Here is a 110528-nt window from a genome sequence, read left to right as displayed (position 1 = left end):
GGGGCGAATACCGGGGAATGCCCGCCACCGGGAAACCGGTTTCCTACAGTGAGATCTTCATCCTCCGCTTCGCCGGAGGGCGGGTCGCCGAGATCTGGGGCGTGGTCGACGTCCTCACCCAGCTCCGGCAACTCGGCGCCCTCGCGGCGTAGCGATCAGGCGTCGGCCCACGGCCGCAGTTTCTCCGGGTTCCGCATCCCCCAGATGCGCTGGATGCGGTCGTCGGCGACGTGGAACGCGAAGACGGCGACGGTCCGCCCGGCCTGCTGGAGCACGAGGCCGGGCAGCCCGTTGACCTCCCGCTCCACCAGATCGATGCCGGACGTCAGGTGCGCCACCGTGATGAGATAGGTCGCGACCTCCTCGCGCCCTTCGAACGGGTGCAGCGCGGCCCTGACGACACCTCCGCCGTCACTGGCCGCCTTGACGTCCGGATCGAGGAGACCGATGAGGGCTTCGATGTCCTTGGCCTCCCACGCTTTCTTGAACTCCTTGACGAGGTCCGCCTGCCGGGCGACCGGGGCGGGCACGAGCCGCGTCGCACGGATGCGGCGGCGGGCGGACGTCGCCAGCTGACGGCAGGCGGCCGGGGAGCGGCCGACGATCTCCGCGACCTCGGTGAAGGGATAGCGGAAGACGTCGTGCAGGACGAACGCGACCCGCTCGGCCGGAGTGAGCGACTCGAGCACGACGAGGAACGCCATGTTGATCGACTCGTCGAGGGTGATCCGATCGGCCGGATCGTCGGTGGGCGGGCGCAGGGTCGTCCACTCGACATGCCCAGGCAAGGGTTCGGGGAGCCACTCGCCGACGTAGCGTTCCCGCCGCGCACGGGCCGAGCTGAGGAGGTCCAGGCAGATGCGGCCGGCGACCGTCGTCAGCCAGGCGCCGGGGGAGTCGATCGCTTCCCGCTGTGCCGGGGACAAGGCGTACCAGCGGGTGTAGGTCTCCTGCACCACGTCCTCGGCCTCGGAAAGCGAACCGACCAGGCGATACGCGAGCCCGATCAGCTGGCGCCGCTCACTCACGATCGCCTTCAACGCCGGGTCGAGCGGATCTTGCGGGTGTTCGGTCATGGGATGTCGCCCCCTGGGTCTCGTGCGCTGTCCCGGGTACGACGAGACACGGCCGCCGGATGTGAGGTCACTCCGCACGGATCGCCCTTCGGCAGACCTTCCATCGTGTGCCTGCGCCCGACCAGATCGATGAAGGAATTGGGCCTTGAGTGTCCCAACTCCTTCATCGACGAGCCACCGGCCAGCCACGTGCGGCTCGCGGGCTCCGCCTCGCGGCGGTAGCCACAGGAACAACAGCGGTCGGAGTGGCGGCTCGTGAAGCCTTTCCTCGCCCGGGCCGGTGGCGTGGGTCAGTGCGCCCCGGCTTCGGTGAGGATCCGGACGACGGCCGCCTGGCCTTTGGACCGGGCGTGGGCGAGGGGAGTGACACCCTGCTTGTCGGCGAGATCCACGTCGGCCCCGGCGGCGACGAGCGCTCGGACCACTTCCTGATGCCGCGGCCCGCCGTCACCGAGGACGACCGCTTCCAGCAACGCGGTCCAGCCGAGGTCGTTCACGTGGTCGACGTCGATCCCGCTGCCTGCCACCAACCGCACGTACTCGGCGTGCCCGCGTTCGGCGGCGGGAATCAGCGAGACGCCGCCGTACCGGTTGGTGATGGTCAGATCCGGTTTGGCTCCGAGCAGCAGCTTCGCCATCGGGACGCTGCCGGTGACGCCGGTGACCAGCCACGGCGTGTCGTGGCGCCCGTCGAGCGCGTTCGGATCGGCACCCGCCCGGACCAGGACTTCGGCGACGTCGACCCGGTTCTCGGTGACGGCGACGAGTAACGGGGTCCGGCCGCGATCGTCACGGGCCTCCAGGTCGGCGCCCGCGTCGACGGCCTGCCGGACGCGGTTCACGTCGGCTTCGAAGAGCTGGCTCACGGGGACTCCTTGACGGGGCGGCTGGGACGAGGCGGGCGGCGGGGCGGAGCTCGGTGCCGTCGGGGGTGGCGTGCTCGGTGCCTGGGGGGAGCAGGCACCGAGCACGAGGGCGGCGAGCAGTGCCACGATCGCCCGCTCACCGATCATCAGCGAAGTTCCCCGATGGCGCGCAGCCCGGCCGTGGCGAAACGCTCGTCGAGGTCGCCGCTGGGCGCCCCGCCGACGCCGATCCCGGCGATCGGGCCGCCGTTCGCAGCGACCGGCACACCGCCGCCGAGGAAGAGCGTGCCCGGGATGTCGCGGATGGTCGGGCCGTCACCCTGGGCGTTCTTGGCCAGCGCGGACGTGGGCTGGCCGAAGGAGACCGCGGTGAAGGCCTTGCGCTTGGCGGACTCTTCCGTCTGCGGTCCGGCGCCGTCGCCCTTGAGCAGCACGCGCACGTCACCCGAGCGGTCCACCACGGCCACGGTGATCCGCTGACCCTCCTTCTCGGCGGCGTCCAGCGCGGCCTGCGCGGCACGGGTGGCGGCGTCGACGCCGAGCACGCTGGTCTGCACGACGGCCTGCTGGGCGGGCGGCTGCGGTTTGCGGTCCTGTGCCTGCGCCGCGCCCACACCGGTGGCCAGTGCGACGGTCGCGAGACCGGCCGTCATGCCGAGGATGAGACGAGTGCGGGGGAGCTTGGCGTTCATCGGATTTCCTTTGCGGTGAGGGGGTGGTGCTTTCCCCTACGACTCTCCCGCTCGGCGGGGCCTGGCGAATCGGGAGAGTGGACATCGATCGGACGTCGAGTGATCGGTGGGGGCATCAACCGAACGATTGATGCGGAACACCCCGCCTCCCTGCTTACGATCATCGGCGACGAAGGGAGGACCGAATGAGAACGCACCTCGGCGCGGCCACCCGGCTGAACGCCGCGATGCATGCCGGGTTCTTCCTGCTGCTCGCCGCGTCGGTGGCCAGGTTCGTCGCGGGGCACGGGTTGAGCGGTGCCACACCGTTGATCCTCGTGCTCACCGGCGCGCTCGCGCTGGTGTATGTGGCGGGGATACTGAGCTGGGACGCGCTGGACCGGTGGCGTTCGGTGTGGTTGACGGCGGTGATCGGGGTCTGGCTCGCGCTGGTGGTGGCCGCGCCGAGTTTCGCCTGGTGCGCCGTGCCGTTGTTCTTCGTCTGCCTGCAGATGCTGAGCCCGCGGGTGATGGTCGCGGTCGTGCTCCTGCTGACCGCCGCGACCATCCTCGCCCAGCTGAGGATCGCGAGCGGGTTCGATCCGAGTCTCGTGCTCGCGCCCGTCGCGGTCGCGCTGATGGCCACGATGACCTTCCTGCAACTCGACAGTGACCGGAGGAAGCTGGGGGAAGCCGTCAAGGAGCTCCTGGGCGCCAGGGTCGATCTCGCGCAGAGCCAGCGGCTGGCCGGGATGATGAAGGAACGGGAGCGGCTGGCGCGGGAGATCCACGACTCCCTCGCCCAGGGGCTCTCGAGTATGCGGATGCTGCTGCAGGCGGCGGAGCGGTCGTGGGACACGGACCCGGAGCTGGCGAAAGCCCATGTGTCCCGCGCCGTCGAGGCGGCGGGGGACAACCTCGCCGAGGCGCGCCGGTTCGTCAAAGGCCTCGGATCGCCGCGGCTCGACGCCGGGGATCTCGCCGAGACCTTGAAGGAACTCGCCGAGCAGATCATGTTCGCCGCCATGCACGCGGTGCGCTTCGAGACCAGCGGAGACCCGTATCCACTGCCGCCCGCGGTCGAGGCGGCGCTGCTCCGGGTCGCGCAGGGCGCGCTGGCGAATGTGAGCGAGCACGCCAAGGCGACGAAAGCCGCCGTCACGCTGACCTACCTGGCCGACAAGGTCGTCCTCGACATCCGCGACGACGGTGTCGGCTTCGATCCTGCGTCGGCTCCTGCGAGCGGCGACCGGGGGAACGGTTTGCGGATGATCAGCGAGCGGCTCGCCGAACTCGGTGGTGAGATGGTCGTCGAGAGCGCGCCGGGCGAGGGCACCGCGCTCGCCGTCGCCGTGCCCACCAGGGAGGTCCGATGACCGTCCGGGTCCTGATCGTCGACGATCACCCGGTGGTGCGGGCGGGAATCGCCGCCCTGCTGGCGGGCGAATCCGGGTTCGAGGTGATCGGCGAATGCGCGGGCGCCGATGAGGCCGTTCTCTTCGCCACCGCGGAGAAACCGGATGTCGTGCTGATGGACCTGCAGCTCGGCGACGGCCCGGACGGCGTGAACGCCACCGAACGCCTGACGGCACTACCGGAGCCGCCGAAAGTGCTGGTGCTCACCACCTACGACGCCGAGCTGGACATCACCAGGGCGGTGGCCGCCGGCGCCACCGGCTATCTGCTCAAGGCGGGGCCGCCGGAGGACCTCTTCAAGGGCATACACGCGGCCGCGCGCGGGGAGACCGTGCTGGCACCTCAGGTCGCGGCTCGGCTTTTCGGGCACATGCGGGCTCCCGCTCCCGCGTTGAGCCCCCGTGAGACCGAGATCGTGCAGTTGGTGGCGGAGGGGTTGATCAACCGGCAGATCGCCGCGCGGCTGTTCATCTCCGAAGCCACGGTGAAGACACACCTGGTCCACATCTACGACAAACTCGGCGTCGACAGCCGTGCCGGTGCGGTGGCCGTCGCCACGGAACGGAGGATCATCCGCAACTGAAGGGTTCACCTCCCGACGATGAGGTGGTCCGCGGTCGCCATCGGTCTCGAACGTGCGGGCCGGGAGTTCCAGAGGCGCGACATCGAGGTTCTCGCCGTGAGTGGCGTTCCTGCCGCGAAAGCCACTTTCGAGACATCGGACGTCGCGGAAGTGGCTTTCGGGACATGGTTCGACGGTGTCGGAGCGCACGGCCCGGTGCGGCCTGGAACTCGGCGATTGTCCACGTTGGAGCGTTGCGAAAGCCACTTTCGCAACCTTCAGTGTTGGGAAAGTGGCTTTCGGGACATGGCTCGATGGTGTCGGGGCGTATGCCCGGTGCGGTCTGGAACTCGGCGATTGTCCACGTTGGAGCGTTGCGAAAGCCACTTTCGCAACCTTCAGTGTTGGGAAAGTGGCTTTCGGGACATGGTTCGACGGTGTCGGGGCGTATGCCCGGTGCGGTCTGGAACTCGGCGATTGTCCACGTTGGAGCGTTGCGAAAGCCACTTTCGCAACCTTCAGTGTTGGGAAAGTGGCTTTCGCGACATGGTCCGACGGCGTCAGAGCGCATGCCCAGTGCGGCTCCGAACCCGGCGACCGTCCACGCCGGAGCGTTGCGAAAGCCACTTTCGCAACCTTCAACGTTGGGAAAGTGGCTTTCGCGACATGGCTCGACGGCGTCGAAGCGCATTCCCAGTGCGGCCCGGAACTCGGCGACCGTCCACGTTGGAGCGTTGCGAAAGCCACTTTCGCAACCTTCAACGTTGGGAAAGTGGCTTTCGCAACGCCACACCCGCCAGTACGGGACACCGGCGAATCAGCGGCGTGGTTCGATCGTCATGTCGCCACGGGTCATCGCGAGCGTCGCGGCGCGGGAGAGCGTTTCGTGCGGGAAGCCGAGATCGATCGCGCTGGCCTTGTCGAGGCGGGCCAGGTGCGAGCCGGTGAACTCGACCTCCAACGCGCCGAGGTTGTCCTCCAGCTGGGCAGGGGTGCGGGCGCCGATGATGGGTGCGGTCACGCCCGGGTTCCGCAGCGTCCAGGCCAGCCCGATCTGAGCGGGGGTGCGGCCGAGCTCCGCGGCGACCTCCTTCACCACGTCCACGATGGCGAGGTTGCGTTCGGTGAGCGTGCCCAAGGCGAAGTTGAAGTTCTTGCGGGTGCCGTCCTCGGACGGCACCGTGGTGATGTCGTCCCGGCTGTACTTCCCGGTGAGCACGCCGCCCGCCAGCGGCGACCAGGGGACCACTCCCAGCCCCATCTCGCGCGCCATGGGGATCAGGTCGCGTTCCCCGGTGCGCTCGATCAGGTTGTACTCGATCTGCAGTGCGACCAGCGGCGACCAGCCACGCAGGTCGGCGATCGCCTGCATCCGGGAAACCTCCCAGGCCGGCGCGTTGGAGATCGCCACGTACAGGAGTTTGCCCTGCCGGACCAGATCGTCCATCCCGCGCAGGATCTCCTCGACCGGCGTCGTGAAATCCCACAGGTGCAGGTAAAGCAGGTCGATGTAGTCCGTGTTCAGCTGCCGCAGGCTGGCTTCCACCGACGCGAAGAGGCTTTTGCGCTGGCCGCCCCCGGAATTCGGGTCGCCCGGACGACGCAGGGTCGTGTACTTCGTCGCCAGTACGAGGCTCTCGCGGTTGTCGCGGGTGAATTCGCCCAGCAGTCGTTCGGAGCTGCCGTTGGTGTAGGTGCTGGCGGTGTCGATGAAGTTGCCGCCGCGTCCGACGTAGGTGTCGAACAGTTGGCGGGCTTCGTCCCGCCCGGTGCCCCAGCCCCATTCGGTGCCGAACGTCGCCGCGCCCAGCGCCAGCGGGGACACCCGCAGCCCGGAGCGGCCCAGCAGCCGATAGGTGTCGAGGGTGAGCGACATCGTGTCCTCCTGTATTCGCGATCCGTTGCCGAAGACGAGTCTGCGACCGCCGCGAGCAGGGAATAAGGGAGAAGACTTCCTGGGAACACCGGTCCCACCCTCGCTGTTGGACCGGGCATGACGACCTCCACCGTGGACACGACCCAGGAGCTGGCCGCGTTCCTGCGGACCCGGCGTGAACGCCTGGATCCGGACGAATTCGGCCTGCCGTCACGCCGCCGGTCCCGGCGGACCCCGGGGCTGCGCCGCGAAGAGGTCGCCGAACTGGCCGGGGTCAGCATCGACTACATCGTGCGGCTGGAGCAGGCGCGCGGGCTGCGTCCCTCGGCGGACGTGGTGGAAGCGCTCGCGCGCGCGTTGCGCCTGGCTCCCGACGAACGTCTCTACCTTTTCGACCTGGCCAGGCATCGACCCCGCAACGCCGACAAGCTCGCCACCAGCGCGGCGCCGCCGCTGGCCCGGCTGGTCGCCGATCTGTCGCCGCTGCCCGTCATGGTGCTGAACCATCGCTACGACATCCTGGCCTGGAACGACGAAATGGCGAGGCTGCTGGTGGACTTCGCCACGTTGCCGCCGTCGCAACGCAACGCGATGTGGTTGTGCCTCAAGCATCCCGAGGTGCGCGAGTTCTACGCGGACCGTGAACGTGTGGTGCGCGAAGGGATCGCCCATCTGCGCGCCGCCTGGGCCGCGCATCCGGACGATCAGGCCCTGGCCGGTCTCATCGCCGAATTCACCGCCGACCGGGAATTCGCGCGGCTGTGGGCCGAACGTGACGTCAAGGTCAAGGGCCGCGGGCGCAAGGTGGTGCGGCATCCCGAGGCCGGCGTGCTCGACTTGCACTACGAAGTGCTCACGCCGCTTCAGGACCAGGACCAGCGGCTGGTGATCTACCGCGCCATGACCGAGGAAAGCCGGACGGCGCTGGACCGGTTGTTCAGCACCTAGTCTTGGTGAGCCGGGCGGGCCGCCCGCACGGAGCAGGGTCTCCAGCGTTTCGAGCGGCTCGGGGACGACGGTGTACCAGCTCCAGGTGCCACACCGTTCCCGCTCGAGGATGCCAGCACCCGCAGGTGATGGCTGAGCGAAGACTGGCGCATGTCGAACTCCTCGGCCAGGTCGCAGAAACTCGCTTCGCCGCCGGGGGAATGCCGCACGAGTGACAGCAGGCGGATCCGGACGGGATCCGACAGCGCCTTGAACAGCTTCGCGGCCGTCTCGGCGTCTCCGGGCTCGACGACCGCCGCGGGTCCGGCCATCAGCAGGGTCACCGCGACAGGCTTCTGGACCGCGGGATGACAGCGGCCGCGGCCCTGGGCGGGCGATGCCGTCCGCCCAGGGCCTTCACACCCTTCAGGCGGTGACGAGCGACAAGCCGTAGTTCTGCAGGATCTCGTTCACCGGCTGGAACCAGGTCTCGCCGCCGGAGCCACAGTTGCCCCAGCCGCCGGAGGTGACTCCCTGCGCCTGGTCGCCGGTGATGAACGAACCGCCGGAGTCGCCGGGCTCCGCGCAGACGTTGGTGCGGGTCATCTGGTGCACCGCGCCCTGCGAGTAGTTGACCGTCTCGTTGTGCCCCAGCACGGTGCCGCAGTGCCAGTGCGTCGTCGAACCGGACCGGCACACCGACGTGCCGACCGGCGCGACCCACGAGCCGCGGACGAGCGCGTCGCTGACGGTGCCCCAGCCGAGGACGACCGGCGCGGTCCACCATCCGTTCCCGATCCGGATGAAGGCGTAGTCGTTGCCGGGGAAGGAAGAACCGGCGAAGTTGCCCATCGCCGAGCCGTCCCAGCCGACGACGGAGCTGCCGGTGCCGCCGCAGTGGCCCGCGCTGACGAATCCGCCGTGGACGGAGAAACCGATGGAGCAGCGGGTGTTCCCGTTGATGTAGTACGGGTCGCCGCCGACGGTGCCTGCCGCGAACGGCTCGGCCTTGGGGGCGGTGACCACTGTGACCGGACCGGATTTCCTCGCCCTGGCCAGGAAGTCGTCGACGTCGGAGCCGTGCGCGCCGGGCCGCACCGCGACCACGACGCTGCCGCTGCGCGGGTCGGCGCGCCAGCCGCTGACGGCCGCGGGAGCGGACCGGGTCTCGGCCGACCTGTCGATTTCGGCCTTGGCCGCGTCGAGCCGGGCCGCGCTGATCGCGGCCGCGGTGGGTTCGGCGCCTGCCTGCCGGACCGCGGGCGCGGCGGCCGGGTCGGTCACCCCGACGACGAGCTTGCCGCGCGCCGGATCGAACCAGGCGCCGCCGAACGCCGCACCGGCGGCCTGCTGGGCGGCGGGCAGCACCCGCGACGCGGTCATCTCCTGGGTGAGCCTGGCCGAGGCCTGCGCGGCCGTGAGCCCCAGGTCCCGCTGCATGGCGGCGATCAGTCCGGGGGAAGCCTGGGCGACGGGGGCGAGGGCGGCGGATGTGAGACTCGCGGTCAGGACGGCGGCGCCACCGACTGCCAGGGCGATTCTTCGACGCATGGTCTAGTCCTCCAAGGCCGGGGGAAAGAAACACACTGCCCGCCGAGTGTGCGGCCGGGGTCCGCGAAAGGGCGAGGAATGTCCGGTCTTCTGTCCGGAATTCACAAGAGCGAATCCCGGCGGGCCGCTTTTCGTTGTCCACTTAGGACGAACGGCTGCCCGAGCGCCCCCGCCGGGGTTCCAGTACGTTGCGGGATATGACCGCGTCGCCGGAGGATGTGCCGGAGCAGGTGCTGCGCACCTCGATCGTGGAGCGGTTGTTCGCTCGTGAAGCCGACTCGCGCCCGCTGTTCACTCACCAGGACCACAGTGCGGGTGTGGACAGCACGGTCACCTGGACGGAGTTCGTCTCGCGTGTGCGAGTGGTCGCCGGCGCGCTGCGCCTGGTCGCACGGCCCGGAGATCGTGCCGCCGTGCTCACCGGCCAGGACCTGAACTACCCCTTGGCGTTCTTCGGGGCACTCGCCGCCGGGCTCGTCGCCGTGCCGTTGATGGCGCCGGGCAGCCCTTCCCAGCGAGCCAGGCTCGCCGGTGTGCTGGAGGACAGCGGCGCACGGGTTTGGCTGACCTCGTCGGCCGCGGCCGCGAAGGTACGCGAAGCGGGCACACCGGACCACCTGATCGTGGTCGACGAACTTTCCGGGCCGGGGGCCGATCCGCTCCCCGTCGCACCGGAAAGTCCCGCGTATCTGCAGTACACGTCCGGGTCGACCCGGGAGCCCGCCGGTGCCGTGATCCCGCACCGGGCGGTCGCCGCCGCCTGCTGGCAGGCGAGCCGGGCCTACGCCGTCGACGAGGGCACGACCTGCGCCGGCTGGATCCCGTTCTTCCATGACATGGGCCTGATTCAGCTGCTGTGCCTGCCGGTCCACGCGGGGGCGCGCTCGGTGTTCATGTCACCCGCCGAATTCGTGCACCGCCCGGTGCGATGGCTGCGTCAGCTCGCCGATCACCCGGCCGTGTTCACCGCCGCGCCGAATTTCGCGTTCGACCTCGCCGTCGAAGCGGCCGGACAGGCGGGGGACGACCTCGACCTCTCCGACGTCCGGATCGCGCTGAACGGCGCCGAGCCGGTGCGGCCGGATACGGTCGCGCGTTTCCTGGAAGCGTTCGGTCCGCACGGATTCCGTGCCGAGGCCCACCGTCCGTCCTACGGCCTGGCCGAGGCCACCGTGTACGTCGCGAGTGCGGGCGCGGAAGGGCCGCGAAGTGCGGTGTTCGACCGCGAAGCCCTCGCGCAGGGCCGGGCCGTCGAGGTGCCGGACGGTCAGGAACTCGTCTCGGTCGGCCGCCCGCTCGGCCAGCGGGTCCGTATCGTCCGGAACGGGGTGGCGCAGCCCGACGGCCTGGCCGGGGAGATCTGGATCCACGGTCCGAACGTCGCGACGGGATATTGGGGCCGTGGCGACGCCGCCGCGTTCGACGGTGAACTCGACGGCGAGGGCGGCTGGTTGCGCACCGGTGATCTCGGCGTGGTCCACCGCGGCGACCTCTACATCACCGGCAGGCTCAAGGACCTCATCGTCGTCGACGGCCGCAACTTCCACCCGCAGGACATCGAGGCGGTGGCGGGTGCGGCGCATCCGGCGATCCGCCGCGACCGGGTCGCCGCATTCGCTGTCACGGACGAAAGGGGTGAAGGGGCGATGTTGGTAGCCGAATGGGCAAAGAACGCCGAAGCGGATGTCAAAGAAGTGACGCGAGTGGTATTACGCGCGGTTTCCCGGGAACATGATCTGACGCTGCGATCGGTACGTCTGGTTCCCTCCGGTGACCTTCCGCGCACTTCCAGTGGCAAGGTCGCGCGGGCCGCGGCGAGGGCGCGTTATAGTCGGCCCCGTGGGTGATCACCGCGCGGAGGTCGTGAAGGTCGTCAGTGAGACTTTTCGGCTTGATCCCGCCGAAATCGAGTCCGACGCGCCGCTCGAAGAGCTGGGTATCGACTCCAAGGGACGGATAAAACTCCTGTCGGCGCTGGAGATCTACCACGACGTGAGGATTGATCTGGACCAGCTGGACCGGTTCACCGACATCGGGTCGGTGGCCGAAGTGCTCGCAGAGGCACTCGGCGGTAAGGCCGACGGATCCGACGAAAGGCGCTGAAAAGAATGAGCGGGGGCTTCACCGCGGCGACCGATGCGCTTTCATCGGCGTCGAAGAACATCGGAAAGCTGACGGAACAGTTGCTCGAAGACAACCCGGATCTGTCGAGCACACCGGTGAACGCCGCGGGCTTCGGCCAGGCGCACGGCGACCACTCGAAGAAGTACACCGACGGGGTGGCGGCGTTGTGGGCGTCGGTCCAGGGGTACAGCACCACGCTCGGCTCGTTCGGCACGAACCTCGGTACCGCGGCCACCTCCTACGGCACCAACGAGGACGAGCAGAAGAACAAGATCACCGAGACGGGGATGCGCTAGTGGCCACCGAAACCACCTGGACCGACGTCAAAGCGGTGCTCGACGACCCGGCCGTTCCCGCCGAGCAGAAGACCAAGCTCATCGGCTCGTGGATGAGGACGCATCCCGCGCCCCCGCCGTGGTCGGCGGACCAGGAGCCGGAGGAGATCAAGGAGAAGCGCAAGGAAGCCGAGAAGTACGCGGCCTCCTACAACGCCATCCCGTTCCTGGCGTCGGACGACGTCGGCAAAGTCTACGACGAAGCGAAGAAGGCCGGAGATCAGGCCAGCTTCACCCAGAACGAAGAAACGAAGGCCGTCGACGAAGGCGGCAAGAAGCTCGACGGTGCGAAGGAACCCACCGCGGAGGGCGCCGGGACCAAGACGTCGGACGAGATCTTCGACGCCGCCGCGCCGGCGCTCAAGGTCTTCCAGACCTTCGGCTCGCTGCTGGCGAAGGTCCCGGAAGACTGCCGTGGCACCTCTCGCGCGCTCGATTTCGAGAAGGACATCCAGAAGCCGTTCGACGAGCAGCGCGGGATCAGCTTCAAGAACTTCGTCGACGACGCCGCGCATTTCAAGACCGGTTCGAAGACCGTGCAGAAGGCCATCGACGACACCGGTTCCCAGCTGACCACGCTGTACGGGACCTGGACCGGGAAGGCCGCGGACGCCTCGTCGGACAACTACAACGAGAAGATCCTCCCGAAGGCCAAGAAACTCTCGCAGACACTGGACAACGCGAGCGAAGCGACACTGGCCACCACCGCCACGGTGTTCAAACTGTGCAAGGGCAAGGCCGACACGGTCGTCGACCTCTACAAGGAGATCGTCGGCAAAGCGGACTTCGCGATGGCGCAGAAGGTCATCGCCATCGCCGCCGGGGAGAAGAGCGGCAAGGAGGACCTCGGCGCGATCGCGGGCTGGATGGACGTCAACTTCGGGTCCAACCTGGTCCAGCAGCTGAACAACGACGGCTGCTGCGACGACGACGAGTTCAAGAAGGCGGGCCAGAACCTCGCCAAACAGTGGATCCAGAACCAGTTCATCCCCGAGATGTGGACCATCATCTACGAGGGATTCGCCAAGTCCTGCAAGGAAACCAAGGATTTCGTCAACCAGGCCTACGACGAGCTCGACAAGGTCATGGGCAAGGTCAAGAACGAGTTCGAAGGCGCGGGCGGGGCCGGTGGAGCCGGTGGTACCGGCGGCGGGCCCGGTGGCCCTGGCGGCACGGGTGGCGGGCCCGGCGGCGGTCAGGGGCCGGACTTCACCGGTGGCCAAGGTGGCACGGGCGGCGGTCCCGGCGGCTCGGGGACCGGCGGTCCCGGTGGCGGGCCGGGTGGCTCGGGGACAGGCGGTCCGGGTGGCTCGGGCAACGTCCCGGACTTCACCGGCGGCACCGGTGGCACCGGTGGCGGTCCTGGCGGTGGCGGCCCCGAGGGCGGCTCCGGCAGCGGTCCCGGTGGCGGAGGTTCCGGCCCGGGCGGAGGCGGAACCGGTGCGACGGGCGACGTCAAACCCCCGCCGGTCCCGGACGTGAAGATTCCCGAGAGCGGCTCCGGATCGCCGGGTGGTTCCGGCGGCGGGCCGGAGGCGAACAAGGATCAGACGTCGCCCTCGGGCTCGGCCCCGCCGCCGTCGAACGGCGACGAGCAGAAGGCCGCGGCCGAAGAGGCGAAGAAGCAGGCCGCCGCGGCGGCCGAGAACGCCAAGAAGCAGGCGTCCGAGGCGCTGGGCAAGCTGGGCGACGGTCCGTCCGGTACCGATCTCGGTGGTTCCGGCGGCTCCGGACCGGGCGGCGGCGGACCTGGTGGCGGCGGCAGCACCGACGCCGCGGCCGAAGCCAAAGCGGCGGCCGAGAAAGCCGGCGAAGAGGCCAAGAAGCAGGCTTCCGACGCGCTCGACAAACTGGGCGACGCCCCTGGCGGCACTGGCGACGGTGACTCGAAGGACGGCGAGAAGTCCGCGGACGAGGCGAAGAAGAAGGCGTCGGACGCCTTGGACAAGCTCGACGACGAGTTGTCCGGCGAAGACAAGCTGGCCGGGGACAAGCCCGGTGAGGACGGCGACAAGGCCGAGGACGGCGAACGCGAGACCCTCAAGGTCAAGCAGGGCGACACGACCTTCGAGATGACCGAGCCGGACAAAGACGGCGAGATGGAGATCAAGGTCGGGGACGGCTCCGGGCCCGCCAAGGACTTCAAGCTCGACTGGACCGGTGAGGGTGACGAGTCCAAGCTGGGCTCCACTTCGGGTCCGAACGACGGGGATCCGGGCGACGGCAAGCCGGACAAGGACGGCGTCCATCGTCCCGGGCCGGACGGCAAGATCCACATCCAGGACGGCGACCTGAAGATCACCGCCGAACGCCCCGACGGCCCGTCCGGGCCCACGGTCGTCACGGTGGACGACGGCACCGGCAAGCCGACGACGTACACCCTCGGTGAGGACAAGCCCGCCACCGACAAGCCCTCGCATCCGGCGACACCTGTCACCGGGACGGCGCAGCCCGACGCCAAACCGGCGTTCACCCCGCACCAAGGCGGCGGCGGAACCGTTCCCGACGGGATCCGTGCCGGTGACACCGGTGGCGGATTCGGAGGCGGCGGCGGTGGTGCCTCGGCGCCGTCGGTGCCCTTCGAAACTGCGAGCCCCGCGACGGGCCAGTCGCTCAGTGAAGGCGTGCACACCGGTGGCGGCGGGACATCCCAGCCCCAGCCTGTGGCCGCGGGTGCCCCGTCCGCTCCGATGAGCGGCCCGTCGGGTCAGTCGTTCGGCGGGGGCGCGATGCCGCCGATGGGCATGGGCGCCGGCGGAGCGGGCGGACAGGGCGGAGACCAGGAACGGACCAACCGCGCGTACCGGATCGAGGGCGAGGTGTTCGACCGGATCAACGAACCCACCGGCCGGATCACCGGTTCGCTGCTCGACGACGAGGACCAGTCGGCCACCCGCAAGCGGTGAGCCGGGGCAGGGGAGAACAGATGAGCGCCGATGACACCGCCGCCATGAAGGCGACCCTGGACGGTCTGGTCCGCGAGCAGTCGGAGCGCCGGGCGCTGCGGGACAAGCGCGCCGACGAGATCAAGGCGAGCTCGCAGGAGTTCATGACCAAACAGGTCGCGACCGCCCAGCGGTACGTCGAGCACCGGCGGGAGCTGGGGCAGCGCAAGACGAAGTCCGGCTGGAGCACCGACCGGTCGCACGCGCGGCCGGGGGCGGCGTCTCCCTTCGAAGACGAGCCCGTGGACATGGCGGCTCCGTTCGCTTCGGAGCCGCCTGCCCGCGCTGGGCGCGACACGCCCCGTCGCGCTCCCCGCGCACGTCCGGCCCCGGCGGACGACGAGGACGACGCCTTCCTCAACAACCGCTGGCGCGACTGAACCCGCCATCGGCACGGGTTTGCCCTCACCGCCCCGGGGTATCCGGGGCGGTGAGGCGAGCCGGAACGAACCGGCCGGATATCCAGGGCGGATGGGTTCATGGTCGACGTGAAGATGACGGTAGAGGCTTCCCCCGAGCGCGTGTTCGAGGTGCTCGCCGACGGCTGGACCTACGCGGCGTGGGTGGTGGGGGCGTCCCATATCCGTGACGTCGACGCGGGCTGGCCGGCCCGCGGAACACGCATCCACCACTGCGTCGGGACCTGGCCCCTCCTGCTCGACGACGTCACCAAGGTGCACGTCGCCGAACCGCCGAGGCTGCTCGAACTCGACGCGCGGGCCTGGCCCTTCGGCACCGCGCGGATCCGGCTGGAGCTGCGGGAAACCGTGCCGGGGAGCACGGAGATCCTGATGTCCGAGCAGGCCACCCGCGGGCCTGGCCGGGTGTTGCCGCAGGCCGCGCAGGCGCTCTTCCTGGTGCCGCGGAACCGGGAATCCCTGCGCCGTCTCGCGGATCTCGCCAAGGGCCGCGAAGCCGCTCAGCCGCCGGATTGATCTTGATGGCTCGGCCGTCCGAGCCGGATCCGGTCGCGCGGTGGGTCGAGCGGACGGCTGTCTCCCCGTCGCCCGGCGCGGATGGCGGCGAGCAGTTCCCCGATCGTGGCCGCCGCGTCGTGGCGAGGCCGCCAGCCGAGTTCCTCCCGTGCGCGCCGGGTGTCCACAAGGGACGCTCGGTCGGCGAGCCGCAGCCAGGACGGATGCAGTGGTTGCAGGCCGAGCCGCCAGCTCGGCCAGGCCAGTCCGGTCAGCAGCTTCAGCGGTACGGGAATCCGGAACCCGCCCGCCAGCGCGGCCAGATCGCGGCTCTCGAGGACGGGCTCGCCGGCGAGGTTGAACGCGCCGGTCGCACGGCGGTCGAGGATCGCCCTGATCGCTTGCGCCACATCGTCGGAGTGCACCACCTGCATCCGCAGCCCCGGCCACAACGGCACCGGCAGCCACTTGCCGCCGAGTGGTAACGGCGGCGCCAGCGGGCTGAGCAGCCACCTCGAGAATTCGGCCGCGGCGTCCGGCTGCACGACCCCGCACGGACGGATCCGCGCCACCCCGATCCCCGGATGATCGCGGCAGAATTCGTCCAATTTGGACTCGAAGGCCGCTTTCCCCGTGCTGTAGGCACTTTCGGGGAGACCGCCGCAGGGCCACTCCTCGGTCACCTCGGTCCGGCGGTCCGCCGGGGTGTAGGCGGCGACCGAGGACGCGCACACGACGTGCTTCACGCCCGCGTCGGCGGCCGCCCGAAGGACGTTCGCGCTGCCCGCCACGTTGGTCCGGCGCATCGCCGGATCGTCGGCGCGCGGATGGATGGCCCAGGCGAGATGCACCACGGCGTCGGCGCCGTCGAAGACCTCGGCCAGCCGCGGCCAGGCGTCGTTCGCGCCGACGTCCTGCTCGGCCCAGCCTGCCGAGGAGTAGGGCGTCACCGTCATGTCGGGGCGGCGGCGTGCCACTCCGAGCACATCGTGACCGTCTCCGGCCAAGGCCCGGAGCAGGGCTGTCCCGATGTTGCCGCTCGCGCCGGTGACGACGATCTTCATCGGTAGACGACCCGGTGCGCGGCACGCATCGTCGCGCGATAGACGGAACCGGCCCAGCCGTCCCTGGCCAGCGCCGCCCTGGCGGCGTTCGATCCGGGCGCGCCGTGCACCGCGCCACCGGGATGCGCCGACGCGGACGCCAGGAAGAGCCGGTCGACCGGGGTGTCCGCCCGGCCGAGACCGGGGACGGGCCGGAGGAAGAGCTGCTGCTGGATGGCCGCGGTCCCGGCGTTGATCGAACCTTCCACCAGGCTGTGGTTGCCTTCCTCCAGTTCGGCGGGCCCGGCGATCGCCCGGCCCGCGATCAGGCCGCGGAAACCGGGCGCGTGCTTCTCGATGACCTCTTCCATCCGGTCCGCGTGGCGGCGCAACCGGGAAGCGGACCAGGGCTCGCCCCTCGGCACATGCGTGTAGGCCCAGGCCGATTCGGTCCCGGCGGGGGAGCGGGTCGGATCGGCGGTGGTCATCTGCCCGAGCAGCAGGAACGGCTCGTCCGGCACCCGGCCGCACGCGAGGTCGTTGGCGATCCCGGCGAGGCCGTCGAGGTCCGCTCCGATGTGGACGGTCCCCGCCTCGCCGACTTCCGCGGCGCTCCACGGGATGGGCGAGGACAGCGCCCAGTCCACCTTGATGGTGGCGTCGTCCCAGACGAACCGGTCCAGATCGGACACCAGCCGCGGGGGAAGGTGCCCGGTGCCGACCAGATCCCGGTAGAGCACCGGAGCGGGGACGTCGGCGAGCACCGCCCGGCGGGCGCGTACCGTTCGTCCGTCCGCGGCCCGGACCCCCACCGCCCGGCCACCCGAGAGCGTCACTTCGGTGACCGGCGTGCCGCAGACGATCTCCCCGCCCTTGGCGGACAGGCGGTTCACCAGCGCGTCGGTCAGACAGCCCGCCCCGCCCTCCGGCACCGGGAACCCGACGTCCTGACCGAGCATGGTCAGCAGCCAGCCGAAGACACCGCTTCCGGCCTGGTCGGGACCGAGGTCGGTGTGCATGGCGTTGCCCGCGAGCAGCAGCCGGGCGCCCTCGCCGTCGAACTTCTCCTTGCCGAGGCCACGGGCGGTCAAGGTCAGCATCCTCGCCAGCCGGAGCGCTTCGGCCGTGCCGAGCGTCTTGACCAGCCGCGCCCCCGGCCGCACCGGCGGGAAGGGGCGCACGATCGCGTCGAGCAACGGCTCGCGCAGGCGCCGCCAGTTCGCGTGTTCGGCCCGCAGGTTGTCCGCGTCCCGCTCGTCGAACTGCGCCACGGAACGGGCCGTGCGGTCGAGGTCGCGGAACTGCAGGACGTACCTGTCATCGGGCAGCACATGCGCCAGCACCGCCGGCGCGTGCCGCCACCGCAGGCCGTGCTCCTCGAGATCCAGCCCGGCGAGCACCGGCGACGCCGCGCCGAGCGGGTAGAAGGCGCTGTAGACGTCGTTGCGGAAACCCGGCGCGGTGAGCTCCTCGGTCCGCACCGCGCCGCCGGGCCTGGCGGTGGCCTCGACGACCAGGGTCTCCCACCCGGCGTCGGCCAGGAGATTGGCGGCGACGAGGCCGTTCGGCCCCGATCCGATCACCACGGCGTCGACTTCCATGATCAGGGCATACCCCGGAGGAGCGGATTCAACCCCTGCCGTTCGACTGCGCCTGGATGGCCAGCCATGCCTCGTGCTGCTCGTCGGTCTTGGTCCAGAGGGCCGCCAGTTCGTCGGCGCCGAAGTCCTCCACCGGGATTCGGAACTCCCGCAATGTCTCGGCGAACTCGTCGAGAGAGGACAGGGTGTGGCGCTCGCCGTCGCCGCGTTTGATCGTGCGCGCGCGAAGAGCCAGCTCACGGCCGTCACGATGATGTTGAGCCAGCAGCACCTTGGCGAACGGGGAGTCCGGCGACGTGATCTCGGGTCGTTCGGTGAACTCGGTGACTTCACGGGGCTCGGTGCGGTAGTCGCAGGAGTCGACCGTGCCACCGGGATGGTGATGCATCCGCCAGGTCTCGCCGTCGAGGCGTTCGATCCGGAACTCCAGTTCTCCTTGCCGGTACGTGCCTTCCCGCATCGGAAGGGGCTCGAGGAACGCGTCGCCGATCCCGGTGTCGGCGAGCCAGGTCTCCCCGCCGACGTCGATCAGCAGGGCGATGTGGTTGCCCCACTGGCCTTCGCCGCGGGTCGAGCGCAGGACGGCGGCTTCCACGACGGTCACCTCGAAACCGGCCGCCCGCAGCAGAAGGGCGAGCGCGCCGTTCATCTCGTAGCAGAGCCCGCCGCGGCGACGGCGTGTGAACTTGTCGGTCAAGGCTTCCGGGCCGAGCAGGATCGTCCTGCCGAGCTGGAGGTCGAGGTTCTCGTAGGGCACTCGCAGCCGCCACGTCCGGTGCAGGTTCCGGAGCGTGGCCAGATCCGGCCGGACGGGCTCGCGGTAGTCCAGCCGGTCGAGGAACGCGTCGAGGGTCATCCGGCTCTCCTTGGGTAGATTGACTCTAAAATTAGAGTAGCTCTAATTTTGGCGTCGATCCAGTACGCTGGCGTCATGACCGAGCCGGTGGGTTTGCGGGAACGGAAGAAACGGCGCACCCGGAAGGAGCTGATCGAGACGGCGTACCGGCTTTTCGAACGGCAGGGCTACGACCGGACGACCACCGCCGAGATCGCCGCGGCCGCCGAGGTGTCCACCGCGACGTTCTTCAACCACTTCGCGACGAAGGAAGACCTGCTCCTCACCGGCGACGGCGAACACATCCTGCGCGTGGGCCTCGACGTGCTCGCTTCGCGCGAGGCGGGCGAGACGCCGGGCGGGCTTCTCCGGCGCGCCATGCTCGGGATGCTCGCCGAGGCGGGCGAAGGTCTCCGCGATCCGGGTGCCGAGCCCGAGCGGATCCGGCTGGACCTGATCACGTCGGTGCCGTCGGTGCGCGCGGCGATGCTGCAGCGCGCCTTCGACGCTCAGGAGCGGCTTTCGGCCGCGCTGTGCCAAGCCTGCGAGATCGACGAGGTGGACGCCGCGGCGCTGGTCGGTGCCGCCACCGGGGCGGTCTTCGCCGCCGGGCGGGCGGCACTCCGCCTCGGGACTCCGCTGGACGAGGCGATGCGGCGGGCGATCGAGCTCGCAACGGCCTGACCGCGCGGGTTTCACGAACGGTGCCAGGCGATCCCGCGGTAGGCGGAGCCGGCCGGCGCGAAACCGTAGCCGGTGATGACGGTGCCGGTCGCGTTGATGTGCTGGGCCACGATCGCGGTGATACCGCGAGGCGACGGGAGCGGGCAGGGCGTCGCGTCCGCGTCCCAGCGCACCGGCCGCACCGTTCCCTCGCTGACGGACTCGCCGACGACGGTCCCGGCTTCGTCGACGTCGAAACACGTACTGGCGGCGTCCGACGGCAGGGGCCGGAGGACGGTGGGCCGTCCGTCGCGATCCCAGCGCGCGCCGATGCCGCGCCGCCCCGAGGTGAGGCCCCAGCCGATCGCGACACCCCGTCCGGTGATCCGGACGACCTGCCCGGCGGAGAACTCCGGGTCCCCGGTCAGCAGGACGGTGCCTCCGTCGCGGTTCCACACGACGCCGTCGCCGAGGATGGCTCCGGAGTCGGTGATCCCGCAGGCCGTCGCGCGGCGGGGCGGGGGCAGGGTGCTGATCTTCCCTGAGGGCGTCCAGCGCACCGCGGTGCGGACGCCCGAGCCGTTCCTGGCCGATCCGACGACCTCGTCCAGCCCGTTCAGGTCCTGTCCCTGCGTCTCGCCGCCCCCGGGCAGGGTGGCGAGTTCGACGGTTTCCCCGCCGGGTTCCCAGCGCAGCGCCCGCCAGCGGTGGCCGGGCCACATCGCGTTGCCCAGGATCGACCCCCGCGCGTTCACCCGGCACGCCGTGCCGGAGAGCGCCCCGTCGGGGAGTTCGAGCGCGCGTACCCGCCCGTCCGGCCGCCAGCACACGGGCCGGAGGTGCTCGCCGGACAGGAGCGAACCCGCGATGACACCCGCGGCGTTGACGCCCACCGCGCGCCCGCCGGAGCAGCCGTCGAGGAGAGGCAACGCCGTCGGAAACCCGTCACGGTCCCAGCGCACCGGCCGTGACCCCGATTCGCCCACGATCACCCCGGCGTCGTTCACGCCGTAGGCGCCGGTTCCCTCGCCGCCGGAGAGCGGCCGCAGGCCGACCGCCGTGAAACCGGGTCCCTCGGGCATCGGATCGGGCACGAGTGGGCAGCCTAGTGTGACCGCGCACGCGATGGGGAAACTTACACTGACCGGGTGACGTGGCGCTCCACAATGGACCGGTTCACGGGATGAGGACGATCCTGCCGAACACTTCGCCGTCGTCCATCTTCCGGTGCGCCAGAACGGCTTTCTCCAGCGGCAGCACCTCGTGTACCACCGGGCGCAGTTCGCCGCGCGCCGCCGCGCCGAACTGCTTCGCGCTCACGGCCAGCCGCTCCGGTTCGGGGATCGAGTCCGCGCTGAAGGTCGCGAACGACAAGGACTTCCGGAAGTTCGCCAGCAGTTTCGCGCCGAAGTCCGCCGGGGGCATGCCCGCGACCACACCGACGGCGACCATCCGGCCGTTCGGATTCAGCCGGTCGAAGAAGGACGGCATGTCCACACCGGACACGATGTCGACGATGACGTCGTAACCCGAGGGCCCCGTCCCCTCTCCGGACCGGTCGAGGACGTGGGTCGCCCCCAGTTCGCGCAGGCGGTCGCCGCGTTCGGCCGAGGACGTCGTGACCGCCACCGCGCTCGCGCCACCGTGCGCCGCGAGCTGCACCGCCATGATCCCGATACTGCCCGCCGCCCCGCGTACCAGCACCGATTCGCCCGGCGCGAAGGGGGCGCGGGCGAGCGCGAAATGGGCCACCATGCCGGAAGTCCCGATGGCCACCGCGTCGGTGGCGGGCAGGTCGTCGGGGAGCGGGAGGATCTTGTCCGCCGGCACGGCCACGCGTTCGACGTAGCCGCCGCCCTCGCCGGTGAACGTCCAGACCCGCCGCCCGGCCAAGGCCGGATCGACGCCGCCGCCGACCGCCGTGACGGTGCCGGCCACCTCGTTGCCGGGGACGAATCCTTCCTGGAAGCCGTAACCGGCGAGTGCGCCGCTGCGGATCACGGTGTCGACACCGCCGACACCGATCGCTTCCACGTCGATCAGCACTTCTCGCTCGGCGGGGACGGGGGAGGGAACGTCGATCACGGCAAGGCCCTCGGGGGCGCCGAACGTCCGGATCTCGACTGCGCGCATTTCTTCTCCTGGTCGTCGGTAACTGGTCCGGCGGACGTTAACGGACGCCCCCGTCCGTTTTGGCTAAAGTGAGAGTGGTGACCGGCCACTTGCCTCGGATCCCGCGCTCGGACGCCGTGGACAACCGCGAACGCATCCTCGAAGCGGCCCGCGCGCTGTTCGCCACCGAAGGCCTGAACGTGCCGCTGCGGGAAGTCGCGCGTCGCGCCGAAGTCGGCCCCGCCACGCTGTACCGCCACTTCCCGACCAAGGAGATCCTGGCGACGGAGGCGTTCGCCGAGCAGATGCGCACCTGCCAGGTCGTCGTCGACGAGGGGCTCGCCGATCCGGATCCCTGGCGCGGTTTCTGTTCCGTGATCGAGAAGATCTGCGAGCTGCATGCGCGCGACCGGGGCTTCACGGCGGCCTTCGTCTCGGCGTTCCCCAAGGCGGTGGACTTCACCGCGGCTCGCGACCACGCGCTCAAGGCGATCGCCGAGCTGGCCGGCCGGGCCAAGGACAGCGGCGAACTGCGCCCCGATTTCGTTCTCGACGACCTGATCCTCATGCTCATGGCCAACAACGGGATCCAGGCCGCTTCGGCGGCCGCGCGGGTGGCGGCGTCCCGCCGGTTCGCCGCACTCGTGATCGAGGCCTTCCGGGCCGTGCCGGAACGGTCGCCGCTGCCACCGGTGGCACGGCTGGCGCTCGTGCTGCCGGAAGTGACCCGCTGAGTCATTTCCGGCGGGCTTCCAGTCCTTCCAGGATGAGGTCGAGGCCGTAGGCGAATTCCTTCGTGTGGTCGTAGCCCGGCCGCTGGGCGTGCTCGGTGATCACCTCGGCCAGATGAGGGAACTCGTCCCGCGGCAGGCTGTCCAGGATGTCGTCCGCGACCGCCGGGACGTCTTCGCTCAGCGGGAGATTCGACTCCTGCAGCACGAATCCGCCGATGTAGCTGTCGATGAGCGAGACGGCGTGCACCGCCATCGGGATCGAGAACCCAGCCCGCCGAAGGACGCCGAGGACGGCGTCGTGGTGGCGTAACGTCGCCGGGCCCGGATTCCGCCGGGAGTCCATGAGACCCAGCGCCCAGCTATGCCGCGAAAGGACCGACCGTGCGGACGAAGCACGCGCGCGGATCGCCTCACGCCAATCACCGGTTCCGGGGTCCGGCAGTTCGATCGCCGCGAACACCGCGTCGACGACGCCGTCGAGGATCGCGTCCTTGTTCGGCACGTGGTGGTACAGCGACATGGCCTCCACGCCGAGGTGCTGCGCGACCTTGCGCATCGTCATCGCCTCCACGCCGCCGCGGTCGGCGACTTCGATCGCGGCCGTCAGTACGCGTTCCCTGGTGAGTGCTCGGCGAGGCGGCATGTTGACAACCTTACAGGTGTAAGCCAACCTTACGTGCGTAAGGCCATCGAGAGGAGAGACCGATGCCGATGCCGAGATGGGTGGGCCACGTCAACAAGCGGGTGTTCAATCCCCGTGCGATCGCCGCCGGGAAGTACCCGGTGCTGATCCACGTCGGCCGCACTTCGGGAAAGACCCGCCACACGCCACTCGACGCGCATCCCGTCGACGGCGGCTACCTGTTCATCCCGGTTTACGGCCCGGAGGCGGACTGGGTGCGCAACATCCTGACCGCCGGGGAGGCACGGCTCCGGATCGACGGGCGGGAAGTGGACCTCACCGGCCCGCGGCTCGTCGGGGCGGACGAATTCCCCGACGGCGTGACCCGTCCGCCGAAACTGCTCCGCGTCACCGAATTCCTCCGGATGGACCTGAAACCCTGAGAGGACCCTGTGCTCCATTGGTACCGGGGAGGGAGGAGGCATCGTCCTCCAAGCCGATGCCCGATGTGCCCGTGGCTTCGTAGTTTTGCCGGTATGAAACGCACTTCAGTGGTCATGGCCGTGCTTTGCGCGGCAACGCTCGTTTCCCCGGCCGTCGCGTCCGCGGCGCCATCGCTGCAACGGACACTGCAGCGCGACGCCGACACACTCGTCGCGAACGGGTCGCCCGGCGTGCTCATGGAGGTCAGCACGGACAAGGGCGGCGTCAAGGTGCGCAGCGGCCACGGCGATCTGCGGACCCGGACCCCGGTGCCGTGGAACGGCCACTTCCGGATCGCGAGTTTCAGCAAGACGTTCCTGGCCGCGACGATGCTCCAGCTGGTCGGCGAGGGACGGCTTTCCTTGGAGGACACCGTCGATCGGTGGCTGCCCGGGGTGGTGAGCGGGAACGGCAACGACGGCAAGGCCATCACCGTCCGGCAGCTGCTGCAGCACACCAGCGGGCTGCACGACTACATGGCGGAACTGGATGTCTTCACGGAGAAGGGTTTCCTGCGTCATCGGTTCGACGAGCTCAGCGCGGCCGATGCGGTGAAACTGGCGGTCGGAAAGCCGCCGGAGTTCGCGCCGGGGACGAGCTGGGGGTACTCCAACACCAACTACGTGCTCGCCGGGATGGTGACCGAGAAGGTGACCGGGCGGGGCTGGCGGCAGGAGATCATCGACCGGATCGTCCGCCCGCTGGACCTGCGCGAGACCACCCTGCCGTACACGTCGCCGTTCATCCCGGCGCCGCACGCGCGAGGGTACGACCGGTTCGTCGTCGAGGGCTCGAATCCGCCGCAACTCGGACGGCGGGTGGACGTGACGCTGATGAATCCGTCGATGGGCGGGGGAGCGGACGGGTCGATCAACAGCACCACCGAGGACGGCAACAAGTTCCTCCGGGCACTGCTGGGTGGCAAGGTGCTCCCGCCGCCGATGCTGGCCGAGATGAAGAAGACCGTGCCCGCGGCGGGGCTCGGCGAGTACGGGCTCGGTCTCCGGAAGTCGGCGAGTTCCTGTGGTGGCTACTGGGGTCACGGCGGCGCGCTGCCCGGCTACCTGACGGGCAACGGCGTGACCGAGGACGGCAAGCGCAGCGTGATGGTCTCGCTGAACACGCTCACGCCGTACAACCCCGGCGCCCCGCTGCCGGAGGTGCATCCGCTGGAGCCGGTGATCGACCACGCGCTCTGCGGCCGCTGACCCGCCCTCGTGAGTGGTAAGGACGGTTAGAACCGTCCTTACCACTCACGAGGCGGTGGCGCCAGTGCCGCTTCCAAGCACGCGAGTTACGTGCCTGATCACGCGAGTTACGCCTTCACGCACGTCGCGCACCTGCGTTGCGAGTCCGTGAAGACAACCCTCCTTGAGGGACCCAGAGTCCCTCAAGGAGGCCTTCACGGACTTGAGAGTCGTCACGTCAGCCCCACAGGCACCCACAGTCACAGCAATTGCGCGTGAAAGCCCCCTTCCCTCGGCTGAGCCGAGGAAACTCGGCCTTCACACCTTCCCGAGTACATGAAGGCCCCCATCCTTGCGCCTCGTTACAGGAAGGGGTCCTTCATGTACCGGGCTGGGGATGACCGACGTTGCGATCGCCCCTCACGAGCCCCAGGACCTCGCGGCCTCCACCAGGGCCTTGACGCACTCCGCGACCGCGGGCCGCGTTTCCCCGTGCGGCTGCACCGCGTAGAGCTGCCGATGCAGCACCGGTTCCAGCGGGGCGCACACCACGGTCGGCGGCGCGATCGTGGTGGCCATACCCGGCACCAGCGTGACCGCGCCGAGCCCGGCGACGACGGCGAACTGGGTGCCGAACCCGCTGACCGTATGCCGCACGATCGGTTCGATCCCGCGTTCCCGCAGCGTCTGGCGGATCCAGGCGTTCGCCAGCGTCGGCCGCGCCCAGGCGACCCAGATCTCCTCCGCGAGGTCCTCGGCGCGCACCGGATCCCCGCCGGCCAGCGGATGCCCGGCCGGCAGCACGATCATCGCCGAGTCGTCGCGCAGTTCGGTCCAGCGGGTCGCGGGAGGCCGGGTGAGCGGCAGGTTCTCCCAGCTCTCGACGACCACGACGTCGAAGACGCCGTCGGCCAGCGCGGGAAGGGCGACTTCGGGCTCGACCTCGTGCAGCCGCGCCTCGATACCGGGATGGCGGACGGCGAGACCGGTGAGCGCCGGCGCGATGAACGTGTGCACCCCGGACGGAATGGCGCCGATCTCGACCACCCCGGTCGTCTCGCCGGTCAGGGAGTCCAGATCCGCGCGGGCGGCGCGGAGTTCGGCGAGCACCCGGTCCGAGCGCTGCGCCAGCAGCAGCCCCGCCGGGGTGAGCCGCACGCCGCGGCCGTGCCGGACCAGCAGCCCGGTGCCCGCCTCCCGCTCCAGTTTGGTCAGCTGCTGGGAGATCGCCGACGGCGTCACATGCAGCAGCTCGGCGGCCGCGGCGAGCGATCCCCGCCGCCACACCGCGTGCAGCATCCGCAGCCGTTCCACATTGGACAGATCGCCACTCATTAGCCGAGCTTAACCCTCGGGGTAAGAGGATCTCGCTGGTCCTGTCCGCCGCCGTGCGATCGAATCGAAGGCATGCGGCACATCGGATTCTTCGTCGATCCGAGGACACAGGGAGTCCTCGGCGCCCTCGCGATCGCCCTCTCCGCCCCGCTCGTCGCGCTGTCCGGGGTCAGCTCGACGACGGCGACGTTCTTCCGCTGCCTGTTCGCGTTGCCGATCCTCGTGGTGCTGGCGCGTGCACGGGAGCGTGGACAGCGCCCAGCCCCGGCAGCGCGGCGGCGCCACGTGCTGGCAGGGGTCCTGCTCGGCGTCGACATGGTGCTGTGGAGCGAGGCGATCCTCTCCGTCGGCGCGGGAGTGGCCACGGCGCTGGTCAACGTCCAGGTCGTCCTCGTCCCGCTGGCCGGTCTGCTGTGGTTCGGCGAGCGGCCGCCGCGGGCGTTCTGGCTGTCCATCCCGGTGATGCTGGCGGGAACCGCGCTGGCCGGTGGGCTGGCGGACGGCGGCGCCGCGGGCAGCGATCCGTGGTACGGCACCGTCATGGCGGTGCTGGCGGGAGTCGCCTACGCCGGTTACCTGATCCTGCTGCGCCGCGCCGGATCCGACGGCGGCGGGCGCACGACGATGCTCGCCACCGCGACCGCGGCGTCGGCGAGCGTCGGCGGCCTTTCGGGCCTGTTCGCCGGAAATCTCGATGTGACGCCGCCGGTTTCGGCGTTGCTGTGGCTGTTCGTGCTGGCGGTGACCGGTCAGGTGCTCGGCTGGCTTCTGATCGGACGCGCGCTGTCCGCCCTGCCCGCGAGCGGCGGGTCCGCCGTGCTGATGCTGCAACCCGCGGCCGCGATCCTGTTCGGCGCCGCCCTGCTCGGCCAGTGGCCGACCCCGCTGCAGCTGGCGGGTTGCGCGCTCGTCGTCGCCGCGGTGGGCGCCGTCTCGTTCCTCGGCGGCCGGTCGTCAGGGAACCACCAGCACCGGCCAGTGCCCGGTCCTGATGAGCTTGGTCGCGACCGACCCCGCGAACCGGTGACCGGCCTGCTGTGAGGCGCCGACCACGACGGTGTCGACCTTGCCGCGGTCGGCGGTGTCGCGGAGCACGGTGTACGGATCGCCGTAGGCCTTCAGGAAGCTGACCGGCACTTCCAGCTCTTCGGCGGCCTCGCGGATCTGCTCGCGGATCTCTTCGTGGAGCCGCACCGCCGTGTCGAGTTCCACCGTCGCCGCGACCGCGGGACCGAGCGCCGGACGGCAGACGAAGGCGACGAGCATCCTGCTGCCCTCCCGCCGTGCCATGCCGAAGGCGAAGGCGGCCGCCCGCATCGCCGTGTCGGAGCCGTCGACCCCGGCCAGGATGGCCCGCCCCGGGTGGTGCCGGGGCGGGCCGAAACGCTCCACAGTGGACTCGAAGGCGCCGTTCATCGCGCGACCGGGACTTCCGATTCCGCCTCCACGTCCAGTGTGGTGCGCAGCGTGAGCGGCTTGAGCAGCAGTGCCGCGATCACGCCCACGACACCCACCGCCGCGGAGATCAGGAAGATGTGCGCGGTCGCGTCGCCGTACACGGTGTGCACGATCGTCTGGACCTCCGGTGGGAGTGCCTTGAGGTTCAGCGCGCTGACGCTGCCCGTCGACGCACTCCCCGCCGGTACGTGCAGCGCGGTGGACAGGTCGGCGGTGACCCGGTTCGCGAGCACCGCGCCCAGCACCGAGACGCCGATGGTGCCGCCGAGCGACCGGAAGAACGTGACCGAAGCGCTGGCCGCGCCCAGATCCCGCAACGGCACGGTGTTCTGCACCGCGAGGACGAGGTTCTGCATCGTCATGCCGACACCGACGCCGACGATCGCCATCGCGACACCGATCAGCCAGAGCGGCGAGGCGTGGTCGACGGTGCCCAGCCCGAGGAAGCCGATCACCAGGGTGATCGTGCCGGCCACGATGTACGGCTTCATCCTTCCGGTGCGGCTGATCAGGCGTCCGGAGACGGTCGACGAGACGAGCACGCCGCCCATCAGCGGAATGGTCAGCAGTCCGGCTTCGGTGGGGGAGTAGCCCCGGCCGACCTGGAAGTACTGGCCGAGGAACACCGCGCCGCCGAACATCGCCATCCCGACCGCGAGGCTCGCGATGATCGCCAGCGCCGGGGTGCGCCGGGTGATGATGTGCAACGGGACGACGGGTTCGCGGACCTTCCGTTCCACCAGCACGGCGAAGGCGAGGAGCACGGCGCCGCCCGCCACCATGACGGCCGTCTGCCACGAGAGCCAGTCGAAGCCGTTGCCGACGAAGGAGACCCAGATCAGCAGGACACTCACGCCCGCCGCGATCAGGCCCGCGCCGAGGTAGTCCACCTGGACGCCTTCCCGGCGTACGGTCTCCAGCTTCAAGGTCCGTTGCAGCACGATGAACGCCGCCACCGCGATCGGCACGCCGACGAAGAAGCACCAGCGCCAGCCGAGCCAGGGCACGTCCACGATCAGGCCGCCGAGCAGCGGCCCGCCGACCGTGGCGACCGCCATGACCGCGCCGAGGTAACCGTTGTAGCGGCCGCGTTCCCGCGGCGGGATGATCGCCGCGATCACGACCTGGACCAGTGCCTGAAGGCCGCCGACGCCGATGCCCTGGAACGCGCGGGCGGCGATCAGCTGCCCGGTGTTCTGGCTGAACCCGCTGATCGTCGACCCGATCACGAAGATCACGATGGCGATCTGGACCAGCGTCTTCTTGTTGAACAGGTCGGCGAGTTTGCCCCAGATGGGGGTGGTGGCCGTCGCTGCCAGCAGGGTGGCCGTGACCACCCACGTGTACTGCGTCTGCGTGCCGTTCAGCGAGCCGATGATCAGGGGCAGGGCGGTCGACACGACCGTCGAGCTGATCATCGCGACGAGCAGCGCGAGCAGCAGGCCGGACAGCGATTCGAGCACCTGCCGGTGTCCCATCGCCCCTGACGGTGCCTCGGTCTTCATGGCGTCCTTTCGAGCGGCGGTCTTTGCTCATTGTGCAAACTTGCACAGTGAGAACTTTATTCCCCTCGCTACGCTGTTCTCGTGGACACCCTCGACACGCTGCGCACCCGCAAGAAGGCGGCGACGCGGCAATCGCTGCACGAGGCCGCGCTCCGGCTGGCGATGGAGCACGGGCTGGACGGAGTGACCGTCGAGGACATCGCCGACGCGGTGGGCGTGTCCCGGCGGACGTTCTCGAACTACTTCGCGAACAAGGAGGACGCGATCCTGCACGCCGACCGCGAGCGCACCGGCCTGCTGGTGTCGCTGGTCGAGGGCAGGCCGCCGGGTGAAAAACCCTGGCAGGCGCTGCGGGCGGCCTGCCGGGAGCTGTACCGCGCGCACCCCGTCCCCGATCGTGAATGGGTGGCGCAGCTACGGCTGCTGCGGCGGCATCCGTCGTTGCTCGCGCGGCAGGCGGGCGACCAGTTCGCCCTCGAACGCGACCTGATCGCGGTGCTGATCGCCAGGGGGCACGGCCTCGATCAGGAGCTGGCCAGGCTCACCGCGGCGACCTTCCTGGCGACGTTGCGGACGGGCAACGTGCTGTGGCTGGAAGGTCCGGAAGAGCGGCCGCTTCCCGAGCTGGTGGACCGATTGCTGGGCCGCGTTCAGCTTCGGTGACCGCTTCAGATCGAGCCGGTGCGCAAGGCGAAGGCGACGGCGTGCGTGCGGTTGTGCAGGCCGTACCGCGCCATCACCCGGTGGAGGACGTTCTTCACCGTGCTCTCCGAATAGGCGAGTTCGGCCGCGATCTCTTCCGTGCCATGGCCGTCGGCCAGCAGGCGGAGGACTTCCCGCTCCCGGTCGGACAGGCCGGACAGCGCCAGGCCGTTCGGTACCAGCAGGTCTTCCTGGATCCGTTCGAGCTGGGAGAGCAGGCTGCCCTGCAGGCGCGGCGGCAGCGCGCCCGCGCCCTGGCTGACCGCGAGGATCGTCCGTGCCAGCTGCTCGCCGTCGAGATCGCGCCGCGGCAGCAACGCGGCCATCCCGCATTCGATCGCGGTCATCAGCACCTGCACCGGGAAATGGTCGGTGACGATCACGCATCTCGGTGGCGTCGCGAGTGACGACGCGGCGCGAACCTGGCGCAGGAAGGCGAAAACCCCGTCGCCGATCGAATCCCCGACCGTGACGACGACTTCGGCGGACCCGGTTTCGGTGTCGGGCAGCACGTCCAATCGCTCATCGGCGCCGAGGATGCTCGTCGTGCCGAGCCCGGCCAGCGGATCCGGGGCGTACACGGCGACTCTGACGCGCTCGGTCCTCCTGCTGATCTTCTCCCCGTGAATCATTGCGAAGTCCCTGTCCGGAGCGGCAGCGTTAATAGCTATTGCGGTACTTAGAAGCTATAACTCTGCAACGGTGCGTGTCAACCGCGGCCGGCGGCGACGTCACAGGGCAAGACGCCCGGCGGGCGGGAAAGGTTCATCGCGAAGGTGATCGGGTCACCGGGAGGTGAGGTCGTCCAGTTCGTCCGCGATCAACAGGTCGGGGTCGAACTTCATCCCGGTGAAGTGGCCGGCGAGTTCGAGCGAGAGCACACCGTGCACGCGGGTCCAGAAAGCGAGCGCGCGGTGCAGCGTCGACGACGGGGCCGGATCGTCGCCCGCCCACTCGCGATGGCCGTCCAGATGCTCGTCGAACGGGGTTTCCGGCTTGTCCACGGTGATCGCGCGGCACGCTTCGAGCAGCACCGCCATGACCTCGCGCGAGATGGCGGTGGTGTCCTCGGGCGCGTGGTAGCCGGGCACGGGGGTGCCGTAGATGAGGAAGTAGCGCTGCGGGTCGCTCCTGGCCCAGTCCCGGATGGTGACGGCGAGCCCGGCCAGATCGGCGCCGCCGTCGAACGCCGCGCGAACGGCGTCGGCGAGGCTCCGGTACGCGTCGCGGATGAGCGCGGTGATGAGATCGTCGCGGCTGGCGAAGTACCGGTACAGGGCGGGGCCGCTCATCCCGACCTGTTTGGCGATCGCGTTGAGGGACAGCGCGGGCACCCCGGCGGCGGCGATCTGCTGCCACGCGTGCTGCTTGATCTCCGCGCGCACCTGATCGCGATAGCGCTCCCGCGGGCTCTTCCCGTCCGCGTCCGTCATCGGTCCTCCCGCTCTCTCGGCCCGAAGCTTAGTTGGCGCTCCGCGGGCAGGAGCGCCAGTTCGGCGGATGCCTGCTCGCGCAGCGCGCCGGACGACGGCCCGGCGGAGAGGTCCACGGCCAAGGTGAGGCACTCTCTGGCTTCCTCGAAAGCGCCGGCCTCCCGCCAGGCCCGCCCCTCACGGAAGGCGCAGGTCGCCTCCAGTGCGTCGAAACCGCCTTCCCACGCGAGCCATCGGCCGGTGCGGTAGTGGCCCGCCGCCTCCCGCCATTCGGCGAGATCGCCGAGCACGTCACCGATGGCACGCAGGGTCAACGCCTTCAGCAGCCGATGGAAAGCGGGATACGTGTCGCCGGCCAGCCGCTCGGCGTCGGAAAGCACGGCCCGGTGCACGGCGAGCGCTTCGGCCTGTCGTCCGGCGTTGAGCAGCGCGCGCCCGTAGATGTTCCTCGCCGTGGTTTGCCCGTGCCAGAACGGAAGTTCGTTCGCCAGCTCGTATCCGCGCTTCGCGAATCCGAAGGCTTCGTCGTCCTTTCCGGTCAGCCGCAGCACTTGCCCCAGGCAAATGGACGCCCAGGTCTCCTCGACCGGGTCGCCGATCCCGACGGCGAGGTCCAGCGCCCGGCGGTGCGCCGCCACGGCACCCTCGTCGTCACCGAGACAGACACTGGCGGCCCAGCCGACGAAGTTGAGCAGCTTCGCCTCGGCCCGTGTGTCGCCGAGCGCCTTCGCCGCGGCCGCGCCGAGCGAGAAGATCTCCCACCACGGCCGCTGGGCGCTCCGCCCGTCGGAGTACCAGTGCAGCGCGACGGCGAGGTCCCGGACCTCCCGGTGGCGCCCCTTCCGCGCCGCGATCCGATGCGCGGCGACCCAGTTGCCGCCCTCGGCCTCCAGCCAGCGCGCGCTCTCCTCCCGAGAGCCGAACCGGCCGTTCTCCGGCGCTTCGGGGTAGAACAACCTGGCCGCTTCCGCCGCCTTGTCGAGCAGATGGGCGAGCACGATGTCCCGCGCGGCCGGTTGCTCCTCGGCCTCGCACCGTTCCTCGGCGAACAAGCGGATCAGGTCGTGGAACTGGTACCGCTCCGGTTCCGCCGTGCTCTGCAGGAGGCTGGCGTCGACGAGTTCGTCGAGCTGGTCACGGACGTCGGCGGGCGAAGCGCCGGAGACGACGACCGCGAGTTCGAGGCCGAAGTCGGGGCCGGGCACGGTCGCCAGCAGCCGGAACAGCCGCCGCGCCTCGGCCGAGACCGCGCGATAGGACAGGTCGAAAGCCGAGCGCAGCCGCAGATCCCCCGCCGCGAGCGCGCGCAGGCGGGTGCTTTCGTCACGCAGCCGGTCGGCCAGATGGGCCAGGGACCACTGCGGCCGGGTGGCGAGCCGGTTGCCCGCGATCCGGAGCGCCAGCGGCAGATACCCGCACAGCTCGGCGAGTTCGCGGGCCGCGGCGGGCTCCGCGCGCACCCGGTCGGCGCCGACGATCTTGGCGAGCAGGCTGGTCGCGCCCTCGTCCGAAAGCGCGTCGAGCCCGAGCCACCGGGCGCCTTCGAGCCCGGCGAGCGTCCGGCGGCAGGTGATCAGGGTGAGAGAGCCGGGCCCGGTGACCAGAAGCGGGCGGATCTGCGCTTCGTCGGCCGCGTTGTCGAGCAGCAGCAAGACCTTGCGGCCGTCGAGCAGCATCCGCAGCAACGCCGACCGTTCGGCTTCGGAGGCGGGCACCTGCCCCGGTGCGACGTCCAGCGCGCGCAACAACCGGTCGAGCGCGGTCCCGGCGCTCAACGGCTGTTCGTCCATCCCGCGCAGGTCCACCGCGTAGCCCCCGTCCGGGAATTCCGCGCGCCACCGATCCGCGGCGGTCACCGCGAGCGCGGTCTTCCCGACCCCGGCCTGCCCGACGATCGCGACCACGCCGCCACCTTCGGCGACCTTCGCGGACAGCTGCTCCAGCTCGCTTTCGCGGCCGGACAGATCCGTGGTCGGCGCGGGCAGCGCGCAGGTCGCCGCGATCTGGGCGGCCAGCGCCGGATTCCGGCGACGTCCCTGTTTGGCGACGGTGAGGAAGAACTCCCGGTCGCCGCCGGTCAGGCCGAGCGCGTCGGCCAGCACCTCGGCGGAGCGTTGCTGGGCGGCTCGCGCGCGGCCGCGCTCCAGCTCGCGCAAGGCTCGGACACTGATACCGGAGGCCTCGGCCAGGCGCCCCTGCGTCCACCCCGCGGCCCGCCGGTGTTCGAGCAGGAGCTTGCCGAACACCGACCGCTTCTCGTTCGCCTCCACCGCGACCCATTCAACCGGCAGGCTTCCGTCGAGGAAAAGCTGCCCCCTCCTTCCGCTTGTCCGGCCTTCTCGGGGGCCGGTTACCTGGAGGCATGTCGACGATCATGACGACGCCCGTCCGCCCGGTACTCCGGGCCGAGCAGATCCGGGTCGCCGTGCACGCCGCGGACCCGCTCGTGCGGGCGGGGCTGCGCAGCGCGCTCGGCGACGGGCCCGGCATCAGCTTGCGTGACGACCCGGCGACGGCGGACGTCCTCGTCGCGGTGGCGGGCGACGACCCGCGGCGCATCCCGGCCGGGTCCGCCCGGCTGGTGCTGGTGGCCGATCAGCCCAACCAGGCCGAACTGTGGGCCGCGGTGGAACGCGGGCTCGCCGTCGTCGTCGCGCGTTCCGAGGCGACGCCGGGGCGGCTGCTGCGCGCAGTCGCCGACGCCCACGCCGGCCGGGGCGATCTGCCCGCCGAACAGCTCGGCAGCCTGCTGCGCGGGATTTCGAGGCTGCACAAGGAAGTCCTTCAGCCCCGCGAACTCACCCTCAGCGGCCTGTCGCCCCGCGAGACCGAAGTGCTCCGGCTGCTCGCGGAAGGATTCGACACCGGTGAGATCGCCCGTCGGGTGGCTTACTCGGACCGGACCGTGAAGAACATCCTGCACGGCCTGCTCAGCCGGTTCAATCTGCGCAACCGCACCCATGTCGTGGCGTACGCGCTGCGCGAGGGGCTCATCTGAGCGGGTTCAGATGACCCCTTCCCGGATCGCGTAGGCCACCGCGTGCGACCGGTTCCGCAGCCGCAGCCGGTCGGTGACGGCGTAGATGACGTTCTTCACCGTTCGCTCCGAATAGGCGAGTTCGGTGGCGATCTCCTGGGTGTCGAGCCCGTCGGCCATCAGGCGGAGAACGTCGATCTCCCGCGAGGAGAGCGCCGCCCCGGCGGGTACGTCCGGCGCGAGTATCTCCCGGTGCAGCCGTTCGGCGTGTTCGGCGAGCCTGCCGAGCAGATCCCGCGGTGGGTACCCGGCGGCCGAGGCCGCGACACGGACGCTGTCGGCCACCCGGGAGTCGGTCATCGCCGACCTCGGCAGGATGGCGACCACCCGGCACGCCACCGCCGCCGCGAGGCCGCCCTCCTCGATCCGGTCGGTCACCAGCACGATCGGCCTGCCGAATTCGGCGGTGGCCGCACGCAACGCGCCGACCGCGTCGGCGGAAAGCCGGTCGAACGCGGCGACGACGACATCGGTCTCGTCCCGCGCCCGGTCTTCGACCACCCGCACGGACGGGCGCGCCGCGAGGAGGTCGGCCAGGCCGGCCTTCGTGATGGGGTCCAGTGCGCAGACGCTCACCCGGACTGATCGCATATGTCCTCTTATGTCCACTGTGGATCTTCGATTTGTCAAGAGCCGCAGGGACAAAAAGCGTTGCCCACCTGAGCGAGCGCTGCTCTTGTACGGTGGGAACCGGGTAGCGGCCCGCCTCGGGTGACCCCCACACTCGATGGCGGGTCGCTTCCTTTTCCGCGCGGCTCGTGGCGATTCTGGTCCGCCGTGAACGATCCCGGCAACGCGTTCGCCCGCGTCCTGCTTCCCCCGCCAGCCGAGACTGGTCGAAGGGGCAAAACCGCCCTGACCTGCATCGACGCCACTTTGGCACAGGGGTGGCGCCAAATTGGCCTTGCCGTGGCGCCATGATGGTGCCATGATGGCATCATGGATTTGACGCCCTTTGTGGACAACGTTCGCCGGGAACTCGCCGTCGCCGCCGAGGCGGGGGGAGCCGAGGCGAGCGCGCTCGCCGAACGCCTGACCGCGCCGCTCGCGTCGGCCATTCGTCTCGCGCTGCTGGACGCGCTGTCCGCCGCGTCGGACGAGATCACCCGTGACCTCGCGCCGGGTTCGGTCGAGGTCCGGTTGCGTGCCGGGGAAGCCAGCTTCGCCGTCACGCCGCCCGCGGCCGGACAGGCCGAACAGGCCGAGCCGGTCGCGGCCGCCGCGCCGGAACCACTGCCTGAGGACGAAGGCGCCACCGCGCGGATCAACTTCCGGCTCCCGGAGAACCTCAAGACCCGCGTCGAGGAAGCCGCGGCCGCGCAAGGCCGTTCGGTCAACGCGTGGCTCGTGCGTGCCGCTTCCGCGGCGCTGAACCCGTCGGAACGGGCCATGCCGCCCGCCCCGGCGAGCGGCGGCCGTCGCGGCGCGCAGCGCTACACCGGCTGGGTCAGCTAGACCCTTCAGACCAGCACAAACACCGATCACACCACCTTCGAGGGGACAACCATGCCTTCTTTCGCCACCCCGGAACCCATTCTCGCGGACCTCGATCCGGTCGTCGGCAACGTCCGCATCGTCGCCGGCGACCGCACCGACACGGTCGTCGAAGTGGCGCCACTCGACGAGAACAACGAGTCCGACGTCGATGCCGCCAGGCGGACCGTCGTCGAATTCTCCGGCGGCACCCTGACCGTCCGCGCGCCGAAGATGCGCCTGCTCGACTTCTCCAACCGGACGAGGTCGATCGACGTGACCATCGAACTGCCCGCCGGTTCCCGGGTGCAGGGGAGCACCGGGCTCGGCGACCTGACCGTGACCGGCCGGATCGGCGGCTGCCGCTACCGGTCCGGGACCGGGCACATCCGGCTCGATCACGCCGGCGAGCTGAAACTGCACTCCGCGTCCGGGAACATCGTCGTCGAGCACGCCGACGGCAACGTCGACATCAGCACGAGTTCCGGACGCGTGCACGTCGGCGGGGTCGCGGGCACCGCGGTGGTCAAGAACTCCAACGGGATCACCACGATCGGGACCGCCGCCGACTCGATCCGCGTCCGCTCCGCCAACGGCGACATCACCGTCGACAGGGCCGAAAGCGGCGTCGAAGCCAAGACCGCCAACGGTTCCGTCCGCGTGCTCGACGCGGCCAGGGGCACGCTCACCCTCGAGACGTCGCTGGGCGACATCGAGGTCGGCATCCGCGAGGGCAGCGCGGCCTGGCTCGACGTGAACACCCGTTTCGGCCGTGTCGTCAACGACATGACCGCCGCCACCGAGCCCGGCGCCGCGACCGACAAGGTCGAGGTCCACGCCGGCACGTCCGTCGGCGACATCGTCGTCCACCGTTCCTGAAGGGATCCCTGATGAGAAACCCGGCGATTTCCGCCACCGGCTTGCGTAAGGCCTACGGCGACAAGGTCGTCCTGGACGGCATCGATCTGCACGTCCCGGCGGGCACCGTCTTCTCGCTGCTCGGCCCCAACGGCGCGGGCAAGACCACCACGGTCAACATCCTGTCCACTTTGGTCACTCCGGACGCCGGCACCGCGACCGTCGCCGGCGCCGACCTCGGCACCGACCCGGACGGTGTCCGCGCCGCCATCGGCCTCACCGGCCAGTTCTCCGCCGTCGACAATCTCCTCACCGGCGAGGAGAACCTGTTCCTCATGGCGGATCTGCACCATCTGCCGCGCCGGGCGGGACGCGAGCGCGCCGCCGAACTCCTGGAGCGCTTCGAACTGTCCGACGCCGCGAAGAAGACGCCGTCCACCTTCTCGGGCGGCATGCGCCGCAAACTCGACCTGGCGATGACGTTGATCGGCGATCCGAAGGTCATCTTCCTCGACGAACCGACCACCGGCCTCGACCCGCGCAGCCGCCGCACGATGTGGGAGATCATCCGGGACCTCGTCGACGGCGGGGTGACGATCTTCCTCACCACCCAGTATCTGGAGGAAGCCGATCAGCTCGCGGACCGGGTCGCCGTACTCGACGGCGGCCGGATCGTCGCGCTGGGCACGCCCGACGAGCTGAAGCGACGCGTCCCCGGCGGGCATATGCAGCTGAAGTTCCCGGACACGGTTTCCCTGCGTGACGCGACCCGCGTGCTTCGAGTGTCCACTTCGGACGATGAGGCGCTGGTGCTCCGCGTGCCGACCGACGGCACCGTCGCCGACCTGCGCGCCGTCCTCGACCGCCTCGACGCCGAATCCGTCGCCGTCGACAGCCTCACCGTGCACACGCCGGACCTCGACGACGTGTTCCTCAGCCTCACCGGTCACCGGACCGACGCCACCAAGGAGATGGCCCGATGAGCACCCTGTCCCTTTCGATGCGCGACTCGGCGACCATGCTGCGCCGCAACATCCGGCATATGCAACGGTATCCGTCGCTCACCATCATGCTGATCGGCCAGCCGATCGTGTTCCTGCTGCTGTTCGTCTACGTTTTCGGCGGCACGCTCGGGAACGGGCTCGGCGGCGGAGGCGGCAGAGCCGAATACGTCGGCTACGTCACGCCCGCCATCCTGCTCGTGACCGTGTGCAGCGCGGCTCTCGGCACCGCGATCTCGGTGGCGACGGACATGACCGAAGGCATCATCGCGCGGTTCCGCACGATGGCGATCAGCAAGGCGTCGGTACTGACCGGGCACGTCGTCGGCGCGCTCATCCAGACCGCGTTCGCGCTCGCCGTGGTCTTCGGGGTCACCCTGCTCGTCGGTTTCTCGCCGACGGCGGGAGTCGGTGACTGGTTCGCGGTCGTCGGCCTGCTGTTGCTGCTGACCATCGCGCTCACCTGGCTTTCGGTGGCGCTCGGCCTGGCGGCCAAGAGCGTGGAGACGGCCAGCAACACGCCGATGATCTTCATGCTGCTGCCGTTCCTCGGCAGCGGGTTCGTGCCCACCGACTCGATGCCGGCGTGGCTCCGCTGGTTCGCCGACTACCAGCCGTTCACGCCGGTCATCGAAACCATCCGCGGACTGCTGCTCGGCACCCGGATCGGCGGCAGCGGCTGGCTCGCGATCGGGTGGTGCGTCCTGCTCTCGGTCGTCGGATATCTGTGGTCGAAGTCCTTGTTCGCCAAGGAACGCGACCGCTGAACCGAGACCTGAACTGGGGGTCGCCCCGGGCCGGGAATCCCGGCCCGGGGCGCTTGGTCTCCATCTTCCGCAATTAGTCGACTAGTTGCGGAAGATCCGCTTCGGCGCGACGCCCTGCGGCTCGTGTGACTGGGTCGTTCGGGTGTGGCTGTGTGGGTTTCGGGTCATCCAACGCCCCGAAATCCACACAGTTCCGCATGAGGGGTCCGGTCGGTGCTGGGTCGGCAGGCGAAGTCGTGTCGTGGTTGGTTTCGGGGTGTGTCGTCGGTTCGTCCGGTGTGACTGGGTTGTTCGGGTGTGGCTGTGTGGGTTTCGGGTCATCCAACGCCCCGAAATCCACACAGTCCGCGTGAGGGGTCCGGTCGGTGCTGGGTCGGCAGGCGAAGTCGTGCCGCGGCCGAGTCCCGCCGACCAGGAACTCCGTCGCGAGGTCGTTCGCGCAGCTGTTGTCCTTGAACAGGTACGCCAGATGCCCGCCCTGGTCGACGGTCACCATCCTGGCTCGGTCGCCGAAGGCTTGGCGCAGTTTCCGCGCCCCCGCCAGCGGCGTGGCCGGGTCGCGGAGGTTCTGCACGATCAGGACGTTCGACGGCCCGCGGTCGGTGATCTTCACCGGCGGTTCGATCGGTTCGGACGGCCAGAACGCGCACGGCGTGATGTTCGCGGCCGCCGCGCCGAACAGCGGGTGGCGGAACCGGTCGACGGCGACGTTGCGCCGATACGTGCCGACGTCCTCCGGCCAGTCGGAGTCGTTGCAGATCACGTGCAGCTGGCTCGCGATGTAGTTGTCCGACGGGTAGCCCGCACCGGACAAAGGCGACGGCACGGGTTTCCCGGTGTCGAGCGCGCGCCAGGTCTCGGCCAGATGTGGCAGGCGCCGGTCGTAGTAGAGCTCGGCGAACGTGACGTGGCGGAAAACCTGGCCGGTGTAGCCGTCCGGGCTCGGCGTCCGGTCCAGCCGCGCGGCGAGCTCGAAGTACTTCGCCGTCACTTGCGCCGGCGTCCGGCCCAGGCCGTATTCGGGTTTGGCGGCGGCGAACTTCGCGAAGTCCGGGAAGCGGTCTTCGACGCCCTGGCCGAACAAGCGCGAGAAGGAAGCGTCCCAGCCGCCGGGGCCGGTCGCGCTGTCGATCAGGAACCGGTCGCTGCGCTCGGGGAACAGCGACGTGTACACCGAGCCGAGATAGGTGCCGTACGAGATGCCGAAGTAGTTCACCTTCCGCTCGCCGAGCGCCTCGCGCACCCGGTCCATGTCGCGCGCGGTGTTGGCGGTGGTCATGAACGGCAGGAGCGCGGAGGTGGCCGAGGTACCGCATTTCGCGGCGACAGCGGCGACGCGCTGGGCCTCGCTCGTGACGTCGGCCTGGCTCCGGGCGTACAGCGGGATGTTGGTCGGATGCTCGGTGGGGGACAACCCACAGGTCACCGGTGTGCTGTTGTGGACACCGCGGGGGTCCATCCCGATGACGTCGTAGCTGTCCAGCACCTCCTGCGGGATGTTCAGTTTCTTGAGGGTGGCGGGGTAGGCAAGCCCTTCGCCGCCGGGGCCACCCGTGTTGGTGAGCAGTACGCCGCGGCGCTTCTCCGGTTCGGTGCTCGCCAGCCGCGAGATCGCGATCCCGATGGTCTTCCCGCCGGGGTTCCGGTAGTCCAGCGGGACCTGGACGGTGCCGCATTCCAGGCCGAGGCCCGCCGCCTCTTCCGGGCACGGTCCCCAGTCCGGCGGGGGTGCCGCCGAAGCGATCGCCGGGGTCGCCGTGGTCACCAGAACGGCGACCAGCACGGGAAGGAGTTTCCTTCCACTTCGGACGGTCATCGGCGCGGCTCCCAGCGGAAGAGCCGCGTGGCGAGGACGACGGCGACGACGACCCACGCCAGCGTGGGGGCGAGCAGGAGCAGCGAGTCGGTGACGGCCACGCCGCCGTTCCAGGCGTTGACGGCGAGTTCGGTGGCCGACCCGCCGGGCAGCAGCCGTTTGAGCAGCGTCAGCTCGTCGGTACCGGAGATCCCGACCCAGCTGGCGACGGCGATCACGCCGAGACTGACCGGCAAGGTGGTGACCTGGGCGTGCTCGGGGGAGTTGGTCAGGCCCGCGGTGGCCAGGCCGAGTCCGATCATCATGGCGACACTGGCGAGCACCGCCACCGCGAGCAGGGCGACGTCGGCGGGCGTATCGGTGATCGTGCCCAGCACGATCAGGATCACGGTCACCTGGACGAGGGAGATGACGGTGACCGGCAGTACCAGGCCGGCCAGGATGGACGCGTCGCCGGCAGCGGTGGAGCGCAGCCGTTTGAGGAAGAGGTTCTGCCGTCGCGAGGCCAGTGTGGTCACCGCGCTGGTGTAGAGGCCGAACGCGCAGACGGTGAACATCACGATCGCCGCGATGTACCCGAGACTGCCGATTTCGGCGAAGACTTCGTGCTGGTAGACGAAGAACGCGGAGATGGCCAGCGGCATCACGAAGCTGGTGATCAGGACCGAGCGGTTCCGGAAGATCTGGATCAGTTCGCTGCGGGCTATCGAAAGCATGGGAGTCCTTTGTGGCTAGTCGTTGTCGATGGCGCGGAACACGTCGTCGAGCCGGGTCGGGCCCGCTTCGAGATCCCGTAGTTCGATGGCGTTGTCCTGCGCCCATCGCAGCAGGACGTGCAGGTCCTTCTGCAGCCCGAAGGTCTCGATGACGAACTTCCCGTCGTGTTCCGTCCTGCCCCGCAGCGGCAGCGCCGGGGCCGAGGGCGGCAGGCCGAACCGGATCACGGCGGGCAGTGTCCGGGTGAGTTCGGAGACCGTGCCCTCCCGGTGGAACGTCCCCCGGTGCATCAGGCCGATGCGGTCCGCCCGCTGCTGCGCCTCTTCCAGGTAATGCGTGGTGAGCACGATGGTCGAACCCTCCTCGCGGAGTTTGTCGACCGCGTCCCACAACGCGTCCCGGGACTGGATGTCCAGACCGGTCGTCGGCTCGTCCAGGAACACCAGCCGCGGCGAGCCGTACACCGCGGTCGCGAAGTCGAGCCGCCGCTTCTCCCCACCGGAAAGCTGCGACACCTTCGTGCCGGCCTTGCGGGTCAGGTCCACGATGCCGAGGACCCGTTCGAGCCGGTCCGTGCGCCGGGTCAGGCTCCCGATCAGGCGGATCGACTCCTTCACCGTCAGGTCGGGGGAGAAACCGCTCTCCTGCAGCATGATGCCCATCTCGGGCCGGACGGCCGCCCGGTCCCGCGGGCTCTTCCCCAGCACCCGCACCGTGCCCGACGTCGGGTTCCGGTGTCCTTCCAGGGTCTCCAGGGTCGAGGTCTTCCCGGCGCCGTTCGTGCCGAGCAGGGCGTAGAACTCACCCTGCCGGACCTGGAAGGACAGATCCTTGACGGCATGGAAGTCGCCGTACTTCAGGTTCAGGCGGTCAACGTCGATTGCTGTCGAAGTCATGGCTTGATTCCAGCCGCTCCGCCACGACCCGGCCAGTGAGATCACGTCACGACCGGGTATGACGCAGTGTCACTGGTCCGGCCTTCGCGGAGGGCCGATACTGGACTCATGTCTGATGTGGACACCGAGCCGGCGAAGGGGCAGCTGCGCAGGCTCAACCTCACCATGTTCGTCCCGCTGCTCGTCGTCGGCGGGGTGATCGTGGTCGCGTCCGACGCGCGGACCTGGTGGCACGCGGTCGTCCTGAGCGCGGGTGTGCTGGCGGCGATGGTCGCCTTCGTGCGCTGGGCGGCGGGCGAGGTCCTGCGGGTGGCGATCCCGTGCCTGGTCGTCGCGGCGGCCGTGTGGCCGTTTTCGGTGCTGGTGGCAGGCGGGAGTTCGTCGTTCTTCGGCGTCTTCCTCGTGGGTTCCCTGGTCGTCCCCCAGCTGCCCCGGCACCGGATCGCGGCGGCCGTCGCGCTCGTCGCGTACATCGCGGCGGTGGGTGCGCTGAGGCCGCTGGTCTCCCACGAGGACGTCTCCGGCGAACTGGTCAGCTTCGTCTTCGTCCCGGCGGCGCTCACGGCCGTCGTGCTCGGCCTCATGTTCCCCAACAAGCGGTTCTACGACGTCGTCGAGGAGCTCGAAGAGTCGCGCGAGCGGGAGGCCGAATTGGCCGTGATCCGGGAACGCGTGCGGTTCGCGAGCGATCTGCACGACATCCAGGGCCACACGCTGCACGTGGTGAAGCTCAAGGCCGCGCTCGCCAGGAAGCTGGTGGACATCGACGCCGAGCGGGCGAAACAGGAACTGGGGGAGATCCACGCGCTCGTGGCCGACACGATCACCCAGACGAAGGAACTCGCCTACGCCCAGCGCCGGCTCAACCTCTCCGCCGAACTGGAGAACGCGAGGAACCTGTTCGAGGCGGCGGGGATCCGGGTGCGCGTCAACCGGGAGGCGGACGTCGATCCGGCGGCGGGCAGGCTGCTCGGCCAGGTCCTGCGCGAGACCACGACCAACATCCTGCGCCACGCGCAGGCGACCCGTGTGCGGATCACGCTGTCGGAATGGAGCATCAGTATCGTCAACGACGGTGCCCAGCGAGCGCCGCTGCCCGAACTCCGCGGGCTGGCCGCGCTCGAACAACGCGTCGTGGCGGACGGCGGTGAACTGACGGTGGAACAGGAAGACGGGCAGTTCGTGACGGCCGCGTCCTTCCCCGGCCGGGAGGAACGATGACCACGGTCGTGCTCGCCGACGACGAGGCCCTGCTGCGCAAGGCGATGGCGGCGTTGCTCCCGCTCGAAGGCGAGATCACCGTCCTGGCCGAGGCGGAGAACGGTGAGGAGGCCGTCGAGGCCACCTTGCGGCACGAGCCCGATGTTCTCGTCATCGACCTCGAAATGCCCGGGGTGGACGGGCTGGGCGCGGTCGCCGAAATCCGCCGCACCCGGCCGAACCAGGTCATCCTCATGCTGACCCGGCACGCGAAACCCGGGGTGCTCCGCAAGGCCCTCAAACTCGGTGTCCAGGGCTTCGTGAGCAAGGCCGCCGAGCCGTCGCACATCACGTTCGTCATCGGCGCCCTGCACCGGGGCAAACGCTGGATCGACCCGGACGTCTCCGCGCTCGCCGTCGTCGACGACTGCCCGCTCACCGAGCGGGAGCTGGAGGTGCTGCGGGTGACCGGCGAGGGCTATTCGGTCGCCGAGATCGCCGCCCAGCTCCACCTCGCGCAGGGCACGGTGCGGAACTACCTCTCGAACGCGATGCAGAAGACCCAGACGCAGACCCGGCACCAGGCCGCGAGGTATGCCCGGGAGCACGATTGGCTTTAGGCGCTGTCCTGCAAGTCAGTTCGCGGTCGGGGGCCGTCGGTGGAGTGTTGCGAAAGCCACTTTCGCAACGCTGAAGGTTGTGAAAGTGGCTTTCGCAACGTCGGTGGGGGGCACGGGCTCCGAGCGGCTTTTCGGCACCGCCTAGTGCGCCCGGACGTGCGCGCGCTCGCCCTGCGGTCCGAACAGGACAAGGGTTTCGACGGCCTTCCCGTCGGCCGAGCCGAGCCAATGCGGCAGCGCGGTGTCGAACTCGGCGGCCTCGCCGGGCGGCAGGACCAGGTCGCGGTCGCCGACCACGAGCCGCAACCGTCCATTGAGGACATACACCCATTCGTAGCCGCCGTGGGTCTGCGGTGTGGGCTCCGCCGGCGCGTCCCGGCTGGGGATGAGCATCTTGAACGCCTGCACCCCGCCGGCGCGCCGGGTGAGCGGCAGGAACGTCATGCCGTGCCGGTGGATCGGCTGAAGGTGGATACGCGGATCGCCGGTCCGGGGCGCGCCGACGAGGTCGTCGAGCGGCACGCCGTGCACACGGGCCAGCGGCAGCAGTAGCTCCAGCGTCGGCCGCCTGCCGCCGCTTTCCAGCCGCGACAAGGTGCTTTCCGAGATCCCGGTCGTCGACGACAGCTCGGCCAGGGTCAGGCCCCGGTGTTTGCGCAGCGCCCGCAGCCGGGGGCCGACCGCGTCCAGTACCTCGTCCGTCTCGTCCGCCATGGCGCCGATCTTGCCAGGTCGGCAAGTTTTCGTGCCAGTTCGGCTGCTCCGAGGCGAAGGTGGCGGTCATGAACGCGACGGAATTCTGGGACGAACTCCACGAACGGCGGTCCGGGGGGACGCCGGAGGTGAACGCGAGACTGGCCGAGATCGCGGGCCCGTTGACCCCGGGCACCGCGCTCGACCTCGGCTGCGGTGGTGGGGGAGACGCGGTGTGGCTGGCCGCCCGTGGCTGGCGGGTGACCGCGGTGGACATCTCCGGAGCGGCCGTGCGCTCGCTCCGGGAACGCGGCGAACCGATCACGGCGCTCCGCGTCGATCTCGCCGAGGATTTCCCCGACGGCACCTTCGACCTGGTGTCGGCGCAGTACTTCCACACACCGTTCGCACTGGACCGGGCCCGGGTGCTGCGCACCGCCGCGGGCTCGGTGAATCCCGGCGGGCGGCTGGTCGTCGTCGACCACGGTTCCGCCGCGCCCTGGTCGTGGGACCAGGACGCCGAATTCCCCGGTCCCGCCGAGGTGGCGGCCGGACTGGCGCTCGACCCGGCGGACTGGTCGATCGACCGCGCGGAGGCGGCGGAACGCCTGGCCACCGGCCCGGCGGGCCGGACCGCGACGGTCGTCGACCACGTCCTGGTCCTCCGGCGGGCCGGGCGATGAGCCGCCAACGCGACGCCGGGCCGCCCGCGACGGGAGCCGGGGAGAAGGACGTCCTCGTCGGCTTCCTCGACTATCTCCGCGCCGCGGTCATGGCCAAAGCCGAAGGGCTGCCGGAAGACCAGGCCCGCGCTCCCGGCGTGCCGTCCGGCACGAATCTGCTGGGCCTGGTCAACCACCTGACCCACGTCGAACGCCACTGGCTGCTCGGCCACCGCGTCACCGACTGGAAGGCGACGTTCCGGCCGGGGCCGGACGACACGACGGCGTCGATTCTCGCCGCCTACCGGGAAACCGTCGCCGAGGCGAACGTCGAGATCGCTTCCTGGGAGGACCTCGCCGCGACCGGCCCCCGCCGGGGATCACGGCGCTGGACGCTGGCCCACCTCATCGAAGAAACCGCACGGCACGCGGGACACGCCGACATCCTGCGCGAACTGATCGATGGCGCCACCGGGCGCTGAAACGGAGATCCCATGTTCCACCGAGCCGCCGCGTTCGTCGCGGCCCTCGCCCTGCTGACGGCCTGCGGTTCGCCCCCGGCGGCCGCCGCCCCGCCCGACGGGTTCCGGCACGAATACGCCGACGTCGACGGAGTGAAGATGCACTACGTCACCGGCGGCAAGGGCGCCCCGCTCGTCCTGCTGCACGGCTGGCCGCAGACCTGGTACGGCTGGCACCGGGTCATGCCCGCGCTGGCCGAGCATTTCACGGTGTACGCCCTCGACCTGCCCGGCCTCGGCGACAGCGCGGGCTCGCCGCCCGGCTACGACAAGGCGACCCTCGCCCGCTACGTGCACGGCCTCGTCGCCGGACGGCTCGGCCTGCGCGACGCCCGGATCGCCGGGCACGACCTCGGCGCCGCGGTCGCTTTCCAGTACGCCGCGCAATTCCCCGGCGATATCACCAAACTCGCGTACCTCGATCTGCCGCTGCCGGGCCCCGCGCTCGACGCCACGGCCTACCGGAAGCTGAGCTGGCACATCGCCTTCCACGCGCAGAAGACGGTTCCCGAAGCCATTGTCGGGGACGACGTCCGCGAATATCTGTCCCTGTTCTATCCGCAGGTCGCCTATTCGGGGACGGCCTTCGGCGGGCCGGGAGCGCCGTCGCCGTTCGACGACGCCGAGATCGACGAGTACGCCCGCACCTACACGAGGCCGGAGGTCCTGCACGGCGGTTTCGAGCTCTACCGCACGCTCGGGCAGGACGCTGCCGCGAACACCGGCGCGAAACCGATCACGACTCCCACTCTCCTGATGACCGCGGAAGGTTCGCTCGAATCACAGAAGGCGACCCTGGTACCCCGGGTCGCGAACCTGGCCCGTGCCGTGGAGGTGCCGAGGGCGGGACATTGGCTCGCCGAGGAGAATCCGGAGTTCGTGAGCGCCGAACTGGTCGGGTTCTTGAAGTAGTTGCCCGAGATCGAGAACCTTTGCCATGCTTCCCGCATGTCCACCCTGGAAGTCCTCAACCATCCGTTCCGCGAACAGTTCGAGGTCTTCCTCGACGAGCACCGTCGTGTTCTCGACGAGTCACTGGAAGGGCTGACCGAGGAGGAGGCGCGCCGGTCGCTCGTCCCGTCACGGACGACCCTGCTCGGGTTGGTGAAACACGCGACCTTCGTGGAGAAGGTGTGGTTCGTCGAAGCCGTCACCTGCCGCCCGCGGACCGAGATCGGCCTCCCCGAGACACCCGACGAATCGTTCATCCTCACCGAGGAGGACACGATCGGCTCCGTGCGGCAGGCGTACCGCGAAGCCTGCGAGGCGTCGCGCGAGGCGGCGGCCGCACTCGACCTGGACGACGTGCTGCACGGGAACCGGCGCGGCCCGCTTCCGCTGCGGTGGGTGTATCTGCACCTGCTGCGTGAACTCGCCCAGCACGGCGGCCACGCGGACATCCTGCGCGAGCAGATCCTGAGTTCCCGGTAGGCGGCGATGGCCGGGGAGCGCCCGCTCCCCGGCCATCGCGCGTCGTTCGTCAGGAACGGGTCAGCGTGACCCCGTACTTGTTCGCCGCGTCCACGACGGGCTGGTAGTAGGAGTACGAACCCGTGGCGTTGGAGCCCTGGTTCCAGCCGCAGTCGTGGCCGTCGGCGGGGCCACCGGAGGTCATGCCCTGCGCGGTGTTGCCCGCGATGTAGGCACCGCCGCTGTCGCCGCCCTCGGTGCAGACGGTCGACTTCGCGAGCCCGGTGGTGGCGACGCTTTCACCGCTGTAGCGGACGGTCTGGTTGTACGCGGTGATCTTGCCGCAGGTCCAGCCGGTGGTGTTGCCCGCCTTGCACAGCGTGGTGCCGACCGGCGCCTTCGAGCTGCCGGTGATCCGCACCGTGGTGCCCATCCGGGTGTCCACGTAGCCGCGGCCGGTGTCCTCGGCGTCGATGTCCATCAGGCCCATGTCGGCCGACGGGAACTGGGTGGCGACGCCGCGGCCGATGTGGACGCCGTTGCGGTTGAGGATGTCCGGGTTGCCCTCGACGCAGTGCCCCGCGGTGAGCAGCACGTTGTTGCCGTTGCTGGTGGTGCCGGGGAAGCCCAGCGAGCAGTTGGTGCCCGGGTCGAGGTCCATGATCTGGCCGGGGATGACGTCGGCCTGCGTGGTGTTCCCGTTGACGACGCCGGTCTGGACCGACACGCCCGGCAGCGCCGTGAGGCGGCGGACGAGGGCGCTGTCGGCACCCGGCTGGACGGTGACCACGACCTGGTCGGCCGCGAGTTCCGGACCCCAGGACTGCACCTGGCCGACGTCCTTGCCGATCACCGTGCCGACCTTGGCGGACAGGGCGTTCAGGGCGTTCTCGCCGCGGACGCCGGTGCGCGGGGTCAGCCCGGCCGAGCGGAGCTCCTTGGCCGAGCCTGCGTCGGCGTTCACCACGAGGGCACCGGCGTCGTCGAAGAACGCGCCGTCCGTGTGGAGGCCGCGCGTTCTGATGCTCTCCAGCGACGCGATCAGGTTCTTTTCGTGGTCCAGCTTCTGGGCGGCCTGAAGCGGGCTGACCTTGAGCTGGGCGGCGAGGGTCTCGAGCATCGTCTGGTCGTAGGCGGTGACCGGCGCGGCGGTCGCCGGCACGGCGAGCGCGCCGATTCCGGCACAGACACTCAGCAGGGTGAGCATGACGGGTCCGCGAATTCGCATGCGAATTTCCTTCGATAAGGAGGGAACGACGAACCGCCGGAATATGTTCGGAAAGCGCAGGGGACCGGGCGGTTCATCTCGACGTCACGCACAGTACGAGCGCCCGTAAGCCGTGTCGTAGCGCCGAAAGTAGGATCCGTGATCGCGGACCTACTTTCGTATGCGGAAAACGTGAATTGCCCGCGTATTCAATTGCGCGGAAGTGTCATTGGCGCAAAAGTGTCAGGTAGCCCTCCAGTGCGGCGGCGCCGGAGAGCAGGGCGCGGCCCCTGGCCGCGAGACGCGAGTGCCAGTCGCGCAGCGCCGACTCCAGCGGGACCACCCCGCCCGCCGACCGGACCTGGTCGAGCACGGGCGCGATCCGCTCCAGGAGATAGCCGCCTCGCCTGAGCTGACGTGTCAGTTTCGCGTCGCGCACGTCGGCCGCGCTGTAGACGCGATAGCCGGTCTTCGGGTCGCGTCCGGGCCGCAGCAGACCCGCTCGTTCCCATTCGCGCAGGGTGGCGGGCCGGACGCCCAGTTTTCGCGCGAGCGGGCCGACGAACATCTCCTCCCGCTCCTGCGCCACGGGTTCGAGGTCGCGGAGCGCGGCCGCCACGGCCTGCAGGGTGCGGCGGTCGTCGAGCAACTGGGCGTGGCTTTCGTCGATGAACCGGAGCGCCTCCTCGGCCGCGTCCGCGTTGACCGCCCGCATGATCGACGTCGCCGTCGCGTGGCCGTGCCCTGGCACGAGGGCGAGGAACGCGCGCAGGGCTTCGGCGTGCAGTGGTGTGTAGGTGCGATAGCCCTGCGGACCGCGTTCGGCGGCGGGAAGGATGCCGTCCGCCTCGTAATTGCGGACGGCCTGGGTGGACAGGCCGTGCTCGCGCGCCAGGTCGACCGGCCTGAGCCGCTCGCGGGGGTGAAGGTTCCGGCCCACCACCCCACGATATTCGGTCTACCGGCCGCGCGAGGAGTCCGCCCGCCGCTCGTACCGGGCGCGAGCCAGCCGATAGGCCGTTTCGAGCAGTTCGCGGGTGGCCGCTTCGGTGTTCGACGCCGGGTTGACCACCGCCAGCCAGCCCGCGGTGCCGTACACGGGGTGGGCGATCAGGGTGTCGGTGGCGGCGGGGTCCTGGCCGAGGCGCCGGGCGAACTCCTTCTTGCCGGCGTGGACGTTCACCCGGAACGTGTCCGGGCGGTCCAGCCGCGAGCTCTCGTCGCCGGGGTAGTTCTTGGTCACGATCGTCGCGAAGGGCTGGACGTTCGCCGGGACGACGCCGTCGGGGGAGTAGTAGAAGAACGCGTCGCCCCAGCTGAGCTCCGGCCATTCGTCGCCGGGGCCGGGGGTGAGGGTCAGGACGCCGTCGAGGCCCGATACGAGGCCGATGATCTCTTCGATGGTCATGTGCTCAAGCGTGGCATTAAAGTGCTTGTGGAGGGTTCGAGCGGGTTTTCGACGGAGTGCAGGTGTCAAGTCTCAAATCGATGCGCACAGCGGAGGTCGCGCGCCTGGCGGGATGCTCCGTCCAGCAGGTGCGTAACCTCGAACGGGACGGCGTGCTCCCGGCGACTACTCGGACGGCCTCGGGCTACCGGAGCTACGGCGAGATCCACCTCCGGTCCGCGCTGGCCTACCGCGCCCTCGCCGCCGGGGTGGGGCCGATCGAAGCCAAGAAGATCGTCCGCGCCGTGCACCAGGATCCGCTTCCCGCGGTGCTCGCGCTCCTCGACGCCGCCCACGCCGGGCTCGACGCCGAACGCGCGGATCTCCGGGAGGCCAGGGAAGCGGTCCGGGTGATCTCCCGCGAACCGATCGAAGACGTACGCGGGTCGGACGCGATGAGCGTCTCCGAGCTCGCGTCGGCCCTCGGCGTCCGCCCTTCGACGCTGCGGCACTGGGACACGGAACGGCTCGTCGTCCCCGGCCGCGATCAGCGGGGGACGCGGCGGTACACGCCTTCCCAGGTGCGGGACGCGCGGATCGTGCAGCAGCTGCGGCTGGCCGGCTACCGCGTCGCGCCGCTTCGGGCCTTGATGCCGGAGCTGCGGCGCTCCCGGCGGCTGGAGGACGTCGCTTCCGCGCTCGCCGCCAGGGACGCCGGGATCACGGCCCGCTCACGGGCGCTTTTCGACGGCACCGCCGCGCTTTCCCGGGTCGTGAGTGGCTGAGCTCACCCGGCGGTCGTCCGTTCCCGCAGGGTCGCGAGCGCCTTGTCCGCGTGGACGTCGAACTTCAGTTCACTCTTGATCACCGCGAGGATCCGGCGATCGGTACCGATCACGAAGGTGTGGCGTTTGGCGTGCAGCGGACTGAACCGGCGCCATACACCGAACTGCTTGGCGACGCTCCCGTCCGTATCGGACAGGAGCGGGTAGTCGAAGCCGTGCAGCGTGGAGAACTGCCGCTGTTTGGTGATGCCGTCCGGGCTGATCCCGACGCGATGGGCGCCGACCTCGCCGAATTCCGCCGCCAGATCGCGGAAATGGCAGCTCTCGGCGGTGCAGCCACCGGTCATCGCGGCGGGATAGAAGAACAGCACGACCGGGCCGGTCGACAGGAAGTCCGACAGCGTGCGGTCCCGGCCGGTGTCGTCGGGCAGGGTGAAGTCCGGGGCGAGGTCTCCTTGGTCCATGTCCGGTGTTCGGAGCCGAGAGCACGCCGGATCGGTCTCCGTGCGAAACGGGCTATCGTCGCGGCATGTCTTCTCGCAAAGTGGGAACCCGGCGGGCCTTCGACGCGGCTGCCGCCGATTTCGCCGCGCTCGGGCGGCATCTCTGGGAACCGATCGGCGCCGCCACGGTGGCGGCGGCCCGGCTCGGTGCGGGAGACCGCGTCCTCGACGCCTGCTGCGGCACCGGGGCGTCGGCGATTCCCGCGGCGCGCGCCGTCGGTGCCGGTGGCGTGGTGGACGCGATCGACCTCTCTGGCCCGATGATCGGCGAACTGCGCCGCCTCTCGGCCGATCTGCCGCAGTTGCGCGCGCACGAGGCCGACGCGACGGCGTGGGGCACCGGTGACTACGACGCCGTGCAGTGCGCGCTCGGCATCTTCTTCTTTCCCGACATGACGGACGGCACCGAACGGCTGATCGGCCGGGCCCGATCCGGCGGCCGGGCCGTGTTCACGATCTGGCGCGGCGGGTCCATGGTGACCGCGGGCCGTCATCTCGGCCGCGCGGTGGCGGCGGTGACCGATTCCGCGCCGCCGCCGGAACGCGAGCCGAGTTTGATCGATCGCGTGAACCAGGCCGGCCCTTACGCGGATTGGCTTTCCGGGCGGAATCTGTCCGATGTGGACGTCGAGGTGAACGAGTTGCGGCTGGCGATGACGCCGGAGATCGCGTGGCTGGTCGTCATCGGCTCCGGATTCCGGGGACTGCTCGACGGCCTCGAACCCGGCGTCGTCGAGCAGGTGCGAGAGCGCTACCTCGATTCCCTGCGGGCCGACGGGGTGACCGAACTCGACGCCACCACGCTGATCGGCTCCGGCACCGTCCGCTGACGAGCACCCCGGCTTCGGTGTACAGTCGTTCACTCAAACCGGGGTGAACGGCGGGACACGGGTGCGACCAGACAACGACTCCTCTGTTCGGGGCCGCGGGCAGGGGCCGTTCGGCTCTTGGCTGCTCGGCCCGCTCGGCCAGGATCCGGCCGTGCTGCGCCGCCGCGTCCAAGGGCTGCTCACCGGGACGCTGATCGCGACCAACGTCATCGGCGCGCTGGTCGTGGTCGGGCTGGCGGCGCTGCTCATGCCCGCTCCCGGCATGTCCGGCGACCTCGTCCGCGTGACCGCGATCGCGGTCCCCGTCTACGTGGCCTCCGCCGTCGTCGTGGGCGCGCTGTGGGGCACCCGCGGCGCGCTGCGGACCCTGCGCTGGGCCGCCGACGGCCGGACGCCGACCGACGAGGAACGCGCGGCCAGCCTTCGCGTCCCGTTGCGCCTGACGCTGGTCCAGGCCGTGTTGTGGGGCATCGCGACCGGGGTCTTCGGTGTGCTGGCCGCACTGGTGCAGCCGCGGGTCGTGCTCACCGAACTGCTCGTGGTCGCCTTCGCGGGGGTGGTCGTCTGCGCGATCGCCTACCTGGCCGGGGAGTTCATCCTGCGGCCGTACGCGGCCCTCGCTCTCGCGGGCACCTCGCCGGACCGGCCGCTCAGCGGCGGGGTCAACCTGCGGATGCTGCTGTTCTGGTGCCTCGGCACCGGGGTGCCGGTGGCGGGACTGGTGGTCACGGCGGTGCTGGCGTGGGCGCGCGGCGACGTGTCGACCACGAAGCTCGCCATCTCGGTCATCGCGCTCGGCCTCGTCGTGCTGGTCTTCGGCCTGCTGGTGACCGTGTTCACCGCACGTGCCGTGGTGAACCCGATCCGGTCGGTGCAGCACGCGCTCGGCCGGGTCCGGGCCGGTGACCTCACCGTGGAGATCCCGGTCTACGACGGCACGGAACTCGGTCTGCTGCAAGCCGGCTTCAACGGGATGGCCGTCGGGCTCGCCGAACGCGAACGTTTGCGAGACCTGTTCGGCAGGCACGTCGGCGAGGACGTCGCGAGCGAGGCGATGCGCACGTCGGCCGAGCTCGGCGGCACGGTGCGGACGGTGTCGGTGTTGTTCGTCGATCTGATCGGGTCGACCGCGCTGGCCGCGAGCCGTCCGCCCGAGGAGGTCGTCGGCCTGCTCAACCGGTTCTTCGCGGTGGTGGTCGACGAGGTCGACCGCAACCACGGGCTGGTCAACAAGTTCGTCGGTGACGCGGCGCTGGCGATTTTCGGCGCGCCGGTGCTGCTGGCCGATCACGCGACCCTGGCGCTGTCCGCCGGCCGGGCGATTTCGCGCAGGCTGGCGGCGGAGGTACCCGAATGCCCGGCCGGGATCGGCGTGGCGACGGGTGAGGTGGTCGCCGGCAACGTCGGCGACCCGCGGCGGTTCGAATACACGGTGATCGGCGACCCGGTCAACGAAGCCGCCCGGCTGACCGAACTGGCGAAGAACGTCGAAGCCCGGTTGCTCGCTTCGTGGACGGCGATCGAGTCTGCGGCCGAGGACGAGGCCGCGCGGTGGAAGGCGACGGAGGACGTCACCCTGCGGGGCCGCTCCCGGCCCACCACCCTCGCGACCCCCCGGGCCTGACCCCGTCAGGCGAATTCGAGCCGCAGGCTTTCGAGGCCGCGCAGTGTCACCTGCTTCACCCAGACCGGATCCGCGGTCCGGTGGAAGGGGCCGGCGCCGAGCAGTGCCTCGAAAAGGGTGCGGCCTTCCAGACGCGCCAGCGGGGCACCGAGGCAGAAGTGGATGCCCTGTCCCAGCGCGAGATGCCTCGGTGAGGGACGGTCGACGTCGAAGCGGTCCGGGCTCTCGTACGCGCGCGGGTCGCGGTTGGCCGCTCCCAGCAGCAGTACAGCCTGCGCGCCTTCGCCGACGGACTGGTCGCCGATCGTCGTGTCCCGCAGCGCGAGCCGAGTGGTCAGCTGGACCGGGGAGTCGTAGCGGAGCATCTCCTCGACCGCGTTCGGGATCTTCGAACGGTCTTCGGTCAGTTTCCGGTGCTGTTCCGGATGGTTCAGCAACGCGAGGGCGCCGTTGCCGATCAGGTTGGTCGTCGTCTCGTGCCCGGCGACCAGCAGGAGCATCGCGGTGATCACCAGTTCGCCTTCGCTGAGCCGGTCGCCCTCGTCGGAGACCGAAACCAGGTCGGAGAACAGGTCGCCGGTCGGCCGCTTCCGCCGTTCCTTCGCCAGCTCGCGGAAATAGGCGACGAATTCACGCCGGGCGGCGACGGCCGCCGCGACGGTCTCCTTCGCGATCAGGAAAGAAGGGTCGAGCGCGCGCCCCATGGCATGCGACCAGCCTTCGAAACGCTCGCGGTCGGCCAGCGGCACCCCGAGCAGCTCGCTGACGACGACGACCGGTAGCGGTTTCGCGATCTCGGTCATCAGGTCGAATTCGCCCCTTTCGAGCGCTTTCGACACGAGTTCCTTCGCCAGTTCCTCGATCCGCGGGGCGAGCTGCTCGACCATCCTCGGCGTGAACGCCTTGGACACCAGCCGCCGCAGCCGCGTGTGGTCGGGCGGGTCGAGCGCCAGGAACGACCGGACCACCCGGCCCTGCTCGTCGACCGGCTCGTTCTCGTGCGGATCCGGCAGCACCTCGGGTTCGCCGTGGCCGAACGCGGGGTTCTTGAGCAGCGCCGACGCCTCCTCGAACCCGCTGACCACGAAGAACCCGTCCGCGGCCGCGAAGACCGGGCCGCGGTCGAAGACCTGACGGTAGAACGGGTACGGATCGGTCCTGGTCTCCGGCGTGAGCAGGTTCTCGAGCATGACCGCGATCCTATAAGGCTGGGTAAGTCGCCAGTTCTTGCCCGATTTCGGGCAAGAACTGGCATTTCGATATCTCGATGTGCATGATGGGCTCCGTGGAGGACGCGGACATCGTCGAGCAGGTGGCCTTGTCGACGGGTCTGTCGACGGCCATCGCCGCCCGTGTCGTCGAGGACGTCCTGGCGTTCTACCGGCAGCCGGTCGAGCAGTACGTGCGCGAGCGGCATGCCCGGTTGCAGACAGAGGGAAAGAAGAACCCGGAGATCTTCCCTCGTATCGCCGGCGAGCTGAGCCGTCGTCTCGTCGCGCCTCCCGACCTGTCCGAGCGGCAACTGCGCCGCATCGTCTACGGCTGACGGACCACGCCCGTCCCTTTTCTTTGTGAGGTTGACTCGTCATGTGCGGAATCGTCGGCTACATCGGCGGCCAGAACGCCGCCCCCATCCTGATCGAGGGGCTGACGCGGCTGGAGTACCGCGGCTACGACTCGGCCGGGATCTCCGTCCTGGGCGGTAAAGGCGCCCAGGTGCACCGGATCGTGGGGCGGGTGCGGAATCTGACGGCCGCGCTGCCCAAACGGCTCGCGGGCAAGGTCGGCATCGGGCACACCAGGTGGGCGACGCACGGCCCGGCGACCGAGGCGAACGCCCATCCGCACGTCTCCGAGGACGGCCGGATCTCCGTGGTGCACAACGGGATCATCGACAACGCCGACGCGCTGCGCGAGCAGCTCACCCAGGCCGGGGTGACGCTCTCGTCCGAGACCGACACCGAGGTGCTCGCCCACCTGATCGCGCGGTCGGGCGCGAAGACGCTCGAAGACGCGGTCGTCGAGGCCGTTTCGCGAGTCACCGGTACCTATGCCATCGCCGTCACCGACACCGGGCACCCCGACCGGGTCGTGGTCGCGCGAAACGGTTCGCCGCTGATCATCGGTGTCGGCGACCGGGAGATGTTCGTGGCCAGCGACCTGTCCGCGCTGGTCCGGCACACCTCGCAGGTGGTGCACCTCGACGACGGCGAGTTCGCCAGCGTCTCGGCCACCGGCTACCGCACCTTCACCGTCGACGAGAGCGACACCGGCAAAGCCGCGACGGCGATCGACATCCAGGCCGACGATCTCGACCTCGGCGGGCACAAGCACTACATGTACAAGGAGATCCAGGAGCAGCCGGAATGCCTGGAGCGGATGATCCGGGGACGGCTGGACGATCGGTTCGGAGTGTCCCGTTTGGACGGTCTGAACCTGACTCCCCGTGACCTGCGCGGTTTCGCGCGGGTGAAGATCCTCGGCTGCGGTTCGGCGTACTACGCGGGCCAGATCGGCGCCACCATGATCGAGGACCTGGCACGGGTCCCGGCCGACGCCGAGGCCGCGTCGGAGTTCCGCTACCGCAACCCCATCATCGAAGCGGACACCCTCTACATCGCGGTCAGCCAGTCCGGCGAGACCGCGGACACCGCGTTCGCCGTCGAAGAGGTCAAGCGCAAGGGCGGCCGGGTGGTCGGCCTCGTGAACGTCGTCGGTTCGACGATCGCGCGAGCCTGCGACGGCGGCCTGTATCTGCACGCCGGCCCGGAGATCGCCGTCGCCTCGACCAAGGCGCTCACCAACATGGCCGTCGGGTTCGCGATGATCGCGCTGGCGCTGGGCCGCGTCCGCGATCTGTCCAACGCGGACGGACAGCGGATCGTCGCGGCGCTCCGCGCGTTGCCGGAGCAGGTCGCCGCCATCGTCGAGGCGGAGGACCGGATCGCCGAGCACGCCAAGATCTGCGCGGACGCGCGGAGCCTGTTCTTCATCGGCCGGGTCCGTGGCTTCCCGGTGGCGCGGGAGGGCGCGCAGAAGTTCAAGGAGATCTCGTACCGGCACGCTGAGGCCTACCAGACCTCGGAACTCAAGCACGGCCCGCTCGCGCTGATCGACGAGGAGCTGCCGACGGTCGCGATCGTGCCGTCGGACGATCTGGCCGACCGCAACCTCGCCGCGATGCAGCAGATCAAGGCGCGCAAGGGACAGGTGCTGGCGATCACCCACGACGACGTGGACTTCGGCGATCTCGACGTGCCGCGGTTCGTGGTCCCGCGTTCGGAGCCGGAACTCGACCCGATCCTGCTCACCATCCCGCTGCAGCTGCTGGCCTATCACGCGGCGCTGCTCCTCGGCCACGACATCGACAAACCGCGTAACCTCGCGAAGTCCGTCACCGTGGAATGATCTCCTGAGCCGCCGAAAGGGGAGTCCGTCATGAGGCAGTACCTGCTCGCCGTCCAGCTCGACGAGAGCGAACGGGACGCGCCCGACGAAGAGGTCCGGGCGATGCTGGCCAGGACGGGCGCGGTCACCGACGAGATGAAGGCCGCCGGGTCGTGGGTCTTCGTCGGCGGCCTGGAGCACTCGGAAGTCTCCACGGTCGTCCGGCCAGCCGGTGGGTCGATCACGATCACCGACGGGCCGTTCGCCGAGACGAAGGAACAGCTCGGCGGGTTCTGGGTGATCCAGGTCGAGGATCTCGACCAAGCGCTGGCCTGGGCCGAAAAGTGCGCGCTCGCCTGCGGGCAGCCGATCGAAGTGCGGCCGTTCGGCGACCCGTCGCTCCCGTGATGGATTTCGACGGGATCTACCGGGCGGAATACGGCCGGTGCGTGGCCACCCTGACCCGCCTCCTCGGCGACATCTCGCTCGCCGAAGAGGCGGTCCAGGACGCGTTCGCGACCGCGATGGAGAAGTGGGCGGAAACGCCGCCCAACCCGGGCGCGTGGATCGTGACCACCGCCCGCAACCGCGCGATCGACCGCCTTCGCCGGGAATCCACCCGCGAGGCCCGGCACGCCCAGGCGCTGCTCCTGCGCTCCCAGGACGAGCCGCCGCGTGAGGTGGGGCCGGTGCGCGACGACCAGCTCCGCATGATCTTCACCTGCTGCCATCCGGCGCTTTCGCCGCTCGCGCGGACCGCGCTCACCCTGCGCCTGATCGGCGGGCTGGAGGTGGGGGAGATCGCCCGGGCGTATCTCGTGCCGGAACCGACCGTGGCCCAGCGGATCGTCCGCGCGAAGAAGAAGATCCGCGACGCGGGCATCCCGTACCGCGTGCCGGGGAAGGACGAGCTGCCGGATCGGCTGGACTCGGTGCTCACCGTGCTCTACCTGGTCTTCAACGAGGGCTACACGTCCACGTCGGGTGACCTGCTGCGGACGGATCTCTGCGTCGAGGCGGTGCGCCTGACGAGGGCGCTCGCGGAGCTGATGCCCGACGAGCCGGAGGTGACCGGGCTGCTCGCGCTGCTCCTGCTCACCGAAGCCCGGCGCCCCGCACGGGTCGGGCCTTCCGGTGAGCTGGTGGTGCTCGCCGAGCAGGACCGGTCGTTGTGGAACCGGGAACTGATCGCCGAGGGGCATGAACTGGTGCGGCGATGCCTGCGGCTCGGCCGTCCGGGTCAGTACCAGGTGCAGGCCGCGATCAACGCGGTGCACACGGACGGCGAGTCGACCGACTGGACACAGGTGCTGGCGCTCTACGACCAGCTGTGGCGGCTCACCCCGACGCCGGTCGTCGCGCTCAACCGCGCGGTCGCCGTCGCCGAGGTGCACGGCCCGGCGGCGGCACTGGCCGGGATCGACGGACTGGATCTGCCCGGGTATCACCATCTGCCCGCCACCCGGGCGAACCTGCTGGCCCGCCTCGGCCGGGCCCAGGACGCCGTCGCCGCCTACGACGAGGCGATCGCCTTGGCCACCAACGACACGGAGCGGGCCTTCCTGCGGGCCAAACGGGCAGTCCTGTCGTAGTTTCGGGCAACCGTCGGCGAAAACGCCGGACCCGCTGTGTCCTCAATGGACAGAGCATCGGGTTTCGAATGAGGGGTTCCGTTGTCGGGCCGGTGAGAAACCAACTATTGTCGCCATGACCGCTCATCCGCCAGGGCAGGAGGTGAGGCGTTGTACGCCGAAGAGCGGCAGCGCGCCATCCTCAAGCAGGCGCGGCAGAACGGCCGGGTCGACGTCGCGACGCTCGCGGCGGCTTTCGAGATCACCAGCGAGACCGTCCGCCGTGACCTGACGGCGCTGGAACGCAGCGGAGTGGTGCGGCGGGTGCACGGCGGCGCGATCCCCGTCGAGCGGCTGGGCATCGAGCCGGGGCTCGACGCCCGCGACGCGGTGATGACGGCGGAAAAGGACCGTATCGCCGCCGCGGCGCTGGAGCAGATCCCCGACGGGGGCGCGATCCTGCTGGACGCGGGCACCACGGTGGCCCGGCTGGCGAACCTCGTCCCCGCCGGTCGCGGGCTGACCGTCGTCACCCCTTCGCTGCCGAACGCGTTCACGCTCGCCAACCGGCCCGGCGTCACAGTGATGCTGGTCGGGGGAAGACTGCGTGGCCGCACCATGGCGTCGGTCGACGGCTGGGCGCTCGACGCCCTCAAGGACACCTACGTCGACGTCGCTTTCCTCGGTACCAACGGTCTTTCCGTCGAGCGGGGGCTCACCACCCCGGACACCGCCGAGGCGATGGTGAAGCGCGCGGCCATCGCGTCGGCCCGGCGGACGGTGCTGCTGGCAGATCACACGAAGATCGGCGACGACCATTTCGCCCGGTTCGGTGGCCTGTGCGACGTCGATACCCTGATCACCGACAGCGGGGTCGAACCCCAGGAGATCGACGACATCAGCCGGGCAGGCGTCAAGGTGATCATCGTTTGAAGCGTACGGGCGAGCGGCTCGCCGGATACCTGATGACAGCGCCGTTCTACGTCCTCTTCGGCGTGTTCGGGCTCTTTCCGTTGCTCTACACCGCCTGGGTGGCGTTGCACCATTGGCATCTGGTCAACGGTGACACCGGGTTCGCCGGGCTCGGCAACTTCGCCGTCCTGCTCCAGGATCCGTATTTCTACAACGCGCTCTTCAACACGGTCAGCATCTTCGTCCTTTCGACCGTCCCGCAACTGCTGGCCGCGCTCGGGCTGGCCGCGCTCCTCGACCGTCCCTTGCGGACGCGGACCCTGTGGCGGGCGAGTGTGCTGTTACCCAATGTCGTCTCGGTGGTCGCGGTGGCGCTGGTGTTCAGCCAGCTGTTCGCCGAGGACTACGGCGTCGTCAACTGGGCGCTGGGGCTGGTGGGGCTCGATCCGGTGGACTGGCGGTCGGACCGGTTCGCCTCGCACGTCGCGGTGAGCACGATGGTGATGTGGCGCTGGACCGGCTACAACGCGCTGCTCTACCTCGCGGCCATGCAATCCGTGCCGCAGGAACGCTATGACGCCGCGATGCTCGACGGTGCCTCGCGCTGGCGGACCTTCTGGTCCATCACCGTGCCCGCGATCCGGCCGACCATCGCCTTCACCGTCGTCGTCTCGACCATCGGCGGATTGCAGCTGTTCGCCGAGCCGCAGCTGTTCGACGACACCGGCGTCAACGGGACGGGCGGCGCCGACCGGCAGTTCCAGACCCTCGCCATGTACCTCTACGAAAAGGGCTTCGGCGAGTTCGACGCCGGATACGCGGCGGCCATCGCGTGGTTGCTGTTCCTGTGCTCGGCCGTGTTCGCGCTGGTCAACTTCTCGCTCGTGCGCCGGATGCGGGGCGGAGAGTGACCGTGGCGGCCAGGGAACGGACCGGTTTCGTCGTCTACGGGCTGCTGCTCGCCGTCGCCGTCGCGTCGATCTTCCCGTTGTACTGGTCGTTCGTGGTGTCCTCCAAGGACAATTCCGCTCTCGGTGAGACCACGCCGCCGCTGCTGCCCGGCGGCAACCTGGCCGAGAACGTGGGCAGGGTCTTCGGGACCGTCGACTTCTGGCTGGCGATGCAGAACTCGCTGATCGTCGCCGGGACGGTGACCGCTTCGAACGTGCTGCTCTCCAGCATGGCCGGGTTCGCCTTCGCGCGCCTGCGCTTCCCCGGCCGCGACTCGCTTTTCCTGGTGGTCATCGGTACCGCCATGGTGCCTGCCCAGCTCGGCGTCATCCCGCTCTACCTCGTGGTCGGGGAACTCGGCTGGTACGGACGGCTGGAGGCGGTGATCGTGCCGGGGCTGATCGGCGCGTTCAGCGTGTTCTGGATGCGGCAGGCGTGCGAAGAGGCCATCCCCGGCGAACTGCTCGACGCCGGCCGCGTCGACGGCTGCTCGACGGTGCGGCTGTTCTGGCACGTCGCCATGCCCGCCATCCGGCCTCAGGCCGCCGTGCTCGCGATGCTGACCTTCATGACCGCGTGGAACGACTTCTTCTGGCCGCTGATCGTGCTCGACCCCAACGCGCATCCGACCGTCCAGGTGGCGTTGTCGCGGCTGGCGAGTGGTTACTTCACCGATTACTCGCTGATGCTCACCGCGGCGACGATCGGGGTGCTTCCCGTGGTAGTGCTGTTCATCCTGCTGGCCAGGAAGGTGGTCGACGGCGTGATGCGGGGCGCTCCGCGGGCCTGACTGCGGTGGTGTCGGGTTGCGTGGGCTCTGGTTTGCGGCGGCAGGTCCGCGTGGTGTGGTGACGTGCGGGCTCTAGGGGAGTCGTGGCCGTTTTTTGGCGATGTCGTTGCGGGCGGGCAGGTTTCGTAGGTGGCCGGTGTGGTCACATGTGGGCTAGGGCGGGCAGTGGTCGGATTTCGGCGAACAGACCATCGCGGTTACAGGGCCTTCGTGGTTATAGGGCCGTCGCCGCTTTTCGGCGACGGTTCGGAGTGGTGGCTGTCCGCTGAGGGGTTCGCGCAGGGTGGTGTGCTGTCGGCCGTTAGTGGGTTGGTCTCAGTAGGGTTCGGCTCTCGGGCGCTGGTCGAATTTCGGCGATGACTCTCGACTGTGGCCGTTTTCTGGCGGCGGGTTCGTGGTGGTGGCTGTTCGTTGTGGAGTTCGTGCGGGGGTTATGGCCGGCTGTCAGCCGCAGCCCGTAGACCCCAGCCAGGTCCTCTCTCAAGCGCTCGCCGAATCCCGGCAACGCATCTTCGCCCCATCGCCGCTTTTCGGCGACGGGTTCAGAACGGTGACTCATCGGTGCGAGGATCGTTCAGGAGAGGTGACCGACTGCCAGCCGCAAGCCCGTAGAGCCCCAGCCGGGTCCGTCTCCCGAGCGCTGGCCGAATTTCGGCAACGACCCCAACCGTGGTCGGTTCCCGGCGACGGGTTCAGAACAGTCGCTTTGGCGCACGATTCATGCAGAGCTGGTGGCCAGCTCGCAGCCGCAAGCCCGTAGGCCCCAGCCGGGTACCGCCTCCCAAGCGCTGGTCGAATTTCGGCGACGACCCAACTGTGGTCGGGTCAGAATGGTGGTTCGTCGGTGCGGGGTTCGTGCAGGGGCGGTGGTGTGCTGTCGTAGCTTTGCCCGGTGGGTGTGGTGATTGTCAGGGTGCCGTCGGAGGCGAGCTGGTAGACCCAGCCTGGTTCGTCTTTCAATCGGTGGTCGCGGCGGCAGAAGTCGATCAGTTCGGTGTCGGCGGTGTGGCCGCCGTGTTGCCAGGGCACCGCATGGTCGAGATCGCAGGACTGGGCGGCCCGGTGGCAGCCGGGTCTTCGGCATTCCCGGTCCCGCACCCGCACGAACTCACCCAACCCCGCAGTCGGCCGATACCGGTCCCGCCCCAGATCCAGCACCTGCCCGGAGAGCGGATCGGTGATGATCCGCCGCAACACCGTGTCCGGGCCAGACGCGATATGCCGCGCCAGCGACGCCGGAACATGCCCGTGCCCGGCCAGCTCGGCCGGAGCATCGTTCACCCCCAGGTAGGTGTTCAGGTCCATGTAGAGGAACACCTCGGACCGTTCACGTCCACCCTGCCCGCCCAGCAACAGATCAAGGGCGACGTCGGCGCGCAGTTGATCCAGGGTGCGGGGTTCGTCGCCGGTTTTCAAGGCGCGTGCCTCGCGGTCGATCCTCGTGTAGGCGGCGGTGACTTTCTCCACGGGGCCGTCCTCGACCTCGATCGACGCCACCCCGGTCTCGCCCTGGCGGATCGACAACCGGCGCCCCGCCCGCTGTCGTTCCGCACGCCGGTCGGCGCCGTCACGGTCGGCCATCATCGCCGCGTGACTGGCCGCTTTCCGGACCTGCTCGGAATTCCGGCCCGGCAACCGGTCCTCCAGCACCTCGTCCACCGCACGCGCGTCCTCATCCGACAACCACGCGGTCGCGGCAGCGACCTTCATCGCCCCGTAACCACCCACCTTGCCACCATCCAGCAGACCGAGGGTGCGCGGGAGACGGGTGGTCAACGCCTCCGCCGTCGACACCAGCCCAGCCGCGTGACCATCCACAACAGACAACGCGAGCGCGACCTCCTGCACCACACTCGACGCGCCGTCACGATGCCGGCTCAGCTGAGCCAACGCACGAAACCGCACCGCCTCCAACCGCGCGATCCCCTCCGACGCCGCCACAGCAGCCGCCACAACATCCTCGTCTCCTAACGAATCCAGTGAAGCATTGACCTCCCGAAGCCGATCAGAAGAGGTGATTTCCTCGAGTAGCGCCACAAGCGCGTTGCGTGTATCCACACACCAAAGCTACAACCGACCACCGACAGTTTTCGGCATCGGTACGTCGCCGGTTTTCGGTAACTCGGGCGGGAGAGCGGTTTGGCGAGGAGGTGGAGTTCCTTGAGCGCTCGTTTTGTTGTGGGTGAAGGTAACTCGTGTTCTTCGGGTTCGGCGCGTCGCCGATTCTGGCAACGGCCGAAGCGCGTCAGTCCTGGATGGGTAGAGCGGTAGGGCGAGGAGGTCGAGTTCCTTGAGCGTTCGTCTCGGCGTAGTGAGGGCAACTCGTGTTCTTCGGGTTCGGCGCGTCGCCGATTTCCGGCGACGATCGAAGTGCATCAACTCTCGATGGGTAGAGCGGTATGGCAAGGAGGCCGAGCTCCTTGAGTGTTCGTTTTGTTGTAGGTGAAGGTAACTCATGCCCTTCGATCTCGGCACGTCGCCGATTTCCGGCAACGACCGAAGCGCATCAACCCTGGATGGGAAGAGCGCTACGGCAAGGAGGACGAGCGTTCGTTTGAGTGTCGGTGAAGGTAACTCGTGTCCTTCGATCTCGGCACGTCGCCGATTCCCGGCAACGACCGCAGCACGCCAACCCCGGTCCGGAAGAGTGGCATGAGCGACAAGGCCAAGCACCTTGAGCGCCCGGTCCCGCGTTTCGCCCTCAGCACGCATCGCCGACTTCCGGCGACGAACCAGCACAACAACCAGCCAAGCCCTCAGAGGCCGTTGCGCGCCACCACATCCGCATAGAACCGCGCACTGTCCTTGAGTACCCGCTCCTGCGTTTCGAAATCGACGTGCACGAGGCCGAACCGTTGCGTGTAACCCATCGCCCACTCGAAGTTGTCCAGGAGCGACCAGGCCATGTAGCCGCGGACGTCGGCACCGCGTTCGATCGCGTCGTGCACGGCGGCGAGGTGTTCGGCGAAGTAGCGCACGCGTTTCTCGTCGTGCACCCGCCCATCGACGACCTCGTCCTCGAACGCGGCACCGTTCTCGGCGATCACGAGCGGCAGGCCGGGGCAGTGTTCATGCAGCCACAGCAACAGATCGGTGAACGACGAGGGGCGCTGTTCCCAGCCGAGCGAGGTCAGGTCGCCGCGGGGCGGCTGGACGTCCATGCCGCGGAGGCCGGGCAGCGGACAATTGCTGTCGGCTTCGGGATCTTCGAGCGGGACAGCGCGGGCGGGCGCGTAGTAGTTGACGCCGAGGACGTCCAGCGGCTGCGCGATGGTCTCCAGGTCGCCGTCGGCGATCGCCGGTTCCAGTGTGCCGAGATGGGCCAGATCAGCGAGCAGCTCAGGCGGGTAGCCGCGGCCCAGCAGCGGGTCGAGGAAGAACCTGTTGTGCAGGAAGTCGAATTTGCGTGCGGCCTCGCGGTGTGCGGCGTCGTCCACATCGGTCAGCACCGGGGCGAAGTTGAGCACGATGGACACCTCCTGCTCGCCACCGGCGGACCGCAACGCCTGTGTCGCCTTGCCGTGTGCCAGAAGGAGGTTGTGTCCGGCGACCAGTGCCGCGCCTTCGTCCTGGATACCCGGCGCGTGGTCGCCGTTGCCGTAGCCGATGAAGGCGGCGCAGAACGGTTCGTTGATCGTGGTCCACTGTCGCACCCGGTCGCCCAGTACCTTGTGGACGGTCAGGGCGTAGTCGGCGAAAAGGCTCGCGAGGTCCCGCCTCGGCCAGCCGCCTTCCGCCTGCAGGGCCTCCGGGAGATCCCAGTGGTAGAGCGTCACCATCGGAGTGATCCCATGTTCCAGCAACGAGTCGACAAGACGGTCGTAGAAGGCGAGGCCGCGCGGCTCCACCGCCCGGCCGTCCGGCATCACCCGCGACCACGCGACGGAAAACCGGTAATACGGCACACCGAGACCGCTCAACAGCCCGATGTCCTCGCGGTAACGCCGGTAGTGGTCGCAAGCCGGATCGCCGGTGGCCAGGCCGGGTCTCGCGGTGAAAGTGTCCCAAATGGACGGTCCACGGCCGTCCGCCGTCGTCGAACCCTCGATCTGGTACGCCGCCGTGGCCGTGCCCCAGCGGAACCCGGCCGGAAACCTGCGTGTCACGCCGTCCCCACTCAGTTGGCGGCCGCGGCGCGGCCTTCGGTCGCGGCCTGGTTCCACGCCTCGTCCAGCGATTGCTTCCCTTCCTCGACACGGCCCAGCGCGTGCCCGTACACGGGACGCACCTCGCCGTCGCGCAGCCCGCGGTAGTTGGGCCGCAGGGCCTCGGCGGAGGCCGCGAAGATCTTGCCGACCGGCGCGCCGCTGAAGTACCGGCTGGTGTGGGAAAGCACGGCGGTGTCCTGGTAAGCGCCCAGCGCGCTCGGCAGCAGCCCGCTTTCCAGGAAGATCCGCTTCTGCTGTTCGGGAGCGGTGAGCCAGACGGCGAGGTCGTAGGCTTCCTTGCGGTGCGCGCCCTGCTTCGGGACGGTCAGGAACGAGCCGCCCCAGTTCCCCGCCTTGCCCGGAACCGAGGTGACGTCCCATTTGCCCGCGAGTTCCGGCCCGCCCGCCTCTTCGATCTGGGTGAGCATCCACGCGGGACAGGTGATGGCGGCGAACCGGCTCTGCTTGATCGCCACCGTCCACGGCTGGGTGAAGGTGGTGACGGCGGCCGTCTCCTTCTCCAGCGCCATCCCGCCCGCCAGCTCGAAGGCCTTGCGCACGGTGGGATTCGTGTCGGCGATGAACCGCTCGTCCTTGGCGAAGTAGTTCTCCTGCGCCTGGTTGAGCATCGCCGTGTAGACGGTGCCCGCCGAGTCGGCGAACTTGACGTCGTCCGGTGCCTTCGCGCTGAACCGCTCACCGGTTTCGGCGAACTTCTCCCACGTCGGCCACAGCGCGGCCACCTGGTCGCGGTCGGACGGCAGGCCGGCGTTCGCGAACAGATCGCGCCGGTAGCACAGGGCGAGACTGCCCATGTCGGTGCCGAGCCCCATCACGAACTTCCCGTTCTCGGCCGTGCCCTGGTCCCATTTCCAGGCAGGCCACTGCTCACGAAGGCCCTGCGCGCCGAACTCGGACAGGTCGCTGAACTTGTCCGTCGACTGGCGGAACTTCGGCAGGTACTGCTCTTCGATCGCCACCACGTCCGCGCTGCCGCGACCCGCGCCGAGCCCGGTGGCGAGCTGGCGATGATGCGTCTCGAAGTCGGCGACCCGGCCCTCGACGCTGATCCCCGGATGGGTTTTTTCGTAGTCGTCGAAAAGCTTTTCGTACCCGAACTCGCCGAAGGTGGCGACGGTGAGCTTGATCGGGCCGCCGGCTTCCGGCGCGCTCGAACAGCCGCTCAGCAGCAGCACCAGTGCCGTCAGGCCGGCCAGTACGCGGGTCATGGTTCTCCTCGGTCGTGTGGTCACGCGAGTCGTCTCGGCAGCTGGTCGCCGACGGTCAGCCGGGAATCGGCGTGCAGTTTGGTCAGGACCCTGGACACCAGCGACTGCACCGTCCGGCGCGGCAGGCTCAGCTCGGCGGCGATCTCCGGGTTCGACAGCTTCGCCGCCACCAGCCGCGCGACCCGTAGTTCCAATGGCGACAGCGCCCCGCTGTGCCGCGGACTCCGCTCGGCCCGGCTCAGCACGCCGAAGCGGCGGAGCCTGCTTTCCGCCCGGCGGATGCTCCAGGTGGCTCCGACGTCACCGAGGACTTCGCACGCTTCGGTGAGCGAACGCGTCGCCGCTTCGAGGTAACCGGCTCGGCCGAGCAGTTCGGCGGCGTCCTCCAGCGCGGCCGCGAGTTCGATCGGGCGGTGGACCTCGCGGTAGTGATCGGCCGCGGCCAGCATGCCGTCGGGGTCGCCGTCGATCAGCGACCGGCACCGGAGAGCGGCCGCGGTCGCCCTGGCGGGAACGGTCTCCTGGCTCGCTTCCTCGGCGCAGACGGCGAGCGCTTCCTGAGTGACGGCGTCGTTCCCGGCGGCGAGCGCGACGCGGACGACGTCGGGAAGCCATTGGTGGCGCAGCATCATCCGGGCGTAGTCGGGACGCAGCACCGGCGCGAACAGCCGCAGCGCGTCGTCGAGCTCGCCGCGCTGCTCGGCGGCCATCGCCTGCGCCGCCAGATAGAAGTCGCAGCTCTCGCGTTCGGACGAGTTCGACGGCGAGTGCGCCTCGGCCGCCTCCAGATGTGCGCGGACGGCGACGCGTTCGTCGCGATGGCCCGCGATCAAGGCGGCGACCCCGTGCAGCAGCAGGGCGGCGGCGCCCGGCTCGCGGACACCGTAGAAGGTGATCGCCGGGCCGTCCTCGGTGACCGAGTCCAGTTCGGCCAGCGCCTCGTCCCACCGGCCGGTCCAGTAGTAGTGCACGGCCGCCGAGACCTGCGGTCCGGTCGGCAGGCCGTGCCGCGCGGCCGTCTCGTATCCGGCGTGCAGCGTGGCGTCGGCCTCGGCGAGCCGGTCGAGGTTCTGCAGGGTGAACAGGCGGTTGTCGAGGAGGTCGAACCGCAGCGTCGCCAGGTCGGCCTCGTCGCCGGTGGTCTCCAGCGCGGCGTCGATCGCGGTCAGCGCCCGGTCGTGCTCGCGGCGGATCGAATGCACGAGCCACAACGTCTGCTGCGCGTGCGCGGCGGGATAGCGCTCGCCCGCTTCGGCGTACAGCCGCCGCGCGATCCGCTCGGTCTCGTCGAGGTCGGCGAGCGTGCCGCGCCGGAAGTTGGCGAGCAGCGTCCGGGTGCTGGTGCGCCACAGTTCCGGCATCGACGGATCGTCCGCGGTGTCGCCGAGTGCCTCGATCGCACCCGGCGTGTCGCCCCGGCGGTAGCGCAGCGCAGCGAGGAAATGCCGCATCTGCGCCAGATCCGCCTTGTCGGTGACGGTCTTCACCGCCTGTTCGGCTTCCGCCTCCGGAGCCAGTTCGAGCCGGAACAGCACACGCACCAGCGCGGCGATCAGCGTCTTCCGCTGCTCGCCGGTGGGCACCGTGCTGTCGAGCGCGCCCCGGAGCAGGTCGGCCGCGATATGCGGGGCCCGGTTGGACACCGCGACGTGGTTGGCGGTGAGCCAGCCCGCCAGCCACGGGTCGAACGGCACCGGCCCGGCCGCCAGCTGCTCGGCGACCCGTTTGATCGGCGCGCCCGCCCGCGCGAGCGATTCGGCGGCCCGCCGGTGCGACGCGGCGCGGACCGGTTCGGCGATGGCGCCGTAGAGCGCCTGCCGCTGAAACGGATGGTGGAAGGCGAGTTTGTCGCCGGCGTACTCGATGACGCCCGCGGTGGTGGCGGGCTCCAACTCCCGCAGGACCTCGAGCGGACCCTTGTCCGCCAGCGCGGCCAGGTCCTCGACGGCGAACTCCGCGCCCAGCAGCGAGGCGGTCCGCAGGATCCCGGTCGTGGCGGGGTCGAGGCATTCCAGCGTCCTGGCCACCGCCGCCAGCAGCGACCGCGGCGCGTTCTCGGTGCCGTCCAGCGTCACCTCCGCCACACCGTCCTTGATCCGCAACGAGCCGGTGCGGACCAGATCGTGCGCGATTTCCCTGGCGTAGAGCGGATTCCCGGCCGCGCGCCGGACCAGCGGGCGCAGGCTCGCCCCGAGCTCGGCTCCGAGGACCGCCTCGAACACGGCGGTGACGTCGTCGTCGGTCAGCACCTCGACCGGCATGATCTCGCCGTCTCTCGCCTCGACGCCGCGCCGGAGCTGGGCGAGATCGCGGCGGCCGTGCCCGGTGCGCGTGGCGGCGACCAGCAGGAGCGGCAGCTGGCGGGTGGCGGCGGCCAGCCGTTGCCACAGCAGCACACTCGCCTCGTCCGCCCAATGGAGGTCGTCGATCACCAGCACCAGCGGTCCCGCCGCGCAGGTCTCGTCGACCAGCGCCAGCAATTTGTCCACAGTGGACAGGATCGGGTCGGCGGGGCCCCAGCCGCCGTGCGCGGGTTCGGCGTGCAGCTCGCCCGCCAGCTTGGCCTTGGCCGGATCCGCCGCGCCGTGGTGCACCCCGAGGCATTCCATGATGACCTGCAGCGGGAACCGTTGCCGCAGCTCGTCGGCCGCGGTCCAGGCGAGCTGGCAGCCCCGCGCCGCGGCGCCCGACAGCCCGGCGATCAGCAGTTCTGATTTGCCGATACCCGGTTCGCCTTCGAGCCAGACCGGGCGGCCGCGGCCGGCGAGCACGTCGGTCACGAAGCCGTCCAGACGCTCGACCTCCCGCGCGCGGCCGGGCAGCGGGCACTGGCCGCCGCGTTCGATCGCCTTGGCGACCGGCGGCGGCACGACGCGGACCGGAGCCGGTTTCGGTCGGGTGACAGGTTTTTCGCTGCCGTCCAGGATGCGCTGATGCAGATCACGCAACGGGGCACCGGGTTCGACGCCGAGTTCTTCCCGCAGTATCCGCCTGGCCTCGCGGTACGCGCTGAGCGCTTCGATCGGCCGTCCGCTGGCGTGCAGGGCGCGCATGAGCGTCTCGTGCAACGACTCGCGTAGCGGGTGCCGCTGCACGAGCGCGGTCAGCTCGGCCACGACTTCGCGGTGGTCACCGATGCCGAGCAGGGCCGTGGCGCGCAGTTCGGTGGCGGTGAGCTGGAGTTCGGTGAGCCGGACGCGTTCCGCTTCGGCGAACGGGCCCGGCACGCCCGAATAGGCCTCGCCGCGCCAGAGACCGAGCGCCGTGGTGAGCCGCGCCGCCGCGCCCCGCTGATCGGTTCGTGCGATCCGCCGGGCGGCCGCGGCGTCCTGCTCGAATCGAGTGACGTCGAGCGCTTCCCGCTCCAGCCGCAGGACGTAGCTCGACCCGGACGAGCTCAGGACCTCGTGCGCGTCACCGCCCGCCTTGCGGATCGCGCCGCGCAGACCGGAGACGTAGGTGTGGACGCTGCCGGTGGCGCTGGCGGGCGCCGACCCACCCCAGACGTCCGAGATCAGTTCCCCGAGGGAGATCGCCTGGCCGTGCCGCGCCGCCAGGGTGGCGAAGACCGCGCGCTGCCGGGCGGGCCCGAGCTTCAGCTCGACGTCGCCGAGCCAGGCACGAGGCGGCCCGAGCAGCTCGACGCGCAGCCCGTTCGTCAAGCCGGCTCCCATTCTTCGTCATGCACCGAAAGTGGCCGGATCACTACTGTGTCCCCGCAGTTTAGGACGTGCTCGGTCCGGTTCGGTCGCGCACCCGGGCGAGCGCGTGCAGCGGCGCGCACCAAGGCTGCGCGGACCAGGCGGGCGTGACGCCTGTTTCGGGCAAAAGGAGCGCGGCGAGCTCGCCGGCCAGGCTCCGGTGCTGCTCCTCGGTCAGATTTCGTTGGTGGGAAAGCAAGTGGAGCAGCTCGACCGCCGGGCCGGTGGAGAGCGCGCGGACGTTGTCGAGCAGCCACTGCGGGATCCAGCCGGCCGTCAGCTCGTCGCCGACCTGGAGCAACTGCTCGGCGACGCGGTCGGCGGGGGCGCCGGAGCCCGCCATGGTCGCGGCGATCTCCTGGTGCAGCACGGCGCGGATGGCGGGCGGGGTGTTCGCGGCGAACACCTCCCGTACCAGCGGGACCCGGAAGCGCAGCCGTTCTCCCTCGGTTTCCAGCACGCGCGCGGCGAGCGCCTCTTCGACCGCTCGGATGAGCGCTCCCAGCTCGCGGCCGGTGACACCCGCCAGATCGGCGACCGTGAACGACGAGCCGAGCAGCGCCGCCGAGGTCAAGGTTCGCTTGCACGGCACGGAAAGCGCGGAGAGATGATCTTCGACCACGGCGGCGAGCCTGCCGTGCGGCGCGATGTCGGGCTCGCGTCCGTCGGCGAACTCGGCGAACAGCTCGCACAGGTAGCCGACGTTCCCGGCGCTGTACCCGGCCGCGAACCTCAGGAAGTCCCCGCCGGGGTCCCTGGCCAAGGTCTCCTCCGCGAGCGCGGCGACGGCCGGGCCGTCGAACGGCGGCAGCGAGATGACGTCCCCGTCGAGCCGTGAGCGGAGGACTTCGAGAGTGCGGCGCCGGGGGAGGGGCCGAGCCGAGCCGACCAGCAGCAGCGGCAGACGCGCGGTGAACCGGTGCAGCCGCTGCCAGGCGAGCAGGCTTTCTTCGTCGGCCCAGTGCAGGTCTTCGAAGACGAGCACCCACGGCCCGTCCTCGCACAGTTCGGTGACCGTTTTGCCGAGATCCACGAGTGCTTCGCCGCCGAGGCTGTCGGCGATCAGGCTCAGCGGGACCGCGCCGGTCAGCTCGTCGGCTTGGACCCAGCGCGTGCGGCTCCGCGCCGAGGCGAGGGCCTCCGCCAGGAAGGCGCTCTTGCCGCCGCCCGCCTCGCCGTCCAGCCAGATCGTCCCGCCGCGGCCTTCGTCGAGCAACGCGGACAGGTGGCGGCGCACCCGGCGGAGTTCGAACTCCCGGCCGACGAAGGCGGACGGCCGCTCGGGCAGGGCGTGGGCCTGCCGATGCCGCTCCGGCCGGTCCTGGTGGTGGAGTGCCGGATCGTCGTCCAGGACCCGCTGCCGCAGGGCGAGGAGCTCCGGCCCGGGTTCGAGACCGGACCGCTCGATGATCGTCTCGCGGGCGCGGTCGAACGCGGCCAGCGCCTCGGCCTGCCTGCCGGACCGGAACAACGCGGTGATCAGCATCCGGTGCAGGCCTTCGCGCAACGGATGGCGCTCGACCAGCACGGCGAGCTCGCCTACGAGTTCGCGGTAGCCGCCGAGGTGCAGCGCGACCTCGGCCTGGCGTTCGAGCGCGCTCATCCGCAGCTCGTTCAGCCGGGCGCGCTGGGTTTCGGCGAAAGGCCCCGGGATCCCGTCGAGCGCGGAACCCCGCCATTGCCCGAGCGCGGAGTGAAGCGATTCCAGCTCCCGTTCGTGCGCGCCGGCGAGCCGGTGCGCACGGGCCCGCTCCAGCTCGGCTTCGAAGACGTGGACGTCGACCTGCCGCCTCGGCAGGTCGAGGCTGTAGCCGGCTCGGCTGGCGACGAGCGGCCCGCCCGCCGGCTCCAGCGCGCGGCGCAGCGCGGAGACGTAGGTGTACACGATGCCGGTGGCGCTGTCCGGAGGCCGCTCGCCCCAGACGGCGTCGATGATCTCCTTGCGGGAGACGACCTGGCCGGCCCGCAGGGCGAGGGTGGCGAACACCGCCTGACGCTGGGCGGGACCCAGGGCGATCTCACCTTCGCCGTGGCGGGCGGGGGAACCGCCCAGCAGGCGCACCGTCAGCGAGGAAACCTCGTCCATGACCTGCCGCCTGTGCGTCCGACTGCCGAAAAGAGTGTCCTGCTCAGCGGAAAGCCTAGTGGCGGCGATGTGGGTTTCGCAATCAATCGGGCACTCACCGTGTGGGTTTCGGCGGTCGGGCCCGGAACTGACCGGTTCGTGGACTGCCGGATGTCCGTTCATGTGGGTTTCAGGCCGCGTTCAGGCGAGGGGCGACCGGGCAAAGCCGGGCGTTCCCAGGGGCAGAAAGTCCTCCGGAGCTGGTCGAAGGCATGCGAGCCTGTGCATGCTGTGACAGTGAGCCAGGATCTTGAACACTTCGCCGGTGATGTCCTGCTCAGCCTCGCCAGGAACGGCAGGCTGGTGCTCGACGCCGATGAGGCCGAAGCCCGCGTCGCCGAGCTTCGGCGGACGCTGGCTTTCGGCTACGCCCTCCTCGCCGACCCGGACTACACCGGACCCGAGGGCAGGCTCCGCGAGATCCTGGACGAGCTGCCCAAGTACGTCGAGGCGTTTCAGCAGGCCACGAAGTCCTTCACGCCTCGTTGAGAACTCGTGGAGACTTCGTGAAGAGCTCCTTCGCAGACTGTGTCCCATCCGACTGGGGCCGCGGACAAGCGGAGGGGACGAAGTGGACACGGAAACCCGACAGATCACCGTGGCGGTGCACGCGCCCGACCCGATCACCACCGCGGGCCTGGCCAGCCAGCTGGGCACGCAGCAGGGGATCGACATCCTGGACTGGGAGCAGCGCGCCGAGACCGACGTACTGGTGTTCGCCGCCGAATGCCTGACGCCGGAGATCGTGCTCTGGCTGCGGCGGCTCGCCGCCGAGGACGGCAAGCCGGTGGTGCTCGTGGTGAGCCAGATCAGCGAGGCGGAACTCGTCCCCGCCATCGAATGCCGGGTGGTGGCGGTCCTGCCGCGCTCGGCCACGACCGGCGAACGGCTCGCGCACGCCGTCCGCGCGGCGGCGACCGGCGGCGGAGTGCTCCCGCCGAGCCTGCTCGGCGAGCTCCTCAAACACGTCGAGCGGCTGCAACGCGAGGTGCTCGACCCGATGGGCGTCAACACCGCCGGGCTCAGCACGCGGGAGATCGACGTGCTGCGGCTGATGGCCGAGGGCAAGGACACCGTCGAGATCGCCGGCGAACTCAGCTACTCGGAACGCAGCGTGAAGCACATCATCCAGGGCATCACCGGACGGCTGAAGCTGAAGAACCGACCGCACGCCGTCGCGTACGCGGTACGGGCCGGGGTGATCTGAGGCGTATCTCGCGTGATTGAAGGCGTATCGACGGGTAAGGCGAACGTGACCTGGACCCGGGCCGAAGGCTCCCTTCACCGCATGAGACGCGGCGAAGGGAGCCTTCATCCCACCATCGACCCGGCCGAGACCATGCCAGATTCGACGTTCGGCTCACTAACTCGCGTGATCTGAGGCGCAACTCGCGTGATTGAAGGCGTAACTCGCGTGATCTGAGGCGTATCTCGCGTGATTGAAGGCGTAACTCTCAGATCAGGCCGGCCCGGATGGCCTCGGCCACCGCTTCGGCCCGGTTCCGCAGGGCCAGCCGCCGCTGCGCGTGATGCAGGATGTTCTTGATGGTGCGCTGCGAGTAGCCCATCGCCGCGCCGATCTCCGCGGTGTCCCTGCCCTCCGCGATCAGCCGGAGCACGTCGATCTCACGCTGGTCGAACAGCGCCGGGCGCTCCGCCAGGGCGCCGTATCCGGCGGCGAGCCGGTCGGCGGAGGCCGACGGCGCCGATCGCGCGGCCGTGACCTCGGCGATCAACCGTTCCGGCCGGGCCGCCCGATACGGCAGCAGGCACCGCACCCCCGCGTCCGCGGCCGAGCGGTGGCCCCACGGCGGGAGCGGTCCGGCGATCAGGATCGCGGGCAGGACGCCCAGTTCGGTCACCGCCCGCCGGAGGACCGGGAGGTCCTGCCCGGCCGGGTCCTCGGCGGCCACCAGGACGTCGGCGCCCGGACCGGGTACCACCGTGAACGCACCGGCCCGCGAAAGGATCCCGGCGAGGCCCGCGTTGGTCACGGGGTCGCACGCGTGGACGGCGACCCGGAGGTCCGGCGTGTTCACGAGGCGTATCGGCCGTTCAACAGTGCCGTGGCCAGTTCGATCCGGGAGCGGTAACCGGTCCGGGTGAAGAGCAGGTTCAGCCGTCCGTCCACACTCTTGCGGCTGATCTGCAGGGTCGTCGCCAGCTGCTCGTTCGTCAGCCCCTCACCCGCCAGCAGCGCCAGCAGGTGCTCGTTCTCGGCGGCCGTCTCGTCGTGCTCCCCGGGGGGAGTGATCCCGTTGTCCCGCATGAGATTCCGCAGCCGTGCGCGGTACAGCAGCGCGTCGAGCGAACCGAGTGTCCCGTAGACCTCGACGAGCACCTTGGGATCCGTCGCGTGGTGCCGCACCAGACGTTCGGCCGCCATGGCGAGTTCGAGCGGCTGTGCGCGTTCCCTGGCCAGCCACAGGCATTCGCCGTCCGGCTCCTGACCGAGGCAGGCGCGGACCAGGTGGCGATGCAGCAGCACCCGTCCGGTCGGCATCGCGGAAGCGAGTTCCTCCAGCGCGTCGAGCGCCTTCCTGGCCGCGGCGCGGTCGTTCCTCCGCAACGCGAGTTCGGCGAGATCCGCCCAGGCGATGTCCGTGCCGACGGCGAGCCCGCAGGTGGCCACGTGCAGGCGTTTGGCGGCCCGGTCGGTCTCGCCGAGAGCCATGTCGACCCGGGCCTCCGCGATGTCGAGCAGATGCGCCAGCATCGGCGCCGTGGCGCGGGCGGCGGTCAGCAGTCCCCGTGCCGCGGTGAACCGCCCCTGCGACAACAGGACCGAGACGGCCGACAGATGCATCGCGGCCGAGCCGGTGTCGTACCCGCGCCGCGAACGGTCGGCCACGCTGCGGTGGGCGAAGTCGATCGCGCGGGCGGGCAGCCCACGCATGACCGCGAGCATCGAACGTTCGCTGTCGCGCAACCCGGTTTCGGGGAAGTCCTCGTCCGCGAGCAGTCGCTCCGCGCGGGTTCGTTCGCCCAGTACCAGCAACGCGGTGACGTACGAAGTGATCTGGTCGTTCCGGTGCCGCCGCGCCGTCCTGAGCGGCCACCGTTCGCGTTCGGTCAGGTTCGCGCCGAACCGGGCCGAGCGGCCAGCCCAGAGTTCGGCCAGGCTGCCGAACAGTTCGCCCAGCATCGCGGAAACCGTCGATCCGGTCCGCCAGGAATCGTCCTCCGCCAGCAGTTCGGCCGCTTCCGCCCAGCGGTCCAGCAGGCACAGCGCGATCGCGCTCGAGGCCACCGACCAGTCCGGCGGGTTCGTGGCGATCCTCGCCAGCTCGGCCGTGTTGCCGGAGTTGTGCAGCGCGCACACGGCGATGGACTGGGCCTCCTGCGCGGCGTCGGCGGACAGCCGGTCGGGGAATTCCTCCAGCAGCCGCCGCGTCCCCGCGAGACTTTGTTCGTGGTCTCCGTTCAGGTGACACCACATGGTGTGGAGCAGGGTCACCCTCGCCCGCTGCGGCCGGTCCTCGGTCAGCTCCACCGCGGCGCGCAGCCAGCGTGCGCCGCGACCGGTCTGGTCGTCGGGCAGGAAGGCCGCGTTGTCGAGCAGTTCGGCGAGGGCGCGGCGCGGGTCGATCAGCTTGCCCGCCTCGGCGATCCGGTCGGGGAGGTAGTACGGAGCGGACGTGTGCGCGGACCCGTTCCACAACGCGGTGACGGCGGCCGCGGCGATACGCCGGCGTTCGAACGGCCCGAGTTCGGCGATCAGCGCGTACGCCACCACCGGCACGGTGAACCGCCAGCCCTGGCCGCGGTGCAGAATCCCGTCCGCACGAAGGGTTTCCAGGATCGCGAGTGTTTCCGCGGGATCCTGCGCGAGCACTTCGCTGATCAGCGACGGCATCGCCGCACCGAGCGGATGCAGCATGGCGGCCGCCTTCGCGACCGCGAGCCGCCCGGGGGCCAGCCGCATGGATCGCAGCGGCACCAGCGTGCCGGGCACGAGGTACGCGCGCCGGTCGACGATCCGGATCGCGCCCTGCGCGCGCAGCAGGTCCAGCGCCTGGCACAACGCGGCGGGCACCCCCCGGCTGAGTTCGTGCAACCTGTCCCGGAGCAGGTCGCTCGGAACGGCACCCAGCGCCTCGACGACCGGCCGCGTGATCTCCGCGGCCGTCAACGGCGGCAGCCGCACCGGTTCCACCAGGCCTTCGGCGCGTAACCGCCGCACGACGGCGAGCCTCTCGGCCGCGTCACGGACCGGGGTCCGCGTGGCGCAGACCAGCTTGCCCGGCGAGCGGCGGATCAACGCCGCCAGGACGGCGAGGTCGTCGTTTCCCATCCACTGGGTGTCGTCGAGCAGCAGCACGTGTCCGTCGGCGACGGGGGGCCACGGATCGCCGCCGGGCGCGAGGCCGCCGTCCTGCGTGAAGCGCACGGTCGAAACCTCTTGTCCCGACGCGGAAAGCCGTTCGGACAGCCGCGCGAGCAGCGTGGTCCGGCCGATGCCCGCCGGCCCGGTCACCCAGACGCAGGGCGGGCCCTCTCCGGTGACACGTTCCAGGATCCGCTCGGCCACCTCGTCCACGCCTGACATCCTGAGCGGCCGGGTGCTCCGCGACGTGGTGGATGGCCGGGTCTGGCCCGTATGGCCGCCGGATCCGCCCGAAAGCCGTCAGGCGGCCAGCGGTCCGAAGACGAGGGTGCCCGGCGACTTCGCGTCGTCGCCCGCCCAGAACTCCAGCCACAGCGCGGCGAACTCGTCCCGGGACAGCATCCCGTCACCGTCGGCGTCCAGCAGCGGGAAGGTGGCGTCGGTGTCGGTGGGGCGGCCGTTCCAGACCTCGATCAGCTGGCGGTACTCCGCCGCGGAGATCATCCCGTCACCGTTCTCGTCGATCGCTTCGAACATCGCGTCGGCCGTCGCGGTCACGGCCTCGGGCGTGCCGGGAAGCGTGTCGACCACCAGCAGGACCTCGTCGAGGGTGACCTTGTCGTCCCGATCGAGATCCGACGCCGCCAGCAGCGTCGTCCACCAGCTCAGCATGATGCCGGTCAGCCGCCGCTCGTCACCCGGCCCGCGCCGCCGCGCCCAGCGGTCGGCCAGCGCCTGGAAATCCCGCTCCTGGAGAAAGCCGTCGCCGTCGACGTCCATCGCCGCGAACACGCCCGAAATCTTGCGTCGCTGCAAGTCGCTCGCCATGCGTCCGAACGATAGAACCGGTGGCGTAACGGCACATCGGCCATTCAGGGCCACGGCGATCCACGATCGGGGGATGCGCCGTACCGTGAACGGGAGCGACCACACCCGGAGGTGGCGGATGACGGCCGGAATCGAACGGGCGGCCCACGCCTACTGTCCTGTCTGCGACCCGGACCCCGGCCTCGGCGAGCCGGTCACCGCGCTCTGCGGGGCGACCCATCCGTACTGGGGCCGCCGCGAGCGGCCGGTGCACCACTGCCCGGCCTGCGCGGCCGTCGTCGAGAAGACGGTGTACCCGTGCGGCCACCCGGGTGGTGAGAGATGAGGGCCACAGCGAAACGTCGTTTCCCCGGGCCGCCGACGGGTATCCGGAGGCAGCGGACGACGAAAGGGAGGCCCTGATGAACGACAAAGCCGAGAACAAGATCGACGAGCTCAAGGGCAAGGCCAAGGAAGCCGCCGGTAACGCCACCGGCAACGAGCAGTGGCAGGCGGAAGGCAAGGCCGAGCAGGGCAAGGCCAACGTCAAGCAGGCGGGCGAGAAGATCAAGGACGCGGTGAAGGGCGTCCGGGACTGACCCCGCGGGCGGCTCGCGCGTGAAACCCCTTCACGCGCGAGCGCCTGGGGTACGGTCCGGATCATGGACTTCCGGGATTTCGACGGCGTCAAGGTGCGGCGCCCCGCGGTCGAGCGCGACGGCCTCGAAAGCGAACCAGGCGTGTTCCGGGGCGATTTCGACTTCGACTCCGTCCACCTCGACGGCGGCGACCAGAACGGGGTCCGCGGTGGCGGGGAGATCGCGCGTTCCCTCGTCTCGGACGTGAGCCTGGCGAATTCCCGGCTGGACAGGCTGACGCTCTCCGACGTGGTTCTCGAAGGCGTCGATCTGTCCAACGCGGCGATCCGCGAACTGTCGGCCCGCCGGGTCGAAATCCTTGGTTGCCGCGCGATCGGGCTCGGAGTGGCGATCGCCTCCGCGACCGATTTGTACGTCGAGAACGCGCGGTTCGACTACGCGTCGGTGACGGTCGAGCGGGCGAAGGGGCCGGCCGTGTTCTCCGGATGTTCCTTCCGGGAAACGGTGTTCTCCGGTGACCTGTCCCGGCTGTCCTTTGTGGACTGTGAGTTCAGCGGAACGGAATTCGCGGCGATCTCGGCGGTGGACTGCGATCTCCGCGGTTCGCGCCTGTCCGGTGTCCGTGGTCTGCTGACCTTGCGCGGCGCGAAGATCACTGCCGAGCAGGCCGTCTCGGTCGCCGGGATTCTCGCCGCCGAGAGCGGATTGTCGGTCGTCGGATGAGCCGCGTCGTCCTGTTCCACTCGGTGCTGGGGCTGCGGCGGGCCGAGCTCGCCGCGGCGGAGCGGCTGCGCGCGGCCGGCCACGAGGTCACCACACCCGATCTCTACGGCGGCGAGACCGCGACCACACTCGACGAGGGATTCGCGCTGAAGGACCGGATCGGGTGGTCCACCGTCGCCGGCCGTGCGCTCGACGCCGCCGAAGCACTGCCCGACGACACCGTGCTGGCAGGGATGTCGATGGGCGCGGTGGTGGCCGCGGGCCTCCTCCCGCACAGGCCCGCCACCGCCGGGGTGCTCTTGCTCCACGCCGTCGCGGATCTTCCCCCGAAAGTCCGGGAAGGTCTGCCGATCCAGCTCCACGCGGCCGACCCGGACGACTTCGCGCCACCGGCCGCGCTCCCGGGCTGGCTCGACGCGGCAGCCCGTTCAGGCGCCGACGCGCGGGTGTTCACCTATCCGGGCGCGGGTCACTTCTACACCGACAGCAGCCTGCCCGACCACGACGCGGAAGCGGCGGCCCTGACCTGGCAACGGATTCTGGCGTTCCTGGCGGTTCAGCCCTCGGGATAGAAGACGAAGAGCGTGCCGTGGCTCGGTTTCGCCTTGAGCGGAACGGCGCCCGTGAGCCCCGGCGCGGTGTCACGATGACCGTATGGCGGACATCCTCCCTTTCCACCAGAAGCGTCCCGAACCGGAGCCGCTGTGGCGTGACGTGCTGGGCAAGAGCCTGCGCGCCGCGAGAGAGGACCAGGGCGGCCGCCTCGTCGACGTCGCCGAACGCGCCGGGATCTCGCCGCAGTACCTCTCCGAGATCGAACGCGGCCGCAAGGAGCCGTCCAGCGAGATGATCGCCGCGGTCACCGGCGCGCTCGGGCTCGACCTGGCGGATCTGCTCTTCGGTATCGCGGGCACGATCGGCCGGGGCGGCAGCACGGGGCTCGCGGTCGGCCGGCGGCCGCGAGGCCCCGTGCTCATGGCTGCTTAGGCACGTGAGTTCGCCGCGGTCGTGAGTGGCGTTTCACGTGTGTCGTCCGTCGAATCACAAGCGCCGTCCGCCCAGTCACGAGACGAAGGGCGCTTTACCCGCGTCGCATGCGGTGAAAGTCCCCTTCAGCCCCCCGAGACCAGAAGACTTCCCGCTTAGGCACGTTCGTCGAGAACACGATCCGCGAGCCCGTACGCGACCGCGCCCGCCGCGTCGAACACGCGGTCCCGGTCGGTGTCGTGCCGGAGATCGGAGACGGCGCGGCCGGTGTGCGCGGAGAGGATCTCCTCCAGCTGCGTCCGCACCCGCACGACCTCGTCGGCCTGGAGGATGAGGTCCGGGATGGTGCCGCGGCCCTGCGCGGCGGGCTGGTGCAGGACCACCCGGGTGTGGGGCAGCACGAACCGGTGCCCGGCCTCGCCCGCGGCCAGCAGGATCGCGCCGGCCGCGACGGCCTGGCCGACGCAGGTCGTGGCCACCGGCGCTTTGATGAAGCGCATGGTGTCGTACAGCGCGAGCATCGCCGACGGGTCGCCGCCCTCGGTGTTGATGTAGAGGTTGATCTCCTGCTCGGGGTTGTCCGCCTCCAGGTACAGCAGCTGCGTGATCAGCGCGTTCGCGACGCCGGAGTCGATCGCGGTCCCGAGGTAGATGATCCGTTCCGACAGCAGATGCGAGTAGACGTCCATGATCCGCTCGCCGGCGGGGCTGCGGGAGATGACGTTGGGGATGGTGTAGGTGCTCATGCGCCCGCACCCCTTTCCGTGCCGAGGCCGAGTTTGTGCGTGCGGACGGGGACGACCTGGTCGAGGCTTTCGACGATGTGGTCGATGAAGCCGTACTCGCGCGCCTGCTCGGTGGTGAACCAGCGATCGTGCAGCGAATCGGCGAAGATCCGGTCGATGGGCTGCCCGGTGTCGTCGGCGATGAGGCCCAGCACCGTGTCCCGCGTGTAGCGCAGGTCGTCCGCCTGCACCTCCACCTCGACGGCCGAGCCGCCGATGCCCGCCGAACCCTGGTGCATCAGGATCCGCGCGTGCGGCAGGGCGAACCGTTTGCCCGGGGTGCCCGCGGAAAGCAGGAACTGCCCGGCGCTGCACGCCAGCCCCAGCGCGAGAGTGGCGACGTCGCACGGCACGAGCCGCATCACGTCGCGGATGGCGAGCATCGACGGGACCGAACCGCCCGGCGAGTGGATCCACAACGCGATGTCCTTGCGGGGATCTTCGCCCGCCAGCGACAGCAGCTGGGTGGTGAGGACCGTCCCGTTGTCGTCGTCGAGCGCGCCGTCGAGGACCAGCACACGCTGGCCGAAGAACCGTTCCCGGAGCCGTTGGTCGAAGAGTGGCTGCTTCTCGTTGTCGGTCATGTCCCGACCATGCCGCCGGGGCGCGGTCACCCGCCGGTTTCGCTGCTGTGAGCGGATCAGCCCACAGCAGGGCGTTCGGCCGGGACCAGCCACACCCCGATGGCCAGGACGGCGGCGAGGACGAGCGCGACGAGATCGACGACGAGCCCCGGATACAAAGGGAGGCCCAGGTGTTCCCGTTCGTCCAACGTCTGCAGCAGGAGCAGGCTGAGCAGCGTCAGCCCCGCGCCGAGGGTGGTCACGGCCTGCCCGTGGCGGACGCGGGCGAACAGGAGGCCGCCACCGACGACCGAAAACACGCCCGCCAGGACGAGGCAGACGCGGGCGAGCAGCATCGGCGGCCAGAACAGGTCGACCAGGTAGGCCTGGTGGATCATCATCGCGTCGGCCAGGACATAGAAGCCGAGCACGATGCCCGTCACCCCTGCGAGGATCGCGAACCCGGAAGGCGGGGCCAGCCCGGGACGCGGCGGAGCGGGCTGGATCGGCATCGGCGCTTCGACCCCGCTCGCGGCCCGCGCCAGCAGCGGGAGCGCTTGCTCAGGCAGCACGCGCGCCTGCGGCGCCTTCGCCAGCAGCCCACGGAGAACGTGCGCGAGCGGCGCGGGGGTCCGGGTGATGGGCGGCTGCTCGTTGACGACGGCGTACAGCGTGGCCGCGACGTTCGCCCGCTGGAAGAAGTTGCCGCCTTCGCTCGCGCTGAGCAGGGTCACGCCGAGCGACCAGAGGTCGGAGTGGGGAGTGGCTTCGTGCCCCGCGATCGTTTCGGGGGCGAGGAACGCGGGAGTGCCTGCCGGGTCGATGGCCTTGGCGACGCCGAAACCGATCAGCTTGGCGGCGCCGTCGGAGCCCACCAGGATGTTCGCGGGCCGCACGTCCCCGTGCACGATGCCCGCCGTGTGCGCGGCGGCGAGCGCGCCGAGCACCTGCCCGCCGAGGGCCGCCACGAACCGCGGCGGGAGCGGGCCCGCGGACGCGACGTCCTCCAGGGTCCGTCCTTCCACCGGGTCCATCACGATGAACGCCGTCCCGTCCGCCACCACGACGTCGTGGACGGGCACCACCGACGGGTGATCCACCGCGACCCTGGCCTCGTGCCGGAGCCGTTCCGCGAGGGTGGGCTCGTGGGCTGGAAGCCGCAGTTCCTTGATCGTGACCCGGTCGCCGTCCGGGCCGTCCTCGGCGCGCCACAGCACGGCCGCCCCGTCACGCCCCAGCTCCTCGAGCAGGGTGTAACGCTCGGCGATCGTGCGGGAAACTGCCGTCACAGTGGTTCTCCTCGAATCCTGAAGGGTCTTCGAGGCACGCTAATCAGGGCGCATGACAAAACGATGAAATGGCCGTTCATCCATAAAGGACCTACCCGGCTGGATATATTCACAGTCATGCTGACCTTGGCGGCCCTGGCCGACGACCCGGATCTCGAACTGCGGGTGGTCGTCCCGGGCCACGCCGGGGCGCTGGCGGAGCAGGTGCTGTGGGTGCACAACACCGAGCTTCCCGACCCCGGGCCGTACGTGCGCGAGCACGAGGTCGTACTGACCAACGGCCTGTGGCTGGACCGGGTCGCCCCGGCGGATTTCGTCGCGCGAGTGGTCGGCGCCGGAGCGGCGGGCATCATCTTCGGCCTGCGCGTGGAGCAACGCGACACGCCTCCGGAACTCGCCGAAGCCTGCCGGGAAGCCGGGTTGCCCCTGCTGGAGATCTCGGTGGCGGTGCCGTTCACGGCGGTCACCCGCGCCGCGGCGGCGATCCAGGCCACGGACCGGCAGAACGCGCTGATGTCGCTGGTGCGGCGAGGTGACGAGCTGACCTCGGCGCTGTCGCGAGGCGCCGGCGCGGCCGGGGTGCTCGCGGTCCTCCGTCGTGAGCACGAGCTCCCGCTGGCGGTCGTGGACCGGATGGGCCGGGAACTCGCGTCCGCCGGTGCCGTCTTGGACGCCGGGCAGTCGCGCGCCGCGGCGGAGGCGCTGGCCGGGCATCCGCCGCCGCTGGAGGCGGATCTCGGCGCGGGGACGCGGGCGGCGTTGTTCCCGGTGGGCGCGATCGGCGACGCCGACGCCGCGCTGCTGTGCCTTCGGCCCGTGGCCGATCTGACGCGCGAGGAGCGGGACGCGCTTGAGCAGACCGCCCGGTACCTCAGCCTGGAGGTCGCCCGGCACCAGGCGGTGCAGGCGATCGAGATGCGGTTCGCCGTCGAACTGCTGGACATGGTGCTGTCCGGCGCGCAGCGCGCCGCGGAGGTGCCCGGCAGGTTGCGTGCGTTCGGCGTCGACCCGGACGGGCCGCTGGCGGTGATCGCGCTGGCGTTCGCGGGCGACGACGCCGCGACGCGGGCGGGGATGGCGGAGGCCGTGACGGATTTCCTGCTGGCGGACGGCCTGCCGGCGGTCGTGGCGGCGGGCAGCCAGGACGTCGTCGCGGTACTGCCGTTCCGTTCGGGACGCCAGTCGCCCGCCGCTTTCGCGCCGCGGCTGGCGGCGGCGGTGTCGCACCGGTTCGCCGGAGGACGCGTGGTGATCGGACTCGCCGATCCCGTGCCCGGCGCGGCCGAACTGCGGCTGCCGCTGTCACGCAGCCGCGAAGCCTGCCGCGTGCTCCGGGGCAGGCGCGGCGGCCCGGTCGCGGCGAGTTTCGCCGAGCTGGGCAGCTATCGGCTGCTGCTGGAGTCGCACGACGAGCAGTGGCGGCACACCTTCGCCGACGCCCTGCTCGGTCCGCTGCGCGAGCACGACCGCGCCCGCGACGGTGACCTGGAGACGACCCTGCGGGCGTTCCTCGACCACGACGGCCAGTGGGCGGCCACCGCCGCGGCGCTGTTCGTGCACGTCAACACCCTGCGCAACCGGCTGGCCAAGGTCACCGAGCTGACCGGCCGCGACGTCGGACGGACCGCGGACCGGGTCGATCTGTTCCTGGCGCTGGAGGCGGCTCAGTCCGGGTAGACCGCGGGGTCGATTTCGAGACGCCGCAAGGGTTCCGCCGGAAGCGAGGGATCGGCCAGCGCCGCGGCGGCCACGTCACGGCACCGGGCGAACCGGACGTCGCCGAGACCGAGCCCGAACTCGATGAGCGCGCGCACGGCCTCCAGCCGTCCCGGCCTCCCCGAAAGGAACGGGTGCAGGCACAGGTTGAACAGGCAGCGATAGCGGCGCATCGCGTCGAGCTCCGCGCGCCACATCTCCAGCACCCGCACCGGCGACGTGATCACCGAGCCGATCCGAGGCGCGGGAAGGAACGCGTACTGCTCCCAGTCGTCGAGCGACCAGTGCACCGGCAGCTCCGCGATGCGGCCCGCCGCGGTTTCGATCAGGTACGGCCGGTCGTCGGCCATCAGCGACGAGTCGTAGCTCAACCCGTGTTCGGCCACCAGTGCCGGAGTGTCCCCAGTGGACTCCCAGCCCGCCGCGCGATGCCCGCTGATCTCGATGCCCTGTGCGGCGAAGACCGCCATGCCCCGCTCGAAATCGGCGCGCTGCTCGGCCGCGGTCATCGCGGTCGGCGGCCGGTGACTGTACGAGTGGTGGGCCACCTCGTGACCGCGCTCCACGATCGTGGCGGCCAGGCCGGGCCGCTGCTCGGCGACCCAGCCCGGCACGAAGAACGTCGCGGGCACGGCCAGCTCGTCGAGCAGGTCGAGGATGCGCGGCACCCCGACCCTGGGCCCGTACGCCTGATGGGACATGGTCGAGAGGTGGTCGGCGTAGCCCCGCCCGCGCGCGAGGATCGGGGATTCCGCGTCCACGTCGAAGGTCAGGGTCGCCACCGCGGCCGCGCCGCCGTGCCAGCTTGGTTCCGTCACGCCTGCCGACTCTCCCGCCAACGGCGCGCGTTCGCCACCGTGACCGTCGGGGAGACCATCGCCCGGTCGAACTCGGCCAGCGGCCGCGCCGCCGCGACGCGGGCGGGCAGATCGGGGTTGGCCAGCGCGCCGTGCCCGATCGAGAGCAGGTCCGCGTGCCCGCCGGTGAGCACCTCGTGCGCCTGGGCGAGGTCGTGCATCCCGCCGTTGGCGATCACCGGCAGCCCGGTGACCTGCCGGGCGAGCGCAGTGATGGTGCCGCCGTCGGCCAGTTTCGCCGTCTCGAGCCAGTTCCGGCCCTCGCTGGCGATGTGGAGGTACTGCGCGCCCGCCTCGGCGACCGCGGCGAAGATCACCTCGGCGTCGTCGCGTCCGCCGGGCCAGCGATAGGTGAAGTCGTTGACCTTCGTCTGCGACAGCCGCACGCCGGTCACCAGCTCGGGCACGGCCTCGGCGACCGCGGTCACGACGCGGGCGGTCAGCCGGATCCGGTTCGCGACCGGTCCGCCGTAGGAGTCGGTGCGGTGGTTGGTGTAGTCGGTGAGGAACTGGTCGAGGAGGTACCCGTTCGCCGCGTGCACCTCGACGCCGTCGAACCCGGCCTGCCGGGCGCGCACGGCCGCGGCGGCGAAACCTTCGACGACGTCGTCGATCTCGGCGGTGGTCAGCTCGCGCGGCACCGGCCACGGCCCGGAGCCGCCATACGCGCGCATCATCTCCCCGCGCGGCTGGACGGCCGAAGGTGCGACGGTGTCCGGGTGGCCCTGCGCGATCGCCCCGGCGTGCATGAGCTGGGCGATCATCCGGCCGCCCGCCGCGCGGACCCCGGCGGTGACAACGCGCCAGCCGGCGACGTGCTCGTCCCGGGCGAGACCCGGCTGGTTGAGGTAGCCCTGGCTGGCCTCGCTGTCGGGGTAGGTGCCTTCGCTGAACACCAGCCCGAAGCCGCCGCGGGCGAATTCGGCGTAATAGTCGGCCATCTCACCGGTCGGGGTGCCGTCCGGGCGGGCCGAGACGCGGGACATCGGGGCGACGGCGTAGCGGTTGCGCAGCGCGAGGCCGCCGAGCGTGGCCGGGGCCAGTGCGGGGTGTTCGACGGTGGTCGTCATGACCGGGTTCCTCCATTGTGGACGGTTTCGATGGCGAGCGGGGAAAGTCCGGCGTCGCTGATCCGGATGAGGTCTTGCGGGCAGGCGGAGACCACGACGACGCAGTCCATCTCGGCGCGCAGGGTCACCGCGTCGCCGGGCCGCGAGTTCGCGGTCAGCCAGTTCAGGCGTCCGTCCGCGCCGACCGGGACACGCATGAAGACGTTGATCGGCTGCGGTGTCGGGCCGGGGAAGGCGAGGCCCTCGTCCGCCAGTGCCTCACGCAGGTTCGTGGCACAGGACCGGTGGCCCGGAGCGCCCAGCGCGGCGTAGCGGGCAGGGTCGCACGCCGGGATGAGCATGTCGTGCTCGCCGGGGGAGGTGTCTTCGATCAGCGTCAGGATCGGGCGGCGCAGTCCGGTCAGGAAGGACTCGCCGGCCGCGGGGAACAGCCTGTCGGCACCGGCGCGGGTGTGCGCCGCGCTGTGGTGCTCGGTCAGTTCGGTCCCGCCGTCGTCGCGGAAAGCGAACACGTCGCCGACCTGGCCGCCTTCGACGTCGATGATCCGCACCAGATCCCCTGCGGCCACGCGGACGGCCCTGGCGGTCCCCGGTGGCACTTCCGTTCTGCTCATGGCTCCAGCAAACAGGGGCGGACTAATAGCTCGCCATGGAGGAACCTCCACTCTTCAGGCACATCGATAGAGAAACCTCCAAGCGGGCAAGGCGTAACTCGCGTGTTTGAAGGCGTAACTCACGTGATTGGAGCCGCAACATCGTGTTACGCCTCCAATCACGCGAGTTACGCGGTGAGGTAGTTTCGACTTTGACCATTTTCGCGGAGCCGGGTTAGGGTTCGCCGATGGAAGACGTCGACGCTGTGGACGCGGCCGGGCTCGACTTCTGGTCGTTCGTGGCGCTGGCGAACCGGCGGCTCGCGCACGAGTACGGCTTCCGGCACCAGCTGGCGACCGAGGTGCTGCTGACCCTCAATCGTGCCTCCGACCTGGTGACCTACGACCTCGAAGCCGCGGTGCACCGGCCGCGCGGCCGGTCGTGGTCGGCCTTCCGGCTGCTGTTCGTGGTCTGGCTCGCCGGGCCGCTCGAACCGACGAGCGCCGCCCGGCTGACCGGGATGAGCCGGGCGGCGGTGTCGAATCTGGTCAAGACGCTGGTCGCGGAGGGGCTGCTCGACCGGGTCCCGGACGAGCACGACGGCCGTTCGGTGCGGCTGTCGCTCACGGAGGCGGGGCACGAGGAGATGGTCTCGGTCTTCCGCGAGCACAACGAGCGCGAATTCGGCTGGACCAACGCGCTGACCGAGACCGAACAGCGCATCCTGGTGATGCTGCTGGGCAAGCTGATCACGAGCCGCGCCGAGTTCGGCACCCGGAGCCGCAAGTAGGCCTTCCTGTCGCGCGGAAGACCGGACTACGCTGCCCGATGGATAGTCAAAGTGTGAACTAAATCGGCGAGGAGGAGACCATGGTGGACGGCGGACGGATTCCCGCGCTCTTCGCCGGGCTGTGCGACGACGCCGCGGTGTTCCCGCCGGGCCTGGCCCCACTGCCGGATGCCGTCGCGGCACACGACCAGCACCTCGATGCCTGGTACGCCGGACTCGTCGGCCCGCTCGTCATCGCCGCCACCGCCCTCGGCGATCTCGCCGAGGTGCTGGGGGAGCGGGCGACCCCGCTGCCGGTCTCGGTGACCCTGCCCGGGGGGCCGGCACAGCTCGACGGCGTGCTCGGCGCCGTCGAGAAGCTCCCGGTGAAACTCGACGCGCTCGAAATCGCCGTCCCGGAAGGGATGGGCCCGGACGAGGTGCTCGCCGCGCTTTCCCGTGCCACCGCGCCGGTCTTCGTCGAGATCCCGCGCGACGAGCGGCGAGTCCCGTTGCTGGGCGCCCTTTCCGGAACCGGCCACCACGCGAAGTTCCGCACCGGCGGCGTCCGCGCCGAGCTGTACCCCGGCGAAGCGGAACTCGCCGCCGCTGTGCGGGCCGCCGTCGAAGCGGGCGTTCCGTTCAAGGCCACCGCCGGGCTGCACCACGCCCTCCGCAACACCGATCCGGAGACCGGCTTCGAACAGCACGGTTTCCTCAACCTGATGCTCGCCGCCGACGCCGTCCTCACCGATGGCGACGCCGAAGCCGTTCTCGCGGAACGAGACGGCGCCGCGATCGCCGAGCGGCTCCGGGCACTGGGCTCGGAACGCGTCGCCGCCCTCCGCGCGGCTTTCACGTCGTTCGGCACCTGCAGCATCACCGACCCCCTGACCGAACTGGCCGGACTCGGCCTGCTCGAGGCGCCCCGAGGAGAGGCATGACCACGATCGACATCCCCGCCGGCTCGCTGTTCGGCATCGACAACCTGCCGTATGGCGTGTTCTCCGTCGACGGCGATTCCCCGCGCGTCGGCGTCCGCGTCGGCGACTCCGTTCTCGACCTGGCCGCGGCGCTCGGCGACGACGTGTTCGCCGAGCCGACGCTGAACCCGTTCATGGCGCAGGGATACGACCGCTGGGTGGCGGTCCGGGAGCGGATCCGCGACCTGGTCTCCGGCGAGGTCCCCGACGGCGCGGTCCACGCGATCGAACGGGTGACCCTCCACCTGCCGATCGAGGTCGCGGACTACGTCGACTTCTACGCCTCCGAACACCACGCCTCGAACGTCGGCAGGCTCTTCCGGCCCGACGCGGAACCGTTGCTGCCCAACTGGAAGCACCTCCCGGTCGGTTACCACGGCCGGTCCGGCACGGTGCTGGTCTCCGGTACGGACATCGTGCGTCCGAGCGGTCAGCGCAAGGCCCCGGCCGAAGCGGCGCCGGTGTTCGGGCCGAGCACGCGGCTGGACATCGAGGCCGAGATGGGCTTCATCGTCGGCACCGGAACCCCGCTGAACACCCCGATCACCCCGGATTCCTTCCCCCGCCACGTTTTCGGCGCGGTCCTGCTCAACGACTGGTCCGCCCGCGACATCCAGGCGTGGGAATACGTCCCGCTGGGCCCGCACCTCGGCAAGAGCTTCGCGACGTCGATCTCCCCCTGGGTGGTGCCGATCCTGGCGCTGGAGGCCGCGCGGATCCCGTTGCCCGGCCAGACAGACCCGGAACCGCTGCCGTACCTGCGGGAGAGCGAACCATGGGGCCTCGACATCGACCTCGTCATCGCATGGAACGGCGAGGAGGTCAGCCGCCCGCCGTTCCGCGAGATGTACTGGTCGCCCGCTCAGATGCTCGCGCATCTGACGGTCAACGGCGCTTCCTCGCGCACGGGCGACCTGTACGGCTCCGGCACGATCTCCGGCCCGGAGAAGCAGCAGCGCGGCGCGTTCCTCGAACTGTCGTGGGGTGGCAAGGAACCGCTCACGGTCAAGGGTGAGGAGCGCACCTTCCTGCTGGACGGCGACGAGGTCGTGATCACCGGCACCGCGCCCGGCGCGAACGGCTCGCGGATCGGGTTCGGCGAGGTGCGGGGACGCGTGCTGCCGTCGAACTGAGCCGATGCGGCGGCTGTGACCGGTGTGGTGTGTCGCGAAAGCCACTTTCGGGACGTCTGCTGTCCCGAAAGTGGCTTTCGCGACAGGTGGCCGGTTACCGACGCCCCACCGTTCAGTTACCCGGAATCCCGTTGGGCGGCGGCCCGTCGTTCGCGGCGGAGTCGTCCGCCTTGATGTGGGCCTCACCGAGATCTGTCACCAGGACCGGCGTCAGATCCTTGCCGACGCCGCCCTCGAGCTCGACCACCGACATGCCGGAGATGCCCAGATGGCTGTCTCCGGTATAGCGGAAAGGCGCCAAACCCGGCCCCTCGAACGTCTTCCCGGACCGCTGGATCACCTCGACGAGTCGCTCGCGCGTCAGGTCCTTCCCGGCCGCCCGCAGCGCCTGGACGAACGTGTACGCCTGCGCCATCCCGTAAATGCGGTAGTTCGTCAGGTCTCCGCCCTTGCCGTGCGCCTTCCAGACTTTCTGCCACAGCTTCGTCCAGGCGTTGTCCGGCGCGTCGACACCGGGCAGGTACTCGGTGGTGACCACGCCGTCGATGAGCGACGCGCCATTGGTGACCTTGCCTTCGGAGAATCGCGCGAGCAGTGAACCGACGAGCGCGGGATCGGAGCCGACGTTGCTGTAGAACCACTTCGGCTTGAAACCGATCTTCAGCGACGCGAGCTGGGAAAGCGCGGTGTAGGACGGAACGGTGAAGCCCAGCACCAGATCCACGCCCGCCGCCTTGAGTTTCGCGATCTGCGGCGCGATGTCGGTGTTGCCGGGCGAGTACTTCGCGACCTCCACGATCTGCTGACCGAGATAACGCCGGGCGCCTTTCTCGCCGTCGCGACCGAAGTCGTCGTCCTGGAGGAACAGGCCGATCTTGGCGTTCGGCAGGTTCTTCCGCACCCAGTCGCCGATGATCTTGCCTTCGATCTCGTAGTCCGGCTGCCAGCCGAAAGTGAATGGCGCCTTCTTCGGATCGTCGCCCCAGCGCAGCGAACCCGACGACACGAACAGGTCCGGCACCTTCGAGTTGTTCAGGAAATCGACGACGGCGCTGTGCGTCGGTGTGCCGAGGCCGCCGACCATCGCGAAGATCTCCTCCTTGAGCACCAGTTCGTCGGTGACGGCGCTCGTGGTGGTCGGGTTGTAGCCGTCGTCCTTCACCACGAACTCGATCTTGCGGCCGTCGACGCCGCCGTTCGCGTTCACGTAGTCGTAGTAGGCCTGGTGCCCGCTCGGGATCTCGCTGTAGCCCGGCGCGGCGACCCCGGTCAGCGGGAAATGCGCCCCGATCTTGATGGTCGTGTCGGTGACGCCGACCGTCGAACCCTTCTGACCGCCCTCGGGTCTGCCGCCCGCGCCGCAGGCGGCGGTGACCGTGACGGCCAGGAAGACGGCCACGGCCTTGGTCCAGCGTTTCATGAAGTTCTCCTCCGGTGGATGAGTTTTCGCAGCCCACCGGCGAGACCGGCGGGGGCGAGCAGCACGATCAGGACGGTGACCAGGCCGTAGATCAACGGCGCCAGATGGGCGGCCTCCACGTCGGACAGGCCGAGATCCGTTCCCGCGCCGGTCACCAGCGGCGGCAGGAAGGTCAGCAGCGCGGCCCCGGCGAGCGCACCGGTCAGGCTCCCGAGCCCGCCGAGCACCACCGCGGACACCAGCAGCAGCGACAACGTCAGCGCGAACCCGCTCGGCGCCGCCAGCCGCGCCGACAACGCCATCAGCGCTCCGGCCAGTCCGGCGCATCCGGCGCTGACGACGAACGCCCGCACCCGCGTGCGGCCGAGGTCGATCCCGGCGAGCTCGGCGGCCACCTCCTCGTCGCGTACCGCCCGCCAATCACGTCCGACGCGGCCGCGGGAGAGGTTCGCCAGCAGCACGAACACGATGATCACCGCGAGCCACGAAAGATAAGCGAGGTAACGGATCGACGTGAGTTCCCGCCCGGTGACGAAGAACGCGGCGTCCGCCAGCCAGCCGGGGATCTCCGGCATCCGCACGGGCAAGCCCTGCTCGCCGCCGAGGGCTTCGCCGAAGAACAACGGGATCCCGGGGACGGCGACGGCGAGCGCGAGCGTCGCCCCGGCGAGATACGGCCCGTGCAGCCTAGCCGCGGCGACGCCGACGAGGGCCCCGACGGCCAGTGTGATCACCATCGCCACCACCAGGATCACCGGCAGCGGAAGGAATTCCGACTTCAGCAGGAGCGCCGTCGAGTAGGCGCCGACGGCCATCAAGGCGCCGTGCCCGAGCGAGAGCTGGCCGTTGAGCCCGGTCAGGACCGTCAGGCCGCCGGCCGCGATCGCGAAGTACGCCATCGTGGTGAGCTGCGAGGTCAGGAACGGTCCGGAGTTCTCGAGGACCAGCACGACGACGACCAGCGCGGCGAGGGCGATCAGCAGAGTGCGGCGTGGCATGTCAGACCCTTCGCTCACGAGCGCTCGCGAACAGGCCGCCGGGCTTCAGGAACAGCACCACCATGAGCAGCGCCAGCGCGGCGAGCGGCACGAGCTCGGAGCCGACGTACCCGCTCACCAGGCTCAGCGACAGGCCGAGGACGACACCGCCGACGACCGCGCCGACCGGGCTGTCCAGCCCGCCGAGCACCGCGGCGACGAAACCGTACACCACCACACCGTCCATATAGGACGGATGGACGAGGCCGCCGCCGGCGATCAGCAGTCCGGACAGGGAACCGGCGAGCGCGGCCAGCGCCCAGCCGAGGGTGAGCATCCGCCCGACCCGCACGCCGAGCAGGCGGGCCACTTCCCGGTCGAAGGCGGCGGCCCGCATCCGCAGGCCGAGATCGGTCCCGCGGAACAACAGCACGAGCCCGATCAGCACCACCGCGACGGCGGCGATGGTGAACACGCCGAACCCGGTCAGCGCGATCGTCGTGCCGCCGACCTGGAATCCGGTGAGCCCGAACGGCGCCGGGAACGACCGGTACCGCGAGCCGAACACCAGCGCCGCCAGCGCGTGCAGCACGATGAACAGCCCGAGGGTGAGGATGACGGCGTTGATCTCGGGTTTCCCGGAGACGAACCGGATCACGAACCGTTCCACCAGCGCGCCGAGTACCAGGCCCGAAAGCAGCGCCACGGCGAAACCGGCCCAGTACGACCAGCCCGCGTCGATCAGGACCAGCGCGAGGTAGGTGGTGATCATCGCCATCGGCGCCTGCGCGAAGTTCACGATCCGCGTCGCCCGCCAGATGAGCACGAGCGCCAGCGCGAACGCGGCGTAGACCACGCCCAGCGTCAGGCCGGTGAGCGCGGTGGTCAGCAGTTGCTGCACAGGGCTCCCTTTCTCCGGGGGTGAGGCGCCGAGCCGGTCACCAGTGAGCCGTGGGGGCGTCGCGAAAGCCACTTTCGGGACATCAGACGTCCCGAAAGTGGCTTTCGCGACAGGGTCGTGTGATCCACAGGGCTCCCTTTCAGAATCCGAGGTAGGCGTGCCGGAGGTCGTCGTCCGCGACGAGCGCGGCGGCGTCCCGCCGGACGACTACCTGCCCCAGGTTGAGCACGACTCCGTGGTCGGCGATGGACAGCGCGCTGCGCGCGTTCTGCTCGACCAGCACGACGGCCAGCCCTTCGTCGTGCACGAGACCGCGCAGCAGGCCGAAGATCCGCGCGACGATCCGGGGCGCGAGCCCCAAGGACGGTTCGTCCAGCAGCAGCACCTTCGGCCGGGAGAGCAGCGCGCGGCCGATGACCAGCATTTGCCGCTCCCCGCCGGAAAGGACGTGCGCGAGACCGTTCTTGCGGTCGGCCAGCGCCGGGAAGCGGGCGTAGATCCGGCGGAGATCGGCCGCCGTCGCGCGGCCGCGTGCCCCGAGCGCGCCGAGCCGCAGGTTCTCCTCGACGGTCAGTTCGGCCAGCACGCCGCGGCCTTCGGGGACGTGCGCGAGCCCGAGCGCCGGAAGGTCCTCTGTGGACACTCGTCGCAAGTCCCTGCCTGCCAGCGAGATACCGCCGCCGGTCGGCGCCACCAGGCCGGAAATGGTGCGCAACAAGGTGGTCTTGCCCGCGCCGTTCGCGCCGAGCACCGCGGTGATCTCGCCCTCCGCGGCCGAAAGGCTCACGGAGTCGAGCGCGCGCACCGGGCCGTAGCTCGCCGAGAGCCGCTCAACGGTCAGCACCGGCCACCTCCTCGCCGAGGTAGGCCGCCTGGACCGCCGGATCCGCGCGGATCTCGTCCGGGGTGCCGCGCGCGATGACCCTGCCGAAGTCCAGCACCACGATCTCGTCGCAGACGCCCATCACCAGATCCATGTGGTGCTCCACCAGCATCACCGACATGTGGTCGGTCAGGCCGCGGACCAGCGCGCCGACCTCCTCGATCTCGGCCGACGACAGACCGCCCGCCGGTTCGTCGAGCAGCAGCAGGTCGGGTTCGCTCGCCAGCGCCCGCGCCAGCGCGACCCGCTTCCTCACCGGGTACGGCAGGCTCCCGGGATACCGATGGGCGACGTCGGCGAGGCCGAACGTCTCCAGTCGGGCCATCGCCCGCTCGGCCAGCGCCTTCTCGTCTTTTGTCAGGCCCAGCATCGAGGACCAGAAGCCGGATTTCGCGTGCCTGCCCGCGCCCGCGAGGACGTTGTCCAGCACGGTCATCCGGTCGAACAGGCCGAGTTCCTGCAGGCTGCGGGCGATCCCGAGGCCGGCGAGCCGATGCGGGCGCAGCCGCCGCAGTTCCGCCCCGCGCCAGGTCAGCGTGCCGGTGTCCGGGCGGACGAAACCGCACGCGACGTTGAAGAGCGTGGTCTTGCCCGCCCCGTTCGGGCCGATCACCCCGAGCACCCGGCCCGGCGCGACGGTCAGGGAGACGTCCGACAAGGCGACGAGACCACCGAAGGTCACCGACACGCCGGACATCTCGAAGGTCGACAGGGTCACGCAAGAACTCCCAACGGAAAGAGGAGGTCCCGGCGCGGGCGCGCCGGGACCGAAGACGCTCAGGCGTGCGGACACGTGTCCCGGTAGTCGCTGATCGCGCGGTCGTCCGGGGCGGGACAGAGGAACTGCTCGTAGCGGGTGTCGTTGTCCACGAACCGCTTCAGCCACGAGATCGTGTACTTGGCCATGGTCGTGTTCGCCGTGTTCGGGAAGAAGTGGCTCGCGTTGTCCAGCTCCATGTACGCCTTCTCCGCCGAAGCGGGAATGCTGGTGTAGAACGGGATCGAGTGCGACGCCACCGGCGCGACGGAGTCGGACTCGCCGCCGATGACGAACGTCGGCACCCGCAGCGAGGACCACGACTTCTGCGTGTTCCACGGCGCGAGCGGCACCGCGGCCTGCAGCGACGGCCGGTCCTGCGCGGCTTCGAGCGAACCGCCGCCGCCCATCGAGTGCCCGGCCACCGCGAGCCGGGTGGTGTCGACGCGGGAGCGGACGGTGCTGCGCTGGGTGAGGTAGTCGAGCGCCGCCAGGAGCTGGTCACCCCGGCTGTCGGGCTGGTCGTAGATCGTGTTTGTGTCGATCGTGAACACCACGAAGCCCTGCGACGCCAGCCGCGGGCCCATCCACGCGATGCTCGACTGGGTCGCGGTGAACCCCGGCGAGATGGCGACCGCGCCGAACGTGCCCTGCGCGGTGCTGGTGGGGTAGTAGATGGTTCCGCCGCCGAAGCCGGTGACGGCCAGGCTCGACACGGAGGTCTGGGACACCGCGAACGAGCCGCGGGACGCTTCGATGCTGCTTTCCGTCGGGTCGGGTCCTCGTTCGTAGGGGTTCTCGGCGGCGTAGGCCGCGGGGGCGACAGTGAGTGCCGCGACGGTGGCCAGTCCACAAAGGATCCGGGTCGTACTACGCATGGTGCCGTCTCCGTTCGCCGTTGAACACGGTCCGTGGTGATGGACTGTCGCAAAGGGCGGGAGTGCGCTGCATCGGTGAAATCGCCAGTCTTGCTCGGCGACCGGTCCGGCCGGCCTCCTCGCCCGTACGATCGGCGATCGTGAACCCTCCAGCCGAGGACATAGTCCGCACCGCGGCGCGATGGATCGATCGCGGCGTCCGCGTCGACACCTCCGCCTTCGCCCAGGAACTGGGCATCTCGCGCAGCACCCTGTTCCGCCGCGTCGGCAACCGGGAAGACCTGCTCGGTGATGCCCTCTACTACCTGTCCGAGCGCACCCTGACGGCCGCCTCGCGCACCTGGGAGCGCGAAGAGGGCGACGTGGTGCGCAACGCGGCCGGTGAACTGCGCTGTCTGTCGATCATGCGCGAGTACCGGTCCGTGCTGGCGGCGAGTACCGGGTTCCGGCGCTTCCTCGACGACGAGCCGGTGCTGGCGATCAGGCTGCTGACCGACCCGGACGGACGCGTCCAGCCGAGGGTGATCGCGGCGCACGTCGAGCTCCTTCGCCGCGACGTCGAGGACGGCGGTTTCGAACCGACGGTCGGCCTGGACAGCCTCTGTTACGCCATCGTGCGGCTGGGGGAGGCGTTCCTGTACTCGGACGTCCTCGCCTCCCGGACCCCCGATCTCGAGGCGGCGTCGACGCTGCTCGGAGCGCTCGTGGAAGGAAGGGTGCCGAGCAAGACCTTGTGAAACACTTGCGCCTGGTGTTTCATCGAGAGGGATCTCGAGGAGGCGCCGATGCCTGTGTACCCGCTGCGGGGGAGAGACGACCTCTTCGGCGGGCTGAGGTCGGCCGCCGGCCGCGCCGTGCTGGTCCGCGGCGCGGAAGGGCTCGGTAAATCGGCTCTGCTCACCGCGCTGCGCGCCACCCTCGGCGTCCGGCTCGTCGGGGTGCGGGGCCTGCGAGCGGAAAGCGAGCTGCCCTACGGCGCCCTGCAGCGGATGTTCGGCGCGCCGGTCTCCGGAGGCGCGGAGGTGCGGGACCGCCTCGGCGCGGTTTCGGCGCCGACGATCTGCTGGGTCGACGACGCGCACTGGGTCGATCCGGAATCCTTGGCGGCGCTGGGTTTCGCCGCCAGGCGATTGGCGGGTGCGCCGGTCGGGATGGTGCTCGCCTCGCGGTCCGGATCCGACGAGTTCGACTCCGTCGAGCTGCCGCCGTTGACCGATTCCGCCGCCGATCAGGTGCTGCGTGACCGCGGCGTGCCCGCCGGGGTGCGCCCGCAGCTGGTCGAACTGGGTGGCGGGAACCCGGCCGACCTGGTCGAGCTGGCGGCTTCGCTGACCCCCGCCCAGACGGCCGGACGGGAGCCGGTTTCACCGATCCTGCGGGAGCGCCTGCCCCGTTACGCGGCTGAGCTCGACGCGATGCGGCTCGACGAACGTCTTCGTTTTCTGGCCACCTGCATGGACTTCTCCGCGAGGAAGGCGACCTGGTACGCGGCGGCGTCCCCGGCCGACCGCAGGGCGGCGCACGCGCGGCTGGCCGTCGCCGAGGAAGGGCCTGACGCGCTCTGGCATCGCGCGATGGCGACGGCGACGCCGTCCGAGCCACTCGCCGACGCGCTCGCCGCGGCCCCGGCGGTGGACCACGCGGCGGCGGCCCGGCAGCTCGAACGCGCCGCGGCACTGACCGCCGATCCGGCCACGCGGGCGGCTCGGCTCCTGGCGGCGGCGGACGCGGCCTGGCAGGCGGGCAGACCGGGCTGGGCGCGTCTGTTGCTGTCCAAAGTGGACATAGCCCCGGGTGCGGTGGCGTTGCTGCACGGGGAGATCGAGCTGCGTGACGGCGATCCCGCCGTCGCCACCCACGAACTCGGCGCGGCGGCGGAGCAGCTGCCCGATCCGGCGGGCGCGCTCCTGCTGGCGGGTGAGGCGCGCCGGCTCGGTGGTGATCTGAGCGGCTACCGGGCCCTCGCCAGGGCGGTCCCGGCGGGCGACGAGCTGGTCTCCGCGCATTTCCACGGTCTGACGTCGGTTTACGCCGGCCGTCACGAGGACGCCGTCGCCCCGTTGAAGGACGCGGTCGACAAGGGGATGGCGGGCTCGGACGTCGCCGGAGCCGTTTGGGCGGCCGAAGCGGCCTTCGCCCGCGGGCATGCCGAACGGGCGCACGAATACGCGGCCGCCGCCGTGAGCCGCGCGAGGCTCGGCAAACGGCACGCCGAACTGCCGTGGGCGCTGATCTACCTGTCGCTCTCGGCCATCGCGCTCGACCGCATCCCCTGCGCGCGGGCGGCGTCCCGCGACGGCCTTCGCGCACCGCACAACCTGCGGATGGAGCATCTGACGTTGCTGGGGCTGGCCGCCGCTCTGCTCGGTGACCGCGTTCCGGAGCTGGACGAGGCGGCCGAGGGGATCGCCGAACGCGGTCTCGGCAGGCCCGCCGCCGTCGCCGCGTGGGCGAACGCCTGTCTGGATCTGGCCGAGGACCGGCCCGACGACGCGCTGAGCAGGCTCGAAGATCTCGCTTCGGGTGTCTCCGGCGACCAGCCGGTGATCCGGGTGCTGGCCACCCCGCAGCTCGTCGAAGCGGCCGTCTGTTCCGGGCGGCCCGAACGCGCGCTGGCCGCGCTGGCGGTGTTCGACCGCTGGACCGTCGCGGGCGCCGAGCCCTGCTGGCTCGCGCTGAGCCACCGCTGTCACGCGCTGACCGCGCCGGATCCGGAGACCGCGGAGCGGCGATTCCGGCAGGCCATCGAGGCGCACCGGCGGGCGGGCGGCGCGATGGAACTCGCCAGGACCAGGTTCGCGTACGCCACCCTGCTGCGACGGCGTCGCCGGACCCGCGACGCCCGCGACCAGTTCCGCGATGCCTTGCGGGGCTTCGAAAACGTCGGCGCGACCCGGTTCGCCGAACGGGCTCGCGCCGGACTACGGGCGACCGGCGAGACCGTCGACACCCCGCACCGGTCGCTCGCCGGGCTCACCCCGCAGCAGGACGCCATCACCCGGCTGGTGGCGGCCGGGGAGACGAACAAGGAGATCGCGCGGCGGCTGGTGATCAGCCATCGCACGGTGGATCACCACCTGCGGAACATCTTCACGGCACTGGGCGTGCGATCCCGCGTGGAGCTCGCGCGCCGGGTCGCCGCCGGCGAATGACCAACTCGCGTGACTGGATGGACGACACGCGTGTCACCCACCTGCTCCACCGGGCGGCGGGACACCGGTGCAGGGCCGGTCGGGGCTCGTGAGTGGTAAGGACGGTTAGAACCGTCCTTACCACTCACGAGGTGACGTTACGGGCAGGCGAGGACCGGGGCCTGCGGACGTCCGCCGCCGCGCAGGTCGCTCAGCGGAACCCTGGCCAGCCCGAGGATCGCCTGCGCGGTCGCGCGCGGGGCGGTCGACGGGTTCAGGCCGGTGGCGTCGTAGGCGATCGCGCCGCGGTCCGCCATGGCGCCGGCGCAGCCGGTCTGCAGTGACCGCAGGAATTCCCGCGCCTTGGTGGCGGCGGCGGGGCGGTGCCCGGCGAGAGCCTGTGCGGCGAGGCCGGTGCTGTTGGCGTTCGGTGCGTCGGTGCCGAAACCGAAGCCGCCGTTCGGGTGCTGCTTGCTGACCAGCCAGGCGGTGCCCTCGGCGGCGTTCACCGTGTCACCGGTGGCGCGCAAGGCCTGGACGACCGTCGCGGTCGCGTCGATGTCGCTCGCGCACGTCGCTTCGCCGAAGTTCTGCGGGAAACCGCCGTCGGGGCACTGGCTGCCCGCGAGGAACGCCACGGCCGACGCGGGCGCGCCGCCGGGCGTGCGGTCCAGCGCCAGCAGCGCGAGCGACTGCGAGAGGGCGTTGGAGTAGTCGCCGTATTCGGACCGGTCGGAGAACCGGCCGGACGGCGTCAGCAGCGAGAGCAGGCCCGCCTTCAGATCGACGCCGCCGAACGTCGCCGGATCCTTGCCGCGAACCCGCGCCGCGAGAAACAGCTTGGCGTGCGCGCCCGCGTACGCCTCCGTGCCACCGCCGACGTAACCCGCGGTGATCTCCGGTTTGGCCAGCCACGCGATCGCCTTGCCCGCGTTCGTGTCCGACACCCCGGCCGCGGCGAACGCGAAGATCGCGTCGATCGTCAAACCCTGGTCGGGGAACTTCTGGCCGCCGAAGTCGGCTTCGAACCTTTCCCCGTCGGCCATCTGCCTCGCGAGCCAGCCCGCGGCGGCGTCCGCCCTGTTCTGGGTGGCCGCGGCCGCCGCCGGAGCGGCGACCAGCCCGAGGCCGCACAGTATGGCGACAGCGAAAACCAAACGTCTCATGAGAACCCTTTCCCGCAGTTCCACGACAGGAGTCGGTGACACCGCGCGACGTGGGTGACCGGGCTCGCCTGGAGGGCACACCGTTGCGGGACAGCGCCGGACTCTCACCGGACTTCCCCCACGACCGCGCTGAATCGGACGATCCGAAGAGTACCGCCATGCGCGAAGGGGCGATGTGATCCTGGTGACCGACCTGGTCAGCGGTGCCTGCCGGAGGTGATCGAGTGTTAACCTCGGCTGGCTCGACAACAGAACACCGCCGCCCGTGACGGGGAAGCCGGTCGAAATCCGGCGCTGTCGCGCAACCGTAGGCCCTTCACCAGGGCGAGCCGGGATACCGAACGGGCGGACGCACGAACCACTGTCGCGATAAACAGGGGTGACCGCGGCGTCCCGCGCCGTCCTCCGTCACGCCGCAAGGAGGAGTCATGCGCCGCGGTTACCTGGCCGCGACGGCGTTCGCCGTCAGCGTCGGCGTCGTCGCCGCACTGCTCACCGGGACGGCCGCCGCCGCGAACGACTCCGGCGCCGCGAAGGCGAATTCCCGCTGGCTCGCGACGAAGCTGAAGCCGGACGGCACGCTCGAGAATCCCAACGGCGGCACACTGCCGGACCACGGTCTGATGCTCGACGTCCTTTTCGCGCTGTACGCCTCGGGCGACGGCGCGAAGGCCGGGCCGATCATGAAGTTCCTCGACGCCGAAGGCCACGCGAGCGACTACTTCACCTGGGAGAAGTTCGTTCCCGCGCCCGGATTCGACCAGGTCGTCGTCGGCGGTTCGCTGGCCAAGACGCTGGTCGCCGCGCAGGTCGCCGGCCGTGACGCCCGGAACTTCGACGGCCACGACCTGGTCGCCGAGACCCATGCCGCGATCATGCGCACGGGCCCCGACAAGGGCCGGGTCAGCGACTACTCCAAAGATCCGGAGCGCACCGGCGCGGTGAACAACGACGCGAACTCGTTCGGCCAGGCGCTCGGCGTCATCGGGCTCGCCGCGGCGGGAGAGAACGACCGGATCGCCATCGACAGGTTGCTGACCCAGCGATGTTCCGAGGGCTACTTCCGCCTCATCTTCGGATACATCCCGACGAAGGAGACCGGCGACCACGTCACCCCTGGCGGCCACAAGCTTTCGACCTGCGACGAAGGCAAGCCGCTCGGCCTTTCCCCGACCGACGGCGACGCCACCGGTCTCGGGCTCTCGGCGCTGCTGGCCGCACGGAAGGCGGGCGCGACCGGACTCGACGACCCGATCGCCAAGACCGTCTCCTGGCTCAAGGCGAACCAGGACCCCGGCGGCGGCTGGGGCGGCGGGGTCAGCACCGAGGCACCGAACACCAACAGCACCGGGGTGATCGTCCAGGCGCTCGCCGACGCGGGCGGCGCCGATACGGCGGTGGACAAGGGCGTGCGGTACCTCAAATCCGCGCAGGCGAACGCCGCAGACTCCGGCACCAAGCTCGCGGGCGAACTCGGCGCGATCGCCTACGACCCGGCTTCCTACGAGGCCGCGCGAGCGTCGGGCATCGGCGGGCTCGACACCTGGATCCGCGCGAGTGCCCAAGCTTCGCTCGGGTTGTCACAGATCGGCTTCTACGCGCTCGCGAAGGGCGACATCCGGCCGCCGGCCGGCGTCGGCCCCGCTCCCACGGCGACCACCACGACGAAGTCGGTGACGCCGCCGCCCAAATCCAGGAAGGCCGGTACGTCGGCCGTCGTCCGGGTGAACACCCCGGCGGCGATCACCACCCCGGCCACGGCGACACCGGCCGCCCGCCTCGCCGCCTACCTGACCAACCGGCTGGCCGGCGGCGATCACGTCGAGGTGACCGAGGACGGAAAGACCTACGTCGACTACGACGCCACTGCCGACGTGGTGCTGGCCCTGCGAGCGCTGGATCAGCAGCCGGACGCGGTCGCTCGCGCGTCGCAGTTCCTGCTGAAACCGGAATCCGTGCGCGCCTACGCCCACGGCGCGCCGTACGAGCAAGGCGAGGCGTCGTATGCCGGACCGCTCGCGAAACTCGTGCTCGTCGCCGAGTTCGCGAAGGCCGACGTCGCCGGGCAAATGCGCGCAGATCTGGTGAAACTGCGCGGTGCCGACGGCAAGTTCACCGATCTCGGATCGTTCGCCGACGCCGACGAGACCGTGGAGCGGCACGCTTGGGCGGTGCTGGCCACCGTGGCCGATCCCGGTCCGGCGGTCGAACTGCTCCTTTCGCGCCAGTGCGCCGACGGAACCTTCCCGAAGCACCTCGACTCCGCGGAATGCGGCTCGGGCGACCTCGCCGCGACCGCCGCCGCGGTCACCGCGCTCGCCGCCCGTCCGCACACCGACGCCACGCCCTCGACCAGGCGCCCCGACGGCTGGACCGACCGGCGCGTGACGGCGTTCGTCGCCGCGGTGGGCGCGCTCGGCGTCCGGCCGACCGGGGAGGGAGTGATCACCGGCGAGGGCGGGGAGCCGGACATCGCGCTGAGCGCTGCCGTCGCCGCCGCGCGGCAGATCGCCGGGCTCGACGCGAGCGGAACCGCGCGGTCACTGGGCGGCCTGGTCCAAGCCGATGGCGGTTTGGCCAAGGAGCCCGCCGGGGAGACCGATTTCCCGACCAGCCTGGCCGCCGCGCAGGGAGTGGCCGGCCGGTCCTGGCTGACCGCGGCGGATTCGCCGTTGTCTCCCGCGATCCGGCTCCCGCTGTCCGAGGCGAAGCCGTCCGGCCCGCAGGTCCTGGCCGCGGAGCAGTCCAGTTCCTCGCCGTCGTGGCTGGTCTGGGGGCTCGCGGGGCTGGCCGTCCTGCTGTCGCTCACCGCGATCGCCCTGGTTTTCGTACTTCGCCGGTTCATCAAGAAATAGGGGGAACACCATGAAGAGACTGCTCGCCGTGACGTCCGTCCTCATCGGACTGATCGGGCTTTCCGCCGCACCCGCGAACGCGGTCGACACCACGAAGGGCTACGCCGGGATCTGCACCGGCTCCGACGCCCTCACCGGGGTCACCGTCGTGGTCGACTTCCAGGAGCTGGACGGCAACGGCGGAACCGCCGCGCCGACGATCACCCGCTGTTCGCCCAACGCCGCGCCGGGCACCGCCCGCACGGGGGTCAAGGCGTTGCAGGACGCGGGGATCGCGGTCGCCGGGACCGCCCGCTGGGGCCTCGCCTTCGTCTGCCGCCTGGAAGGCCGCCCCGCCGCGACGGAGACGATCCCGCTGGCGGCCAACCCGAACTACAAGGAGGCGTGCGTCAACACGCCTTCCCCCGGCGCGTACTGGGGTTACTGGCACGCCGACGGCTCCGGTACCACCTGGACCTACAGCACCACGGGCGCCCTCAACCGCACCGTGACACCCGGCGGATTCGAGGGCTGGTCGTTCTCGTTGAACAAGTCGGCGGCGACGAACCCGCCGCCCGGTGTCACGCCGAGGAACCCGGCCATCCCGTGAGGAAGGTCCTTCCCGTGCTGGCGGCGGTCTTCCTGATCGCCGCCAGCACACCGTCCGCGCACGCCGTCGACCAAGGCAAGGGATATCCCGGGTTCTGCAAGGACGACACCGGGGTCACCGTGGTGGTGGACTTCCAGAAACTCGGCGGCACGGCCATCGTCCGCTGCAATCCCCAGAGCACACGCGGCACCGGGCTGGACGCGCTCAAGGGCGCCGGGTTCCAGATCGCCGGGGTGCAGCGCTGGGGCGAGTCGTTCGTCTGCCGGATCGAGAACCGCCCGTCCGCGACCGAGAACCTCCCGGTCAGCGGCCGCGGCGAGTACCGGGAGCCGTGTGTCGACACACCTCCCGCGCAGGCCTACTGGTCCTACTGGCACGCCTCGAACAACTGCGCGTGGGACTACAGCCAGTGGGGACTCAAGAACCGCGATTTCACCCCCGGCGGGTTCGAGGGCTGGTCGTTCTCCTTGAACGCCACCACGCGGAGCAACCCGGTCCCGCGGATCTCCGCCGTGCGGCCCGGCACCGAGGGCCGGCCGTGCGTGGCGCGCGAGGAGGTCAAGCCGGCCACCGGCGATCCCGGGGAGCGACAGCGGCCGCAGCCGGGGAACGACCAGCAGCCGACGGCCGGTGCGGAGCCGGGCGCGGGGGAGACTCCCGCCGCGGGTCCGAGCGCCGGCGCGCTGCCGCCGCCCAAACCGCGTCCGAGCGCCTCGGCGCGGCCGAAGGCGCAGGACCCGTCGTCGAACGTCGCGTTCACCGGCGGTGAGACCGCCGAAGACGTCAACGCGGCGATCGAACGCGAGTCCGGAGCCGGCGGTTGGGCGCCCTGGGCGGCGGGCGCCGCGATAGTGGCGTTGTGCCTGGCGGGATTCCTGATGGCGCGCAGACGCAAACGCGCACAAGGAGTTCGATGACGTCCTACTTCCTGCCGCGCGACCTGCATCCGGCCGCGTGGTGGGTGTGGGCGCTCGGGCTCGCCGTCGCGGCGACCCGCACGACGAACCCGTGGCTGCTGCTGACCATCGTGGCCGTCGCGGGGTACGTCGTCGTGGCCCGCCGAAGTGAGGCGCCGTGGGCTCTGGCGTTCCGGCTCTACCTGTATCTCGGCGCGTTCATCGTCGCGATCCGCGTGTTCTTCCGCGTCGTGTTCGGCGGCGGCGAGGGAGCCACGATCATCCTGCGGCTGCCCGAGATCCCGCTGCCGGAATGGGCGGCGGGCATCCGGCTCTTCGGCGACGTGTCCGCGGAATCCTTGCTGGGCGGGCTCTACGACGGGATGCGGCTGGCGGCGATGGTGATCTGCCTCGGCGCGGCCAACGCGCTCGCGAACCCGAAACGGCTGCTCAAAGCGATGCCGCCGGCGTTGTACGAGGTGGGCACGGCGGTGATCGTCGCGCTTTCGGTGTTCCCGCAGCTGGCCGAGAGCGTGCTGCGGGTCCGGCGGGCCCGCAAACTGCGCGGCGGTTCGGGCAAGAAGAAGCTGAACGCCCTCCACACCATCCTCATCCCGGTACTGGAGGACGCGCTTTCCCGCTCACTGCAGCTGGCCGCGTCGATGGACTCGCGCGGTTACGGCCGGGCGGGGCCGGCCGAGGCGCGGACCAGGCTGATCACGGGAACGCTGATGATCGTGGGCCTGCTGGGTGTCTGCGTCGGCGTTTACGCCACTTTGGACGGTTCCACGCCCAGGTACCTCGCCGCGCCGGTGCTTTCCGTGGGGCTGGTGGTCGGCCTGATCGGGTTCTGGTCGGCGGGCAAGCGGGTCCGGCGCACGCGCTACCGGCCCGATCGCTGGCAGCTGCCGGAGATCGTCGTCGCCGTGAGCGGGATCGCCGTCGCGGCCGTCCTGTTCACGACTTCGGAAGTGAATCCGATGAACATGAACCCGTCCCTGATCGACCTGTCCTGGCCGGCGCTGTCGTGGGTGCCGTTGCTCGGTGTGCTGATCGGCGTGCTGCCCGCGTTCCTGACTCCGGCCCCCGAACCTCCTTACGCCGCACTAGAAGAAGAAGCCCGCGCATGATCGAACTCGACCACGTCTCCTTCACCTATCACGGCCGTGCCGAACCGGTGCTGTCCGACGTGACGCTGTCCATCGGTGAAGGCGAACTCGTGCTGTTCGCGGGCCGGACAGGGGCGGGCAAATCGACGCTGCTCGGCACGATCAACGGTCTCGTCCCGCATTTCACCGGCGGTCACCTCGACGGCACGGTGTCCGTCGACGGCGTGACGACGCGCTCCCGGCCGCCGCGCGAGTTCGCGCATCTGGTCGGCGTCGTCGGGCAGGACCCGCTCGCGGGCTTCGTCACCGACACGGTCGAGGACGAGCTCGCCTACGGCATGGAGCAGCTCGGCCTGAGCCCGCAGGTGATGCGCCGCCGGGTGGAGGAGACCCTCGACCTGCTCGGCATCGCGGAACTGCGCAGGCGAGCGCTGCGGACGCTGTCCGGCGGGCAACAGCAGCGGGTGGCCATCGGTTCGGTGCTGACGACGCACCCCAAGGTGCTGGTGCTGGACGAACCGACGTCGGCGCTGGACCCGACCGCGGCCGAGGAGGTGCTCGCGACGCTGGCCAGGCTGGTGGAGGACCTCGGCACGACGGTGCTGATGGCCGAGCACCGCATGGAACGCGTGATCCCGTTCGCGGACCGGATGATCCACGTCCCCGGCACCGGGGGAGTGATCGACGGGACACCGCCGGAAGTGCTGAAGGACATGCCCATCGCGCCCCCGATCGTCCACTTGGGACGGTTGGCGGGCTGGGCTCCGCTGCCGATGTCGGTACGGGACGCCCGGCGGCGCGCTTCGTCGCTGCCTCTCGGGGCGCCCGTCGCCCGGAGCGTCGCCGTCGGTGAGGAGGTGCTGGCCGCGTCGGGTGTGGTCGTGCGGTACGGGCCGAAGGTCGCGGTGCGGGAGGTCGACCTGACCCTGCGCGCGGGTGAGGTGCTGGCGATGATGGGGCGCAACGGCTCCGGCAAGTCGTCGCTGCTGTGGGCGGTGCAGGGATCCGGACCCCGGCAGGGCGGCAAGGTCACCGTCGAGGGCAAGGACCCGAAAACGCTGAGCAGCGCCGAGGCTCGCGCGCTCGTCGGCATGGTGCCGCAGACCGCGAGCGACCTGCTGTACCTGCGGACGGTCGCCGCCGAATGCGAGGCCGCCGACGCGGAATCGGGTGCGGAGCCGGGGCATTGCCGGAACCTGCTCGAAAGGCTCGCTCCGGGCATCGATCCCGCCTCGCATCCGCGTGACCTGTCGGAGGGACAGAGGCTCGCGCTGGTACTCGCGGTGCAGTTGTCGGCCGCCCCGCGGATCATGCTGCTGGACGAACCGACGCGCGGCCTCGACTACACCGCGAAGGCGGCGCTGGCGCGGATGATCGCTTCGCTGACGGCCGAGGGCAAGGCGATCGTGGTGGCCACCCACGACGTCGAGTTCGTCGCGACGATCGCGCACCGGGTGATCGTGATGGCGGAGGGAGAGGTCGTCTCGGACGGCCCGACCGGCGAGGTGCTCGGCGGTTCACCGGCGTTCGCCACGCAGATCGCGAAGATCCTCGGCGAGCCGTGGCTCACCGTGGAAGAGGTCCGATCGGCGCTTCCGCGGGAGGTCCCGTGACCGCGGCGGCCCCGACGGCACCGGCCGTCCGGCTCGGCCCGCGCTCGGCGAGCGTACTCGGTCTCGCGTCGCTCGCGGGGCTGATGATGTTCGTCTGGCCGCTTCTGGTCCGTGTCGAGCCGCAGTCGATGCAGCACGGCCCGGACGCGCCGTTCGTGTTCATCGGGATCCTGCCGATCCTGATCGTCATCGTGCTGGCCGAGATGTCCGAAGGGGGCATGGATTCCAAGGCCCTCGCGATGCTCGGCGTGCTCTCCGCGGTGAACGCCGCCCTGCGGCCCCTCGGCGCGGGGACCGCGGGTATCGAGACCGTGTTCTTCCTGCTGGTGCTGGCCGGGCGGGTGTTCGGTCCGGGTTTCGGTTTCGTGCTGGGCTGCACGTCGATGTTCGCTTCGGCGCTGCTGACCGCCGGGGTCGGCCCGTGGCTGCCGTTCCAGATGATGTGCTCGGCGTGGATCGGGATGGGCGCGGGCCTTTTGCCGCGGCGCGTCACCGGCAAGGCCGAGATCGCGATGCTGGTGGGGTACGGCGTCCTCGTCGCGTACGTCTTCGGCTTCCTGATGAACCTGTGGTTCTGGCCGTTCATCACCGACGCCGAGGTGCCGTACCACGACGGGCACATCTCCTACGTGCCCGGCGCCCCGCTGCTGGAGAATCTGCATCGGTTCGCCGTGTTCACCCTGCTGACCTCGACGGCGGGCTGGGACACGGGCCGCGCGATCACGAACGCGGTGGCGATCCTGGTGCTGGGACCCGCCGTGCTCGCGACGTTGCGCCGGGCTTCACGGAAGGCCTCCTTCGGCGTGCTTCCTTCGTTCACCGAGCCTGTTTCCGGCGCAGGACGTGGAAGGACACGGCGAACGCCACTCCCACGGTCACGATGATCGCGGCGAAGACCGGATGCATGTCCTTGGACAGGCTCCGCGCCCGTTCGGGGCCGATCGCCCAGAGCGCCAGGGGCGTGGCGTAGGCCGCGGTGAGCGCGATCGCGCCCAAGCGGAGCGCCTCGAGCCGGGCATCGCGCAGGGTGCCGATCAGGACCAGGGCGACCGGGACGACCGCGAGCATCGCGAACTGGCCGATGATCATGACCGGCACGGCCCAGGCCGAGACGATGACGGAACGCGGGAAGCGGCGGTCGGTGGTTTCGCGGTCGAGCGTCCGGGTGGACATCGGTTCCTCCTGGTTTCGTCACGCGGGCTCTTCTGGTTAGAAGCTATAACCGGCGCCGCGTGAGTGTCAATAGTAAAAGTGATAGCCTCTAACCAGTGAGTCTGGAAGGAGTCGCCGTGAAGACCTCGCGTGAGCAGTACCGGGCCCAGGTGTGCGCCGAGATCAAGCGGCACGCGTGGGAGCAGCTGGCCACGACGGGTGTCTCCGCGTTGTCCCTCAACGCGATCGCCAGACATGTGGGTATGAGCGGCCCGGCGCTGTACCGGTACTTCCCCAGTCGCGACGACCTGATCACGGATCTCGTCCGCGACGCCTACCGGAGCCTCGCCGACGTCGTCCGGGCGGCGGCCGGGTCCGGCGGCGGGGCCGAAGTCGCCTACGCGATCAGGGAATGGGCGCTGGCGGACCCGCAGCGATATCTGTTCGTCTACGGAACGCCGATCCCCGGCTATCGCGCGCCCGGTGACACCATGGAGATCTCGAACGAGATCATGGCCGTACTGCTCAGGGTGCACGCGGCGGCGCCGGACGACGGCCGGGTGACGGCGTTCGACGGCCATATCGAAGAGCATCGCGAGTGGGCGGGCGGGCTGCCGGTGTCCTCGGCGGTCCTGCGTCGTGCCGTGACGTTCTGGACCCGGATCCACGGCGTGCTGTCGCTGGAGCTGGCCGGGCACTTCACCGGTATGGGGTTCGACCCCGCCGTGCTGTTCGCCGCCGAGCTCGCCAGTCTGTCCATAAAGGACAGTTCCCGCTGAGCGGGGCACCGTTGCCCGCTGTGCTAGCTTTCGGGGATGCGCCAAGGATCCAGGGTTCCTTTCGGTCGTACGCTCGCGGTGATCGCGTCGGTGCTCCTGGCCTCGCTGGCCGGCCCTGGCGCGGTCGCGAACGCCGGGCACGGCCGTGAATGCGCCACCCCGTCGATCGACCGGTTGCAGCATTGGCTCGCCTCCGGCGAGGGCACCACGGTGCCGCCGACCGGCAGCCTGCTCGTCCGCGAACGTGGCGGTTACGCGGCCAAGGTGGAGTTCCTGGAGGCGGAATGGCACGTGGTCGTCGTCTGGCTGGGGAATCGGTTCGAAGCACAGGCCGATCTTTCGAAATCCGCCGGTTTCTGGATGACCTACCGCGCGACCGACGATCTCTACGTCCAGCTGCGTCCCGCCTCGCACTGGAGCGGCGGCGACAAGTGGCTCACGAAGGTGCCGTCGACCGGCGGGAAGCTCGTGAAGAAGTTCTTCAGCTTCAAGGCGAACGCCTGGACGACACTGCCCGAGCTGGGGACACCCGGCTACTCCTTCGCCTCGGCGCTGGCCGAGGCGCGAGGCCTGGTCTTCGTCGGCAAAACGCCGAACCGGCTCGATTTCCGCGGTCTCTCGATCGATCGCTACCGGCCGCCCTGCCACTGAACACTCCTCGGCATTCACCTGTCCGGAGCGGTGATGGTCGCGCACCGTGCCCGTTTTGTCCTGTACGGTGAACGTTCAGCCGCCTGCGCACGACCGATTTGAGGAGTACCCCAGATGAGCCTGTTCGACTCGCTGAAGGAAAAGGCCGCCGAGTTGCTGGGTGGCGCGGGCGACAAGGTCAGCGAACTGACCGGCGTCGACCTTTCCGGCGCCGCCGACCAGGTCGCCCAGTCCGCCGGCGGGCTGGCCGAGACCGGCCAGGGGCTCGCCGAAAACGCCACCGCCGCCGGTCAGGACGCCGTCGACTCGGCCACCGCGGCCGGTCAGGGCGTCGTCGACTCCACCGGTGCCCTCGGTGACGCCGCCACCGGGCTGGCCGGCGACGTGATCGACCCGAACGCCCGGGGCTGAACCGCCCCCGGTGCCCGGTGCCCGCGAAACCTCGCGGGCGCCGGGCACCGTCATGTTCGGGCTTTTCCGTGGGGAAAATGAGACATGCCCGGCCGCCGTTCACCGCTACCCTGGTCGAAACTGACTGATCTGCGGGGGGAGCGGACCATGGTCGGAATCTGGATAGCCCTCGGAATTCTCGTGGTGGTGATCGGCGTCGCCGTCGTCACCGATCTGCGTGACCGGGGCCGGGGCGGAACGCGCAAGTTCATGTTGCCGGGCTGGGCCTCGCGACGTGCCGACTACACGGAAAACGACCTCGTCCACGGGCGCTGGACGGAAAAGTCGCCGCGCGAGCAGGACGAGGAGCTTCAGCGCAAGTACCGGGCGGGCGACGAATAGGCGGTCAGGCGGCCGGTCTCGTCCAGCACCAGGCGGCGCGCAGGGCGGCGATCAAGGCCTCGTCATCGGCGAAGGTGGGTTCTTCCCCGACCGGTACCCAAACACGGCCGACGACTTCGCCGCACTTGGTCCGGATGACGGAGATCCCGGGGTAGGACAAGGCGGCGCGGTCGCCGTCTTGCACGCGGCGAGGCTCCCAGCGCAGCTGGACAACGCGATCAGGGCTCATCGACCACAACTTTCCTTACTTGCGTACCGGGTAAGTCGTCTGTCGGCGTCCGCGCGTTTCATACCGGCCTTGTGACGTGCGCCCTTCGGGGTGCGGATTCCCGCGCCGGATTCGATTCTTCGCGTGAATTCCGCGGCCGAAAAGAGGTCACACGAACGGTGGTGACCCCGATCACAACGATCTCGCTCATCGTGGGAACATGAGGGCCAAGGTCACCGGATCCCGGAGGGTGAATGCTCCGCAGAATGCGTCGCTGGCTCGAATTGCTCAGTCTCGGCGGGTTGGCGGTGGTCGGCTTCGCGGTCGGGATCGCGGAACAGCTCGGCCTGCTGGACAAAGTGGCGCCGAAAGGCATCTCCACGCTGACGCTGATCATGGTCAGCGGTGTGGTCGTGGTGCTGCTCATCGAGCTGACCCCGTTGCGCGCGCTGGAAGACATCCGCGATCGTCTCGCCGGCCTCGACATCGACACCATCGCGGCGAGCCAACGCCGTTCGCACTACGGCGGCGTGGTCGAAGTGCACAAACGCTTTCCGGACGACGAGTTCGCGGCGCACGTCGCGAAGGCCAAGCAGGTCACGATCCTGAACACCTGGATCCCCAACCTGCAACGGCTGGAAAAGGAACTGGAAGCCGCGATCGTCGACCGGCGCGCCCAGGTGCGCATCATGCTGCTGCACCCGAACTCGATGCTGGTGGGGCTGCGTGAAGCGGCGCTCGACCGGAGCGACGGCGCGGGCAAGACCTTCGT

Annotated in this window: 112 protein-coding genes and 2 riboswitches (2 of these 114 running past the window's edge); of the genes, 61 read left to right on the top strand and 51 right to left on the bottom strand. The window is 70.2% G+C overall.

Annotated features, from left to right (window positions below):
* Nucleotides 1–152: the final stretch of an ester cyclase gene (locus ACOCEP_RS38140; protein ID WP_482334693.1), read on the top strand. The gene continues 283 nt to the left of window position 1, outside the view; the window shows 152 of its 435 coding nt (coding positions 284–435); its start codon lies beyond the left edge, outside the window; its stop codon occupies nt 150–152.
* A 3-nt stretch (nt 153–155) separates the two neighbouring features.
* On the opposite strand, the gene sigJ is transcribed toward ACOCEP_RS38140, so the two are convergent.
* The 3 genes from sigJ to ACOCEP_RS38125 form a co-directional block, all read right to left on the bottom strand.
* A complete protein-coding gene (gene sigJ / locus ACOCEP_RS38135; RefSeq protein WP_482334691.1) occupies nt 156–1076 on the bottom strand; it encodes an RNA polymerase sigma factor SigJ in 921 nt (306 codons plus the stop codon).
* 290 nt (nt 1077–1366) lie between these two features.
* Nucleotides 1367–1942 (bottom strand): ankyrin repeat domain-containing protein, encoded by a 576-nt coding sequence (locus ACOCEP_RS38130; protein WP_482334689.1) that lies wholly within the window; start codon nt 1940–1942, stop codon nt 1367–1369.
* 146 nt (nt 1943–2088) lie between these two features.
* A complete protein-coding gene (locus tag ACOCEP_RS38125) occupies nt 2089–2634 on the bottom strand; it encodes a GlcG/HbpS family heme-binding protein (RefSeq protein ID WP_482334687.1) in 546 nt (181 codons plus the stop codon).
* Nucleotides 2635–2819: 185 nt separating this feature from the next.
* Between ACOCEP_RS38125 and ACOCEP_RS38120 the strand changes: the two genes are divergently transcribed.
* Nucleotides 2820–3989, top strand: a complete 1170-nt coding sequence (locus tag ACOCEP_RS38120) for a sensor histidine kinase (protein ID WP_482334686.1) — start codon at nt 2820–2822, stop codon at nt 3987–3989.
* Nucleotides 3986–4612 (top strand): response regulator, encoded by a 627-nt coding sequence (locus tag ACOCEP_RS38115; protein ID WP_482334684.1) that lies wholly within the window; start codon nt 3986–3988, stop codon nt 4610–4612. Before ACOCEP_RS38120 ends, ACOCEP_RS38115 begins: the two co-directional genes overlap by 4 nt.
* A 796-nt stretch (nt 4613–5408) precedes the next feature.
* Here the strand turns inward: ACOCEP_RS38115 and ACOCEP_RS38110 are convergent.
* Nucleotides 5409–6467 carry an aldo/keto reductase gene (locus tag ACOCEP_RS38110; RefSeq protein ID WP_482334682.1) on the bottom strand — a complete coding sequence of 353 codons (1059 nt, stop codon included), beginning with the start codon at nt 6465–6467 and terminating at the stop codon, nt 5409–5411.
* Nucleotides 6468–6584: 117 nt separating this feature from the next.
* Here ACOCEP_RS38110 and ACOCEP_RS38105 point away from each other — a divergent pair, with 117 nt between their 5' ends.
* Nucleotides 6585–7415, top strand: a complete 831-nt coding sequence (locus ACOCEP_RS38105; RefSeq protein WP_482334680.1) for a helix-turn-helix transcriptional regulator — start codon at nt 6585–6587, stop codon at nt 7413–7415.
* Here the strand turns inward: ACOCEP_RS38105 and ACOCEP_RS38100 are convergent.
* Together ACOCEP_RS38100 and ACOCEP_RS38095 are read right to left on the bottom strand one after the other, a co-directional pair.
* Entirely contained in the window at nt 7412–7738 is a 327-nt protein-coding gene (locus ACOCEP_RS38100; protein ID WP_482334678.1) for an ArsR/SmtB family transcription factor, read from the bottom strand. The two genes, ACOCEP_RS38105 and ACOCEP_RS38100, sit on opposite strands and share 4 nt — an antisense overlap.
* A gap of 82 nt (nt 7739–7820) precedes the next feature.
* The gene (locus tag ACOCEP_RS38095) at nt 7821–8945 is read right to left on the bottom strand and encodes a S1 family peptidase (RefSeq protein WP_482334676.1); all 1125 of its coding nucleotides are present in this window, start codon (nt 8943–8945) and stop codon (nt 7821–7823) included.
* Nucleotides 8946–9142: 197 nt separating this feature from the next.
* Here ACOCEP_RS38095 and ACOCEP_RS38090 point away from each other — a divergent pair, with 197 nt between their 5' ends.
* From ACOCEP_RS38090 to ACOCEP_RS38065, 6 genes are all read left to right on the top strand, one after another.
* Nucleotides 9143–10792: a fatty acyl-AMP ligase gene (locus tag ACOCEP_RS38090; RefSeq protein WP_482334674.1), complete on the top strand. Its 1650-nt coding sequence runs from the start codon at nt 9143–9145 to the stop codon at nt 10790–10792.
* A complete protein-coding gene (locus tag ACOCEP_RS38085) occupies nt 10785–11048 on the top strand; it encodes an acyl carrier protein (RefSeq protein WP_007030132.1) in 264 nt (87 codons plus the stop codon). The genes ACOCEP_RS38090 and ACOCEP_RS38085 overlap by 8 nt, the downstream gene beginning before the upstream one ends.
* A 5-nt stretch (nt 11049–11053) precedes the next feature.
* The gene (locus ACOCEP_RS38080; protein ID WP_482334672.1) at nt 11054–11365 is read left to right on the top strand and encodes a hypothetical protein; all 312 of its coding nucleotides are present in this window, start codon (nt 11054–11056) and stop codon (nt 11363–11365) included.
* A complete protein-coding gene (locus tag ACOCEP_RS38075) occupies nt 11365–14310 on the top strand; it encodes a WXG100 family type VII secretion target (protein WP_482334670.1) in 2946 nt (981 codons plus the stop codon). Before ACOCEP_RS38080 ends, ACOCEP_RS38075 begins: the two co-directional genes overlap by 1 nt.
* 20 nt (nt 14311–14330) lie before the next feature.
* On the top strand, nt 14331–14729 hold the full coding sequence (locus ACOCEP_RS38070; protein WP_482334668.1) for a hypothetical protein: 399 nt from the start codon (nt 14331–14333) through the stop codon (nt 14727–14729).
* A 99-nt stretch (nt 14730–14828) separates the two neighbouring features.
* Nucleotides 14829–15284: an SRPBCC family protein gene (locus ACOCEP_RS38065; protein WP_482334666.1), complete on the top strand. Its 456-nt coding sequence runs from the start codon at nt 14829–14831 to the stop codon at nt 15282–15284.
* On the opposite strand, the gene ACOCEP_RS38060 is transcribed toward ACOCEP_RS38065, so the two are convergent.
* From ACOCEP_RS38060 to ACOCEP_RS38050, 3 genes are read right to left on the bottom strand one after another with little or no spacing between them, the layout of a single operon-like run.
* On the bottom strand, nt 15269–16327 hold the full coding sequence (locus tag ACOCEP_RS38060) for an NAD-dependent epimerase/dehydratase family protein (RefSeq protein ID WP_482334664.1): 1059 nt from the start codon (nt 16325–16327) through the stop codon (nt 15269–15271). The genes ACOCEP_RS38065 and ACOCEP_RS38060 overlap by 16 nt on opposite strands.
* Nucleotides 16324–17907, bottom strand: a complete 1584-nt coding sequence (locus tag ACOCEP_RS38055; RefSeq protein ID WP_482334662.1) for a phytoene desaturase family protein — start codon at nt 17905–17907, stop codon at nt 16324–16326. The genes ACOCEP_RS38060 and ACOCEP_RS38055 overlap by 4 nt, the downstream gene beginning before the upstream one ends.
* Before the next feature lie 28 nt (nt 17908–17935).
* Nucleotides 17936–18763 carry an arylamine N-acetyltransferase family protein gene (locus ACOCEP_RS38050; protein WP_482334660.1) on the bottom strand — a complete coding sequence of 276 codons (828 nt, stop codon included), beginning with the start codon at nt 18761–18763 and terminating at the stop codon, nt 17936–17938.
* A gap of 75 nt (nt 18764–18838) precedes the next feature.
* Here ACOCEP_RS38050 and ACOCEP_RS38045 point away from each other — a divergent pair, with 75 nt between their 5' ends.
* Nucleotides 18839–19426, top strand: a complete 588-nt coding sequence (locus ACOCEP_RS38045) for a TetR/AcrR family transcriptional regulator (RefSeq protein ID WP_482334658.1) — start codon at nt 18839–18841, stop codon at nt 19424–19426.
* 11 nt (nt 19427–19437) lie between these two features.
* On the opposite strand, the gene ACOCEP_RS38040 is transcribed toward ACOCEP_RS38045, so the two are convergent.
* Both ACOCEP_RS38040 and ACOCEP_RS38035 read right to left on the bottom strand, forming a co-directional pair.
* Nucleotides 19438–20499, bottom strand: coding sequence for a hypothetical protein (locus ACOCEP_RS38040; protein WP_482334656.1), 1062 nt, complete (start codon nt 20497–20499; stop codon nt 19438–19440).
* A gap of 82 nt (nt 20500–20581) precedes the next feature.
* Nucleotides 20582–21538 carry a zinc-dependent alcohol dehydrogenase family protein gene (locus tag ACOCEP_RS38035; protein ID WP_482334654.1) on the bottom strand — a complete coding sequence of 319 codons (957 nt, stop codon included), beginning with the start codon at nt 21536–21538 and terminating at the stop codon, nt 20582–20584.
* A gap of 77 nt (nt 21539–21615) precedes the next feature.
* Between ACOCEP_RS38035 and ACOCEP_RS38030 the strand changes: the two genes are divergently transcribed.
* Nucleotides 21616–22251 carry a TetR/AcrR family transcriptional regulator gene (locus tag ACOCEP_RS38030; protein WP_482334652.1) on the top strand — a complete coding sequence of 212 codons (636 nt, stop codon included), beginning with the start codon at nt 21616–21618 and terminating at the stop codon, nt 22249–22251.
* Nucleotide 22252: 1 nt separating this feature from the next.
* On the opposite strand, the gene ACOCEP_RS38025 is transcribed toward ACOCEP_RS38030, so the two are convergent.
* Nucleotides 22253–22894, bottom strand: coding sequence for a TetR/AcrR family transcriptional regulator (locus ACOCEP_RS38025; protein ID WP_482334650.1), 642 nt, complete (start codon nt 22892–22894; stop codon nt 22253–22255).
* A gap of 62 nt (nt 22895–22956) precedes the next feature.
* Here ACOCEP_RS38025 and ACOCEP_RS38020 point away from each other — a divergent pair, with 62 nt between their 5' ends.
* Both ACOCEP_RS38020 and ACOCEP_RS38015 read left to right on the top strand, forming a co-directional pair.
* Nucleotides 22957–23316 carry a nitroreductase/quinone reductase family protein gene (locus ACOCEP_RS38020; protein WP_482334648.1) on the top strand — a complete coding sequence of 120 codons (360 nt, stop codon included), beginning with the start codon at nt 22957–22959 and terminating at the stop codon, nt 23314–23316.
* 93 nt (nt 23317–23409) lie between these two features.
* The gene (locus ACOCEP_RS38015) at nt 23410–24564 is read left to right on the top strand and encodes a serine hydrolase domain-containing protein (RefSeq protein WP_482334646.1); all 1155 of its coding nucleotides are present in this window, start codon (nt 23410–23412) and stop codon (nt 24562–24564) included.
* A gap of 399 nt (nt 24565–24963) precedes the next feature.
* Here ACOCEP_RS38015 and ACOCEP_RS38010 read toward each other — a convergent pair whose 3' ends face one another.
* Nucleotides 24964–25878 (bottom strand): LysR family transcriptional regulator, encoded by a 915-nt coding sequence (locus ACOCEP_RS38010; RefSeq protein ID WP_482334644.1) that lies wholly within the window; start codon nt 25876–25878, stop codon nt 24964–24966.
* Nucleotides 25879–25950: 72 nt separating this feature from the next.
* On the opposite strand from ACOCEP_RS38010, the gene ACOCEP_RS38005 reads away from it, so the two are divergent.
* The gene (locus tag ACOCEP_RS38005; protein WP_482334642.1) at nt 25951–26919 is read left to right on the top strand and encodes a DMT family transporter; all 969 of its coding nucleotides are present in this window, start codon (nt 25951–25953) and stop codon (nt 26917–26919) included.
* Here the strand turns inward: ACOCEP_RS38005 and ACOCEP_RS38000 are convergent.
* On the bottom strand, nt 26833–27294 hold the full coding sequence (locus ACOCEP_RS38000; RefSeq protein ID WP_482334640.1) for a universal stress protein: 462 nt from the start codon (nt 27292–27294) through the stop codon (nt 26833–26835). The genes ACOCEP_RS38005 and ACOCEP_RS38000 overlap by 87 nt on opposite strands.
* Complete coding sequence (locus ACOCEP_RS37995) at nt 27291–28841, bottom strand: MDR family MFS transporter (RefSeq protein ID WP_482334638.1); 1551 nt, start codon at nt 28839–28841, stop codon at nt 27291–27293. Before ACOCEP_RS37995 ends, ACOCEP_RS38000 begins: the two co-directional genes overlap by 4 nt.
* An 81-nt stretch (nt 28842–28922) precedes the next feature.
* Here ACOCEP_RS37995 and ACOCEP_RS37990 point away from each other — a divergent pair, with 81 nt between their 5' ends.
* Nucleotides 28923–29504, top strand: a complete 582-nt coding sequence (locus ACOCEP_RS37990) for a TetR/AcrR family transcriptional regulator (protein WP_482334636.1) — start codon at nt 28923–28925, stop codon at nt 29502–29504.
* Between the two features lie 5 nt (nt 29505–29509).
* Here the strand turns inward: ACOCEP_RS37990 and ACOCEP_RS37985 are convergent, their stop codons facing one another.
* The 3 genes from ACOCEP_RS37985 to ACOCEP_RS37975 all read right to left on the bottom strand — a co-directional run bounded on the left by ACOCEP_RS37985 (nt 29510) and on the right by ACOCEP_RS37975 (nt 33246).
* Entirely contained in the window at nt 29510–30175 is a 666-nt protein-coding gene (locus ACOCEP_RS37985; protein ID WP_482334634.1) for a helix-turn-helix transcriptional regulator, read from the bottom strand.
* Between the two features lie 153 nt (nt 30176–30328).
* Nucleotides 30329–30976, bottom strand: coding sequence for a TetR/AcrR family transcriptional regulator (locus ACOCEP_RS37980; RefSeq protein ID WP_482334632.1), 648 nt, complete (start codon nt 30974–30976; stop codon nt 30329–30331).
* A complete protein-coding gene (locus ACOCEP_RS37975; protein ID WP_482334630.1) occupies nt 30973–33246 on the bottom strand; it encodes an ATP-binding protein in 2274 nt (757 codons plus the stop codon). Before ACOCEP_RS37975 ends, ACOCEP_RS37980 begins: the two co-directional genes overlap by 4 nt.
* Nucleotides 33247–33338: 92 nt before the next feature.
* On the opposite strand from ACOCEP_RS37975, the gene ACOCEP_RS37970 reads away from it, so the two are divergent.
* Nucleotides 33339–33974 carry a helix-turn-helix transcriptional regulator gene (locus tag ACOCEP_RS37970; RefSeq protein WP_482334629.1) on the top strand — a complete coding sequence of 212 codons (636 nt, stop codon included), beginning with the start codon at nt 33339–33341 and terminating at the stop codon, nt 33972–33974.
* Between the two features lie 6 nt (nt 33975–33980).
* Here the strand turns inward: ACOCEP_RS37970 and ACOCEP_RS37965 are convergent, their stop codons facing one another.
* A complete protein-coding gene (locus ACOCEP_RS37965) occupies nt 33981–34604 on the bottom strand; it encodes a helix-turn-helix transcriptional regulator (protein WP_482334627.1) in 624 nt (207 codons plus the stop codon).
* Nucleotides 34605–34952: 348 nt separating this feature from the next.
* On the opposite strand from ACOCEP_RS37965, the gene ACOCEP_RS37960 reads away from it, so the two are divergent.
* The 4 genes from ACOCEP_RS37960 to ACOCEP_RS37945 are packed head-to-tail and all read left to right on the top strand — an operon-like array spanning nt 34953 to nt 38112.
* Nucleotides 34953–35468 carry an Arc family DNA-binding protein gene (locus ACOCEP_RS37960; protein WP_482334625.1) on the top strand — a complete coding sequence of 172 codons (516 nt, stop codon included), beginning with the start codon at nt 34953–34955 and terminating at the stop codon, nt 35466–35468.
* A gap of 51 nt (nt 35469–35519) precedes the next feature.
* Nucleotides 35520–36365: a DUF4097 family beta strand repeat-containing protein gene (locus ACOCEP_RS37955; protein WP_482334624.1), complete on the top strand. Its 846-nt coding sequence runs from the start codon at nt 35520–35522 to the stop codon at nt 36363–36365.
* Nucleotides 36366–36376: 11 nt separating this feature from the next.
* Entirely contained in the window at nt 36377–37327 is a 951-nt protein-coding gene (locus ACOCEP_RS37950; protein ID WP_482334622.1) for an ATP-binding cassette domain-containing protein, read from the top strand.
* Complete coding sequence (locus ACOCEP_RS37945; RefSeq protein WP_482334620.1) at nt 37324–38112, top strand: ABC transporter permease; 789 nt, start codon at nt 37324–37326, stop codon at nt 38110–38112. The genes ACOCEP_RS37950 and ACOCEP_RS37945 overlap by 4 nt, the downstream gene beginning before the upstream one ends.
* A 73-nt stretch (nt 38113–38185) precedes the next feature.
* On the opposite strand, the gene ACOCEP_RS37940 is transcribed toward ACOCEP_RS37945, so the two are convergent.
* From ACOCEP_RS37940 to ACOCEP_RS37930, 3 genes are read right to left on the bottom strand one after another with little or no spacing between them, the layout of a single operon-like run.
* The gene (locus tag ACOCEP_RS37940) at nt 38186–39928 is read right to left on the bottom strand and encodes an alpha/beta hydrolase (protein ID WP_482334618.1); all 1743 of its coding nucleotides are present in this window, start codon (nt 39926–39928) and stop codon (nt 38186–38188) included.
* Nucleotides 39925–40644: an ABC transporter permease gene (locus ACOCEP_RS37935; protein ID WP_482334616.1), complete on the bottom strand. Its 720-nt coding sequence runs from the start codon at nt 40642–40644 to the stop codon at nt 39925–39927. Before ACOCEP_RS37935 ends, ACOCEP_RS37940 begins: the two co-directional genes overlap by 4 nt.
* Nucleotides 40645–40659: 15 nt before the next feature.
* Nucleotides 40660–41541: an ABC transporter ATP-binding protein gene (locus ACOCEP_RS37930; RefSeq protein WP_482334614.1), complete on the bottom strand. Its 882-nt coding sequence runs from the start codon at nt 41539–41541 to the stop codon at nt 40660–40662.
* 117 nt (nt 41542–41658) lie between these two features.
* On the opposite strand from ACOCEP_RS37930, the gene ACOCEP_RS37925 reads away from it, so the two are divergent.
* On the top strand, nt 41659–42762 hold the full coding sequence (locus tag ACOCEP_RS37925) for a sensor histidine kinase (protein WP_482339897.1): 1104 nt from the start codon (nt 41659–41661) through the stop codon (nt 42760–42762).
* On the top strand, nt 42759–43361 hold the full coding sequence (locus ACOCEP_RS37920) for a response regulator (RefSeq protein WP_482334612.1): 603 nt from the start codon (nt 42759–42761) through the stop codon (nt 43359–43361). The genes ACOCEP_RS37925 and ACOCEP_RS37920 overlap by 4 nt, the downstream gene beginning before the upstream one ends.
* 141 nt (nt 43362–43502) lie before the next feature.
* Here the strand turns inward: ACOCEP_RS37920 and ACOCEP_RS37915 are convergent, their stop codons facing one another.
* Entirely contained in the window at nt 43503–44075 is a 573-nt protein-coding gene (locus ACOCEP_RS37915) for a helix-turn-helix domain-containing protein (RefSeq protein ID WP_482334610.1), read from the bottom strand.
* 68 nt (nt 44076–44143) lie between these two features.
* On the opposite strand from ACOCEP_RS37915, the gene ACOCEP_RS37910 reads away from it, so the two are divergent.
* Genes ACOCEP_RS37910 through ACOCEP_RS37895 form a run of 4 tightly spaced genes read left to right on the top strand, consistent with a single transcriptional unit; the run spans nt 44144 to nt 46668 of the window.
* Complete coding sequence (locus tag ACOCEP_RS37910; RefSeq protein WP_482334608.1) at nt 44144–44737, top strand: class I SAM-dependent methyltransferase; 594 nt, start codon at nt 44144–44146, stop codon at nt 44735–44737.
* Nucleotides 44734–45198 (top strand): DinB family protein, encoded by a 465-nt coding sequence (locus ACOCEP_RS37905; RefSeq protein WP_482334606.1) that lies wholly within the window; start codon nt 44734–44736, stop codon nt 45196–45198. Before ACOCEP_RS37910 ends, ACOCEP_RS37905 begins: the two co-directional genes overlap by 4 nt.
* 12 nt (nt 45199–45210) lie before the next feature.
* Complete coding sequence (locus tag ACOCEP_RS37900; RefSeq protein WP_482334604.1) at nt 45211–46149, top strand: alpha/beta fold hydrolase; 939 nt, start codon at nt 45211–45213, stop codon at nt 46147–46149.
* A 36-nt stretch (nt 46150–46185) separates the two neighbouring features.
* Nucleotides 46186–46668: a DinB family protein gene (locus tag ACOCEP_RS37895; RefSeq protein WP_482334602.1), complete on the top strand. Its 483-nt coding sequence runs from the start codon at nt 46186–46188 to the stop codon at nt 46666–46668.
* A 49-nt stretch (nt 46669–46717) separates the two neighbouring features.
* Here the strand turns inward: ACOCEP_RS37895 and ACOCEP_RS37890 are convergent, their stop codons facing one another.
* From ACOCEP_RS37890 to ACOCEP_RS37880, 3 genes are all read right to left on the bottom strand, one after another.
* Nucleotides 46718–47875: a S1 family peptidase gene (locus tag ACOCEP_RS37890; protein WP_482334600.1), complete on the bottom strand. Its 1158-nt coding sequence runs from the start codon at nt 47873–47875 to the stop codon at nt 46718–46720.
* Nucleotides 47876–48080: 205 nt separating this feature from the next.
* Nucleotides 48081–48794, bottom strand: a complete 714-nt coding sequence (locus tag ACOCEP_RS37885; protein WP_482334598.1) for a TioE family transcriptional regulator — start codon at nt 48792–48794, stop codon at nt 48081–48083.
* Between the two features lie 18 nt (nt 48795–48812).
* Nucleotides 48813–49262: a DUF6194 family protein gene (locus ACOCEP_RS37880; RefSeq protein ID WP_482334596.1), complete on the bottom strand. Its 450-nt coding sequence runs from the start codon at nt 49260–49262 to the stop codon at nt 48813–48815.
* Nucleotides 49263–49342: 80 nt separating this feature from the next.
* On the opposite strand from ACOCEP_RS37880, the gene ACOCEP_RS37875 reads away from it, so the two are divergent.
* On the top strand, nt 49343–50026 hold the full coding sequence (locus ACOCEP_RS37875; protein WP_482334594.1) for a MerR family transcriptional regulator: 684 nt from the start codon (nt 49343–49345) through the stop codon (nt 50024–50026).
* Between the two features lie 2 nt (nt 50027–50028).
* Here the strand turns inward: ACOCEP_RS37875 and ACOCEP_RS37870 are convergent, their stop codons facing one another.
* Complete coding sequence (locus ACOCEP_RS37870; RefSeq protein ID WP_482334592.1) at nt 50029–50490, bottom strand: peroxiredoxin; 462 nt, start codon at nt 50488–50490, stop codon at nt 50029–50031.
* Nucleotides 50491–50555: 65 nt separating this feature from the next.
* Here ACOCEP_RS37870 and ACOCEP_RS37865 point away from each other — a divergent pair, with 65 nt between their 5' ends.
* Nucleotides 50556–51359 carry a class I SAM-dependent methyltransferase gene (locus ACOCEP_RS37865; protein ID WP_482334590.1) on the top strand — a complete coding sequence of 268 codons (804 nt, stop codon included), beginning with the start codon at nt 50556–50558 and terminating at the stop codon, nt 51357–51359.
* A gap of 61 nt (nt 51360–51420) precedes the next feature.
* On the top strand, nt 51421–52983 hold the full coding sequence (locus ACOCEP_RS37860; RefSeq protein WP_482334588.1) for an adenylate/guanylate cyclase domain-containing protein: 1563 nt from the start codon (nt 51421–51423) through the stop codon (nt 52981–52983).
* A 5-nt stretch (nt 52984–52988) separates the two neighbouring features.
* Here the strand turns inward: ACOCEP_RS37860 and ACOCEP_RS37855 are convergent, their stop codons facing one another.
* A complete protein-coding gene (locus ACOCEP_RS37855; protein WP_482334586.1) occupies nt 52989–54173 on the bottom strand; it encodes a cytochrome P450 in 1185 nt (394 codons plus the stop codon).
* Nucleotides 54174–54256: 83 nt separating this feature from the next.
* Between ACOCEP_RS37855 and ACOCEP_RS37850 the strand changes: the two genes are divergently transcribed.
* From ACOCEP_RS37850 to ACOCEP_RS37820, 7 genes are all read left to right on the top strand, one after another.
* Entirely contained in the window at nt 54257–54529 is a 273-nt protein-coding gene (locus ACOCEP_RS37850; RefSeq protein WP_482334584.1) for a hypothetical protein, read from the top strand.
* Nucleotides 54530–54570: 41 nt separating this feature from the next.
* Nucleotides 54571–56391, top strand: coding sequence for a glutamine--fructose-6-phosphate transaminase (isomerizing) (glmS, locus tag ACOCEP_RS37845; protein WP_482334582.1), 1821 nt, complete (start codon nt 54571–54573; stop codon nt 56389–56391).
* Between the two features lie 30 nt (nt 56392–56421).
* Complete coding sequence (locus ACOCEP_RS37840; protein ID WP_482334580.1) at nt 56422–56778, top strand: YciI family protein; 357 nt, start codon at nt 56422–56424, stop codon at nt 56776–56778.
* Nucleotides 56778–57962, top strand: coding sequence for an RNA polymerase sigma factor (locus ACOCEP_RS37835; protein ID WP_482334578.1), 1185 nt, complete (start codon nt 56778–56780; stop codon nt 57960–57962). The genes ACOCEP_RS37840 and ACOCEP_RS37835 overlap by 1 nt, the downstream gene beginning before the upstream one ends.
* A 150-nt stretch (nt 57963–58112) precedes the next feature.
* The gene (locus tag ACOCEP_RS37830; protein WP_482334576.1) at nt 58113–58874 is read left to right on the top strand and encodes a DeoR/GlpR family DNA-binding transcription regulator; all 762 of its coding nucleotides are present in this window, start codon (nt 58113–58115) and stop codon (nt 58872–58874) included.
* Nucleotides 58871–59764 carry a carbohydrate ABC transporter permease gene (locus ACOCEP_RS37825; protein WP_482334574.1) on the top strand — a complete coding sequence of 298 codons (894 nt, stop codon included), beginning with the start codon at nt 58871–58873 and terminating at the stop codon, nt 59762–59764. Before ACOCEP_RS37830 ends, ACOCEP_RS37825 begins: the two co-directional genes overlap by 4 nt.
* A gap of 2 nt (nt 59765–59766) precedes the next feature.
* On the top strand, nt 59767–60594 hold the full coding sequence (locus ACOCEP_RS37820) for a carbohydrate ABC transporter permease (RefSeq protein ID WP_482334572.1): 828 nt from the start codon (nt 59767–59769) through the stop codon (nt 60592–60594).
* Nucleotides 60595–61419: 825 nt separating this feature from the next.
* Here ACOCEP_RS37820 and ACOCEP_RS37815 read toward each other — a convergent pair.
* The 5 genes from ACOCEP_RS37815 to ACOCEP_RS37795 all read right to left on the bottom strand — a co-directional run bounded on the left by ACOCEP_RS37815 (nt 61420) and on the right by ACOCEP_RS37795 (nt 71758).
* Nucleotides 61420–62652 carry an HNH endonuclease signature motif containing protein gene (locus ACOCEP_RS37815; RefSeq protein WP_482334571.1) on the bottom strand — a complete coding sequence of 411 codons (1233 nt, stop codon included), beginning with the start codon at nt 62650–62652 and terminating at the stop codon, nt 61420–61422.
* Between the two features lie 698 nt (nt 62653–63350).
* A complete protein-coding gene (locus tag ACOCEP_RS37810) occupies nt 63351–64700 on the bottom strand; it encodes a GH1 family beta-glucosidase (protein WP_482334569.1) in 1350 nt (449 codons plus the stop codon).
* An 11-nt stretch (nt 64701–64711) separates the two neighbouring features.
* The gene (locus ACOCEP_RS37805; protein ID WP_482334567.1) at nt 64712–65971 is read right to left on the bottom strand and encodes an ABC transporter substrate-binding protein; all 1260 of its coding nucleotides are present in this window, start codon (nt 65969–65971) and stop codon (nt 64712–64714) included.
* A gap of 20 nt (nt 65972–65991) precedes the next feature.
* Nucleotides 65992–69633, bottom strand: coding sequence for an ATP-binding protein (locus ACOCEP_RS37800; RefSeq protein WP_482334565.1), 3642 nt, complete (start codon nt 69631–69633; stop codon nt 65992–65994).
* A gap of 61 nt (nt 69634–69694) precedes the next feature.
* Nucleotides 69695–71758 (bottom strand): ATP-binding protein, encoded by a 2064-nt coding sequence (locus tag ACOCEP_RS37795; protein WP_482334563.1) that lies wholly within the window; start codon nt 71756–71758, stop codon nt 69695–69697.
* Nucleotides 71759–72034: 276 nt separating this feature from the next.
* Between ACOCEP_RS37795 and ACOCEP_RS37790 the strand changes: the two genes are divergently transcribed.
* Both ACOCEP_RS37790 and ACOCEP_RS37785 read left to right on the top strand, forming a co-directional pair.
* Nucleotides 72035–72286: a hypothetical protein gene (locus ACOCEP_RS37790; protein ID WP_482334561.1), complete on the top strand. Its 252-nt coding sequence runs from the start codon at nt 72035–72037 to the stop codon at nt 72284–72286.
* Nucleotides 72287–72368: 82 nt separating this feature from the next.
* Complete coding sequence (locus ACOCEP_RS37785; RefSeq protein ID WP_482334559.1) at nt 72369–73004, top strand: helix-turn-helix transcriptional regulator; 636 nt, start codon at nt 72369–72371, stop codon at nt 73002–73004.
* Nucleotides 73005–73251: 247 nt separating this feature from the next.
* Here ACOCEP_RS37785 and ACOCEP_RS37780 read toward each other — a convergent pair whose 3' ends face one another.
* The 3 genes from ACOCEP_RS37780 to ACOCEP_RS37770 form a co-directional block, all read right to left on the bottom strand.
* Nucleotides 73252–73836: a helix-turn-helix transcriptional regulator gene (locus ACOCEP_RS37780; protein WP_482334557.1), complete on the bottom strand. Its 585-nt coding sequence runs from the start codon at nt 73834–73836 to the stop codon at nt 73252–73254.
* Entirely contained in the window at nt 73833–76346 is a 2514-nt protein-coding gene (locus ACOCEP_RS37775; protein WP_482334556.1) for an ATP-binding protein, read from the bottom strand. The genes ACOCEP_RS37780 and ACOCEP_RS37775 overlap by 4 nt, the downstream gene beginning before the upstream one ends.
* Nucleotides 76347–76424: 78 nt before the next feature.
* Entirely contained in the window at nt 76425–76952 is a 528-nt protein-coding gene (locus ACOCEP_RS37770; protein WP_482334555.1) for an EF-hand domain-containing protein, read from the bottom strand.
* A 118-nt stretch (nt 76953–77070) separates the two neighbouring features.
* Between ACOCEP_RS37770 and ACOCEP_RS37765 the strand changes: the two genes are divergently transcribed.
* From ACOCEP_RS37765 to ACOCEP_RS37745, 5 genes are all read left to right on the top strand, one after another.
* Nucleotides 77071–77277 carry a hypothetical protein gene (locus ACOCEP_RS37765; protein ID WP_482334554.1) on the top strand — a complete coding sequence of 69 codons (207 nt, stop codon included), beginning with the start codon at nt 77071–77073 and terminating at the stop codon, nt 77275–77277.
* Nucleotides 77278–77353: 76 nt separating this feature from the next.
* Nucleotides 77354–77530 carry a CsbD family protein gene (locus ACOCEP_RS37760; RefSeq protein ID WP_482334553.1) on the top strand — a complete coding sequence of 59 codons (177 nt, stop codon included), beginning with the start codon at nt 77354–77356 and terminating at the stop codon, nt 77528–77530.
* 63 nt (nt 77531–77593) lie between these two features.
* Complete coding sequence (locus ACOCEP_RS37755) at nt 77594–78253, top strand: pentapeptide repeat-containing protein (RefSeq protein WP_482334552.1); 660 nt, start codon at nt 77594–77596, stop codon at nt 78251–78253.
* Entirely contained in the window at nt 78250–78825 is a 576-nt protein-coding gene (locus ACOCEP_RS37750; protein WP_482334551.1) for a dienelactone hydrolase family protein, read from the top strand. Before ACOCEP_RS37755 ends, ACOCEP_RS37750 begins: the two co-directional genes overlap by 4 nt.
* Before the next feature lie 82 nt (nt 78826–78907).
* Complete coding sequence (locus tag ACOCEP_RS37745) at nt 78908–79240, top strand: helix-turn-helix domain-containing protein (RefSeq protein ID WP_482334550.1); 333 nt, start codon at nt 78908–78910, stop codon at nt 79238–79240.
* A gap of 155 nt (nt 79241–79395) precedes the next feature.
* On the opposite strand, the gene ACOCEP_RS37740 is transcribed toward ACOCEP_RS37745, so the two are convergent.
* From ACOCEP_RS37740 to ACOCEP_RS37730, 3 genes are read right to left on the bottom strand one after another with little or no spacing between them, the layout of a single operon-like run.
* Nucleotides 79396–79986, bottom strand: coding sequence for a ClpP family protease (locus tag ACOCEP_RS37740; RefSeq protein ID WP_016335566.1), 591 nt, complete (start codon nt 79984–79986; stop codon nt 79396–79398).
* Nucleotides 79983–80609 carry a ClpP family protease gene (locus ACOCEP_RS37735; protein WP_482334549.1) on the bottom strand — a complete coding sequence of 209 codons (627 nt, stop codon included), beginning with the start codon at nt 80607–80609 and terminating at the stop codon, nt 79983–79985. Before ACOCEP_RS37735 ends, ACOCEP_RS37740 begins: the two co-directional genes overlap by 4 nt.
* A gap of 56 nt (nt 80610–80665) precedes the next feature.
* The gene (locus ACOCEP_RS37730) at nt 80666–81877 is read right to left on the bottom strand and encodes a serine/threonine-protein kinase (protein WP_482334548.1); all 1212 of its coding nucleotides are present in this window, start codon (nt 81875–81877) and stop codon (nt 80666–80668) included.
* Nucleotides 81878–81994: 117 nt separating this feature from the next.
* Between ACOCEP_RS37730 and ACOCEP_RS37725 the strand changes: the two genes are divergently transcribed.
* A complete protein-coding gene (locus tag ACOCEP_RS37725) occupies nt 81995–83554 on the top strand; it encodes a PucR family transcriptional regulator (RefSeq protein WP_482334547.1) in 1560 nt (519 codons plus the stop codon).
* Here the strand turns inward: ACOCEP_RS37725 and ACOCEP_RS37720 are convergent.
* The 3 genes from ACOCEP_RS37720 to ACOCEP_RS37710 are packed head-to-tail and all read right to left on the bottom strand — an operon-like array spanning nt 83542 to nt 86134.
* Nucleotides 83542–84411, bottom strand: a complete 870-nt coding sequence (locus tag ACOCEP_RS37720; RefSeq protein WP_482334546.1) for a polysaccharide deacetylase family protein — start codon at nt 84409–84411, stop codon at nt 83542–83544. The two genes, ACOCEP_RS37725 and ACOCEP_RS37720, sit on opposite strands and share 13 nt — an antisense overlap.
* The gene (locus tag ACOCEP_RS37715) at nt 84408–85520 is read right to left on the bottom strand and encodes an oxidoreductase (protein ID WP_482334545.1); all 1113 of its coding nucleotides are present in this window, start codon (nt 85518–85520) and stop codon (nt 84408–84410) included. The genes ACOCEP_RS37720 and ACOCEP_RS37715 overlap by 4 nt, the downstream gene beginning before the upstream one ends.
* Nucleotides 85517–86134 carry a DUF1989 domain-containing protein gene (locus tag ACOCEP_RS37710; RefSeq protein ID WP_482334544.1) on the bottom strand — a complete coding sequence of 206 codons (618 nt, stop codon included), beginning with the start codon at nt 86132–86134 and terminating at the stop codon, nt 85517–85519. Before ACOCEP_RS37710 ends, ACOCEP_RS37715 begins: the two co-directional genes overlap by 4 nt.
* Before the next feature lie 227 nt (nt 86135–86361).
* Between ACOCEP_RS37710 and ACOCEP_RS37705 the strand changes: the two genes are divergently transcribed.
* The 3 genes from ACOCEP_RS37705 to fahA all read left to right on the top strand — a co-directional run bounded on the left by ACOCEP_RS37705 (nt 86362) and on the right by fahA (nt 88999).
* The gene (locus ACOCEP_RS37705) at nt 86362–86904 is read left to right on the top strand and encodes a MarR family winged helix-turn-helix transcriptional regulator (RefSeq protein ID WP_482334543.1); all 543 of its coding nucleotides are present in this window, start codon (nt 86362–86364) and stop codon (nt 86902–86904) included.
* 80 nt (nt 86905–86984) lie between these two features.
* Nucleotides 86985–87827 (top strand): hypothetical protein, encoded by an 843-nt coding sequence (locus ACOCEP_RS37700; RefSeq protein WP_482334542.1) that lies wholly within the window; start codon nt 86985–86987, stop codon nt 87825–87827.
* A complete protein-coding gene (gene fahA, locus ACOCEP_RS37695; RefSeq protein ID WP_482334540.1) occupies nt 87824–88999 on the top strand; it encodes a fumarylacetoacetase in 1176 nt (391 codons plus the stop codon). Before ACOCEP_RS37700 ends, fahA begins: the two co-directional genes overlap by 4 nt.
* A gap of 112 nt (nt 89000–89111) precedes the next feature.
* Here fahA and ACOCEP_RS37690 read toward each other — a convergent pair whose 3' ends face one another.
* The 6 genes from ACOCEP_RS37690 to bdeA all read right to left on the bottom strand — a co-directional run bounded on the left by ACOCEP_RS37690 (nt 89112) and on the right by bdeA (nt 94815).
* A complete protein-coding gene (locus ACOCEP_RS37690) occupies nt 89112–90419 on the bottom strand; it encodes an ABC transporter substrate-binding protein (RefSeq protein WP_482334538.1) in 1308 nt (435 codons plus the stop codon).
* The gene (locus tag ACOCEP_RS37685) at nt 90416–91417 is read right to left on the bottom strand and encodes a branched-chain amino acid ABC transporter permease (protein ID WP_482334536.1); all 1002 of its coding nucleotides are present in this window, start codon (nt 91415–91417) and stop codon (nt 90416–90418) included. Before ACOCEP_RS37685 ends, ACOCEP_RS37690 begins: the two co-directional genes overlap by 4 nt.
* 1 nt (nt 91418) lies before the next feature.
* Nucleotides 91419–92297, bottom strand: a complete 879-nt coding sequence (locus ACOCEP_RS37680) for a branched-chain amino acid ABC transporter permease (protein WP_482334535.1) — start codon at nt 92295–92297, stop codon at nt 91419–91421.
* A 139-nt stretch (nt 92298–92436) separates the two neighbouring features.
* On the bottom strand, nt 92437–93141 hold the full coding sequence (locus ACOCEP_RS37675) for an ABC transporter ATP-binding protein (protein ID WP_482334533.1): 705 nt from the start codon (nt 93139–93141) through the stop codon (nt 92437–92439).
* A complete protein-coding gene (locus tag ACOCEP_RS37670) occupies nt 93128–93877 on the bottom strand; it encodes an ABC transporter ATP-binding protein (RefSeq protein WP_482339896.1) in 750 nt (249 codons plus the stop codon). Before ACOCEP_RS37670 ends, ACOCEP_RS37675 begins: the two co-directional genes overlap by 14 nt.
* A gap of 80 nt (nt 93878–93957) precedes the next feature.
* Complete coding sequence (bdeA, locus tag ACOCEP_RS37665) at nt 93958–94815, bottom strand: bis(hydroxyethyl) terephthalate hydrolase (protein WP_482334531.1); 858 nt, start codon at nt 94813–94815, stop codon at nt 93958–93960.
* Between the two features lie 140 nt (nt 94816–94955).
* Here bdeA and ACOCEP_RS37660 point away from each other — a divergent pair, with 140 nt between their 5' ends.
* On the top strand, nt 94956–95552 hold the full coding sequence (locus ACOCEP_RS37660) for a QsdR family transcriptional regulator (RefSeq protein ID WP_482334529.1): 597 nt from the start codon (nt 94956–94958) through the stop codon (nt 95550–95552).
* Between the two features lie 48 nt (nt 95553–95600).
* Nucleotides 95601–97967, top strand: coding sequence for a helix-turn-helix transcriptional regulator (locus tag ACOCEP_RS37655; RefSeq protein ID WP_482334527.1), 2367 nt, complete (start codon nt 95601–95603; stop codon nt 97965–97967).
* Nucleotides 97968–98104: 137 nt separating this feature from the next.
* Here the strand turns inward: ACOCEP_RS37655 and ACOCEP_RS37650 are convergent, their stop codons facing one another.
* Nucleotides 98105–99112, bottom strand: a complete 1008-nt coding sequence (locus ACOCEP_RS37650) for a peptidase (protein WP_482334526.1) — start codon at nt 99110–99112, stop codon at nt 98105–98107.
* A gap of 32 nt (nt 99113–99144) precedes the next feature.
* Nucleotides 99145–99271: riboswitch (cobalamin riboswitch) on the bottom strand.
* A gap of 112 nt (nt 99272–99383) precedes the next feature.
* Nucleotides 99384–99451, top strand: a riboswitch (cobalamin riboswitch).
* An 89-nt stretch (nt 99452–99540) separates the two neighbouring features.
* On the opposite strand from ACOCEP_RS37650, the gene ACOCEP_RS37645 reads away from it, so the two are divergent.
* From ACOCEP_RS37645 to ACOCEP_RS37620, 6 genes are read left to right on the top strand one after another with little or no spacing between them, the layout of a single operon-like run.
* Nucleotides 99541–101967: a hypothetical protein gene (locus ACOCEP_RS37645; RefSeq protein WP_482334524.1), complete on the top strand. Its 2427-nt coding sequence runs from the start codon at nt 99541–99543 to the stop codon at nt 101965–101967.
* Between the two features lie 10 nt (nt 101968–101977).
* A complete protein-coding gene (locus tag ACOCEP_RS37640; protein WP_482334522.1) occupies nt 101978–102556 on the top strand; it encodes a flagellar hook-length control protein FliK in 579 nt (192 codons plus the stop codon).
* Entirely contained in the window at nt 102553–103473 is a 921-nt protein-coding gene (locus ACOCEP_RS37635; RefSeq protein ID WP_482334520.1) for an ABC transporter substrate-binding protein, read from the top strand. Before ACOCEP_RS37640 ends, ACOCEP_RS37635 begins: the two co-directional genes overlap by 4 nt.
* Complete coding sequence (locus ACOCEP_RS37630) at nt 103470–104582, top strand: energy-coupling factor transporter transmembrane component T (protein WP_482334518.1); 1113 nt, start codon at nt 103470–103472, stop codon at nt 104580–104582. The genes ACOCEP_RS37635 and ACOCEP_RS37630 overlap by 4 nt, the downstream gene beginning before the upstream one ends.
* A complete protein-coding gene (locus ACOCEP_RS37625; RefSeq protein ID WP_482334516.1) occupies nt 104579–106174 on the top strand; it encodes an ABC transporter ATP-binding protein in 1596 nt (531 codons plus the stop codon). The genes ACOCEP_RS37630 and ACOCEP_RS37625 overlap by 4 nt, the downstream gene beginning before the upstream one ends.
* Complete coding sequence (locus tag ACOCEP_RS37620) at nt 106171–107058, top strand: ECF transporter S component (protein ID WP_482334515.1); 888 nt, start codon at nt 106171–106173, stop codon at nt 107056–107058. The genes ACOCEP_RS37625 and ACOCEP_RS37620 overlap by 4 nt, the downstream gene beginning before the upstream one ends.
* Here the strand turns inward: ACOCEP_RS37620 and ACOCEP_RS37615 are convergent.
* The gene (locus ACOCEP_RS37615; protein WP_482334513.1) at nt 106991–107347 is read right to left on the bottom strand and encodes a hypothetical protein; all 357 of its coding nucleotides are present in this window, start codon (nt 107345–107347) and stop codon (nt 106991–106993) included. The two genes, ACOCEP_RS37620 and ACOCEP_RS37615, sit on opposite strands and share 68 nt — an antisense overlap.
* Nucleotides 107348–107442: 95 nt before the next feature.
* Here ACOCEP_RS37615 and ACOCEP_RS37610 point away from each other — a divergent pair, with 95 nt between their 5' ends.
* The 4 genes from ACOCEP_RS37610 (at nt 107443) to ACOCEP_RS37595 (ending at nt 109548) form a co-directional block, all read left to right on the top strand.
* Entirely contained in the window at nt 107443–108105 is a 663-nt protein-coding gene (locus ACOCEP_RS37610) for a TetR/AcrR family transcriptional regulator (protein WP_482334511.1), read from the top strand.
* 78 nt (nt 108106–108183) lie between these two features.
* On the top strand, nt 108184–108756 hold the full coding sequence (locus ACOCEP_RS37605) for a hypothetical protein (protein ID WP_482339895.1): 573 nt from the start codon (nt 108184–108186) through the stop codon (nt 108754–108756).
* Nucleotides 108757–108870: 114 nt separating this feature from the next.
* Nucleotides 108871–109167 carry a hypothetical protein gene (locus ACOCEP_RS37600; protein WP_482334509.1) on the top strand — a complete coding sequence of 99 codons (297 nt, stop codon included), beginning with the start codon at nt 108871–108873 and terminating at the stop codon, nt 109165–109167.
* A gap of 147 nt (nt 109168–109314) precedes the next feature.
* Entirely contained in the window at nt 109315–109548 is a 234-nt protein-coding gene (locus ACOCEP_RS37595) for a hypothetical protein (protein WP_482334508.1), read from the top strand.
* A gap of 4 nt (nt 109549–109552) precedes the next feature.
* On the opposite strand, the gene ACOCEP_RS37590 is transcribed toward ACOCEP_RS37595, so the two are convergent.
* A complete protein-coding gene (locus ACOCEP_RS37590) occupies nt 109553–109777 on the bottom strand; it encodes a hypothetical protein (RefSeq protein WP_482334506.1) in 225 nt (74 codons plus the stop codon).
* 233 nt (nt 109778–110010) lie between these two features.
* On the opposite strand from ACOCEP_RS37590, the gene ACOCEP_RS37585 reads away from it, so the two are divergent.
* Nucleotides 110011–110528, top strand: partial view of a hypothetical protein gene (locus ACOCEP_RS37585; protein WP_482334504.1) — the 5' portion only. 316 nt of this gene lie beyond the right edge of the window; the window shows 518 of its 834 coding nt (coding positions 1–518); its start codon is at nt 110011–110013; its stop codon lies beyond the right edge, outside the window.

The organism is Amycolatopsis sp. CA-211722 (assembly GCF_056828465.1).
This window is presented reverse-complemented; position numbering and strand designations above follow the sequence as displayed.

Coding starts and splice junctions, on each gene's coding strand:
- ACOCEP_RS37995 (WP_482334638.1), bottom strand. CDS start 28,841: ATGAAGACCGAGGCACCGTCAGGGGCGATGGGACACCGGCAGGTGCTC.
- ACOCEP_RS37760 (WP_482334553.1), top strand. CDS start 77,354: ATGAACGACAAAGCCGAGAACAAGATCGACGAGCTCAAGGGCAAGGCC.
- ACOCEP_RS37945 (WP_482334620.1), top strand. CDS start 37,324: ATGAGCACCCTGTCCCTTTCGATGCGCGACTCGGCGACCATGCTGCGC.
- ACOCEP_RS38055 (WP_482334662.1), bottom strand. CDS start 17,907: ATGGAAGTCGACGCCGTGGTGATCGGATCGGGGCCGAACGGCCTCGTC.
- ACOCEP_RS38050 (WP_482334660.1), bottom strand. CDS start 18,763: ATGACCCTCGACGCGTTCCTCGACCGGCTGGACTACCGCGAGCCCGTC.
- ACOCEP_RS37650 (WP_482334526.1), bottom strand. CDS start 99,112: ATGAGACGTTTGGTTTTCGCTGTCGCCATACTGTGCGGCCTCGGGCTG.
- ACOCEP_RS37795 (WP_482334563.1), bottom strand. CDS start 71,758: ATGGACGAGGTTTCCTCGCTGACGGTGCGCCTGCTGGGCGGTTCCCCC.
- ACOCEP_RS37920 (WP_482334612.1), top strand. CDS start 42,759: ATGACCACGGTCGTGCTCGCCGACGACGAGGCCCTGCTGCGCAAGGCG.
- ACOCEP_RS38095 (WP_482334676.1), bottom strand. CDS start 8,945: ATGCGTCGAAGAATCGCCCTGGCAGTCGGTGGCGCCGCCGTCCTGACC.
- ACOCEP_RS37960 (WP_482334625.1), top strand. CDS start 34,953: ATGGATTTGACGCCCTTTGTGGACAACGTTCGCCGGGAACTCGCCGTC.
- ACOCEP_RS37670 (WP_482339896.1), bottom strand. CDS start 93,877: ATGTCCGGCGTGTCGGTGACCTTCGGTGGTCTCGTCGCCTTGTCGGAC.
- ACOCEP_RS37705 (WP_482334543.1), top strand. CDS start 86,362: ATGGAAGACGTCGACGCTGTGGACGCGGCCGGGCTCGACTTCTGGTCG.
- ACOCEP_RS38115 (WP_482334684.1), top strand. CDS start 3,986: ATGACCGTCCGGGTCCTGATCGTCGACGATCACCCGGTGGTGCGGGCG.
- ACOCEP_RS37900 (WP_482334604.1), top strand. CDS start 45,211: ATGTTCCACCGAGCCGCCGCGTTCGTCGCGGCCCTCGCCCTGCTGACG.
- ACOCEP_RS37630 (WP_482334518.1), top strand. CDS start 103,470: ATGACGTCCTACTTCCTGCCGCGCGACCTGCATCCGGCCGCGTGGTGG.
- ACOCEP_RS37835 (WP_482334578.1), top strand. CDS start 56,778: ATGGATTTCGACGGGATCTACCGGGCGGAATACGGCCGGTGCGTGGCC.
- ACOCEP_RS37850 (WP_482334584.1), top strand. CDS start 54,257: ATGATGGGCTCCGTGGAGGACGCGGACATCGTCGAGCAGGTGGCCTTG.
- ACOCEP_RS37970 (WP_482334629.1), top strand. CDS start 33,339: ATGTCGACGATCATGACGACGCCCGTCCGCCCGGTACTCCGGGCCGAG.
- ACOCEP_RS37690 (WP_482334538.1), bottom strand. CDS start 90,419: ATGAAACGCTGGACCAAGGCCGTGGCCGTCTTCCTGGCCGTCACGGTC.
- ACOCEP_RS38070 (WP_482334668.1), top strand. CDS start 14,331: ATGAGCGCCGATGACACCGCCGCCATGAAGGCGACCCTGGACGGTCTG.
- ACOCEP_RS37750 (WP_482334551.1), top strand. CDS start 78,250: ATGAGCCGCGTCGTCCTGTTCCACTCGGTGCTGGGGCTGCGGCGGGCC.
- ACOCEP_RS37755 (WP_482334552.1), top strand. CDS start 77,594: ATGGACTTCCGGGATTTCGACGGCGTCAAGGTGCGGCGCCCCGCGGTC.
- ACOCEP_RS37740 (WP_016335566.1), bottom strand. CDS start 79,986: ATGAGCACCTACACCATCCCCAACGTCATCTCCCGCAGCCCCGCCGGC.
- ACOCEP_RS38110 (WP_482334682.1), bottom strand. CDS start 6,467: ATGTCGCTCACCCTCGACACCTATCGGCTGCTGGGCCGCTCCGGGCTG.
- ACOCEP_RS37840 (WP_482334580.1), top strand. CDS start 56,422: ATGAGGCAGTACCTGCTCGCCGTCCAGCTCGACGAGAGCGAACGGGAC.
- ACOCEP_RS37595 (WP_482334508.1), top strand. CDS start 109,315: ATGGTCGGAATCTGGATAGCCCTCGGAATTCTCGTGGTGGTGATCGGC.
- ACOCEP_RS37955 (WP_482334624.1), top strand. CDS start 35,520: ATGCCTTCTTTCGCCACCCCGGAACCCATTCTCGCGGACCTCGATCCG.
- ACOCEP_RS37590 (WP_482334506.1), bottom strand. CDS start 109,777: ATGAGCCCTGATCGCGTTGTCCAGCTGCGCTGGGAGCCTCGCCGCGTG.
- ACOCEP_RS37715 (WP_482334545.1), bottom strand. CDS start 85,520: ATGACGACCACCGTCGAACACCCCGCACTGGCCCCGGCCACGCTCGGC.
- ACOCEP_RS37870 (WP_482334592.1), bottom strand. CDS start 50,490: ATGGACCAAGGAGACCTCGCCCCGGACTTCACCCTGCCCGACGACACC.
- ACOCEP_RS38080 (WP_482334672.1), top strand. CDS start 11,054: ATGAGCGGGGGCTTCACCGCGGCGACCGATGCGCTTTCATCGGCGTCG.
- ACOCEP_RS37915 (WP_482334610.1), bottom strand. CDS start 44,075: ATGGCGGACGAGACGGACGAGGTACTGGACGCGGTCGGCCCCCGGCTG.
- ACOCEP_RS37985 (WP_482334634.1), bottom strand. CDS start 30,175: ATGATTCACGGGGAGAAGATCAGCAGGAGGACCGAGCGCGTCAGAGTC.
- ACOCEP_RS37980 (WP_482334632.1), bottom strand. CDS start 30,976: ATGACGGACGCGGACGGGAAGAGCCCGCGGGAGCGCTATCGCGATCAG.
- ACOCEP_RS37600 (WP_482334509.1), top strand. CDS start 108,871: ATGAGCCTGTTCGACTCGCTGAAGGAAAAGGCCGCCGAGTTGCTGGGT.
- ACOCEP_RS37950 (WP_482334622.1), top strand. CDS start 36,377: ATGAGAAACCCGGCGATTTCCGCCACCGGCTTGCGTAAGGCCTACGGC.
- ACOCEP_RS37655 (WP_482334527.1), top strand. CDS start 95,601: ATGCCTGTGTACCCGCTGCGGGGGAGAGACGACCTCTTCGGCGGGCTG.
- bdeA (WP_482334531.1), bottom strand. CDS start 94,815: ATGCGTAGTACGACCCGGATCCTTTGTGGACTGGCCACCGTCGCGGCA.
- ACOCEP_RS38025 (WP_482334650.1), bottom strand. CDS start 22,894: ATGCCGCCTCGCCGAGCACTCACCAGGGAACGCGTACTGACGGCCGCG.
- ACOCEP_RS37805 (WP_482334567.1), bottom strand. CDS start 65,971: ATGACCCGCGTACTGGCCGGCCTGACGGCACTGGTGCTGCTGCTGAGC.
- fahA (WP_482334540.1), top strand. CDS start 87,824: ATGACCACGATCGACATCCCCGCCGGCTCGCTGTTCGGCATCGACAAC.
- ACOCEP_RS37875 (WP_482334594.1), top strand. CDS start 49,343: ATGCGCACAGCGGAGGTCGCGCGCCTGGCGGGATGCTCCGTCCAGCAG.
- ACOCEP_RS37905 (WP_482334606.1), top strand. CDS start 44,734: ATGAGCCGCCAACGCGACGCCGGGCCGCCCGCGACGGGAGCCGGGGAG.
- ACOCEP_RS38010 (WP_482334644.1), bottom strand. CDS start 25,878: ATGAGTGGCGATCTGTCCAATGTGGAACGGCTGCGGATGCTGCACGCG.
- ACOCEP_RS37965 (WP_482334627.1), bottom strand. CDS start 34,604: ATGCGATCAGTCCGGGTGAGCGTCTGCGCACTGGACCCCATCACGAAG.
- ACOCEP_RS37940 (WP_482334618.1), bottom strand. CDS start 39,928: ATGACCGTCCGAAGTGGAAGGAAACTCCTTCCCGTGCTGGTCGCCGTT.
- ACOCEP_RS37770 (WP_482334555.1), bottom strand. CDS start 76,952: ATGGCGAGCGACTTGCAGCGACGCAAGATTTCGGGCGTGTTCGCGGCG.
- ACOCEP_RS37865 (WP_482334590.1), top strand. CDS start 50,556: ATGTCTTCTCGCAAAGTGGGAACCCGGCGGGCCTTCGACGCGGCTGCC.
- ACOCEP_RS37765 (WP_482334554.1), top strand. CDS start 77,071: ATGACGGCCGGAATCGAACGGGCGGCCCACGCCTACTGTCCTGTCTGC.
- ACOCEP_RS38105 (WP_482334680.1), top strand. CDS start 6,585: ATGACGACCTCCACCGTGGACACGACCCAGGAGCTGGCCGCGTTCCTG.
- ACOCEP_RS37895 (WP_482334602.1), top strand. CDS start 46,186: ATGTCCACCCTGGAAGTCCTCAACCATCCGTTCCGCGAACAGTTCGAG.
- ACOCEP_RS37855 (WP_482334586.1), bottom strand. CDS start 54,173: ATGCTCGAGAACCTGCTCACGCCGGAGACCAGGACCGATCCGTACCCG.
- ACOCEP_RS37615 (WP_482334513.1), bottom strand. CDS start 107,347: ATGTCCACCCGGACGCTCGACCGCGAAACCACCGACCGCCGCTTCCCG.
- ACOCEP_RS38065 (WP_482334666.1), top strand. CDS start 14,829: ATGGTCGACGTGAAGATGACGGTAGAGGCTTCCCCCGAGCGCGTGTTC.
- ACOCEP_RS38015 (WP_482334646.1), top strand. CDS start 23,410: ATGAAACGCACTTCAGTGGTCATGGCCGTGCTTTGCGCGGCAACGCTC.
- ACOCEP_RS37645 (WP_482334524.1), top strand. CDS start 99,541: ATGCGCCGCGGTTACCTGGCCGCGACGGCGTTCGCCGTCAGCGTCGGC.
- ACOCEP_RS37745 (WP_482334550.1), top strand. CDS start 78,908: ATGGCGGACATCCTCCCTTTCCACCAGAAGCGTCCCGAACCGGAGCCG.
- ACOCEP_RS37910 (WP_482334608.1), top strand. CDS start 44,144: ATGAACGCGACGGAATTCTGGGACGAACTCCACGAACGGCGGTCCGGG.
- ACOCEP_RS38005 (WP_482334642.1), top strand. CDS start 25,951: ATGCGGCACATCGGATTCTTCGTCGATCCGAGGACACAGGGAGTCCTC.
- ACOCEP_RS37880 (WP_482334596.1), bottom strand. CDS start 49,262: ATGACCATCGAAGAGATCATCGGCCTCGTATCGGGCCTCGACGGCGTC.
- ACOCEP_RS37725 (WP_482334547.1), top strand. CDS start 81,995: ATGCTGACCTTGGCGGCCCTGGCCGACGACCCGGATCTCGAACTGCGG.
- ACOCEP_RS38125 (WP_482334687.1), bottom strand. CDS start 2,634: ATGAACGCCAAGCTCCCCCGCACTCGTCTCATCCTCGGCATGACGGCC.
- ACOCEP_RS38120 (WP_482334686.1), top strand. CDS start 2,820: ATGAGAACGCACCTCGGCGCGGCCACCCGGCTGAACGCCGCGATGCAT.
- ACOCEP_RS38000 (WP_482334640.1), bottom strand. CDS start 27,294: ATGAACGGCGCCTTCGAGTCCACTGTGGAGCGTTTCGGCCCGCCCCGG.
- ACOCEP_RS37890 (WP_482334600.1), bottom strand. CDS start 47,875: ATGCGAATTCGCGGACCCGTCATGCTCACCCTGCTGAGTGTCTGTGCC.
- ACOCEP_RS37935 (WP_482334616.1), bottom strand. CDS start 40,644: ATGCTTTCGATAGCCCGCAGCGAACTGATCCAGATCTTCCGGAACCGC.
- ACOCEP_RS38020 (WP_482334648.1), top strand. CDS start 22,957: ATGCCGATGCCGAGATGGGTGGGCCACGTCAACAAGCGGGTGTTCAAT.
- ACOCEP_RS38090 (WP_482334674.1), top strand. CDS start 9,143: ATGACCGCGTCGCCGGAGGATGTGCCGGAGCAGGTGCTGCGCACCTCG.
- sigJ (WP_482334691.1), bottom strand. CDS start 1,076: ATGACCGAACACCCGCAAGATCCGCTCGACCCGGCGTTGAAGGCGATC.
- ACOCEP_RS38035 (WP_482334654.1), bottom strand. CDS start 21,538: ATGCGCGCAGTCGAGATCCGGACGTTCGGCGCCCCCGAGGGCCTTGCC.
- ACOCEP_RS37640 (WP_482334522.1), top strand. CDS start 101,978: ATGAAGAGACTGCTCGCCGTGACGTCCGTCCTCATCGGACTGATCGGG.
- ACOCEP_RS37930 (WP_482334614.1), bottom strand. CDS start 41,541: ATGACTTCGACAGCAATCGACGTTGACCGCCTGAACCTGAAGTACGGC.
- ACOCEP_RS38045 (WP_482334658.1), top strand. CDS start 18,839: ATGACCGAGCCGGTGGGTTTGCGGGAACGGAAGAAACGGCGCACCCGG.
- ACOCEP_RS38060 (WP_482334664.1), bottom strand. CDS start 16,327: ATGAAGATCGTCGTCACCGGCGCGAGCGGCAACATCGGGACAGCCCTG.
- ACOCEP_RS37775 (WP_482334556.1), bottom strand. CDS start 76,346: ATGTCAGGCGTGGACGAGGTGGCCGAGCGGATCCTGGAACGTGTCACC.
- ACOCEP_RS37625 (WP_482334516.1), top strand. CDS start 104,579: ATGATCGAACTCGACCACGTCTCCTTCACCTATCACGGCCGTGCCGAA.
- glmS (WP_482334582.1), top strand. CDS start 54,571: ATGTGCGGAATCGTCGGCTACATCGGCGGCCAGAACGCCGCCCCCATC.
- ACOCEP_RS37700 (WP_482334542.1), top strand. CDS start 86,985: ATGGTGGACGGCGGACGGATTCCCGCGCTCTTCGCCGGGCTGTGCGAC.
- ACOCEP_RS37735 (WP_482334549.1), bottom strand. CDS start 80,609: ATGACCGACAACGAGAAGCAGCCACTCTTCGACCAACGGCTCCGGGAA.
- ACOCEP_RS37685 (WP_482334536.1), bottom strand. CDS start 91,417: ATGCCACGCCGCACTCTGCTGATCGCCCTCGCCGCGCTGGTCGTCGTC.
- ACOCEP_RS37710 (WP_482334544.1), bottom strand. CDS start 86,134: ATGAGCAGAACGGAAGTGCCACCGGGGACCGCCAGGGCCGTCCGCGTG.